At 64.1% G+C, this 85138-nt stretch carries 82 protein-coding genes, 1 tRNA gene and 1 pseudogene; 41 read left to right on the top strand and 43 right to left on the bottom strand.

From position 1 onward, the window contains the following. The 6 genes and pseudogenes from ABZF37_RS00420 to recJ all read left to right on the top strand — a co-directional run. A pseudogene (locus ABZF37_RS00420) lies at positions 1–919 on the top strand (MFS transporter); the annotation flags it as partial. Positions 920–1030: 111 nt separating this feature from the next. Beyond that, on the top strand, positions 1031–2020 hold the full coding sequence (locus ABZF37_RS00415; protein WP_372715554.1) for a dihydrodipicolinate synthase family protein: 990 nt from the start codon (positions 1031–1033) through the stop codon (positions 2018–2020). 76 nt (positions 2021–2096) lie between these two features. Beyond that, positions 2097–2516: an MAPEG family protein gene (locus tag ABZF37_RS00410; RefSeq protein ID WP_372715552.1), complete on the top strand. Its 420-nt coding sequence runs from the start codon at positions 2097–2099 to the stop codon at positions 2514–2516. Between the two features lie 356 nt (positions 2517–2872). Then, positions 2873–3901 (top strand): NAD(P)-dependent oxidoreductase, encoded by a 1029-nt coding sequence (locus ABZF37_RS00405; protein WP_372715550.1) that lies wholly within the window; start codon positions 2873–2875, stop codon positions 3899–3901. 101 nt (positions 3902–4002) lie between these two features. Then, positions 4003–5004: a hypothetical protein gene (locus ABZF37_RS00400; RefSeq protein WP_372715548.1), complete on the top strand. Its 1002-nt coding sequence runs from the start codon at positions 4003–4005 to the stop codon at positions 5002–5004. Then, positions 5001–6728 carry a single-stranded-DNA-specific exonuclease RecJ gene (gene recJ / locus ABZF37_RS00395; protein WP_372715546.1) on the top strand — a complete coding sequence of 576 codons (1728 nt, stop codon included), beginning with the start codon at positions 5001–5003 and terminating at the stop codon, positions 6726–6728. Before ABZF37_RS00400 ends, recJ begins: the two co-directional genes overlap by 4 nt. Before the next feature lie 19 nt (positions 6729–6747). Here the strand turns inward: recJ and ABZF37_RS00390 are convergent, their stop codons facing one another. From ABZF37_RS00390 to ABZF37_RS00270, 25 genes are all read right to left on the bottom strand, one after another. Further along, a complete protein-coding gene (locus tag ABZF37_RS00390) occupies positions 6748–10011 on the bottom strand; it encodes an efflux RND transporter permease subunit (RefSeq protein ID WP_372715544.1) in 3264 nt (1087 codons plus the stop codon). Beyond that, a complete protein-coding gene (locus tag ABZF37_RS00385) occupies positions 10008–11105 on the bottom strand; it encodes an efflux RND transporter periplasmic adaptor subunit (RefSeq protein ID WP_372715542.1) in 1098 nt (365 codons plus the stop codon). The genes ABZF37_RS00390 and ABZF37_RS00385 overlap by 4 nt, the downstream gene beginning before the upstream one ends. Next, positions 11105–11728, bottom strand: coding sequence for a TetR/AcrR family transcriptional regulator (locus tag ABZF37_RS00380; RefSeq protein ID WP_372715540.1), 624 nt, complete (start codon positions 11726–11728; stop codon positions 11105–11107). The genes ABZF37_RS00385 and ABZF37_RS00380 overlap by 1 nt, the downstream gene beginning before the upstream one ends. Before the next feature lie 136 nt (positions 11729–11864). Beyond that, entirely contained in the window at positions 11865–12587 is a 723-nt protein-coding gene (tatC, locus tag ABZF37_RS00375) for a twin-arginine translocase subunit TatC (RefSeq protein WP_372715538.1), read from the bottom strand. Between the two features lie 22 nt (positions 12588–12609). Beyond that, positions 12610–12942 (bottom strand): Sec-independent protein translocase protein TatB, encoded by a 333-nt coding sequence (tatB, locus tag ABZF37_RS00370; RefSeq protein ID WP_372715536.1) that lies wholly within the window; start codon positions 12940–12942, stop codon positions 12610–12612. Between the two features lie 218 nt (positions 12943–13160). Next, a complete protein-coding gene (locus ABZF37_RS00365) occupies positions 13161–13415 on the bottom strand; it encodes a Sec-independent protein translocase subunit TatA (protein ID WP_372715534.1) in 255 nt (84 codons plus the stop codon). A 69-nt stretch (positions 13416–13484) separates the two neighbouring features. Next, complete coding sequence (locus ABZF37_RS00360; protein WP_372715532.1) at positions 13485–13805, bottom strand: phosphoribosyl-ATP diphosphatase; 321 nt, start codon at positions 13803–13805, stop codon at positions 13485–13487. After that, the gene (hisI, locus tag ABZF37_RS00355) at positions 13798–14208 is read right to left on the bottom strand and encodes a phosphoribosyl-AMP cyclohydrolase (RefSeq protein ID WP_372715530.1); all 411 of its coding nucleotides are present in this window, start codon (positions 14206–14208) and stop codon (positions 13798–13800) included. Before hisI ends, ABZF37_RS00360 begins: the two co-directional genes overlap by 8 nt. Then, positions 14201–14983: an imidazole glycerol phosphate synthase subunit HisF gene (gene hisF, locus ABZF37_RS00350; RefSeq protein ID WP_372715528.1), complete on the bottom strand. Its 783-nt coding sequence runs from the start codon at positions 14981–14983 to the stop codon at positions 14201–14203. Before hisF ends, hisI begins: the two co-directional genes overlap by 8 nt. Before the next feature lie 3 nt (positions 14984–14986). Further along, positions 14987–15724 (bottom strand): 1-(5-phosphoribosyl)-5-[(5-phosphoribosylamino)methylideneamino]imidazole-4-carboxamide isomerase, encoded by a 738-nt coding sequence (gene hisA, locus ABZF37_RS00345; protein WP_372715526.1) that lies wholly within the window; start codon positions 15722–15724, stop codon positions 14987–14989. 10 nt (positions 15725–15734) lie between these two features. Next, positions 15735–16379: an imidazole glycerol phosphate synthase subunit HisH gene (gene hisH / locus ABZF37_RS00340; RefSeq protein ID WP_372715524.1), complete on the bottom strand. Its 645-nt coding sequence runs from the start codon at positions 16377–16379 to the stop codon at positions 15735–15737. Positions 16380–16410: 31 nt separating this feature from the next. After that, the gene (gene hisB / locus ABZF37_RS00335; protein WP_372715522.1) at positions 16411–17007 is read right to left on the bottom strand and encodes an imidazoleglycerol-phosphate dehydratase HisB; all 597 of its coding nucleotides are present in this window, start codon (positions 17005–17007) and stop codon (positions 16411–16413) included. A 7-nt stretch (positions 17008–17014) separates the two neighbouring features. Next, positions 17015–18109, bottom strand: coding sequence for a histidinol-phosphate transaminase (gene hisC, locus ABZF37_RS00330; RefSeq protein ID WP_372715520.1), 1095 nt, complete (start codon positions 18107–18109; stop codon positions 17015–17017). Next, positions 18106–19401: a histidinol dehydrogenase gene (gene hisD, locus ABZF37_RS00325; protein ID WP_372715518.1), complete on the bottom strand. Its 1296-nt coding sequence runs from the start codon at positions 19399–19401 to the stop codon at positions 18106–18108. Before hisD ends, hisC begins: the two co-directional genes overlap by 4 nt. Further along, positions 19388–20029: an ATP phosphoribosyltransferase gene (gene hisG, locus ABZF37_RS00320; RefSeq protein WP_372715516.1), complete on the bottom strand. Its 642-nt coding sequence runs from the start codon at positions 20027–20029 to the stop codon at positions 19388–19390. Before hisG ends, hisD begins: the two co-directional genes overlap by 14 nt. Before the next feature lie 10 nt (positions 20030–20039). Next, positions 20040–21311 carry a UDP-N-acetylglucosamine 1-carboxyvinyltransferase gene (gene murA / locus ABZF37_RS00315; RefSeq protein WP_372715514.1) on the bottom strand — a complete coding sequence of 424 codons (1272 nt, stop codon included), beginning with the start codon at positions 21309–21311 and terminating at the stop codon, positions 20040–20042. 52 nt (positions 21312–21363) lie between these two features. Then, entirely contained in the window at positions 21364–21678 is a 315-nt protein-coding gene (gene grxD / locus ABZF37_RS00310) for a Grx4 family monothiol glutaredoxin (protein WP_372715512.1), read from the bottom strand. A gap of 28 nt (positions 21679–21706) precedes the next feature. Next, positions 21707–21943, bottom strand: a complete 237-nt coding sequence (locus ABZF37_RS00305; protein WP_372715510.1) for a BolA family protein — start codon at positions 21941–21943, stop codon at positions 21707–21709. A gap of 30 nt (positions 21944–21973) precedes the next feature. Continuing rightward, positions 21974–22741 (bottom strand): ABC transporter permease, encoded by a 768-nt coding sequence (locus ABZF37_RS00300; protein ID WP_372715509.1) that lies wholly within the window; start codon positions 22739–22741, stop codon positions 21974–21976. Beyond that, on the bottom strand, positions 22738–23667 hold the full coding sequence (locus ABZF37_RS00295) for an ABC transporter ATP-binding protein (RefSeq protein ID WP_372715507.1): 930 nt from the start codon (positions 23665–23667) through the stop codon (positions 22738–22740). The genes ABZF37_RS00300 and ABZF37_RS00295 overlap by 4 nt, the downstream gene beginning before the upstream one ends. Continuing rightward, positions 23664–23951: a lipid asymmetry maintenance protein MlaB gene (locus ABZF37_RS00290; RefSeq protein WP_372715505.1), complete on the bottom strand. Its 288-nt coding sequence runs from the start codon at positions 23949–23951 to the stop codon at positions 23664–23666. Before ABZF37_RS00290 ends, ABZF37_RS00295 begins: the two co-directional genes overlap by 4 nt. Positions 23952–23968: 17 nt before the next feature. After that, positions 23969–24490 carry a phospholipid-binding protein MlaC gene (locus tag ABZF37_RS00285; protein WP_372715503.1) on the bottom strand — a complete coding sequence of 174 codons (522 nt, stop codon included), beginning with the start codon at positions 24488–24490 and terminating at the stop codon, positions 23969–23971. 104 nt (positions 24491–24594) lie between these two features. Beyond that, positions 24595–25065 (bottom strand): outer membrane lipid asymmetry maintenance protein MlaD, encoded by a 471-nt coding sequence (gene mlaD, locus ABZF37_RS00280; RefSeq protein ID WP_372715501.1) that lies wholly within the window; start codon positions 25063–25065, stop codon positions 24595–24597. A gap of 15 nt (positions 25066–25080) precedes the next feature. Then, on the bottom strand, positions 25081–25863 hold the full coding sequence (mlaE, locus tag ABZF37_RS00275) for a lipid asymmetry maintenance ABC transporter permease subunit MlaE (protein WP_372715499.1): 783 nt from the start codon (positions 25861–25863) through the stop codon (positions 25081–25083). Then, entirely contained in the window at positions 25860–26708 is an 849-nt protein-coding gene (locus ABZF37_RS00270) for an ATP-binding cassette domain-containing protein (protein WP_372715497.1), read from the bottom strand. Before ABZF37_RS00270 ends, mlaE begins: the two co-directional genes overlap by 4 nt. 127 nt (positions 26709–26835) lie before the next feature. On the opposite strand from ABZF37_RS00270, the gene glnE reads away from it, so the two are divergent. Then, a complete protein-coding gene (gene glnE, locus ABZF37_RS00265) occupies positions 26836–29715 on the top strand; it encodes a bifunctional [glutamate--ammonia ligase]-adenylyl-L-tyrosine phosphorylase/[glutamate--ammonia-ligase] adenylyltransferase (protein ID WP_372715495.1) in 2880 nt (959 codons plus the stop codon). A gap of 17 nt (positions 29716–29732) precedes the next feature. On the opposite strand, the gene mgtE is transcribed toward glnE, so the two are convergent. The 6 genes from mgtE to ABZF37_RS00235 all read right to left on the bottom strand — a co-directional run bounded on the left by mgtE (position 29733) and on the right by ABZF37_RS00235 (position 34958). Next, complete coding sequence (gene mgtE, locus ABZF37_RS00260; protein ID WP_372715493.1) at positions 29733–31175, bottom strand: magnesium transporter; 1443 nt, start codon at positions 31173–31175, stop codon at positions 29733–29735. A gap of 260 nt (positions 31176–31435) precedes the next feature. Continuing rightward, complete coding sequence (locus ABZF37_RS00255; protein WP_372715491.1) at positions 31436–32323, bottom strand: hypothetical protein; 888 nt, start codon at positions 32321–32323, stop codon at positions 31436–31438. Continuing rightward, the gene (locus ABZF37_RS00250) at positions 32320–33081 is read right to left on the bottom strand and encodes a type III pantothenate kinase (protein ID WP_372715489.1); all 762 of its coding nucleotides are present in this window, start codon (positions 33079–33081) and stop codon (positions 32320–32322) included. Before ABZF37_RS00250 ends, ABZF37_RS00255 begins: the two co-directional genes overlap by 4 nt. After that, positions 33065–34060, bottom strand: a complete 996-nt coding sequence (gene birA / locus ABZF37_RS00245) for a bifunctional biotin--[acetyl-CoA-carboxylase] ligase/biotin operon repressor BirA (protein ID WP_372715487.1) — start codon at positions 34058–34060, stop codon at positions 33065–33067. Before birA ends, ABZF37_RS00250 begins: the two co-directional genes overlap by 17 nt. 36 nt (positions 34061–34096) lie before the next feature. Further along, a tRNA-Arg gene (locus tag ABZF37_RS00240) sits at positions 34097–34170 on the bottom strand. Between the two features lie 80 nt (positions 34171–34250). Continuing rightward, positions 34251–34958 carry a cytochrome b/b6 domain-containing protein gene (locus ABZF37_RS00235; RefSeq protein WP_372715485.1) on the bottom strand — a complete coding sequence of 236 codons (708 nt, stop codon included), beginning with the start codon at positions 34956–34958 and terminating at the stop codon, positions 34251–34253. A 403-nt stretch (positions 34959–35361) separates the two neighbouring features. Between ABZF37_RS00235 and ABZF37_RS00230 the strand changes: the two genes are divergently transcribed. Then, the gene (locus ABZF37_RS00230; RefSeq protein ID WP_372715483.1) at positions 35362–36351 is read left to right on the top strand and encodes a YbhN family protein; all 990 of its coding nucleotides are present in this window, start codon (positions 35362–35364) and stop codon (positions 36349–36351) included. 116 nt (positions 36352–36467) lie between these two features. Here the strand turns inward: ABZF37_RS00230 and ABZF37_RS00225 are convergent, their stop codons facing one another. Both ABZF37_RS00225 and ABZF37_RS00220 read right to left on the bottom strand, forming a co-directional pair. Next, positions 36468–37433 carry a dihydrodipicolinate synthase family protein gene (locus tag ABZF37_RS00225; RefSeq protein ID WP_372715481.1) on the bottom strand — a complete coding sequence of 322 codons (966 nt, stop codon included), beginning with the start codon at positions 37431–37433 and terminating at the stop codon, positions 36468–36470. A gap of 35 nt (positions 37434–37468) precedes the next feature. Then, positions 37469–38431, bottom strand: coding sequence for a dihydrodipicolinate synthase family protein (locus ABZF37_RS00220; RefSeq protein WP_372715479.1), 963 nt, complete (start codon positions 38429–38431; stop codon positions 37469–37471). Between the two features lie 240 nt (positions 38432–38671). On the opposite strand from ABZF37_RS00220, the gene ABZF37_RS00215 reads away from it, so the two are divergent. From ABZF37_RS00215 to ABZF37_RS00150, 14 genes are all read left to right on the top strand, one after another. Continuing rightward, complete coding sequence (locus ABZF37_RS00215; protein ID WP_372715477.1) at positions 38672–39388, top strand: SDR family NAD(P)-dependent oxidoreductase; 717 nt, start codon at positions 38672–38674, stop codon at positions 39386–39388. A gap of 60 nt (positions 39389–39448) precedes the next feature. Beyond that, positions 39449–40024 (top strand): YajG family lipoprotein, encoded by a 576-nt coding sequence (locus ABZF37_RS00210; protein ID WP_372715475.1) that lies wholly within the window; start codon positions 39449–39451, stop codon positions 40022–40024. A gap of 60 nt (positions 40025–40084) precedes the next feature. After that, positions 40085–41266, top strand: coding sequence for an acyl-CoA dehydrogenase family protein (locus ABZF37_RS00205; RefSeq protein WP_372715473.1), 1182 nt, complete (start codon positions 40085–40087; stop codon positions 41264–41266). A 117-nt stretch (positions 41267–41383) separates the two neighbouring features. After that, positions 41384–42529, top strand: coding sequence for an alkane 1-monooxygenase (locus ABZF37_RS00200; protein ID WP_372715471.1), 1146 nt, complete (start codon positions 41384–41386; stop codon positions 42527–42529). A 122-nt stretch (positions 42530–42651) separates the two neighbouring features. Beyond that, positions 42652–44391, top strand: a complete 1740-nt coding sequence (locus ABZF37_RS00195) for a SulP family inorganic anion transporter (RefSeq protein WP_372715469.1) — start codon at positions 42652–42654, stop codon at positions 44389–44391. A 12-nt stretch (positions 44392–44403) separates the two neighbouring features. Further along, positions 44404–45384, top strand: a complete 981-nt coding sequence (locus ABZF37_RS00190) for a 2-hydroxyacid dehydrogenase (protein WP_372715467.1) — start codon at positions 44404–44406, stop codon at positions 45382–45384. 133 nt (positions 45385–45517) lie between these two features. Continuing rightward, on the top strand, positions 45518–48217 hold the full coding sequence (locus tag ABZF37_RS00185; RefSeq protein WP_372715465.1) for a cation-translocating P-type ATPase: 2700 nt from the start codon (positions 45518–45520) through the stop codon (positions 48215–48217). Between the two features lie 162 nt (positions 48218–48379). Beyond that, entirely contained in the window at positions 48380–50038 is a 1659-nt protein-coding gene (locus tag ABZF37_RS00180) for a cation:proton antiporter (RefSeq protein ID WP_372715463.1), read from the top strand. Further along, positions 50035–50922 carry a universal stress protein gene (locus tag ABZF37_RS00175; RefSeq protein ID WP_372715461.1) on the top strand — a complete coding sequence of 296 codons (888 nt, stop codon included), beginning with the start codon at positions 50035–50037 and terminating at the stop codon, positions 50920–50922. The genes ABZF37_RS00180 and ABZF37_RS00175 overlap by 4 nt, the downstream gene beginning before the upstream one ends. A gap of 262 nt (positions 50923–51184) precedes the next feature. After that, positions 51185–52522 carry a nodulation protein NfeD gene (locus ABZF37_RS00170; RefSeq protein WP_372715561.1) on the top strand — a complete coding sequence of 446 codons (1338 nt, stop codon included), beginning with the start codon at positions 51185–51187 and terminating at the stop codon, positions 52520–52522. 2 nt (positions 52523–52524) lie between these two features. Continuing rightward, positions 52525–53283: a slipin family protein gene (locus ABZF37_RS00165; protein WP_372715559.1), complete on the top strand. Its 759-nt coding sequence runs from the start codon at positions 52525–52527 to the stop codon at positions 53281–53283. Between the two features lie 155 nt (positions 53284–53438). Beyond that, positions 53439–54401 (top strand): polysaccharide pyruvyl transferase family protein, encoded by a 963-nt coding sequence (locus ABZF37_RS00160; protein WP_372715459.1) that lies wholly within the window; start codon positions 53439–53441, stop codon positions 54399–54401. Between the two features lie 32 nt (positions 54402–54433). Then, positions 54434–55549 carry a hypothetical protein gene (locus ABZF37_RS00155; protein ID WP_372715457.1) on the top strand — a complete coding sequence of 372 codons (1116 nt, stop codon included), beginning with the start codon at positions 54434–54436 and terminating at the stop codon, positions 55547–55549. A gap of 156 nt (positions 55550–55705) precedes the next feature. Then, on the top strand, positions 55706–56257 hold the full coding sequence (locus ABZF37_RS00150; protein WP_372715455.1) for a hypothetical protein: 552 nt from the start codon (positions 55706–55708) through the stop codon (positions 56255–56257). Positions 56258–56410: 153 nt separating this feature from the next. On the opposite strand, the gene ABZF37_RS00145 is transcribed toward ABZF37_RS00150, so the two are convergent. The 7 genes from ABZF37_RS00145 to ABZF37_RS00115 form a co-directional block, all read right to left on the bottom strand. Then, positions 56411–57322, bottom strand: coding sequence for a sulfotransferase domain-containing protein (locus tag ABZF37_RS00145; protein WP_372715453.1), 912 nt, complete (start codon positions 57320–57322; stop codon positions 56411–56413). Between the two features lie 33 nt (positions 57323–57355). Then, on the bottom strand, positions 57356–58213 hold the full coding sequence (locus ABZF37_RS00140; protein WP_372715451.1) for an alpha/beta fold hydrolase: 858 nt from the start codon (positions 58211–58213) through the stop codon (positions 57356–57358). A 12-nt stretch (positions 58214–58225) separates the two neighbouring features. Then, positions 58226–59719 (bottom strand): MFS transporter, encoded by a 1494-nt coding sequence (locus ABZF37_RS00135; protein WP_372715449.1) that lies wholly within the window; start codon positions 59717–59719, stop codon positions 58226–58228. Between the two features lie 95 nt (positions 59720–59814). Beyond that, a complete protein-coding gene (locus ABZF37_RS00130) occupies positions 59815–60837 on the bottom strand; it encodes an ABC transporter permease (RefSeq protein WP_372715447.1) in 1023 nt (340 codons plus the stop codon). Positions 60838–60856: 19 nt separating this feature from the next. After that, a complete protein-coding gene (locus ABZF37_RS00125) occupies positions 60857–61738 on the bottom strand; it encodes an ABC transporter ATP-binding protein (protein ID WP_372715445.1) in 882 nt (293 codons plus the stop codon). Between the two features lie 306 nt (positions 61739–62044). Continuing rightward, positions 62045–62413 carry a PilZ domain-containing protein gene (locus ABZF37_RS00120; RefSeq protein WP_372715443.1) on the bottom strand — a complete coding sequence of 123 codons (369 nt, stop codon included), beginning with the start codon at positions 62411–62413 and terminating at the stop codon, positions 62045–62047. Between the two features lie 37 nt (positions 62414–62450). Then, complete coding sequence (locus ABZF37_RS00115; protein WP_372715556.1) at positions 62451–62651, bottom strand: Smr/MutS family protein; 201 nt, start codon at positions 62649–62651, stop codon at positions 62451–62453. Between ABZF37_RS00115 and ABZF37_RS00110 the strand changes: the two genes are divergently transcribed. Then, positions 62604–62849: a hypothetical protein gene (locus ABZF37_RS00110; protein ID WP_372715563.1), complete on the top strand. Its 246-nt coding sequence runs from the start codon at positions 62604–62606 to the stop codon at positions 62847–62849. The two genes, ABZF37_RS00115 and ABZF37_RS00110, sit on opposite strands and share 48 nt — an antisense overlap. A 106-nt stretch (positions 62850–62955) precedes the next feature. Here the strand turns inward: ABZF37_RS00110 and trxB are convergent, their stop codons facing one another. Then, complete coding sequence (gene trxB, locus ABZF37_RS00105; protein ID WP_372715441.1) at positions 62956–63933, bottom strand: thioredoxin-disulfide reductase; 978 nt, start codon at positions 63931–63933, stop codon at positions 62956–62958. Between the two features lie 293 nt (positions 63934–64226). Here trxB and ABZF37_RS00100 point away from each other — a divergent pair, with 293 nt between their 5' ends. Genes ABZF37_RS00100 through crcB form a run of 4 tightly spaced genes read left to right on the top strand, consistent with a single transcriptional unit; the run spans position 64227 to position 68875 of the window. Then, on the top strand, positions 64227–66539 hold the full coding sequence (locus ABZF37_RS00100) for a DNA translocase FtsK (protein ID WP_372715439.1): 2313 nt from the start codon (positions 64227–64229) through the stop codon (positions 66537–66539). Positions 66540–66543: 4 nt separating this feature from the next. Then, the gene (gene lolA, locus ABZF37_RS00095) at positions 66544–67173 is read left to right on the top strand and encodes an outer membrane lipoprotein chaperone LolA (RefSeq protein WP_372715437.1); all 630 of its coding nucleotides are present in this window, start codon (positions 66544–66546) and stop codon (positions 67171–67173) included. Further along, complete coding sequence (locus ABZF37_RS00090) at positions 67170–68507, top strand: replication-associated recombination protein A (RefSeq protein ID WP_372715435.1); 1338 nt, start codon at positions 67170–67172, stop codon at positions 68505–68507. The genes lolA and ABZF37_RS00090 overlap by 4 nt, the downstream gene beginning before the upstream one ends. Beyond that, the gene (gene crcB, locus ABZF37_RS00085; protein WP_372715433.1) at positions 68504–68875 is read left to right on the top strand and encodes a fluoride efflux transporter CrcB; all 372 of its coding nucleotides are present in this window, start codon (positions 68504–68506) and stop codon (positions 68873–68875) included. Before ABZF37_RS00090 ends, crcB begins: the two co-directional genes overlap by 4 nt. 103 nt (positions 68876–68978) lie before the next feature. Here the strand turns inward: crcB and ABZF37_RS00080 are convergent, their stop codons facing one another. Further along, positions 68979–69224: a hypothetical protein gene (locus tag ABZF37_RS00080; protein ID WP_372715431.1), complete on the bottom strand. Its 246-nt coding sequence runs from the start codon at positions 69222–69224 to the stop codon at positions 68979–68981. Between the two features lie 110 nt (positions 69225–69334). Between ABZF37_RS00080 and ABZF37_RS00075 the strand changes: the two genes are divergently transcribed. From ABZF37_RS00075 to ABZF37_RS00030, 10 genes are all read left to right on the top strand, one after another. Next, positions 69335–70666 (top strand): hypothetical protein, encoded by a 1332-nt coding sequence (locus tag ABZF37_RS00075; RefSeq protein WP_372715429.1) that lies wholly within the window; start codon positions 69335–69337, stop codon positions 70664–70666. 18 nt (positions 70667–70684) lie between these two features. After that, positions 70685–71116, top strand: a complete 432-nt coding sequence (locus ABZF37_RS00070) for a substrate-binding domain-containing protein (RefSeq protein WP_372715427.1) — start codon at positions 70685–70687, stop codon at positions 71114–71116. 31 nt (positions 71117–71147) lie between these two features. Further along, the gene (locus tag ABZF37_RS00065; protein ID WP_372715425.1) at positions 71148–73526 is read left to right on the top strand and encodes a putative bifunctional diguanylate cyclase/phosphodiesterase; all 2379 of its coding nucleotides are present in this window, start codon (positions 71148–71150) and stop codon (positions 73524–73526) included. A gap of 176 nt (positions 73527–73702) precedes the next feature. Further along, positions 73703–74680, top strand: a complete 978-nt coding sequence (locus ABZF37_RS00060) for an aldo/keto reductase (RefSeq protein WP_372715422.1) — start codon at positions 73703–73705, stop codon at positions 74678–74680. Between the two features lie 439 nt (positions 74681–75119). After that, complete coding sequence (locus ABZF37_RS00055) at positions 75120–75872, top strand: hypothetical protein (RefSeq protein ID WP_372715420.1); 753 nt, start codon at positions 75120–75122, stop codon at positions 75870–75872. A 12-nt stretch (positions 75873–75884) separates the two neighbouring features. Continuing rightward, the gene (locus ABZF37_RS00050; protein ID WP_372715418.1) at positions 75885–76193 is read left to right on the top strand and encodes an ATP-binding protein; all 309 of its coding nucleotides are present in this window, start codon (positions 75885–75887) and stop codon (positions 76191–76193) included. 15 nt (positions 76194–76208) lie between these two features. Then, on the top strand, positions 76209–76970 hold the full coding sequence (locus tag ABZF37_RS00045) for a hypothetical protein (protein WP_372715416.1): 762 nt from the start codon (positions 76209–76211) through the stop codon (positions 76968–76970). Further along, positions 76967–77185 (top strand): 4Fe-4S binding protein, encoded by a 219-nt coding sequence (locus ABZF37_RS00040; RefSeq protein ID WP_372715414.1) that lies wholly within the window; start codon positions 76967–76969, stop codon positions 77183–77185. Before ABZF37_RS00045 ends, ABZF37_RS00040 begins: the two co-directional genes overlap by 4 nt. Before the next feature lie 104 nt (positions 77186–77289). Further along, entirely contained in the window at positions 77290–78561 is a 1272-nt protein-coding gene (locus ABZF37_RS00035; protein ID WP_372715412.1) for a Rieske 2Fe-2S domain-containing protein, read from the top strand. Between the two features lie 10 nt (positions 78562–78571). After that, the gene (locus ABZF37_RS00030; RefSeq protein WP_372715409.1) at positions 78572–79057 is read left to right on the top strand and encodes an aromatic-ring-hydroxylating dioxygenase subunit beta; all 486 of its coding nucleotides are present in this window, start codon (positions 78572–78574) and stop codon (positions 79055–79057) included. On the opposite strand, the gene ABZF37_RS00025 is transcribed toward ABZF37_RS00030, so the two are convergent. Beyond that, a complete protein-coding gene (locus ABZF37_RS00025) occupies positions 79054–80268 on the bottom strand; it encodes an MBL fold metallo-hydrolase (RefSeq protein WP_372715407.1) in 1215 nt (404 codons plus the stop codon). The genes ABZF37_RS00030 and ABZF37_RS00025 overlap by 4 nt on opposite strands. Before the next feature lie 291 nt (positions 80269–80559). Here ABZF37_RS00025 and ABZF37_RS00020 point away from each other — a divergent pair, with 291 nt between their 5' ends. The 4 genes from ABZF37_RS00020 to ABZF37_RS00005 all read left to right on the top strand — a co-directional run. After that, on the top strand, positions 80560–81675 hold the full coding sequence (locus ABZF37_RS00020) for an HlyD family secretion protein (RefSeq protein ID WP_372715405.1): 1116 nt from the start codon (positions 80560–80562) through the stop codon (positions 81673–81675). Beyond that, on the top strand, positions 81672–83624 hold the full coding sequence (locus ABZF37_RS00015; protein WP_372715404.1) for an ATP-binding cassette domain-containing protein: 1953 nt from the start codon (positions 81672–81674) through the stop codon (positions 83622–83624). The genes ABZF37_RS00020 and ABZF37_RS00015 overlap by 4 nt, the downstream gene beginning before the upstream one ends. Continuing rightward, positions 83617–84747 carry an ABC transporter permease gene (locus tag ABZF37_RS00010; protein WP_372715403.1) on the top strand — a complete coding sequence of 377 codons (1131 nt, stop codon included), beginning with the start codon at positions 83617–83619 and terminating at the stop codon, positions 84745–84747. The genes ABZF37_RS00015 and ABZF37_RS00010 overlap by 8 nt, the downstream gene beginning before the upstream one ends. Continuing rightward, a partial coding sequence (locus ABZF37_RS00005; protein ID WP_372715402.1) for an ABC transporter permease occupies positions 84747–85138 on the top strand: 392 nt, incomplete at its 3' end. The genes ABZF37_RS00010 and ABZF37_RS00005, both read left to right, overlap by 1 nt.

Raw genomic sequence — 85138 nt, 5'->3', positions numbered from 1 at the left:
GGCGTTTGGAATTTTGGATGGTGGTCGCGGATTCGTTGCCGCTTGCTTTGCATTCATCGGCATCGCGGTATTGGCGTTCTACTTGCCGACCGATGCCACTCTGGCAACTGATGTACAGCGGCGGGCGGGTTTTCGCGGAGTGCTCCTGCTGTATTCAGGCGCCACCTGCGCCATCGGCGTGCTGGCCTGGCTCTTGTTGCCCGGGTCGGGCGAAAAATTCTCCGCGATAAAGCCCCGACTGACGTTCGCGGATACTGTCGCTACGTTTAAACGACCGACCATCTGGGCCCAGGCCGGAATTATCCTGTGCGCTTATTGCGGCTATAAAGGTCTGGACAATTATTCCCTGTATGCCGTCCAGGTATTGGGGATGAACGAAATTGACGCCGCCCGGCTTTCTGCCCTGACCTCCTATGTGCGACCGATTGCGGCCGTGGCTGCCGGCGTGCTGGCGGACAGGTATCTGGCGAGCCGAATTATTTCATTGATGTTCGGCGTACTTTTTTTATCTTTCGGCATTCTTTCTTTGGCAACTCCCGCATCGGATTGGCTCGCCCTTATTCTTGTCAATATATTTGTCAGCGCCTTCGCCGTGTTTGCGCTTCGCGGCGTCTATTTTGCGTTGCTGGAGGAGACAAAAACCCCAACAAACATCACGGGCACAACAGTCGGCGTGGTGTCGTTCATCGGCTTTACCCCCGAAATATTCTTCGCACCCATCACTGGGCGAATTCTCGATGCAGCGCCTGGAGCTCCGGGGCACCGGAACTATTTTCTGTTTTTGGCGGTGGTCGCGCTGCTGGGACTCGCCGTTGCGGCATGGGTTGCGCGCGCGAATCGACGCCTCGGACCTGAGCTCACAGACGGGACGTCTGTTGCATCGGAACCGGTGGTCGGCGATGCTTCAGACAGAGCATAAGTTCCTGCAAGGAACTTGGGCCATGCTCGGAACGAACAGGGGGCAGCCCACCTGTTCTTGACTGGAATTTATCCCGACCGTCGCTGGTCGTTAACCGCGAGGAGAAAACCGATGGCCAAATATACGCAGAATGAAGCCAAGGCTTGGGCCCGGAAACACATGGTGGGTTCGACCAACGCCCCGACCACGCCGTTCAAGCCAGACTTCAGCCTGGACGAGGAAGGACTGGCATTCAACGTCAACAAATACGCTGAAATCGGGCTCTACGGCCTGATGACCGGCGGCAATATGGCAGAAGCCTGGAACATGACTCCCACCGAGTGGAACCGCTACACGCAGATCTGCGCCAGTGCCAACCAGGGCCGGATGATGCTGACGTCGGTCATTCTGGACCCGTCGCCGTTCACGGTGATCGAGAAAGCCAAATTTCTGGACACGCTGGGCTATGACTTCATCGAGGTGATCAACCCGGTAATCCAGTTGCGTTCCGACGCCGACCTGTACGGCTACTACAAGTACCTGAACGACCACTCGCCGCTCGCCATCGTGCTGTACCAGACGCCGACCGCAGGTGTGCTGCTGAACCACGGGCTGATTAACCGCCTGGCGGATTTACCCATGGTGGTCGGGATCAAGAACGGCGTCAGCAACCCTGCTGACAGCATCGCCATGCGCAAAATGTGCGGCGACCGCATCGTCGTGACCGAACCGATGGAGTCGTTCTATCTGTGGGATCGCATCGTGCATGGCGCGCAATGCATTTTCGGAACGCTCGAGGTCATCATGTACGGTCGGCTGCGGGAACGCTTCTTCAAACTCCAAGCACTCGCCGACGCCGGCAAATTCGACGAAGCCCTGCCCATCTACAGAGAACTTGATCCGCTTCGGGATCTTCTGAGCGAACTGTTCATGGTGCCTCTGGTGACCCGCAACCAGTACGCGCTTGCACCCATCAAGTACTGGCTGGAATTGCTCGGCTTCAAAATGGGCGTGTGCCGGCCACCGCTTGCACCGCGTACCGATGAGGCCACCCAGGCACGCATTCGCGAGGTTCTCCTGAAGACCGGGGCCATCGTCGACACTGATCTGAAAGCGGCCTAGAACTGATCTACACTGCGACCGGCCGGTCCGGACTGGCCGGCCGGTCACAATAATCTTCACGAGAGGGGATCAACAAATGACGCTACCGCTTTGGGCGCTGATCGGCGCCGTGCTCTTGCCTTACATCATTTCCGGCATTACCGCCGTGTACCGGACTCGGCAGTTCGGATCGGTTGACGTTAAGCATCCGCGTGTACAGGCCGCGAAGCTGGAAGGTATCGGCGCCCGCGCCGTCGGCGCCCAGGCGAACGCCTGGGAAGCGCTGGCCGTGTTCGCGCCAGCGGTAATCCTGGCGCATGTCGCCGGTGCCGATGCAGGTAAAGCCGCCATCGCGGCAGGCATATTCCTCGCCGCGCGGGTCCTGCATTTGATTGTCTATCTGGCGAACATTGCCCCGGTGCGCACGCTGTGTTTCGTAGTCGGATTGGGGTGCTCCCTGTGGCTGTACTGGCTGGCGGGCACAGCCTTGTCCATCCCGACCGTTGCGGCTGGATAAGCGCACCTGGAGAAGTGCTGAATACGTCAGCGGGTCCCTAAGGCAGTTGAATAAATCCCCTTGCCTGACAGCAAGGGGATTTTAGTCGTCGATTCGGTCGGACCAGCGTGGTCGGAAGGCCTTTTGGGCGCTTCTGTCCAGGACTCGCCTGAGCGGCAAATGCGCCGTTTCCGCGGGCTGATCCTGCGGTTGCGGTGCGAGCAGGCCGGCACCTACAATTCGGTCCATCCCACCCGCGGTATCGTGTGCCGGGCTTATCGTGTATCGGGCCTGGCCGAAGGACCGTCTGTATAAAAACCGGTCGGCCGGTCGGCGCTGCCGGTCCTTTCATTCACATCAACAACGAGGAGAAAAGCATGAGCAAAGGGGTCGTTTTTGTCTCGACCGACTGGATTTCCGATGTGCTGGCCGACGCGCTCGGCACGCTGGACTGCGAGATCATTCGCGGGCCGGCGCCCAAAGGGCCTGGGTTCACAGTCTATGACCCGGCGGATTTTCCGCGCCTGTTTGGCCGCACCGACGTTATCGTGGCCAGCCCCATCACCAAGATCGACCGCGCCGTGATGCAGGCCGCGCCCCGCCTGCGCGCCATCATGTCACCAGTTATCGGCGTTGAAAGCATTGATGTCGATGCCGCCACCGAGCTTGGCATCATCGTTGGACACGGGGCCACGCCGGAGAACTTCCTGGGCATGTCCGAGGCCACGGTGCTGTTCATCGCCGCGCTGTCCATGCAGATGCCGTTCAAACAGCGCCTGCTTGCCGAGAATGCCCCGCGGCCGCGTGATCTCACCGCCCGCAGCGTGCGCGGGCGCACGGTGGGCCTGATCGGCATGGGCCGCATTGCCCGTGGCGTGGTCGACCGCCTGCAAGGCTGGGAAACAGAAATTCTCTACTTCGACCCCTATGTGAGTCAGGACAAGGCGCCAGCCGGCATCAAGAAGGTCGAGCTGGATGACCTGCTCAAACGCTCCGACTTTGTGAGCATGCATGTCACGGTCACCAACGAGACGCGGGCGATGATCGGCGAGCGTGAACTGCGTTTGATGAAGCCGACCGCGTACCTGGTTAACACCGCTCGGGGCGCGGCCTTGGACGAAGCCGCCGTTCACAAGGTGCTCAAGGAAGGCGTGATCGCCGGCGCGGCGCTTGACGCGTTCGTCGAGGAACCCCTACCCGCGACAAGCCCACTGCGCGAGTTCGTCGGCGCGGACAACGTGATTCTGACCCCACACATCATTGGCCACAGCAAGGATGTGATGGACTCGCTGCCGGTGGCCGCGCTGGCAAACGTCGAGCGTGTGCTGCGCGGCGAACCGCCGCTGTACACCAAGAACCCGGAAGCGCTCGACACGTGGAAGGCGCGTTTGGCCAAGATCGGCTGATGTCATAGGTCTGGCGTAAGGAATCCGAAAAGTGTGATTTTCGGATTCCTTGCCAATCCACGCCTGCGACTGGTTTCTGAGTTTCCCTGACATGACTCCGGTTGTGTGCTGGCTGGCGCCTGACGCCGTTTCTGGCACACTCGGCGGGCATGCCGTCCCGCCTGACAATTCACCTTAGCCAACTCGACGCCGCCCCGCTGGCTGCTGAGCTCGGTCTCGACCCGAGCCTGCCAGACGTACCAACCCGCGAGCCTTTTACTGCCTACTTGCCGGCCTTCGCGCTGTTCGGCTGGAGCAGGGACCTTGCCCCGCCGCTGGCGGCAGCGACCTATGCCCACGACTTTGGCACACCACCACCGGCGTGGTGCTCGCGGCTCGATCCGGTGTGCCTGCAGCCAGCAGGCGCCAGCCTGCGCCTGCTGTCCCTGGACGCGACTCCGCTGACGCCAACTCAGGCGCGGGCGCTGTTCGAGCGGGTAAGCTGCGCCGACATCATTCAGGGTGTCAGTTGGCACATGGCCACGCCGCTGCGCTGGTACGTGCTGTCCAACGAGGCGCCAATGCTTGAAACCTCGCCACCGGACAGTCTGCCCGGCGGACGAGTGGCCGACGGCCAACCCAGCGGCCCCGATGCACCACGTTGGCAAGCCTGGCTGAACGAGCTGCAAATGCTGCTGTTCGACGCCCCGCCCAATCTTGCCCGTGAGGCACTCGACCAAGCCCCTGCCAATGCCCTATGGCTGTGGGGCAGCGGCGTTACCCCAACGCTTGGGCCTTCCCCGTTCAGCCGGGTATGGACCGAACAGCCGCTGATTGGCGGGCTTTCACGGCTGGCGGGTGTCACGCCCGAGCCGGTACCCGCATCCGGTACACAGCTTCTCGACGCCTTGGCGACTGAACATGGCCTGCTGGACCTGGCGGTCAACACCACCGCCGATGATCTGCATGAACGCTGGTTACGCCCGCTGCGACGTGCACTGGATGGCAAGCAGCTGGCGAGTCTTCACCTGCACGTCACCGGCCCGGCGGGCAACGCCGTGTTCGATGTGCAACGCCGCGGGTTGTTGTCGCGAGTTCTCTACGGCGCGTGGCGAACACGATGATGGTGAGCCTTGGACGGCCGATCAGCCGGCGGCCGCCGCCACCGGCATCAGCGATCGCCGCCCTGGCCAGACAGCTGGGTTGCTCCGTACTGGCGCGCGTCTACGCGGCCCGCGGCGTAAGGCCCAACGAGCTCGGTTATCCCACCGATCGGCTGTTGGCACCAGACACCCTCAGCGGCATGCACACCGCCACCGCGCTCACTGCGCGCGTGCTCACCGGCGGCGGGCGATTACTGGTGGTGGCCGACTATGACGCCGACGGCGCTACCGGATGCGCCGTGGCGGTACGCGGCCTGCGGGTCCTCGGGGCTGGCACGGTGGATTATCTGGTGCCCAGCCGATTCACAAGCGGCTATGGGCTGTCCATCGAGGTCGCGCACGCCGCCATTGCCTCTCGGCCGGACCTGGTCATCACCGTGGACAATGGCATCACCAGTCTCGATGGCATCGCGCAGTTGCGTAAAAGCGGCATCGCGGTTGTCGTGACGGACCATCACCTGCCCGGCCAGCAGTTGCCGGACGCCAATGCGATCGTCAATCCGCGCCTGCCTGGTGACCCGTTTCCGAGCAAGCACCTGGCGGGCGTGGGCGTGATGTTTTACTTCCTGCTGGCGCTGCGCGCGCGGCTGCGTGCCGACGGCTGGTTCAGGGCCGGGCGCGCCGAGCCTAACCTCGCCCGACTGCTGGACCTGGTGGCGCTTGGCACGGTCGCGGATGTGGTCCCGCTCGACTACAACAATCGCGTGCTGGTCGCACATGGCCTGGCGCGATTGAATGCTGGCGGCGGGCAGCCCGGCCTGCGTGCACTGCTGGCCCTGGATACGACGGGCGAGCCGATAACGGCGACCGAGCTGGCGTTTCGCGCCGGTCCGCGGCTGAACGCCGCCGGGCGTATGGACGACATGAGTTTTGGCATCGAGTGCCTGCTGACTGACGACCCGGCTACAGCGGCCAAGATGGCGGCTCAACTGGACGCCTTCAACCGCCAGCGCCGCGCGGTCGAGGCGCAGATGCAGGCTGAGGCAACGGCACATATGGAGGCACTCAGCGCGCCTTTGCCACCGGTGCTGTGCCTGCACAGCCCGGACTGGCACAGCGGTGTGGTGGGGATCATCGCCGGGCGACTGCGCGAGCGCTACACGCGGCCGGCGGTGGCATTTGCGCCAGCGGCCGACGGTGTGTGGCGCGGTTCGGCGCGCTCGCTGTCCGGAGTGCATATCCGCGACGCGCTGGCAGCAGTCGCAACCCGCCATCCGGGCATGATCAAGAAATTCGGCGGACATGCCATGGCGGCCGGCCTGACGTTGGCGCATGAACATCTGACCGCATTCGCGGCCGCGCTTGGCCACGCCGTGCTGGAGCAAACGGGCGGTGTTTTGCCAACCGATGCGTTACTCAGCGATGGCTCGCTTGACCCGGCACTATTGACGCTGGACCTCGCGCAACGCCTGCACACGGCCGGACCCTGGGGCCAAGGCTTCGCGCCGCCGCTGTTCGACGACGAATTTCAACTTCACGAGACGCGCGTGGTGGGCGGCGACCATCTGCGCCTGCTGCTGTCGCACAGGTCCGGCGGCGAGCGCGTGGGCGCCATCGCCTGGCGCGCGGCAACCCTATGCGAACACTTGGGGGAACGGGTGCACATTGCCTATCGGCCGCAGGTCAATACTTTTCGCGGCGAACGGCAATTGCAGCTCATGGTGGAGGCACTGCTGCCCGTTTGAGCGGGCAGACCGGCCCTCGTCAGGCCACTGCCGCCCTGCTGAGCAAACGCTGGCGATAGGCGTAATACAGAGCCGGCACCACGATCATGGTCAGCCCGGTGGAAAACGCGGTGCCGAAAATTACGCTGATGGCCAAACCCCGGAACACCGGATCCAGCAACATGACCGTGGCGCCCAGCATGTTGGTGAGCGAGGTCAGCACAATCGGGCGCAAGCGCAGCGCGCAGGCGGTGCGCATAGCCTCGCGCAGGCTCATGCCCTGCGCCTCGGCCTCGCGCCCGAACTCGATAATCAGCAGCGATGCCCGAACCACCATACCGACCAGGGCGATGATGCCGACCATTGATGCACCAGAGAACTCGGCACCCATGACCAGGTGGCCGGGGAACACACCGATAAACGCCAGCGGTAACGCCGCCAACGCCACCAGCGGGATCGCGAACGAGCGGTAGTAGGCGACAAGCATCAGGTACACCACCGAGATCGCCAGCAACAACGCGTAGGTCATGTCGCGGTAGGCGTCCAGCATCATCCGGGTTTCGCCTTCCCACAGCATATTGGTGCCGGCGATGGTGTCGGGTGGTTCGTCGTACAAACCCAGGTTACCCACCCGCAGCGGGCGACCCGCGCCATCCTTGACGCTTTCCAGGCGTTGGTTCAGATCCAGCACAGCGTAGAGGCCGGCCCCGGTCAGATACTCGCTGCCGACGAAGATCACCCGCTCGTTGTCCTTGTGCAGGATGGGCACGTCCTCGTAGTCGGGTACCACGCGCACCAATTCCGATACCGGCACGATCTGGCCGGCGGCGTTACTGACCTGAATACGGTCAAGATCCTGCGGACGCAGCTCGTCACGCCGTGGCACCTGGATGCGGATCGGCACCACATTGCGCTCGTCCGGCAGGTGTACGCGGCCAACCGAAACGCCTTCGAACAGCACTTGCAGCACGTCGGCAAGCTGCCGTGGGGAAACACCAGACAAAGCCGCTTTTTCCTCGTCCACCACGACTCGATGGCGGCGCACCGGCTTGGCAACCGAATCGAACACCTCGGCCACTCCCGGGGTCGCCTCGAACTGAGCCCGCACATCGGCCGCTACGCGGCGCATATCGTCCGGATCGTTGCCATAGACCTCGGCCAGCAACTTGGCCCGGCTGGGCGGCCCCGGTGGGTCGTCGAAGGTGCGGATCACGCTGCCGGGATAGCTTCGGCTGACCGCATGCAGACGCGGCCGAAGATCGGCCACAACCTGCATTGAGGTACGCGCCCGCTGGCCGCGATGGATCAGGTTTACCCGTACCTCGGCCTGATGGGCACTGCGGCGGTTCAGGCTGCCGCGCAACAGGTTCGAAAGATCGGTTACCCCCGGCTGAGCCAGCGCAACCAGATAATTGGTTACTTCCGGCGTGGCCCGCAACTCACGCCCGACATCGCGCACCAGCGCGTCCGTCTGCTCCACGCTGGCGTTCTCCGGCAGGTCGATGAAGATATTGAAGGTGTTGATGTCGTCCTTGGGCAAAAAGGTCATCAGCAAGCCCAGGAACGACTTCTCGCCCACGGGCCCCGAGGGACGCAGGTACTGCCAGGCGGGCATCAGGGAAGTCAGGCCAATCAAGGCAGCCATGGCGATGTACAAGCCCCGGCGCAGCAAGGGCCGGTCCAGGAGCAGGCACAAAATGCGGTCGTAAACTCCATACGCCTGCGCGCTTTGCGCCGAGAAATCCGCCAGCAGCGGCTTGGGCCGCAGCCAGCGGCGCGCTGCCCACGGGGTTACTACATAGGCGAACACCAAGGAGGTGAACATTGCGGTCGGCAAATTGACCACGATCGGGAAGAAAAACTCCCCCGGCATACCACTGACGACGATCATCGCCGCGAACACCGCCATCATCGAAAAGGTGGCGAAATTGGTCGCGTTACCGATTTCGGCCACCGCCTGCACCGCCATCGCGCGTCGGTCACCGCCGGGGTTGTCGGTGTAGTGGCGATGGATGTTCTCCACCACAACGATCGCGTCATCGACTAATGAGCCCAGGGCGAGAATCAACGCAAAAAGTGCCACGCGGTTGATGGTCACACCGGCGAAACCATCGGCCATGATCACCGTGAGCATCACCAGCGGTACCACCAGCATTACCATCAGGCCCTCGCGCCAGCCAAGGGTCAGTAGCAAGGTGCCGACCACCGCCAGGATGGCAATGCCAAGGTGTTCGACCAGCGTATTGACCGCGTCGTCCGCCTTGTCGCCATCATTGCGTGTGGTGACTATCTGTACGCCAGCAGGCACGAACTCGCTCTGCATGCGCTTGACCCGCCGCTGTACCTCGTGGCCGATACGCACGGCGTTCTCACCCGCCTTCTTGGCCACGGCGATGGTGACCGCTGGCATCTCATCCCCGCCGAGGGCAGGAAACAGCGGATCGGCCGGCCCGAGCGCCAGACGGGCCATGCTCCGGCGGTCTTGCGGTGGACCGTCAACGGTCTCTGCCACGTCCTCAAGATAAATCAGCCGGCCATCACTCTCGCCTACCACCAGGCGCTGCAAGTCCTCAAGGGAGCCGAGTTGGCTGTCCAGGTACACGCCCGCCCGTTGGCCCTGCAGGGTGATATCCCCCACCGGGCCGGCGAAATTCGAGGCTGCGAGGCGTGCCAGACCCTGGTCCAGGGTGACGCCAAAGGCCTGCATTCGCTCGGGCTCGATCTCGACCCGCAACTCGCGGTCGCGGCCGCCATACACCTGCACGATCGATACGCCACGGACACTGCGCAGTCGCTCGGCCATGCGGTCGGCAATACGCTTGAGGGCGTAATCGTCATAGTCGGTCGACGCCAGGGTGATGGTAACCACCGGCACGTCGTCGGCATCGATTGGCGTAACGGTCGGTGCCCCGGCCTGTGCCGGCAGATGTGGGCGAAGTTGCTCGACCTTGTCGTACACGCGGACCAGCGCCGCCTCCTTGGATATGCCGACGTCAAACTCCACCTGCACCGAGGCCAGCGAATTGCTGGCCGTGCCGTAGGTGTGCTCGACGTCAGGCATCCCCGACAAGGCGGCTTCGAGCGGCGTCAACAGCAGGTTTTCCACTTCCTGCGCACTGGCACCCGGCAGCGTCACGCTGACCTGTGCCGCTGGCACCACGATTTGCGGATTTTCCTCGCGCGGAGTGAGCAGCAAAGCCATGGTGCCGAACAGCGCCACACCCAGAATGACTAGCGGCGTCAGTTTGGAATCGACAAAAAAATCGGCCAGGCGCCCCGCGGCGTTGAAACGCGAATCACTCATTGGCTGGCAGGCGCGCTCAGTTCAAGACGCTCCCCGTCGCGCAAATCGGCCGGCGGGTTGACCACCACCTGATCACCGGCGACAAGCCCCGCCGTCACTTCGAGCTGATCATCAAACTCGCGCCGCGTACGCAGCCAGCGAAATCCGATCTGGCCGTCGTCCGCCACGCGAAAAACGCCGCTCAGGCCGCTGCGTTCGACCAGGGCGGACCGCGGCACTGTCAGCGGCTGATCCTCATCGACCCGAAACTGTGCCCGCCCGAACATGCCGGGCAACAGGCCAATCTCAGGAGGCAGACTGACCTTGACCTCGTAGCGCCGCGTCACCGGATCAGCCGAGGGCACTACCCGCAGAACGCGCCCGCTGTGCGACCCTGGCACGGCGTCCAGCGACACTAGCACCGGCGCCGCCGGATCGAGTTGCATCACCCGACTCTCGGCAACGTAGGTCTGGAACACCAGCGTATGTCTGGCTTCGATTTCAAGGATCGGAACGCCGGGCGTGGCCAAGTCGCCCGCCTCACGCAAACGCCCGACCACCACTCCATCCACCGGGCTGGTGATGCTGGTATAGGCGCGCTGGGCCCGAGCAGTCTCCAATGCGGCCTGCGCCTCGGCCAAGCGTGCCTGCGCCACTTGCCGCCGTACCTCAGCCTTGCGCAAGGTATCCATCGGAACCGCGCCAGTCTTGGTAAGAGCGATGAATTTATCGACATCCACCCGCGCATCGGCCAAATCTGCTTTTGCTGAGGCGCGCGCGGCGGTGGCTTGCCGCACCGCGCCCTCCACGTCCGCCGGATCGATTTCCACCAGTACCTGGCCATCCCGTACCGGGTCGCCTTCGCGCACTGCAAGCTTGCGTATGAAACCGCTGATACGCGACGACAGCTGCACCCGCTCATCCGCAATCACGCTGCCTGGCACGGTGTAATAGCGCGGCACCGTGCTGATGCTGGCGACGGCAAGTTCCAGATCATCGCGAACACGAGGCGCCGCCTGCTGCGTTGAATCACCGCAGGCGGTCAGAATCAGGGGCAACAGCAAAACCAGCAGCCGCTGGCCCGTCCCTGGCCAGCCAAGCTTTGTAGAGAGCATTACCTGGGATCCTTGCGCATACCGTGCAGGGCGAGATCAGTGACGTGATCAATGATGGTCTGACGCAGATCCTGTGGGGTATCCGAAGGCATCAAATAGCGTCGCACCGGCTCTAGGGTGTAGTGCCCAATCGTCAGCGCCAGCGCGGAAGTAGCCAGAAACGACGGCCTGTAGTTCCCCGGCGGCAGGTCGCGTCCGACACGCATGATTTCCCGAAACGGTTCAGCAAACACCCGGGTTGCCAGGTATTCAAGCCGCTTCTCGTCCCGTACCAACAGTTCGCGCCTCAACAAGGTCAGAAACAGCTCATCGCCGTGGATCGCGTCGACCAACACCTCCACCACACGACGTACCTTGCCCTCGAAGGTTGTCAGACCTTTGAGCGCGTCACTCATACGACCAATCCGGCGCCGGAATATGTACTCAAGCGCCTCAAGGTACAACTGATCCTTGTCTTCGAAATGGTGGTAGAGCGCCGCTGGCGTAATGCCACAGGCCTTGGCCAGATCGCGCATGGAGGTCGCTGCATAGCCACCTTCCGCGAACAGGGGTGCGGTTTTTTCCAGTATGTCTTCTTTGTTCAAACGACGCTGGAGCTTACCGGGGTTGGCGGTGCGGGTCATGGTGTCTGAGTACCTTAATGAACGTTAGCCGCGGCGACCGGCATGATACCGGCTTAATTCCGGCTGCACGAGCCCGGAAACGTCAATTAATTCGCAAATAACTCGCCAAACCGGTACGCCGCCGCCACGGATTCGCTCACTCCGCCTTTACGCTCTCACCCCGCACGGCATTTTTCTCGAGCACGCGGGCCACGATCAGTCCCAGTTCAAACAGGACCCAGACGGGCACCGCCAGAATGGTTTGCGAGAACACATCCGGCGGCGTCAACAACATTCCGACCACAAAGGCACCGACAATCACATACGGGCGCGCCCGGCGCAGGCTGGCGGTGCTGACAAAACCGAGCAGCACCAACAGAACCACCACCACCGGTACCTCGAACGCCAGGCCAAACGCGAAAAACAGCGTCAGGACGAAATCGAGATAACTGGTCACGTCGGTCATCACCAGCACGCCGGCCGGCGCGGCGCTGGCAAAGAAACCGAAAACGATGGGAAAGATCGCGAAATAGGCGAAGACCATACCCAGGTAAAACAACACCACGCTGCTCACCAATATCGGAACGGCCAATGCCTGTTCGCGCCGATAAAGCCCGGGCGCGGCGAACGCCCAAGCCTGGTAGGCCACGAATGGCATCGCCAAGAATACCGCCAGCATCATGGCAAATTTGAACGGCGCCAGAAACGGCGCTGCAACCCCGGTGGCAATCATTGAGGCACCCTCCGGCAAACGCTCCATCAGGGGTCGCGCCAGCGTGGAATACAGCGGCTTCGCAAACGGCAATAGCGCGAGCATTGCCACCAGAACCGCCGCCACGGCCCGTAACAGGCGCGTGCGCAATTCCAGCAGATGCGCCATCAGAGGTTGCTGTGGCGTTGCGTCAGTTGCCATCGACGGATGTCTTGCCCGGGTTGACCGGCGCATCGGGCGGCGGCTTGATCGCTGCGCCCAGGTCAGCACCGGCCGCCGACACCTCTTGTTGCAGATCCTGTAACGGCTCGGTCAGGCGGCTGGCCTCCTCGCGCAGCGTCTGGCGCAACTCCTCGGCCTTCAGTTCGCGGTCGATGTCAGCCGTAAAGCGCTGAACAGTGGCGCGAAAACGCCCAAGCCACAGCCCGGCAGTGCGCGCTGCCTGCGGTAGCCGCTCCGGCCCGAGCACCAGCAAGCCGACGACGCCGACCAGCAGCAATTCGCTGAATCCGATATCGAACACTCGTACCCCAAGCCTTAAGGAAGCGCTGAATAACCCATTCCGGATCTCTCAGCACCCGCCACCGGAAAAGTGCGGTTTCCCGGTGGCTTACAAAATCAATGGCTTACAGGCATTGATTCTGTAAGCGCGTCCGTGCACTGCGGGAGCCGCTGCCGTTCGCGTTACGTCGGGTGCGCGGTGATTGGTCCGGGCAGAGACGGAAACTCGTACTGGAGGCGCTAGCCGTCGTGACGCTCGCGCTGGGTGACCGCGTCGGCGTCCGCCGGCCGCGTCGGCTCACCGAGGCGCTCGGCCAAACGCTCTGCCTCGCGGGCAGCCTCATCCTTCTCGCCATCCTTCATGGCGCTGCGAAATCCCTTGATCGCGCCCCCGAGGTCCCCACCCAGGCTGCGCAAGCGCTTGCCGCCGAACAAGACCAGGACAATGGCGAGAACGATAAGCAACTGAAATGGAGATATACCGCCTAGGCCCATGATTTGATACTCCTAGCTATAGTCAGGATTGGCTATCCGAAAGACCCAGGCCGGCCGTCCGGCATCCGGTCAGGTCGAGCTTCGGGCCGCTTTCTCGTCGATGCCAGAACGACCGAACCGGCGCTCCAGTTCGGCCAGCACGTCATCCACGGCGAGGTCTTGCGATACCAAAAACAGCAGCGTGTGAAACCACAGATCTGCGGTTTCCGCCACGATCCGCTCCGGCACACCGTCCTTGCCGGCCATCACCAGCTCGGTAGCCTCCTCGCCGATCTTCTTGAGCATGCCGTCGAGGCCGGCAGCATACAACCGCGCCGTGTACGACGACTGCGGATCCGCGCCACGCCTTTGCTGCAGCACCGCCTGTAGCCGGTACAGTACCTCATGCATGGTCGTGGTCCGTATAAATTGACTGGGGCGTCTTGAGAACCGGTTCGTCGCTGACCCACCCGTCGTCCGTGAGACGCTGAAAAAAGCACCGCGCACGCCCGGTATGACACGCGATGCCACCGTGTTGTTCCACCCGCAGCAACACGGTATCGCCATCACAGTCCAGACGCAGTTCACGCACGGTCTGCACATGACCGGAAACCTCGCCCTTTCGCCATAAGCGCCCGCGCGAGCGCGACCAGTAGACGGCCACGCCCTGGGTCACGGTGGCGGCGAGCGCCTCCCGATTCATCCAGGCCAGCATCAGCACCTGTCCGGTCGCATCTTCCTGGGCGATCACCGGCACCAGGCCACGCGCATCCCAATGCACCGCATCAAGGAAATCCGCTCCGGGTTCAGACATCGGCCAACTCCCAGTCATCGACCCGCACCACGACGTCGGCGTTCGCCAGATGCGCCTTGGCCTGCGCGATGGTGTACTCGCCAAAGTGAAAGATACTCGCTGCCAGCACCGCGTCGGCGTGGCCGACCAGTACCCCGTCGCGCAAGTGATCCAGGTTACCCACGCCACCGGAGGCAATGACCGGCACCGACACCGCATCGCTCACCTGGCGAGTCAGCTCCAGGTCAAAACCCTCGCGTGTTCCATCCCGGTCCATGCTGGTCAACAGCAGTTCACCGGCGCCCAACGCGACCACTTGCCGGGCCCATTCGATCGCGTCAAGGCCGGTCTGCCGGCGTCCACCGTGGGTGAACACCTCCCAGCGCCCGCGCGCCACCTGCTTGGCATCTATCGCCACCACAATGCACTGATTGCCGAACTGCTGCGCGGCCTCCGCGACCAACTGCGGCCGCTGTACCGCGGCGGAGTTGATCGACACCTTGTCGGCGCCCGCGACCAACAAGCGGCGCACGTCCGCCACGCTGCGCACGCCACCGCCAACCGTAAACGGGATGAACACCTGCTCAGCCACGGCTTCGACCACGTGCAGCAGCGTATCGCGGTCGTCAGCACTGGCGGTGATATCCAGGAACACTAACTCGTCAGCGCCCGCCTCGCTGTAGCGGCGGCCGGCCTCGACCGGATCGCCCGCGTCTCGCAGGCCGACAAAACGCACCCCTTTGACCACCCGCCCATGGTCCACATCAAGACAGGGAATGATCCGTTTGGCCAACATGGATCAGGCGCGCAATTCCGTGACCCGCCGCAGCGCCGTCGCCAGATCCAGGGTGCCCTCGTATAACGCGCGGCCGACGATTGCCCCGGCGATACCCTCGTCCGCGACCGCGCACAACGCTTCCACGTCAGACAGGCTGGTGACGCCTCCGGACGCAATGACCGGCACCGTCACAACACGCGCCAACTCGACCACTCCTTCCACATTGGCGCCACCCATCATGCCGTCGCGGCCGATATCGGTGTAAATGATGGCTTCCACGCCGTCGCGCTGGAAATGCTGCGCCATGTCCAGTACCGAATGCTGCGACAGCTTGGACCAGCCGTCGATGGCAACCTTGCCGTCGCGCGCATCCAGTCCCACGATGATGTGGCCCGGATACTCGGTGCAGGCATCGCGCACGAAATGGGGCATGTTTACCGCCTGGGTCCCCAGGATGACGTAGCGCACGCCGGCATCGAGGTAGGCCTCGATGGACTCCTCATCCCGGATACCGCCGCCCACCTGAACATCCACTTCGCCCACCGCGGCGGTAATGGCCGAGATAATCCTGGAGTTGACCGGCTGACCCGAAACGGCGCCGTCCAGATCGACCACGTGCAGGCGCGTTGCGCCCTCGTCGACCCAGCGCTTGGCCACGGCGACCGGATCATCGTCGAAGACCGTGACATCGTCCATGCGCCCTTGTCGCAAGCGCACACACTTGCCGCCCTTGATATCGATGGCCGGAATCAACAGCATCAGATTCTCCTCAGTCCTCGCCGTTCCAGGTCACAAAATTGGACAGTAAACGCAAACCCGCGTGGTGGCTCTTCTCGGGATGAAACTGCGTCGCCACAAGATTGCCACGTGCCAGCGCAGACGTGAACGTCGTACTGCCATGACTGGTCTGCCCCAACACCAGATCGGCCTGCGTCGGACACACGTAGTAGCTGTGTACGAAGTAAAACCAGGCACCACTCGGAATACCGGCCAGCAGCGGGTGCCCGCGGGCCAGGTCGACCTGGTTCCAGCCCATGTGGGGCACCTTGCGTCGCTCGCCGCCAGCCAGTGTCTCGCCCGCCGCAAAGCGCGCCACGCGCCCTGCCACCAGGCCTAAACCGGCCACACCGCCGTCTTCTTCGCTGAACTCGAACAGGGCCTGCAACCCCAGGCAAATTCCGAGGAAGGGTTTGTTCGTGGCTGCTTCGCGCACCGCCGCCGCCAGGCCGGGCTCCGCCAGACGAGCGGCACAGGCGCCGATCGCGCCCTGGCCGGGGAAGACCACCCGCCCGGCCGCTCGAATCACAGCTGGATCGGCGCTCACAGACACCTTGTGTGCGCCGACCTGCTCCAGCGCCTTCGCCACCGAACGCAGGTTGCCGGAACCAAAATCGATGACAACGGTTTCGCTCATAAAAAGCAGACGCAACCCGGGCCGCCGACGATCAAAGGCTGCCCTTGGTCGATGGCACGACTCCGGCAGCACGCGGATCGATGCTGAGCGCCATGCGCAGCGCGCGACCGAAGGCCTTGAACACGGTCTCGGCGATGTGGTGCGCGTTACCGCCGCGCAGACAATCGATGTGCAAGGTCACCAGGCCGTGATTGACGAAACCCTGGAAAAACTCGCGCAGCAGGTCGATATCGAAATCGCCCACCCGGCCACGCGGGTAGGTGACCAGATAGGTCAATCCCGGCCGACCGGAGCAGTCCAGTACCACGCGCGACAGCGCCTCATCGAGCGGAACGTACGCATGACCGTAACGGGTAATACCGGCTCGCTCGCCCAGCGCCTTGTGCAGCGCCTGGCCAACGGTAATGCCGATATCTTCCACGGTATGGTGGGCGTCGATATGCAGGTCACCAACCGCCTCGACCGTGAGGTCCAGCAAGCCATGGCGGGCCACCTGCTCCAGCATGTGGTCCAGAAACGGCACGCCGCTGGCAAGCCGCACCCTGCCGCTGCCGTCGAGGTTCAGTTCAACCCGGATGTCGGTCTCGCGGGTAGTGCGCCGGATGTCAGCGCTGCGTTGGCTACTCATGCCTGTGTCAGTCTTGTAGTTGCGTCCGCAGGGCGGTCACGAGGGCCCGGTTCTCAGCCGCGGTGCCCACCGTTAACCGCAGGCACTCGGCCAGCACGGGGTGGCTGCCGTGAACGTTCTTGACCAGTATACCGGCCTCGCGCAGCGCACCGTGCACCCGCGACGCCTGACCCGGTGACAGGCGCAATAAAACAAAATTGGTGTCGCTCGGGTAAACGGTCGCGCTGGAGATGCCTGCCAGGGCCTGCAACAGCACAGCGCGATCCTCGCGAATGCGCGCCGCCTCCGCCGCCAGGCGGTCAGCGTGTTCAAGCGCAAACTGCGCAGAAATCTGCGTCAGACTGCTGATGTTGTAGGGCAGGCGTGCTTTATCGAATTCACGCAACCAGTCACGATGGCCAATCAGGTACCCCAGACGCAGACCGGCCAACCCCACCTTTGACAGCGTACGCAGCACCAGTAACTGATCGAATTCGAGCAGCCAGGGCAACACGCTGCGCCCGGCAAATGGGAAATAGGCTTCGTCCACCACTACCAGCCCAGGCGCCGCTGCGATGAGCGCGCGCAGATCAGCGGCGGCAAACAGGTTCGCTGTCGGGTTGTTCGGGCAGGACAGATACGTCAATGCCGGGCGATGCTGCTGCATCGCCGCCAGCATCGCCGGCACATCCAGGCCAAAATCGGCCCGCAGCGGTACTTCCACCACTTCCAGCCCCAGCACTCGTGCGATCAAGCCATACATGGAGAAGCTCGGTGCCGGCAGCAACACACTGGCCGCCGGCCGCGCCAGACAAATATCCAGCAGCTGGATAAGCTCGTCCGAGCCATTTCCGAGCAACAGCCCAAAACCCGGCGGTACGCCGGCCTGGCGGGCCAGGGCCGCGGCCAGTTCGTCTGCCTGGGGCAGTGGGTAGCGGTTCAACTGAACCCCACGCAGGCGCTCCAGCCACGGCGCTTCCAAATCACCCGGCCAGGGATGCGGGTTCTCCATCGCATCCAGCTTGAGCAGTCCGGTTGCCGGCGGCACGTGATAGGCGTTCAGCGCGCGAATCTGCGGCCGAACCAGGCCCTCGATACGCTCAGCTCGCGAGGGCGTATTCATTCTGCCGCCAGGCGACATTCGGCCGAACGGGCGTGGGCGGTCAGTCCTTCGCCACGGGCCAACTCGGCCGCCAGCGGCGCCAGTGTTCCGGCTCCGGCCGCGCTCAGCGCGATCAGGCTGCTTCGCTTCTGGAAGTCATACACGCCCAATGGTGAACTAAAGCGCGCGGTACGCGCCGTCGGCAGCACGTGATTCGGGCCGGCGCAGTAATCGCCGATCGCCTCGGGCGAATGACCGCCCATGAAGATGGCTCCAGCGTGGCGTATATGTGGCAACAAGGCCGCCGGATCGGCGACCGCAAGCTCCAGGTGCTCGGGCGCCAGCGCGCTGGCGAGCGTGGCCGCTTCGATCAGGTCACGGGTTCGAATCAGCGCGCCATGACGTTCGAGCGCCGCCTCCACAATCGCGCGCCGCTCCAGGGTCCCCAGCAAAGCCGCCGCACGTTCGGCCACACGCTCCAGCAATGCAAGGTCGGGCGACAGCAGGATCGCGCGCGCCTGCTCGTCGTGTTCGGCCTGCGCGAACAGGTCGTATACCAGCCAGTCGGCTGGCACGCTCCCATCCGCCACGATCACCACCTCCGACGGGCCGGCGATCATGTCGATGCCCACGGTACCGAACACCAGGCGCTTGGCCGCCGCCACGTAGCGATTGCCGGGGCCGACAATCTTGTCCACGGCTGGCACCGTGGCAGTGCCATACGCCAGGGCTGCCACCGCCTGCGCGCCGCCGACACGAAACACCCGGTCAACGCCGGCGATCCGTGCCGCCGCCAGCACCAGCGGATTGTCCACGCCATCGGGCGTCGGCGAAACCATGATGATTTCCTGAACGCCCGCCACTTTGGCCGGGATGACGTTCATCAGCACGCTCGATGGATAGGCCGCTGTGCCCCCGGGCACGTATACACCGACTCGCTCAAGTGGCGTTACCCGCTGACCGAGCACGCTGCCATCGGCTTCCGTGTAATCCCAGGAGCCGGCCAGCTGGTGCTGATGGTAGGCACGCAGGCGTTCGGCAGCGCCATTCAGTGCCGCACGCTGCGCCGGCGTGATGGCGGCCAGCGCCGCATCCAGGTCCGCGGGTGGCACTTCGAACTCGACCGGCTCGCCCGGCACCCAGCGATCGAGCTTCAGCGTGTAGTCCAACAAAGCCGCGTCACCGCGCTCGCGCACGGCGTTCACGATCGCCTGCACCGATGCCTGCAGATCTGGATCCTCGGCAGCCGCAGTGGCCTGCAGGGAATTAAAAGCGGCCTCGAAATCAGCCGCCTGGCTGTCAAGCCGGCGCATCGGCCACCTGCCGGGTCACGGCCTCCAGCTCGCGGATGAGCCGCTGAAGCGCGGTTTGCTTGAGCTTCATCGAGGCGCGGTTCACCACCAGACGCGAGCTGATGTCAGCGATCAGCGCCAGCGGCTCCAGACCGTTCGCGCGCAGGGTACTGCCGGTATCGACCAGATCGACGATACAGTCGGCCAGTCCCACCAGCGGCGCGAGCTCCATCGACCCGTACAGCTTGATCGGCTCCACCTGCACCCCGCGCTCGGCGTAATACCGCTGCGCCACGTTGACGTATTTGGTGGCCACGCGCAGACGACCGCCTGGCAGCTGCACCCCCGCGCGGCCGGCCACCATCAGCCGGCACCGTGCAATACCGAGGTCCAGCGGCTCGTACAGGCCTTCGCCGCCGTGTTCCATCAGCACATCCTTGCCGGCAATACCAGCATCCGCGGCGCCGTAAGCCACATAGGTCGGCACATCAGTGGCACGGATGATGATGATCTGCACGCCCGGGACACTGGTGTCGACGATCAGTCGGCGCCCAACCTCTCCGACCGGCGCGATGCCGATGCTCGCCAGCAACGGCAGCGTCTGTTCGAGAATACGGCCCTTGGACACCGCGATGCGCAAGCCATCCATCGCTAGATCCTCACGCGGCGCGCCGATCGGGCACACGCCGGATGTCGGCGCCGAGTTGCTCCAGCTTCTCCTCGATGCACTCGTAGCCGCGATCAATGTGATAGATGCGACTGACGTGGGTTTCGCCCTGCGCGACCAACCCGGCCAGCACCAGCGAGGCCGAAGCCCGCAGATCCGTCGCCATGACCGGCGCCGCCTTCAGGAACTCAACGCCGCGAATGAACGCGGTAGAGCCCTCCAGGCGCACATCGGCGCCCATGCGCTGCAGCTCCGGCACGTGCATGAAGCGGTTCTCGAAAATGGTTTCGGTGACGGTAGCGGCCCCCAGGGCCACCATATTCAGGACCATGAACTGGGCTTGCATGTCGGTCGGCATGCCGGGGAACGGCGCGGTCCGCAGACTGACTGCGCGAGGTCGGTTTCCACCCATGTCAAGGCTGATCCAGTCGGCACCTGTTTCAATCTGCGCCCCTGCATCGCGCAGCTTTTGCAATACGATTTCGAGCAGTTCCGGCCGGGTATCCTTGAGCTTGACGCAGCCACCGGTCAGCGCCGCTGCCACCAGATAGGTTCCAGTCTCAATGCGGTCCGGCACCACCCTGTGGTGGGCACCGGACAGGTTCGATCGACCCTCGATGATGAGCCGATCCGTGCCCACGCCCTCGATGTGCGCGCCCATAGCACTCAGACACACCGCCAGGTCAGTCACCTCGGGCTCACGGGCCGCGTTTTCGATGATGCTGGTGCCGTCGGCCAGCGTCGCGGCCATCATCAGGTTCTCGGTTGCCGTCACGGACACCAGGTCCATCACAATGTGTGCGCCGTGCAGACGCCCGGCCCTGGCCTTGACGTAACCGTCTTCCACACGAATGTCGGCGCCCATGGCTGCCAGGCCGTCCAGATGCAGATTAACCGGCCGCTGGCCGATTGCGCAGCCACCGGGCAGGGACACCTCCGCCTGGCCAAAACGCGCCAGCAACGGGCCCAATACCAGGATCGAGGCACGCATGGTCTTTACCAGCTCGTAGGGAGCAAAGTAATTGTTCATGGTGCGCGGATCGACTTCGACCTGCATCTGCTCGTCCACCGACAGCGAGGCGCCCATGCGGCCGAGCAGCTCCAGGGTGGTCGTGATGTCGTGCAGATGCGGCACGTTACTGATGGTCATCGGACCATCGGCCAGCAAGGTCGCTGCCATGATGGGCAGGGCAGCGTTCTTGGCGCCGGAAATACGAATTTCGCCGTTGAGGCGCGCTCCGCCCTGGACAATCAGTTTTTCCACAATGTGTCCAGAGGCGTGCGCTGCAGGCACCGGCCATGGGCCGGCGGGCGGATCAACCCTTCAAGGCATCCAGCAGTTCTTGCAGTTCGCCGCTCTCGTACAGCGACTGCACAATGTCACAACCGCCGACGAACTCGCCGCCCACATACAGCTGCGGCACGGTCGGCCAATTGGAGAAGGCCTTGATGCCCTGGCGCACGGCGTCGTCGGCCAGTACGTTGACTGTCTCGAACTCGGCACCACAGGCTTCGAGAATCTGCACCGTTCGGCCCGAAAAACCGCACTGCGGGAAGCGCCGGTCGCCCTTCATGAACAGCACGACCGGTACGGCATTGACAAAACGATCGATCTTTTCCGTCACATCCATGGGATTGACCTCGCGTGGGGGTGGAGGCTTAACGCTGTTCCCATGCCGCCCGAGTCAGCGTGCGCAGGGACAGGGCGTGGATGGCATCATCGTGCATGTGCCCGGCCAGGGCCTGATAGACCAGCTGGTGCTGTTGTACCAGGCGCTTGCCTGCAAATGCATCGCACACCACCAGCGCCTCGAAATGGCGACCGTCACCCTCCACCGTTGCCACTGAATCTGGCAACCCTTGCTCGATGAGCTTTTTGATGATGTCTGGGTCCATGACGGCAACCGGCAGGGTGAAAAACTGGCCCTAGCCACGCAGCTTGTAACCGCGCGCCAGAAGCCGGAGGCAAAGTATACACAAGGCAGCGTTGGCGCCGATCATCACGGCCGCGCTGAACCACGGCGAAACATCAGAATGGCCGAAGAATCCATACCGAAATCCGTCAATCAGATAAAAAAACGGATTCACCCGCGACAAGGTCTGCCAGGCCGCTGGCAAGCTGTGAATGGAGTAGAAAACGCCACTCAGATAAGTCAGAGGCAGGATCACGAAATTCTGCACCGTTGCGACCTGATCGAATTTGTCGGCCCAGATCCCCACCAACAGGCCACAGGTTGCCAGCAACATGCCGCCGAGCAGGCCGAACAGCAGTAGCAATGCCGGGCTCGCCACGTCCATGTGCAGATAAAGCAACGCCACCAGGTACACCCCGATGCTCACGATGAGCGCTCGCACCAGTGCGGCGCCCACAAAGCCCAGGTAAAACTCCAAATGGGACAGTGGCGCCAGCAGCACAAATACGATATTGCCGGTGACCTTTGAAAAAATAAGGCTCGACGAGGTATTGGCGAACGTGTTCTGGATGATGGTCATCATCATCAGCCCGGGCACCAGAAACTGCGGATAGCTGACACCCGGATAAACGTCGATACGCCCGGCCAGGGCATGCGAGAAAATGAACAGGTACAGCATCGCGCTGACCACCGGCGCGGCTACTGTCTGCATAAACACAACCATGAACCGCTTCACCTCCTTGGCGAACAGCGTCCACAGCCCCAGCCAGTTCTGGATCATGCCGCGTCGATAAGGCGATGGCCGGAGGTGAGTGCCAGGAACACGTGCTCCAGGGTCTGCTCCTTGCTGGTGATCTCGAGCACCGACAAGCCAGCGGTATGCAGCGCCGTGAGCACATGCGACAGAGCATCGGTGTCGCGTTCAACGCGCAGCACCAACCAGCCCTGATCGCGCGAGACCAGGCAGGCATTGACTTCGGGCGGCAGAGCCGCCGGCTCATTCGCCAGGCGCACATGCACCTGATACCACGGCAGGCGCGCCAGCAAACCGCGCTTGTCGTCGAGCGCCACCACGGCACCATGACTCATGATCGCGATACGGTCACACAGTGCCTCGGCCTCTTCAAGATAATGGGTGGTCAGCACGATCGTCATACCCTCCGCGTGCAGGCGCTGCGCGAAGGCCCACAGCGTTTGCCGCAGCTCGACATCGACCCCGGCGGTGGGTTCATCCAGCACCAATACCCGCGGCTTGTGCACCAATGCCTGCGCGATCAACACCCGCCGCTTCATGCCTCCCGACAGGTCACGCATGTTGGCGCCGGCTTTGTCTGCCAGGCCCAGCGCACCCAGTAATTCGTCTATCCAGGCTTTGTGTTGGCGCGCCAGACCGTAGTACCCCGCCTGGATGCGCAAGAAATCACGCACCTCGAAAAACGGATCGAACACCAGTTCCTGTGGCACCACGCCAAGTATCCGGCGCGCGGCTAAAGCATCCCTCTGTACGTCATGGCCAAGCACCGCAGCGTGACCGGCGTCCGGCCGGGTCAGCCCGGCGAGAATATTGATCAGCGTGGACTTGCCGGCTCCGTTTGGCCCCAGAAGGCCAAAGAACTCGCCGGGTTGCACCTCAAGATCCACCCCGCGCAGAGCGTGAACGGATCCGAAATGCTTGTGCAGTTGCTTGACGGCGATAGCCGCCGTCATGACATCGCCAGTGTGGCGTCGATCTGATCGAGTTCGCTGACTGTGCCCAGGCTGCGCAGTGCCGGCGATAACTGGCTGAACTGCACGGTAACGGCGTGCTCGCGCCCCATGCGAAGCCATTCCACCAGCAAGGCCAACGCCGCGCTATCCACGGCGGTGACGCCGGACAAATCAAAACACAGCCGCGACCGGTCCGTGAACAGCGCCGCGCTGGCCGCAAGCTGAGCGCTCACGGTCGAAAAAGTGAGCGGGCCAACAAGACACACCTTACCGTCGGCATCCACGTTCATCTTCGGGGGCGTCAGGAATTGGCGCTGCGGTTGCGCTTTGCCAGTTGCTTGAGCAAGCCGTCCATGCCATCGCGCTTGATGATGGCCGAATACTCGGAGCGGTAGGTCACCACCAGGCTCACGTTCTCGATGATCACGTCGTACACCTTCCACTCGCCACTGCGATTGGTGAGCAGATAATCAACACTCACCTTGGGCCCATCCGGGCGGATGATTTCGGTCCGCACCGTGACCCGGTCGGCCCCCGCCGGCGCCTGCACCGGCAGGAATTTCAACACCTCGCTGTCGTACTGGCGTAACGCCGTGCCATAGGTGCGCAGCAGAAGGTCGGAAAACTCGCCAACGAACTGCTCGCGCTGGGCCGGCGTGGCGGTGCGCCAGTTCGCCCCCAATACCCACTGCGCGGTGCGCTCGCGGTCCAGACGCGGGAATACGACCTCGCGCACCAGCGAAAACAGCGCATGATCGTCCTGGTAACGCGCCGGCTCGGTGCGCAAATTGTTCAGCACCCGCTCGGCGGTTTCACGGATCACGCTGGCCGGATCCGCCTGCGCAGGCTGTGCAGGCGCTACCAGCGATAAACCAGCCAGTAGGAAACCTGCCGCCAAAAGCGTCAAACCTTTCACGTTCACTGTCGTCACTCCTCACTACCTTTGCTGGCCTGCCCGTAGAGGAACTGGCCTATGAGTTGTTCGATCACCAGCGCCGACTGCGTGATCTCGATTTCATCGCCATCCTTGAGCGCGTCGGGCGCACCGCCCGGGTCAAGACCGATGAACTGTTCGCCGATCAGGCCCGCGGTCCGCACGCTGGCCACCGTATCTTCCGGCAACGTGTTGTATCGAGCAGTTATCGCCAGCTTTACCACCGCCTTGAACTGCTCCATGTCGAAGTCGATGGCCGCGACTCGCCCCACCCGTACGCCGGCGATCGTTACCGGTGCCCGCACCCGCAGGCTGCCAATATTGTCGAATCGGGCCACCACGGTGTACGCCTCACCGTCGCGATACTCGGCCAGATTACTGGCGCGCACCGACAGGAAAGCCAGCGCCGCCAGGCCCAGCGCCACAAACAAACCAACCCACAACTCGACTGTGCGATCTTGCATGAAACCGGGTTCTCCTCAAGGTTCGCCAAACATCAGCGCGGTGAGCAGGAAATCGGCGCCAAGCACCGCCAGCGAAGCGGTTACCACGGTACGGGTGGTGGCCCGACCCACACCTTCCGCGGTCGGCACCGCGTCGAAACCCTCGAACACGGCAATCCAGCTCACGACGGCGCCGAACACCACACTCTTGATTACGCCGTTCAGAATGTCGTCGTAAAAATCGACACCGGCTTCCATGTGCGCCCAGTACGGCGCCGGGTCCAGACCCAGCAGCTTCACCCCAACCAGGTAACCGCCAACAATGCCCACGGCGCTGAACGTCGCCGCCAGCAACGGCAGACTGATGAAGCCCGCTAGCCAGCGCGGCGCCAGCACCCGCCGAAACGGGTCCACCGCCATCATCTCCAACGCCGAAAGCTGTTCGGTCGCTTTCATGAGGCCAATCTCTGCTGTCAGCGCCGACCCGGCGCGACCGGCAAACAGCAAGGCACTGAGCACCGGCCCCAGCTCGCGCACCAGTGACAGCGCCACGAGAATGCCAAGGCTGCTCTCGGAGCCAAAATCGACCAGCGTATTGTAGCCTTGCAGCCCCAACACCATGCCCACGAATAAACCCGACACCAAAATGATGACCAGCGACAGCACGCCGACGCTGAATACCTGCTGCGCCAACCGATAAGGCGTCAGGAACTGCGCCGGCACCGCCGCCAGCAGACGTCCCAGGAACAGCCCTGCTCGACCCAGACGCGCCAGGCTCTCCAACACGCGGGCACCGATGTTCGCCAAAAACTCCCTCATGGCGTGCCCGTCAACAGATCGTCGCGATAATCCGCCGCCGGGTAGTGAAAGTGCACCGGGCCATCGGCTTCGCCGTTCAGAAACTGATGCACCATCGGATCCTCAGAGGCCTGTAGATCCCGCGGCGTGCCGTGGCCGATGACCTTGCCCTGGGCAATGACATAGGCGTAGTCGGCGATGCGGCAAGTCTCCTTGATGTCATGCGACACCACCAGGCTGGTCAGTCCCAAGGCGCGGTTCAGGGAAGAGATCAAGCGGGTCAGAATGCCCATGGAAATCGGGTCCTGGCCAGTGAATGGCTCATCATAGAGAATCAGCATCGGATCCAGTGCGATCGCCCGCGCCAAAGCCACCCGGCGCGCCATACCACCGGACAGTTCGCTCGCCATCAGGTCTCGCGCCCCGCGCAACCCCACCGCCTGCAGCTTCATCAGCACCAGCGACCGCAACAGCGCCGGCGACAGGTTAGTGTGTTCCCGCACCGGGTAGGCTACGTTGTCAAAGACGTTAAGATCAGTCAGCAACGCGCCGCTCTGGAACAACATGCCCATCTGCTTGCGCAGGGCGTACAGTTCGGCGCGGGACAGTGTGGTCACCTCTCGTCCGGCGACTGTGATGGAGCCGGCCTGCGGCCGCAACACGCCGGAAATGAGCTTAAGGAGCGTGGTTTTTCCGGTACCGCTTGGCCCCATCACGGCGGTAATCTTGCCGCGCGGGATGTCGAGGTCAATGCGGTCGAAAATGACCCGCGCGCCGCGTCGAAAACACAGGCCCCTCACCTCGATCAGCGACTCGCCTGCGGCACGCGTAACGTCCGCGTCGGACCTATCGTTTATGTTGTTCATGAAGCGGTGCTGTCTGCGGGGCGCGCAAGTCTCGGTCGAGCATCAATGCAGTGTCAACCCGCAGTAGTCTTGTACCGCACCTGTACTGGCGCTCAAGTGCCTGTATGCCAGTTTCAGCGGAGCCCACGTGACCGATCATCCAGCCCAGTCTGCCCTGGCACTCGCTCCCTTGCCGGTATCGGCGCGGGAGGCCGTCGCCGACGCCTTGCATGGTTTACTTGAATACCCCGCGCTGGCCGAACTATCGACCCGAGGCCGCTGGCTTACCGTAGCACCCCGCGTACTGGCGGCCAGCGAGTTCGTCACCGAATTGTGCCAGACCCGGCCCCAACTGCTGGCCGAGTTGCTGGACACCGGTCGGCTGGAGTCCGCTGCCAACGGCGCGGCCGTTTACGCCTCGGTCCAGGCAGGCCTGGCGCAGGTCGCAGACGAAGCTGAGCTGCGCCTGCGGCTGCGGCTGTTGCGCAGCCGCGAAATGTTGCGCATCGCCTGGCGCGATCTTGCCGGCTGGGCGGATCTGGACGAAACCCTTGCTGCCCTGTCCGCGCTGGCCGATGCCTGCATCCACAGCGCACTTGCCTGGCTTTACCGCTGGCAGCTGGAGCAGCTAGGCCCGCCTCAAGACTCCCGTGGACAGGCGGTCGGACTGGTGGTGCTCGGCATGGGTAAGCTCGGTGGCGAGGAGCTGAATTTTTCCTCCGATGTCGATCTGATCTTCGCCTTCGAGCACGCCGGTGTTTGCCAGGGCCCGGGCGAAATCAGTAATGAGGAGTTCTTCCTGCGCCTGGCCAGGCGTCTGGTCAGCGTGCTTGATGAGGTCGATGCCTCAGGCCGGGTATTCCGGGTGGACGTACGCTTACGCCCGTTTGGCAATAGCGGGCCGCTCGCGGTTTCCTTCGACGCGGCTGAGGACTACTACCAGAACCACGGCCGCGACTGGGAGCGCTATGCCCTGATCAAGGCCCGTCCGGTTGCTGGCGATCTTGCCGCGGGCGAGCGCCTTGTTCAGCGGCTGCGTCCGTTTGTATTCCGCCGCTACCTCGACTTCGGCGCCATCGACGCGCTGCGCGCCATGAAGGCTCTGATCGTCGAGCAGGTTCGCCGCGAATCACTGCATCAGAACATCAAGCTGGGTGCCGGCGGCATCCGTGAAATCGAGTTCATCGGTCAGATGCACCAGCTGATCCGCGGCGGGCGCGAGCCGGATCTGCGCTGCCGCGGTATTCGGCAAGTGCTGCAACTGCTTGGTGCACGCGGCCAGCTGCCGGCCACGACGGTCGACGAACTGCACGCTGCCTACGATTTCCTGCGGCGGCTCGAAAATCGCCTGCAAATGCAGCAGGACCGCCAGACTCACGAGATTCCGGCAGATCCGGTGGCCCGCAGCCGGCTGGCGCTGGCCATGGATTATCCCGACTGGGATGGTTGCGCTGCGGCGCTTGGCGCCTGGCGCAGGTGCGTGCACGACCATTTCGCCTCTCTTTTGGGTGAGACCCGTAGCCTACCCCCGGCGCAGCGGCTATGGCCAGACGGCCTCGATCGACCACAGGCAATGGCCGAGTTGACGGATCTTGGTTATGCGGATCCGGAACAGGCTCTGGCCCACCTGAAGGCACTTCGCGACGGACGCGCCTGCCGCATCGCGTCCGCCGCGGCGCGTCAGCGTCTGGACACGGTACTGCCGGATCTGCTGCGCGCCGCAGCCACCACCAACCAGCCGGAGCTGACGCTCGGCCGCTTATGCACGCTGATGGAGGCGGTGGCCACCCGCTCTGTCTACCTTGCGATGCTGATCGAGCACCCGTTGGCACGAGAGCACCTGGCGCGCCTGATGGGCGCCAGCGCCTGGATAGCCGACTGGATTACCAGTCACCCCGTGGTGCTGGACGAGTTGCTCGATGCGCGCACCCTGTATGCGCCACAGACCGGCGCGGACGTGGAACGCGAACTTGATCAAGCGCTGTCCACGGTTGCCACGGATGACCTCGAAACCGCCATGAACGCGCTGCGCGAACACCGGCACGCGGCTGCGCTGCATGTCGCGGCAGCGGAGATCGGCGCCCTGCTGGACAGCCACGAACCGACACAGGCCTTGACCGAGCTTGCCGAAGTTCTGCTGCGCCGCGCGCTGCTGCTGGCGCAAACGCATATGAGCCAACGCCACGGTCGCCCGCGCGATGGCGCTGAGCCAAGCCGCGAGGCACAGCTGCTGGTGATCGCTTACGGTCGCCTCGGCAGCGCCGAACTCGGCTACGAGTCGGACCTTGACCTGGTGTTCCTGCACGATGCGCTGGGCGGCCACACCGATGGCCCGGCGCAACTGGCGAACGAAACCTATTTTGCGCGCGTGGTGCAGCGCCTGACGCACATTTTGACCACCCTGACGCCCGCCGGACGCCTGTACGAGATTGATTTTCGCCTGCGCCCGTCCGGCAACGCAGGCCCACTGGTCACAACGCTCAGTGGCTTTGAAACCTACCAGTGCGAGGAGGCCTGGACCTGGGAACATCAAGCCCTGGTGCGGGCCCGACCGGTGGCTGGCGATGTCACGCTGGGCGCCGCGTTCGAGACCACGCGACAGCACGTGCTCTGCCAGGCACGTGAACCCGACCAGCTACGACGCGATATCGCCACCATGCGTGAGCGCATTCGTGAGGAAAAGGGTCAGCCAGCGCAGGGCTTTGACCTGAAGCTGAGCCCCGGCGGGCGGGTCGACATCGAGTTCATCGCCCAGTATCTGGTGCTGGCTCACGCCCACACACACCCGCAAATCACTGCACCGCGCGGCACCACCGCCATCCTGAACCTGGCCGGGAAACTTGGCCTACTTGCGCCCGATGCGGGTGCCGCGCTCGGCGAGGCGTTCGTTTCCTTGTGCGCCATCGAGCGCCAGCAGACCCTGCATGGCCTGGGGAACGTGGTGGAGTTGCCGACCGTGGCACCTGCCGCGCAGCAGGTGCGTGAAGCGTGGTTGAACCTGTTCGGGGAACAGGCCAAACCTGACTGATACCTGAACGCCGGGTTTCAAAGCAAAAACCAGGTCGCCAGGCCAAGAAAAATGAAGAATCCGCCCGAATCGGTCAAGGCCGTGATCATGACCGAACCACCGAGTGCCGGGTCCGCTCCAAAACGGATGCGCAGCATCGGTATCGCCACCCCCGCGGTGGCTGCGAGCAGCAGGTTCAGCGTCATCGCAGCCGTCATCACCATTCCCAGCGAAACGCTGCCGTAAAGCGCCCACGCCAACACGCCCAGCAAACTGCCCCACAGCAGGCCGTTGACCATGGCAACGCCCAGCTCCTTCTTGAGCAGACGGCCGAGTGCCTCCGGTGCTACCTGACCGGTGGCGGCGGCGCGCACGATCATGGTGATGGTCTGGTTGCCGGAATTCCCGCCGATGCCGGCGACGATGGGCATCAGGGCGGCCAGCGCCACCAGCTTTTCGATCGAACCCTCGAACACCCCAATCACGCGCGAGGCAATGAATGCGGTCACCAGATTCACCGCCAGCCATGACCAGCGGTTCTTGACCGAGTCCCACACCGAGGCAAACATGTCCTCGCCCTCGCGCAGACCGGCGCGCGCCAGCAACTCGGCCTCACTTTCCTCGCGGATGAAATCGACTACATCATCCACGGTCAGGCGCCCCACCACGCGCTTCTGTGCGTCCACCACCGGGGCGGAAATCAGGTCGTAGCGCTCGAAGGCCTGCGCCGCCTCGCCGGCATCGTCCTCCGGCTCGAAGCTAACAATCCCCTCCCGTTGCATCACCTGCGACACCTGCTGCTCCGGATCATTGATCAGCAGGGCCTCCAGCGACAGCAGACCCTTCAGGTTGCCGCCACGATCAACCACATACAGTGTGTCAGTGTGATCGGGCAGTTCGTCGAAGCGACGCAGGTAGCGCAGCACCGCCTCCAGGCTGACGTCCTCACGCACGCCGACCATGTCGAAATTCATCAGCGCGCCGACCGATTCGGGCGGATAGGACATGGCCGCCCGCAGTTGCTCGCGCTCGGCACTGCCCAGGGTCTGGAACAGGTCCTCGATCAACTTCGCTGGCAGGTCGGGGGCGAGATCTGCCAGTTCGTCCGCGTCCAGGGACTGTGCTGCGGCGCGTAATTCGGCCGCATCCATGGCCTCAATCAGCGACTCGCGTACCGGGTCGGAAACTTCAAGCAGAATGTCGCCGTCCCGGTCGGCCTTGACCATGTCCCACACGAAGCGCCGGTCATTGTGCGGCAGCGACTCCAGGATGAACGCGACATCGGCCGAATGCAGGCTGTCCAGGCGCTCCTGCAGAGCCACCACGTGCTGCTTGTGAACGAGGTTCTGAACCAGTTCGTGCCGCGGCATGTCCTGCCGGTGCACCAGGTTCTCCACCAGCTGGTGACGCGCCAGCAACTCCTGAACCTCGCGCAGGTGCTGCTGGACATCGTCCGCGGAGCGGTTGGCGGTTTCGGTCATGGCGGCGCTGGCTGGGTCGGTGGTTGCCAACGCGAGCGGTCGGCTAGAAAAAAGCTGATCTATTGTCCATAAAACCGACGGTTCAAGACTGGCGCCGAGGGTTACCCAGCAGGTACTGACCCGACGCTTTCGCGGCCGGTAACGGCCGGTGGCCGGGGCATGCCAGGATCGATCACAGATCCTTGACTCAGCGCATTGCCCACGTCAGCGGGTCCATTATGCGCGGCGATGGCCAGTTTTAGTCGCGATTACCCCGTGGATCACGGACAGATTTCCAGGCTGACGCCCTGGCGCTGCATGCTGGCCTTGAGCGTGTCGGCGGCGGCGGCATCGACCGTGAAAGTCCATCGCAGCTGCGCCTGGGGCGCGTAACGCTCGCCAATCTGCGCCTGCACGCCCTTGGCCGCGAGGTTGCGCTGGTGTTGCTGGGCGGTACTGCGCTGACCGAACACACCGAGCGAAATACCCGCCCCGCCTTCGCTGCCCCGGAATCGGTACCAATCGCGCATCGCCGCTGATTTCAGAGCCTGCTCGACGGCCTCGACTTCGCCAAGCGAACCACTCCAGAACACCCAATAGCGCGGCTGCGCCCGACCCCGCTGACTCAGCTTCAGATCGCTCACGCCTGCTTTACGCAATCTGGCACCGGCGGCCTCATGCTTGTCGCCCGACAGGAATCCGGTCCGATAGCACAACGGCCCGGCGTCGGGCACGCTGGAAGGCTCGGTGATTGCCGTCGCAGCCGCGGGTTCGGCAGCGGGACTCGCGCCAGGTGCGGAGGCGGGCGTTCCCGGCACGACCGCCACCACCGACGGCCTCTCGGACCCGTTGGCTGGCTCCGCGGGCGCGCTGGCGGGTTCGGCGGACCCTGCCGAATTCACGGCGACTGGCGAGGACAAGGGTGGCTCGCCGCTCGCCTGCGAAACCGCGGCGTCGTCCGCTGTGCCCGGGGGGGTGTCGGAGGTAATCCCCAGTTCCCCGGTGCGCGGGGGCAGCCGCGGCAGTTCGCTGAGCAATTGCAGCCGCTTCGCATCCTGGGTCGGCGCCACCTGTTGTGCGGTGGGCTTGGACGGCAAGCTGAAACCCGCCAGCCAGGCCGCGCCCGCCAAACCGTTCAAAATCAGCAGTAACCACAATATTTTTTTCATTGTCCTTCCCGCGCAAGAATCTGGCCAAGGCCTTCCAACACCAAATCCGGCGCCAGTTGGACCGTTGCGGGCAGCGACAACACCGACGCAAGCGCCGACGCGTCGCCCCCAGTAAGCCATATTTCACTTCCCGGCAGACGTTGGCACAGCGTCCGCACGGCGTGTTCGATACCCCCCAAAACAGCCATATATGCACCGGCCGCCACGGCGTCCGCCGTTGACGTCGCCGCCACGTCACGGCCGCCCGCGGCCTGTCCACCGGCCAGACCGGTGCGCGCGTAAAACGCTTCCGCCATAAGGTCCAGCCCCGGAAAAATAACGCCCCCAAGGTGCTGACCATCGGCCCGCAACCCGTCCACTGTGACCGCCGAGCCGCAATCGACCACGATTGCCGGCGTGTCGGGCCGGCGCTCCCAGGCCCCGACCAGCGCCGCCCAGCGGTCGAAACCCAGCTGAGCCGGATCAGAATAACCGTTTCGGACCCGTCCACAGCGGGCGGTGGGTACGGCCAACCAGGCCTCGATCCCCCAGCGCGCGCGCACGGCTGTTTTCAGGGCCGACAACACATCGCCCCGCGCCACCGCCGCAATGGCCACCCGGCGTGGCGGTTGAAGGAATAGGGCCGCCGCGAGCACGCTGCTACAGAACTCGGCCGGCTGCCTACCCCGCCACGCAGCGGCGGCCGGCTGTATCAAGTCGCCTTGCTCCCAGCCGGCCCACTTCAGGCGGCTGTTGCCAAGATCAAATAGGAGGTCCAAACCCGGCCCTGACTGTCACCTCGCCGCCCCATACCGGCCGCCGACGCCCAGCGCACTCCAGCAATAAGGCGCCATTGGCATCGACACCACGCGCGACGCCGGCAAGCCGCTCGCCAGCCCAGTCCACATGCACCGGATGATCGGCCAAGGTGTCGAACTGAGCATAGGCGGCCAACCACGGGCCAAGGCCCTCATCTGGAAACCGCGCCAGAACCCGCCGCACCGCGCCGGTCAACTGCGCGGCCAAAACATTACGGTCCCAGTGTTCGCCGTTGATCCGCGCCAGACTGGTCCATGCCTGATCGATCGCGGCGCCGTCGGCCTCCTGCATGTTGACGTTAATACCAACCCCCACCACCACCCAGCAGGGGCCCTGCGTTTCGCCCTGCAGTTCGATCAGGATGCCGCCGAGTTTATGTCCATCGCACAACAGATCGTTTGGCCATTTAAGGCCAACGCCGGGAACGCCGCGTGCCGTGATCAGCTGTGCCAAGGCAACACCCACCGCCAGACTAAGCCCCGCCAACGCAGCCGGCCCGAGCTCATACCGGTGGGCCAGGGACAGATAAACATTGCGCGCAAACGGAGACTGCCAAACCCGACCACGGCGGCCCCGCCCGGCGCTTTGATGTTCGGCCAGGCAGACACCAACGCTTTCCCCCTGCGCAATACGTGCTGTGAGATAGCCATTGGTCGACGGCAGGGAATCGAAGACTTCCAGGACTTCGGGCGACCCATCGCAACGGGCCAGTTCCTGTTCCAGGCGCGCTCGATCGAGCAAATGCAATGGGGGATCAAGCCGGTAGCCCCCCGGGCGCTGCGTCTGTACCGCCACCCCCCAACGGGCAAGGCCCTGGATCTGTTTGCACACTGCCGCGCGACTGACACCCACGCGCTCGGCCAGACGAACGCCGGAATGCCAATCACCGTCGGCGAGCAGACGCAGCAAGGCGAGACTGGTAGCAGAAGGCGACAACATGGGTAGGGTGCGAAATCCGCCGGCACGAGAGGGGCGTGCCCCGAACACGACTCGAACGTGTGACCTTCCCCTTAGGAGGGGGACGCTCTATCCACCTGAGCTACCGGGGCGCGGTCGGGCATCGTTGGCGGTGCCAACGGACCAGCCACTAACACTACCCGAAGCGGCTGCGTCACGTCCACCAAGGGTCTCAGGCAACGAGCATCAACATCAGCCATACCGCGCCGGCACCTGCGACGAGACTGAGAGCCGCCAGCCACAAAGGCGCACTCGGCCCGGCCTTGTCGAAATACTCAGCGTTTGACTTGCGGCCGGTGAACATCGCTTTGATCAGGTTCTCGCCGCGTAACCAATACAGCAACACGGCGCCGACGTGGGCCGCCACAGCAAGCAGCAGCAAATTGAAATTCCACTTGTGCAGGGTCGTCAGAAGATCGCTCACACCCTTACTGACCAGCGGGTACAGCGGACCTTCGTTAAAGATGTCATCGTTCGCGAACAGGCCAGTCGCCACCTGAAACAACAACATCAGCAGTAGCACCACAACCATCCAGCCCCCAAGAGGGTTATGCCCCAGATAGTGCACAGGCGAGCGGCTGAACCAGGCGCGAACATAAACCACCACGGCGCGGGGTCCGTACACGAAGTCGCCAAAGCGTGCCTTAGCGCTGCCCCAGATGCCCCACAACAGGCGGAAAACCAGCAGCGTCAGTACTCCGTAGCCGCAGCGCATATGCCAGGTCATGAACTCGACTCCGGCCTCGGCACTCACCCATGAACCGGCCAGCAACACCACCAGTGCCCAGTGAAACAGCCGGACTGGCCAATCCCACACTGCCACTTCGCTCGCGTCGTTGTCCGCCTGATCCCGCTGTGTTTCGCCGCTGATCTTCATCATCCCTGCGCCAGTTGAGTATGTTAGGGTGCCGCACCGCCGAGCTCGGAAGGCCCCATAAAACGGCACGGCCCTTGTCACTGAATCATCGAGTGGCACCACCCTGGATAGTGGCACAACCATTCCGGTTCGCCACCACCCGAAACAGTCACTCCAGCCGACATATCCCAGACCTCCTAATGATGCTCAAGACACCCCAGGGCGGTCCGAGACGCAACAGTCAGCGCCATGTTGCGAAAAATTGCCTCCACGGCACCGCCATCGGCCCACCAGGCGACTGCACTTAAGGCTACCTGCGGGTCAACATGCTGCACAAGACTGCCCACAGCTTCCGGATCACGGGGCTGCACACCGTGCTGACCCGTGCGCTCGCATTAATGCAACACAGCTCACTGTGGCAACCGGCATGAGGCGCGCGCTGTTAATCGCCATCTTCGCGCTTGTCCTCAGTGCCGTCATTCCGCTGTTCATTGGCGGTACCGCCCTGTTCCCGCAACTCGCAGCACTGCCGCTGCACGTGTGGGTGCTTGCGCTTGGCAGCGTGGCGGTCGGCTGGAACTTCAACGCACTGCGCCTGCGGCTTGTGCTCGGTGGACTTGGGCGAAGCCTGGGCTATCCGCGGGCGGTCGCCACCGTACTGGCAATCGAATTCTCTACCAACGCTACTCCGGCCGGCAGCGGCGGCTTGCTGGCCTACGTCTACCTACTGACCCGGCGTGGCGTAACAAGCAGCCAGGCGGCCGCCATGTACGCCCTGGATCAGGTACTTGACCTGAGTTTTTTCCTGGCCGCATTGCTCGTGCTGTCGCCACTGGTGCTACTCGGCCCGAACGAAATGCACCTGGGTTGGCAGCTTGGCACCCTGCTCAGCTTGCTGCTGGGTGGCGCAATGCTGCTGTGGTTGACCGCGCGCGATTACCGGCGGGTACTGCTGCTCGCGGGGCATGCGCTGCGGCATCTGCGCATTTCGGTCGCCCGTCGGCGCCAGCTGGCGCGCTGGATCCTGCGTTTTCGCACCGGCGTCAGCCTGTTGCTGGGCCTTGCCCGCTGGCGCCTGGGGCTGATGTACCTACTTTGCATGGGTCACTGGCTGCTGCGCTACAGCGTACTGTACTGGGTACTGCGCGGCCTGGGTCAGCCCATGCAGTGGTCCTACCTGTTTCTGACCCAGATGGTCAGTTTTGGCGCGGGCCAGGTCACCCTGCTGCCAGGCGGCACCGGAGGGGTGGAACTGGGTTTCAGCGGGCTGCTGGCGCCGTGGCTGCCGGTTACCACGCTGGCCGCAGCACTGGTCGCCTGGCGCTTTGCCACCTACTACTGGAATCTGCTCGCCGGGAGCCTACCTTTCGCGCTGCTTGTTGGCCGTCACCTGTGGCAGACGCCGCCCAGCAGCTGACCTGGGTAACCGATCGGGACGTCGTCAACCGACCTCACAGCCGCGCAAAAAAAACCGGCGCCCGCTAGGCAGGCGCCGGGTTTTACTACCGGTTTTCAGTAATCGATCAGCCGTTCTCAGACCACGCCCAACTCGCGCAGCTTGCCGCGAATCTGCTGCTTGAACGGCTCTGGCGCCTCGCGCACCGGAGGCATGATGCGCCCGGCATGCAGCCCCAGTTCCTCGAACCACACCTTGATGCCGGCCAGCGCCGAGGCATACGTTGCCGTCTGCACCACCGTCCACAGGAACACGTCGGCATAGAACTCGCGGACTGGGTTCAGCTTGTCGGACACCACGCGCGCTTCTTCCCACTTGCCTTGTGCGGCCAGTGCGCGGTACTGCTTGACCAGCGGACGCAGCTTGCCGTACAGGATGTATGAGAGCTCACCCCAAACCACCTGACCGCCCAGGCGCAGGTCTTCCAGGAACACCGACTCCAGCGGATCGGACACGATGAAATCCTTGCGCAGGTCGTGACGCAGCTTGAGCGTCTCGGCACGGATCAGGTGGCCCTGCTTGACGGCCACGACTGTGTCCAGATCCGCCAGACGGCGCATCAGGTCAAAGCCCAGCACCTTGCCGGACACCGGCGTGCGGTACAGGCACACGGCCAGATCGGTACGGTCCGTCAGGTACTTGAACCAGTCGAAGATTTCATCATCGGTGCGCAGCTGCACCACCGGATTGATGACCTCGGCGCCCTCGAAACCGAGCTTCTCGACGTACTGCATCTTCTCGAGCGCCTGATGCACCGACGGGTCCAGAATGATGGTCCATAGTGGAATCTTGCCGCGGGCGGCCTCGGCCACCACCTGGTGGTACTTGAGCCACTCGCTGAGTGTGACGTTCCAGCACTCGGCGATGAATCCGCCGACCACCAGACCCTCTATGCCCATGTCGATGAACTGATCGATGTTCTCACGCAGCTTCGGATAATCGAACTGGAAATCGTCGCCGACCGGGCTGACCGGGCACATATAAAAGCCCTTGACCTTTTCGGTGGCCCAGGCCTTGGCGTCCTTACGACTGTAATCTGGCATGACAGTGTTCCTCTCGGGTTAATTGCGGGCTTATCTCAGACCAGGCCCAACTCTTTGACCTTGGCGCGAATGTACTCGGCGCGCTCGTCCGACACCGCCTTGACTGGCGGAATCATGCCGCCAGCCTTGAAACCGAGGGCGTCGAACCAGACCTTGACACCGGCAACGGCGCCAGCGTAGGTCGCCGTGCGAACAATTTCCCACAGCAGGAGTTCACCCAGGAACTCGCGCACCGGGTCCAGCTGCATGGAGACCGTACGGGCCTCTTCCCACTTACCCTGCGCCGCCAGCGCGCGGTATTGGTCGATGATAGTGCGCTTCTTGCCATAGGCCAGGTAGGAGATCTCGCCCCAGCAGATTTGCCCACCGACGCGCAGGTCGTCCAGAAACACCGCCTCGGTCGGGTCCGACACGATAAAGTCCTTGCGCAGGTCGTGGCGCAGCTTGAGCGTCTCGGCCCGACTCAGGCTGCCCTGCTTGACCGCAACAACAGTGTCCAGATCCGCCAGACGGCGCATCAGATCAAAGCCCAGCACCTTGCCGGACACCGGCGTGCGGTACAGGCAAATGGCCAGGTTGCTGCGGTCGGTCAGGTACTTGAACCAGTCGAAGATCTCGTCATCAGTGCGCAGCTGCACCACCGGATTGATGACCTCGGCGCCCTCGAATCCGAGCTTCTCGACATGCTGCATCTTCTCCAGCGCCTGATGCACCGACGGGTCCAGGATGATGGTCCACAGCGGCAGGCGGCCCTTGGCGGCGTCGGCCACCACTTCGTGGTAGCGGTACCAGTCGGACAGGGTCAGGCTCCAGCACTCGGAGATGAAACCGCCAATCACCAGGCCATCAATGCCGGCCTCAATGAATTTCTCGACGTTGAAGCGCAGCGCCTCCTCATCCATCTTGCCGTCTTTGACGGGACTGATCGGGCACTGGTAAAAACCGGTCAGTTTCTTCAAGGCCCAGGTCTTGGCATCTTTGCGATCGAATTCGAGCATGGCACGCTCCTTATGTGCGGGGTTGGCTGACGGAGAAAACAGACTGACTGGCCGGTCGGTAAATGGGCTAATACGCCACGACCACACCGCAAGCCGATTGTTTGCGAGCCGCAGATGATTTCAGACTCAGCCGGGTAAATCAATCGACACCCCGCAACCGCGGGACGGACTGGGCATACCATGTCCGCTGACCGCCTGTCCCCACTTAAACCATCAACACCTATCCGCAGGAGGCAAGACATGAGTACATGGCCCACTGCCCTGATCGTCGGCGCCGGCCCCGGCCTGGGTCTGGCGCTCGCCCGCCGCTTCGGGCGCGAGGGATTTGCGATCGCGCTGGTTGCGCGCCGCGAGGCCATGCTGGCGGAACTCTCGGCGCAGCTGTCGGTGCTCGGTCCGCGTCTTAAAACCTATGCCGCTGATACCACAGACCCAGCAGCGGTAAGCGCGGTCTGCGCCGCCACCCTGCGCGATCTTGGGGAGCCATCGGCGCTGATCTATAACGCCGGTAGCTACCAACCCGGCGGCATTGCCGATATCACGCCCGAACAGTTTGAAGCCGCCTGGAAAACCGGTTGCATGGGGGCCTTCCTGTTCGCCAGGGAACTGCTGCCGGCGATGGCCGCCGCCGGTCGCGGCAGCGTGCTGCTGACCGGCGCCACCGCCGCCTTACGTGGCGGCAAAGGCTTTGCCACACTGGCCATCCCCAAGTTCGGTCTGCGTGCGTTGGGGCAGTCCATGGCGCGCGAGTACGGGCCGCAAGGCGTCCATGTAGCGCATGTGGTCATCGACGGCCAGATCGACACGCCGCGCCTGCGCGAGCGCGAGCCGGATCGCGCAACCCATACCCTGCTGGCCACCGACGCGATCGCCGAGAGCTACTGGCAACTGCACTGCCAGGACGCCACGGCCTGGACGCAGGAGCTCGACCTGCGCCCGGCGGTGGAAAGCTTCTAGTTCCGCATCGCGCCGAAGGGCACAATAGGTCATCCCCCCGCTGCCCAGCACCCTACCCAAATGCGCGCGCTTCGACTGACCCTGCTCCACGTCCTTGCCCTGCTTGCAGCCTGTAGTACGGCGCCGCAGCGGCTGGATATCAAGCCCACGATCGACGTAAACGGCCGCAACGTTGGCCAGAACACGCCTGTCTCGGTGACAGTGATCGATCGCCGGCAGCTTACCGAAGCCCAGCGCAGCGGTGGCGTGACCGGTGTCGACCCGGCCACGAACGTGGTCGACGTGGTTTACCAGGAGGCAACCCGTGCGCTGGAGCGCTTGGGCCTTGCCGTCGAGCCATCCGCCGGGCCGCTGAGCAACACGCTGACTCTGGAGCTGCTGCAGATCAATTACGATCTGTCGAGCGCGGTGATCAAAAAAACCGTGTTTGTAGATGCCGACATCCGCGCCACCGCGGCCGGCGGCGGTAATACCTTCGCGACCACTTACCGCGCGCATCAGGAACAGGAAGTGGCCTTTCATCCGGCTCCGGCCCTCAGTCAGCGCCTGGTCAATCAAACACTGTCGAACGCACTCAGTCGTGCCTTCGCCGACCCGCAATTGATGGGTGTGCTGACTCAACGCAACACCCCTTGAAGGGTCCGACCCACTGGCTTTAAGCATTTTTCACTCTGTATATAAGGATAGGGAAACCCGATGACCACCATCCCGACTCTTGACGACCTGCTGGCCAAAGCCCATGCCGTGGGGGAACTGGCCGCTGAACACGCGCCAACCACGGAGCGCGAGCGCCGCCTGGCCGCCCCGGCAGCGCAGGCGCTGCTCGAATCCGGACTGATCAAGATCCTGCAACCAGCCCGGTTTGGCGGCTACGAGCTCGGCTTCAGAGAATTGGTCCGCGTTGGCCAGGCCATCGCTCATCACGACGTGTCCGCCGCCTGGGTGCTGTGCATCCTGGGCATTCACCACTGGTGGGGGGCGTTTGTGAGCCCGGAACTTCAGGACGAACTGTGGGCTGACGATCCGGAAACCTGCTTCGTCGACTCATTCGCGCCCAATGGCAAGGCGGCGCCGGAGTCCGGGGGCATGCGCCTGTCCGGAAAATGGGGCTTCCTGTCGGGCCTGCCGTGGGCGGACTGGGCCGCGGTGGGCGCCATCGCGCCGAGCGCGCCAGGTGCGGAGCCCGAGTACCTGATGCTGTTTGTCCCCAAATCCGATTTCAAAGTGGTGGACGACTGGCATACCGTTGGTTTACGCGGCTCGGCCTCGGCCAGCGTGCAGGTGGATGATGTATTCGTGCCGACCCACCGGGTGTTTCGCATGGGTCACGCCATGGCCACCGGCGACATCCCGGGCCACGCCGTCAATCCGGGCCCGCTGTACCGGGTATCGTTGGTCGGCGGTCTGGGCCTGGCGCTGGTGCCGCCGAGCCTGGGCGGCGCACAGGCCCTGCTGCGACGGTTTCAGGAACGCGCCGCGGCCCGGGTACCACTATTCTCGGCTCAGCGTCAGGCAGAACTGGTGCTGTCGCAATCCACGCTGGCGGAAATGGCGGTGGAACTCGACATGGCCGAAGGCCTTATGTACCGCTACGCGGATGAGGTCACCGAGCGCGGCGCCAGTGGGGAGGCGTTTGACACCACCGACCGCACGCGCCTGTACGCATGGCGAGCGATGATCGCCCGCCGCGCCCGCGAGGCCAATTTCAGGCTGACCGAACTGGCCGGGGCCAGCGCCATCTTCGAGAACGAGCCTTTGCAGCGCTACTGGCGCGACGTACACGCCATGGGCCAGCACGTCGCCCTGAACTACGAATCAGCCGTCCGCAACTACGGACGCAGCCTGCTCGGACTGACTCCCGACGCGGTGCTGTATTGAGAATTGACCCGCGACCGCACTCTCGAACGTTTGTACAGGAAACCAAAGCCGGTGTTATAACGCGGCGATGCCTGGCCAGACCGGCGCAAGTGCGTATATCCACCAGGGAGAGAACACATGGAAGGTATCTTGAAGGTCGGCAGGATGCCGCTCAGCGTGGTGGCACGCGTCACTATCTGGCCGCTGATCGGCCTGCTGACACTGCCGGTGATCGGTTGGGCGCTGGGCGGTGGTATCTGGCACTGGCTGACGCTGATGGTATTCGTGGCGGTGTCACTGATCGACCCGTTCGTCGGGCCCGACAACATCAACCACCGCGAACAGGACGAGGCCGCGCTCGAAACCAGTCTCTACTACCGGGCCATGCTGTGGCTGCTTATGCCGGTGCAATGGGGCGTGGCGGTGTTCTGCTATTGGCTGTTCACGCAAGGTGATCTGAGCACGGCCGAGCAGGCCGGCGTGCTCCTGTCGTCGGCCATCGCGGTCGGCTTTGGCGCCACCGCGGCGCACGAGCTGGCCCACCATGGCCAGCGCTTCGACCGCTGGATGGGCATCCTGCTGTTCACGCCGATCAACATGTGCGACTTCGCGATCTACCATAACTACGGCCACCACAATCGGGTGGCCACCCCGGAAGATCCCGGCTCGGCCAAATACGGCGACAAGATCGGCGCCTTCGTCCTGCGCAGCATCGTGTTCAAGACCCTGATGGGCTGGGAGATCGAAGCCACCCGCCTGAACCGTCTGGGCAAATCGCCCTGGTCCCTGCACAACGGCATGCTGTGGATGACGGTGCTGCCACTGATCTGGCTGGCGGCAATGGTGGCGCTGTTCGGTTGGCTGGCGGTGCCAATGTTCCTGGCCCAGTTCGTGTTCGCCCGCGGCCTGCTGGCCGTGGCCGATTACCTGGAGCACTACGGCCTGGGGCGGCGGCGCTTGCCCGACGGCAGCTGGGAAACCATCCGCGCGACGCACGCCTGGGACGACAGTTTCCTGGTCAGCAGCCTGTTCTTCTGCCAGATCGACCGCCATTCCGACCACCATGCCAACGTCGGGCGGCCATACCAGATCCTGCGCGTGATGCACGAGGCGCCGCGCCTGCCCTACGGCTACCTGACCATGATCTGGGTAGCCATGATTCCGCCCCTGTGGCGCAGGATGATGCACCCGCGCGTGGAAGCGTTCTGGGACACTGGCGCCGCCGTGCCCCATGCCCGTCCAGAGAACCTGCCGGCACGCTACCGGGCCGACGCGGTGTTCTGACCGCACTGCGGTGCACCGCCCGGAACCCTATCCTGCGGCCGGCGCCGGATAGGACCTTAACAGGGGCCAGGGTCGATAATGACACGATGGCCACCGGTCCGGTGGCGATGCCGGTACCCATGATGCCTTCCCTGACGACGTTTTTTCCGCTACTGCGCTGGCTGCGTACCTACCGCCGCGCCGATGGCGCGGCGGACCTGCTGGCCGGTGCAATCACCGCCGTGCTACTCGTGCCCCAGGCCATGGCCTACGCCGTGGTTGCCGGCCTGCCGCCGGAAGTGGGCCTTTACGCGAGCGTGCTCCCGGCGCTGGCATACGCGCTGTTCGGCACCAGCGCCTATGTTGGAGTGGGTCCCGTGGCGGTGAACGCCCTCATGGTGACCAGCGCACTCGCCATGGCGGGCCACGGTGACCCGGACCTGCGGATAGCGAATGCGCAGGCACTGGCCGCCATCTCGGCGCTAACCCTGCTGGCTCTTGGCGTACTGCGGGGCGGTGCATTCATGACTTTCCTCAGTCGGCCGGTTCTGGATGGCTTTACCAGCGGCGCCGCTCTGATGATTGTGCTGACCCAGCTACCGACACTACTGGGCATCGCGAACCATAGCGGGCCTGTGCTACACGAAGTGCTACTGGCCGTTTGGCACGCCCCGGCAAGCGTCAACTGGACAACCGTGGCGGTCGGACTGACCTGTCTCAGCCTGCTTTTCCTGGGTAAGCGACCTCTTGGCACCCTGCTCGGGCACCTGCGCCTGTCGACCTTACAGGCGACACTGCTCGGCCGGTTAACGCCACTGGTGGTGCTGGCAGCGGCCACACTCGCGTTCTCGGCGGGCGGGCTTTCCACCTATGGCGTCGCGGCTGTTGGCGAAATCCCGACCGGCCTGCCAATGCCCTCGCTCGGCTTCGTAAGTAAAGCAAACTGGATCGACCTGCTGGCACCGGGCATGCTGATTGCGCTGATCACCTATGTCAGCAGCGTGTCCATTGCCCAGGGCATGGCCAGCCGCCGCCGCGAGCACATCGACACTGACCAGGAGTTACTCGCGCTGAGCGCGGCGAATGCAGCGGCGGCGTTTGGAGGGGCACTACCGGTCGCCGCCAGCTTTAGCCGCTCGGCGCTGAATTTTTCTACCGGAGCCCGCACACCCCTGGCCGGCGTGGTCAGCGCCCTGCTGGTTGCCTCGACCGCGCTGTGGTTGACCGGGCTGTTCCACGACCTGCCCAAGGCGGCACTCGCCGCGCTGATCGTGTCCGCGGTAGCGCCGCTGATCGACCTGGCGGGTTTCCGGCGCACGCTTGCCTACAGCCGCAGCGACGGCCTGACCTTCGCTACCACCTTCGTGGCGGTCTTGCTCATGGGCGTGGAACGTGGCCTGCTGCTCGGCGCGCTGCTGGCCTTGGCTACCTACGTCTGGCGCAGCGGTCGGCCGCACATGGCGGTGCTCGGTCGCCTGCCGGGGAGCGAACACTTCCGAAACGTCAACCGTTACGCAGTCGAAAGCTGGCCGCACCTGCTGCTGCTGCGGATAGACGAGAGCCTGTATTTCGCCAACGTCAGCCGGGTGGAGCAGTACATCCTCGAGGCGCTGGCAGCGCGCCCTGAGGTGACCGACCTGGTATTGGTAGGCAGCAGCATCAACCACATCGACAGCAGCGGTCTGGCCATGCTCGAAAACCTGGTCCCGGCGTTGGTCGAAGCGGGTGTACAAACGCATCTTGCGGAGTTCAAGGGCACCGTGCTCGACCGGCTGCAACGTGGCCGCTTGTTAAAGTTGCTGGCGCCTGGGCAGGTATTCCTGAGTACCCAGAAGGCCGTCTCCGCGCTGGCGGAGTCGGCGCCAGAACCGGTCTCAATCTAGGAGTTTTCTGACATGACGCCAGCGACTGTGATGGTAACGATGGGCGACGAGATCCGGCCACTGGTCGAGACCTCCCTGGGTGAGCTTGCGCGGATTCAATTCCTGGGCGACGTGCCAGCCGGCCAGCGGCAGGCGGCCCTGGTCGCAGCCGATGTCCTGTTCTGTCTGCGTCCGCAATTGGAAATCGACGCCGACTGGCCAGTGCAGCCCGCCTGGAAGTTCGTTCAATTTATGAGCGCTGGCGTGGATCATATTGATTTATCTAAATTTCCCGAATCGACTCAACTCGCGTGTAATGCCGGCGGATTCTCCGAGCCGATGGCGGAGCACATCCTCGCGATGGCGCTCGCCCTGTCCAAGAAACTGCTCTATAACCACCCTCGCATGCAGCAGGGCGTGTTCGATCAGCTGAGCGACACCGGCACGCTGCGTGGCAAGGTGGCCGCCATCATCGGTTTCGGCGGCATCGGTCAGGCCACGGCTGACTTGCTGGGCCTGCTGGGCATGCGTATCCACGCGGTCAACCGTAGCGGGCGCAGCGACTATCCGGCCGAGTTCGTGGGTACGCTCGACCAGCTAGAAACGGTGCTGGGAGCGGCCGATGTGGTGGTGGTCTGCCTGCCGTTGACGCCCGGCACGAAAGACCTGATCGGCGCCCGCGAGCTGGGTTGGCTCAAGCCCGATGCCATGCTTATTAACGTGGCACGGGGCGAGATCATCGACCAAAAGGCGCTGTATGACTTTCTGGTGGCGAATCCGCAGGCCAGCGCCGGTATCGACGCCTGGTGGATAGAGCCGTTCCGGCACGGCGAGTTCCGCATGGATTACCCGTTTCTGGACCTGCCGAACGTGCTCGGCTCGCCGCACAACTCGCCCCGCGCTCCTGGCGGCGGCGGGGTGTCGGCCAAACGCGCCTGCGACAATATCGCGCGCTATCTGCGCGGCGAACAGCCCCACGGCCTGCTGGACCCGGCGGCAAGCAACATGACCTGAGCGCACCGGCGCAACCGGCCCCGTTGACTGACCACCACGCTACCAGTATCGGAGGGGCACCACCCGGGGATGTCGTGGCCATCAGGCCGATGATCCGGGCAACCGCCGAGCTACCAGGAAACGCGAAAGACTCATGGACCCAGAACAACCATCGGCACCGTCGTGGCATGCTCAATCGGTGCCAGAGGCACTGCTCACCCTGTCCGTGGATGCCGGCAGCGGCCTGAGTGGCCCGGAAGCGGCGCGGCGTCTGGACCGCTACGGCCCCAACAGCCTGCCGGCAGCCAAGCGACGCGGGCCCTGGCTGCGCTTTGTTCTACAGTTCCACAATCCCCTGCTCTACGTGCTGCTGGGGGCCGGTGCCATCACCTACGCGCTCGAAGACTACGTGGACGCGGGCGTTATTCTTGGGGTGGTGCTCGTCAATGCTCTGATCGGCTTCATCCAGGAAGGCCGGGCGCAAAGAGCACTCGAAGCCGTACACGCCATGCTCGCCAGCCACGCCACAGTGCTGCGGGAGGGCGAGCGGCACCGGATCGACGCCGCCCTACTGGTGCCCGGCGACATCGTATTGCTGGAGTCCGGCGCCCGCGTGCCGGCGGACCTGCGCCTGCTGCGGGTGAAGAACCTGCGAGTCAACGAGGCGGCTCTCACCGGCGAGTCGGTACCGGTGGACAAGCGAGTTGAAGCGGTCGCCGCCGACGCGCCCATTGGCGACCGCTTCGGCATGGCCTACTGCGGCACGGTAGTGAGCTTCGGCCAGGCCCACGGCCTGGTGGTCAGCACTGGCCGGACCACCGAGATCGGACGCATCGGCACCCTGGTTGGCGAAGTCCAGGCGCTGGCAACCCCGCTTACCCGTCGGCTCGATCAGTTCGCGCGCCGCATCACGGCTGCCATCCTCGGACTGGGGCTGGCCACGTTCCTGTATGGGTATTTCGCGCGCCAGATGCCGGGCCTGGATATCTTCCTGGCGGTGGTAGGGCTAGCGGTGGCCGCCATCCCCGAGGGCCTGCCGGCCGTCGTGACCATCGTGCTGGCCATCGGCACCCGCGCCCTGGCCCGCAATCACGCCATCATCAGGCGTCTGCCGGCGGTCGAGAGCCTTGGCTCGGTCACCGTGATCTGCTCCGACAAGACCGGCACCCTGACCCGCAACGAGATGACCGCCGTGCGCATCATGCTGCCGACCCACAGCCTGGAGGTGAGCGGCGCCGGCTATGTACCTGAAGGCGGTTTCCACCGCGGCGGCGTGGTCATCGACCCCATGCAGGACGTGGCCCTGCAAGCTCTGGCTCACTGCGCACTTCTGTGCAACGACGCCCAACTCAAGCCCGATCCGCAGACCGGCTGGCAACTGGTGGGCGACCCGACGGAGGGCGCCCTGATGACGCTGGCCCGCAAAGCCGGGCTGGATCCTGTGGCGGCAATCACCGCTACGCCCCGTGTGGACGAGATTCCATTCGAGTCCGAACACTGCTTCATGGCCACGCTGCACCACGACCACGCGGGGCACGCCTTCGCGCTGCTCAAGGGCGCACCGGAACGCGTACTCGACCAGTGCCTGGAGGATGCGAGCGGCCAATCCCTTGATCGCGGCGCCTGGGAAACGCGGATGCACGACGCCGCTGGCGTGGGCCAGCGCGTCCTGGCACTGGCGTATTGCCACATGCCTGCTGGCACAACGGCGCTGGCCATGGCCGACATCACCCGTCGTTTCACCCTGCTCGGTCTGGTCGGCCTGATCGATCCGCCGCGCGAGGAAGCCATCGCGGCGGTCGCCGACTGCCAGCGCGCCGGACTGCGCGTCAAGATGATCACCGGCGACCACGCGGCCACGGCGGCGGCCATTGGCCGCCAGCTCGGCCTGAACGCGGAGGCCGCGCTTACCGGCGCGACGGTGGCAACCTTGGACGATGACGCACTGCGGCGCTGCGTGATGGAGACCGACGTGTTCGCCCGCGCCAGCCCCGAACACAAGCTGCGCCTGGTGACCGCTTTGCAGGCGCAGGGCGAGCTGGTTGCCATGACCGGCGATGGCGTCAACGATGCTCCCGCCCTGAAGGCCGCCGACATCGGTGTGGCCATGGGACGCAAGGGTACTGACGCCGCTCGCGAAGCCGCCGACCTGGTGCTCACCGACGATAACTTCGCCACCATCGCGCGCGCCGTGCGCGAAGGCCGCGTGGTGTTCGACAACATCAAGAAATCGCTGCTGTTCATGCTGCCCACCAACGGCGGCGAGGCGGGCGTTATCCTGCTGGCGGTTTTCGCCGGCCTGGCACTGCCGGTCACCGCTGGCCAGATTCTGTGGGTCAATACGGTGACCGCGGTAACCCTGGCGCTGGCGCTGGCCTTCGAGCCGGCCGAACCGGCAGTGATGTGCCGGCCACCGCGTCGACCGGCCGAGCCTCTGATCACGCGTGTGCTGGGCGCACGCATCGCCTACGTCAGTGGGCTGATGATCGCCGTGACCTTCGCCGTGTTCGAATGGGAACTGTGGCGCGGCAGCAGCCTTCAGGTGGCCCGCACGACTGCGGTAAACATGCTCGTCTTTGGCGAACTGGTCTACCTGTTCAACGTGCGCCGCTTCACCGCCTCGGCCTTCACCCGGGACATCCTCACCGCCAACCCCGTGGCGCTGTGGATGAGCGTGCTGCTGATCGCGTTCCAGCTCCTGTTCACTTATGCGCCCCCGATGCAGGAGCTGTTCCACACGGCGCCTCTGGACGCCGCCTCCTGGCTGGCCATCCTGGTTCTGGGGCTGGGCAAGTTCCTGGCCGTGGAAGCCGAAAAGACGGTGCTGCGGCGGTTGAATGTGCGCAGCATGTGAGCGAGTTCGCCAGTCAGCCATATGGCCCTGGCGGCAGTGCCGCTCACATTCTCATGCACGTACTGGCAAGGTGCTTCAACCCGATGACTCATCCGCGCAGGTGCCCCCAAGAGACCTGTGCCAGTCACGACGTGATGCCAGACTGACGACCGCGACCTGACCATGCACGAACCGTTCGCCGAACTCGCCCTGCTGCTACTGATCGCCGCCGTGGTGGGTGCTGCGATGGTTCGGCTGCGCCAGCCAGTCCTTATCGCCTATATCGCGGTGGGTATTGCGGTCGGTCCCGCAGGCCTGGAACTGGTCCAGGCCCACGATCAGATCGATCTTCTGGCTCAGGTCGGCGTGACTCTGCTGTTGTTTCTGGTCGGCCTCAAGCTCGATCTGCAACACATACGCCACATCGGACCGGTGGCGCTCGCGACCGGATTAGGGCAGCTGGCCTTTACCATCGCCATCGGCTTCGTGTTGCTCCTGGCAATGGACCGCGACTGGCTCACGGCACTCTACGTGGCGGTGGCGCTTACCTTCTCCAGCACCATCATCATCATCAAATTGCTCTCCGACAAGCGGGAACTGGACTCCCTGCACGGGCGCATTGCGGTGGGCTTCCTGATCGTGCAGGACGTGGCCGTGGTGCTGGCGATGATGGCGGTCAGCGCGCTGCCAGGGAGCGGAGAAGCCGAAACGACCTGGCTTGTGGTGGCCGGTTCCATCGCTGCGCGCGTGCTACTGGCGGCCTTGGTGCTGTATGTGCTGATGCGCCATGTGTTGCCGCCGGTGGTGCGCCTGATGGCCCGGTCGCAAGAACTCCTGCTTATCTTCGCCATAGCCTGGGGCACAGCGCTGGCCACGCTGGGCGAATGGGCCGGGTTTTCCAAGGAGGCGGGGGCATTGCTGGCCGGCTTCTCCCTCGCTTCGACCCAGTGGCGTGATGCCATCGGCGCGCGGCTCACCGGTATCCGTGATTTCTTGCTCCTGTTTTTCTTTATTGATCTGGGAACGAAGCTGGATTTTTCCGCCCTTAGTGGCGAATTGGGCTCGGCAGCCGCGTTGTCGGTGTTCGTACTGATCGGCAACCCATTGATCGTCATGGCGATCATGGGCTACATGGGTTATCGCAAACGCACGGGTTTCATGGCCGGGCTTACCGTGGCGCAAATCAGCGAGTTCTCCATCATCTTCGTCGCCATGGGCATTTCGCTAGGCCATGTGGGCAATGACGCGTTGGGGCTTACGACCTTGGTGGGGATCACGACCATCGCACTATCCAGTTACATGATCATCTATTCCCAGCGGCTCTTTGAACGTGTGGGTCCCTGGCTGGACGTGTTCGAACGCCGTTACCCGCAGCGGGAATTGGCTGTCGAGAGTCAGCAATCACCGGCGATGCAGCCGCGGGTCATCGTCTTCGGCCTGGGGCGTTACGGCGAGCGTCTGCTGACCCGTCTGGCGCAGAATCGGGTGACGGCCATGGGCGTGGACTTCGACCCTGAATGCGTAAGACGGCTTGGTCATCGTGGTTTTTCCGTGCGCTTCGGCGATGCCGAGGACGCGACGTTTCTGGAGACGCTGCCGCTCGGCCGCGCGGACTGGATCGTAACCACCCTGCCAACCGGGGAGGCCAACCAGGTTTTTCTGCACGCTCTGAAGACCTTGCAAGTAACCGGCCGTATCGCTGGCGTGGTGCGCGATGAAACGCACCGGCAGGCGCTGCAGGCCGCCGGTGCCACCCGGATCATCACACCCTACCTCGATGCCGCTGATCACGCCGCTCAGATGATCGCTGACGCGCTCAATTCAGAACAGGACGCCCCATGAACCATCTGCACACCTTACTTGCCACTACCGACCTGTCCGCACCGTCGCGACATGCCTCGCTGCGAGCCGCCATGCTGGCTCAACAGACCGGTGCCCGGCTTGAACTTGTACATGTCATAGAAAAAAAAGCGATCGAGGAACTGCAACGTTGGCTGGGCGGGGCCGGCGAGACGTTGCAGGAACGCATCCGGTCGCAGGCACGAGAGACGCTGGTGCAACTGGCCGCCGACATCGGCGACCCTCTCGGGGTAAGCGTGGGGCACCATCTGGCGGAAGGGCCTGTGCTGGAAAGCATCCTGGCGCACGCAGATAACCTGGACGCAAGCCTTCTGATCGCGGGCGCCCACGGCACGCGCTTCATGCACCACTGGTTGCTGGGAGCGACGGCCGAGCGACTCCTGCGCAAGACCTTGCGTCCTGTCCTGGTCGTGAAACAACCCCCTCGCGATGCTTACCGGAGCGTACTTGTGCCGTTGGACTTCTCACCTTGGTCCGAGGGTGCCGTTCGACTGGCCCAAGCGGTCGCGCCACAGGCTCGGATCATCCTGATGCATGCCTTCGAGGCCCCCTTCGAAGCCAAGCTGCGCTTCGCTGGCGTAGAGGAAGACGTGATACATCGGTACCGGACCAAAGCCCGCCAGGATGCGCTCACCCGCCTCGATAAAACCGCCGCTGACGCCTCAATCGCTACCGACAATTGTCGTCCTGTCGTGATCTACGGCGACGCCGCGTTCCGCATCCTGGAACAGGAGGAAGAACGAGGCGCTGATCTGATCGTGCTCGGCAAGCATGGCACGAGCATAACCGAGGAATTACTGCTCGGTAGTGTGACCAAGCACGTCTTGGCGCAATCGCGCTGCGATGTGCTGGTGGCCAGGCGGTGATGCCCCGTCCAGGGGATGGCAACACGGGCAACCGCCTGATTCTGGGGGCCTCAGGGCCCATGCCTGTTTGCCCCTACCCTACAGCGCAGGGGGTAGCCGATCGCATCCTGCACAAACAGTACCGGGAGCAACTCTGTGCAAATGACACACCCATCCCATCCCATCCCATCCCATCCCATCTTCCTGGGTATGACTTTGGCGCCGCACTCACATGGAAGCGAAATCGGCTACAGTAAAAAGCCTCGCCGCGGTATCGGATGCCATGCGCCTGCTGCTGTTTGTTCTTGGACTGATCCTCATCGTTCCCGCCCGGGCGGCGACGGTACAGGTCCTGACAGTTGTCGGCGCCATCGGCCCGGCCAGTGCCGATTATCTAGTGCGCGGCATCGACAGGGCGGCCCGGCAAGGCGCGACACTGGCGGTGATCGAGCTGGACACGCCAGGCGGTCTGGACACCTCGATGCGCGACATCATCAAGGCCATCCTGGCGTCACCGATTCCCGTCGCCACTTACGTGGCGCCCAAGGGCGCCCGAGCCGCCAGCGCCGGCACCTACATCCTGTATGCGAGCCATGTCGCAGCCATGGCGCCGGCTACCAATCTGGGCGCCGCAACGCCGGTCGAACTGGCGCCTGGCACGGACAAGCCCGCGCCGCCGAATCCGTCAGGCGATAGCAAGCCCCCGGACAGCCCTCCGGGCGACGCCAAGATGCGCAAGGCAGTGCATGACGCCGCCGCCTACATCCGCGGCCTGGCCGAACTGCGCGGGCGCAACGTCGAGTGGGCTGAGCGGGCGGTACGCGAGGCGGTGAGCCTGTCCGCTCCCGAGGCCCTGGCCTTGAAGGTCATCGACACGGTGGCGACTGATCTGGACGACCTGCTCGAGCAGCTGAACGGCCGCAAGATCAAAATGAACGGCCAGATGCTCACACTGGATACTGCGAATGCCACGATCGAGCGCGTTTTGCCCGACTGGCGCAGCCGCCTGCTGTCGGTCATCGGTGACCCCGGCATCGCCTACATCCTGATGCTGCTGGGAATCTACGGGTTGCTCTACGAATTTTCCAATCCGGGCCTAGGACTCCCCGGTGTGGCCGGCGGGATCTGTCTGTTGCTCGCGTTGTTCGCACTCCAGCTCATGCCCATCAGTTATGTGGGGCTGGGGCTCATCCTGCTGGGCATCGTCCTCATGACGGCAGAAGCTCTGCTGCCCAGTTTCGGCGCGCTCGGCTTGGGCGGTGTCATCGCGTTCGTACTCGGATCGGTGATGTTGATCGATACCGACCTCCCCGGCTACGGCGTCTCCTGGGCGCTGATTGCGCCCTTGTCAGCCACCACCGCCCTGTTCAGCTTCCTGGTCGCCGGCATGGCGCTGCGCGCTCGCGGCAGGCCCGTGATCACCGGCGCCGAGGAGCTGCCCGGCAGTGAAGGCGAAGCACTCGCGGACATCCAGACCCAGGGCTGGGCCCGCGTGCACGGGGAGCTGTGGCGGGTGCAAAGCCCGCGGCCTTTGCGGCGCGGCGCGAAAATGCGGGTCACTGCCCGGCGCGGCCTGACCCTGGACGTGGAACCGATCGACCCAGCGGAACGGGAGGAATGACCATGTTTGAATTCGGCGGCTTGGCGGCTGTTTTGGTGGTGGTGGCGCTACTGGCCTCCACGTTTCGCATCCTGCGCGAATACGAGCGCGGCGTCGTGTTCATGCTGGGCCGCTTCTGGAAGGTGAAGGGACCGGGCCTGATCATCATCATCCCGGGAGTGCAACAGATGGTGCGGGTGGACCTGCGCACGGTGGTGTTCGACGTGCCCAGCCAGGACGTGATCTCGCGCGACAACGTGTCGGTGAAAGTCAACGCAGTGGTGTATTTCCGCGTGGTCGATCCGGCCAAGTCCATCCTGCAGGTGGAGAACTACATGAACGCCACCAGCCAGCTTTCGCAAACCACGCTGCGCGCAGTGCTGGGCAAGCACGAGCTGGACGAAATGCTGGCCGAGAGAGAAACCCTGAACGTCGACATCCAGCAGGCTCTGGACGCCCAGACCGACGCCTGGGGTATCAAGGTATCCAACGTGGAGATCAAACACGTGGACATCGACGAGTCCATGGTGCGCGCGATCGCCAAACAGGCAGAGGCCGAGCGCGAACGGCGCGCCAAGGTGATTCACGCCGAGGGTGAACTGCAAGCCTCCGAGAAGCTTCTGGCCGCGGCGGATATCCTGTCCCGGAAGCCACAGGCCATGCAGCTGCGCTATTTGCAGACCCTGTCCAACATCGCCGGCGACAAGACCAATACGATCGTCTTTCCGGTACCGGGAAATTTCATGGACCTGCTGACGCGCGATAAAACAACGGATGGGTGAACCCGGCGCACAACCGCCCGTGTACCGGCTTACGGACTACCCCATCAAACGGCCTTTGGCACGACTCGACGAGCGGGCGCACCTGGCGCCGGTACCCTCCTTCACTATCGACCGACTGCCAGCGACTCACTGATCTGCCTTGAATCACTGCCCGCATGAAGCATTCAGTCACCCCGGCGAAAGTCGAAGCCGTTGCGTCCTCCAGCCTGCTTGCGCAACTTCGCGAGCTGGGGAGCGGTCAGCTCTGGGTGATCCGTCTACAGGGAAATTTTGGCGACCGTTTGCTTTGGCTGGGCCTGGAGAACCTGTTGCAGCATTCTGGCCTGCCATTCAAGGTCACCGCTCGCGATCAAATTGACCGGATCAGGCCAAAACCCGAAGACACGGTCTATATCCACGGTGGTGGTGACTGGGTGCCGTTCTGGAATGGCGCGCCAGCAGGGGTGCTGAAAACGCTGGTCGCCCTTCATCGCGGCCCGATAGTGATCGGCCCGAGCAGCTTCACCACGCAACCCGGACACCTGGACCGGACCCTGGTCGCGCCACTGCGCCGTGCAGTCGGGCGCGTCACGGTTTTTTGTCGCGAACGCCCCTCCTACGAAGCGGTGGCTGAGACAGTCGGCGACCTGGCCCGCGTCGCGCTGGACCACGACACCGCACTGAACCTGACGCGGCAGGACCTGCTCGACCTGGGCGAGCCGGTGGGTCGGACTGGCAGGTATCCACTGTATGGCCTGCGCAGTGATGTCGAGAGGCGACCAACCGGTCCCTGTCGCACGCTGCGGATGCCGGTCGACCCCACCAAGTACTGCACCTCGTTTGAGGACTGGGTGCGCCTGCACGCCGGTGCTGAAAGCATCGTCACAAATCGCCTGCATTCGGCAGTTTGCGGCGCTATCCTGGGCCTGCCAACCACCTTGTTGCCCAATAGCTATCACAAGTCACGTGGCGTGTGGGAGCACTCCTTGCGCCAGCGCGGCGTGCAATGGGCCGAGACCCTCGCCCCAGACTGGCTCGGCCAGGTGGAGGAGCGCATGGGCATAAGCCGTTACTGGCGGCGGAGTCGGAAATTACAGCGCCTGATCGCTCCGCTGCGTTTCGGCCCCCGCCGCTCCTAGATCACCGAAAAACCACCGCCATGGCAACCAGCATGACCTCGGTCGTCGAGTTCAACCTTGGGCAGGATGAGTGGGCGCGGCCGGTTCGCTTTGCATCGGACCACGTTGAATTACTGCCCTGCGCAGCAGCCCAGATTGCCGCCGACCTGCTGCCCGCTATGCGCCGCGGGTCCGATCTGCTGGTTCCGGGCAGCATCGACCCGCGCTTGCGCGCTGCATTGGGCAGTATTCAGGACATCCACGGTGCCTGGATGTCCGCTTTACAGCGCATCAAAGTGCAATGCATGACCGAAATGACATCCGCGCCTTCGGGAACCCGGGTGGGATGTTTCTTCACCGGCGGTGTTGATTCTTTCTACACGCTTCTCAAGCACCGGGACGTCATTACCGATCTGATATTTGTGCATGGATACGACGTACCACTCGATAAGCCGGCGCTGCGCAGCCGGGTGTCAGCAGCCGTGCGCGAAGTGGCCACCGCGCTTGGCAAGGGCTTGGTGGAAATCGAGACCGACTTGCGAACCCACCTGGACAGTCACGTCGAGTGGGGCGTGACCCATGGCGCCGCGCTGGCCGCCGTGGCGCATCTGCTGACCGGCCAGTTCCGACAGGTCTACATCGCGTCGAGTTACGGCTATGCCGAGCTGTTTCCCTGGGGATCGCACCCGCTACTCGACCCATTGTGGTCCAGCGAGTCGCTCGACCTCGTGCACGACGGCTGCGAGGCCACCCGCCTCGACAAAGTGCGATATCTGGCCGGACACGACCTGGCGCTGCGCCATCTTCGCGTGTGTTACGAGAACCCCAACGAGGCGTACAACTGCGGCCGTTGCCGAAAATGCCTTCTGACCATGACCAACCTGCACATAGCCGGGGCTTTGTCGCGCTGTGCCAGCTTCCCCCACCCGCTTGATCCTGCACAGGTAGCCGCCGTGGCCATGCCAGGCGAGGTCGCGCGCATCCTGTGGCGACAGAACCTGCGCGCCCTGGCCCGAACCGATCCGAACTCGCCCTTGCATGCGGCGATACGCAAAGCCCTTCGCCGATCTGTGCGGCGCGAACGCTGGAAGTTATTCCACAAGACGCTCAGACGGCGCCTGCGGGGAGCGCTACACACCGCGAGGCATCAAGGCCAACGCCGAGCCTGAGTGCCGCGAGCGACGTGTGCGGCCTCAGTCACCCGGCGTACATCGAGTGAGAAGACTTCACTGACTCCCCGGTCCGCCAGCGCATGGCTTGGTAGTGTGCTGGTTCAAACATAACGTACGTGAGGCGCTTTTCTGCCATCAACCAGGAGAAGCAACGTGAAACACCATAAGGGACTGATAGCAATAGCACTGCCACTGTGCCTGGGGACACCGCTTGCCCATGCCGCGAGCGAGGCGCCGCGGCTACCGAAAGGCATTCCGGGACTGCAACAAAGCCAAGCCAAACCACCAGGCGCCAACTGGCTGCTGGACGCTGACGCAGATCAGGAACGCTTCCGGCGTATCCAGATCTACGCCGGCGGCACCGACCAGCAGATGTGGCAGATCGGCTACCGCTTTGAGCAGGTATACCAGGCCATCGTGGATCACAACTGGGCGCTCGGGCTGCACCACTGGGGCAAGCTGCGCAGCGTGCTCGATGTCGCGTTGATGAAACGTCCGAACCGTACGCCCAATGCCGAGGCCTTGTTTCTCGACACCGCCTGGCAGCCGCTGGCCGACGCACTGCGCGCCGAAGATGTCGCTCAGGCGCGTAAGGCGTTCCAGTCCAGCCGCGACGCGTGCATGTCCTGCCACGTGGCCGAGGAAATGCCGTTTCTGAACGACACGCCGATCTTCCGGAACACGGCGCGCTTTGCGCCGGATTGAGCTCAGGCCCTCGACATGGCACAGGTCGCGCCCCGTGCGGGGCTGTTCCGCATCTGGCCGCTTGCACCGACAAGACATTCTAGATCCACGGGATAGGGAGGGAAGCTCGCAGGACACTCGGGCCAAGCTACGCAAAGAGGGCTTGTAGCCGCCTCAGGCACCCGCGTCCAACGCCCGCCGCAGCGCGGCGTAATCCGCCAGTCCCAGTGGGCCGGCGATCTCGCGCTGCCAGGCCGCGTCCAGTTCGGCCCGCACTGCGTCCGTCAGTTCCGCCACGTGGCCACCGGCGCGCCCGGCGCGTACCTTGCTGCCACCGACCGTGCCCGGCGGCAGGCCACAGACTTCGTCGCGCGCATCGCGCAGCAGGTGGTCGTCGAACTGGCGGGCATGGGCGCGCATGAACTCGACCGACGACTGCTCCAGCACGCGGCTCAGCAGCGCCTCATTCAGCGTCACGCCGATGAAGTCGGCGATACGACGGATGGCCGCCTGCGGATCGGCCAGCATGGACTCATAGCACAGCATCAGCACCTGCGGCTGCTGACGTTCCGGCCACCAGGATTGCAGGTGGCGGTAGTAGTTAAACGGCAACTCCTCGTTCAGGAACAGCCCCCGGGCAAGGTCTTCGACACTGACGCTGCCGGTCTCGAAGAACCAGCCGTTCCAGAAGTGGTACTGCGACACCAGTACGTCGCGTGGATCGCGCACTGCCAGCACATAACGCCCACCCTTGGGAATCATCGGCCACGGCAGGTGACATTTGTAGGCGCGTGGCTCGGCCCGCTGCGGCGCGTTGATGTCCAGGCCCAGGTCCAGCGCCGTCTCCAGCCACGGCACCACCTCGGTAATCTCGTCGAAGGCCATGTCGCCACCGGTGCGCAGGCCGTGCACGATCTGCTGTAACCAGGTGGTGCCGCTCTTGGGAAAAGTGGCGATGAACACGTCGCTGGCCCGTGGCTCGAACGCGAATGCCTGGCCGATGCTTTCCATTGTGATCATGTGCTGGACGCGCTCCAGCATCTGCTGGATGGAACGTGGTCGCTGTAGCGGCTGGACTGTACTCATGCAGTTAACTCCTCCATGTGTTTTTCGGTTTAATCAGGACCCGAGCAGGAAATCGCCCGCCAGGGCCGCCGCCTGCTGCGGCAGTTCCCACTGCGGATGATGTCCGCAAGGCAGCTTGGCAAAGCGGGCGCCCGCAGGTGCCCAGGGCTTGCTGGAGCGGTGCATGTCGCCGCCCAGGGCGTCGAACTCGGCGCTCCAGGTCGGGTACGGGTCGAGCGCGTCATGCTCGCCCCACGCCATCAGCACGGGCACGCTGATATACGGCATGCGCCGGTGCAGCATGTAGCGCTCGCGCACCGCGACCGACTGCATCTGCGCCAGCAGGGCGTCGAGACTGTCGGCAGCACCCGGCGCCGCGGCAGCCGCGCGCATGCCATCGACCACGCGTTCCAGTTCGGTTGTGCTCAGCCGGCCTGGGTCACTCAGCCAGCCGCGCACCAGTTCGCGCAATTGTTCCCGCGACGGCTGCAATCTGGCGCCGACACCGGGCGCCGGCTCGCGGTTCAGGCCGGCACCGCACAGCATCACCAGGCGGCCCAGACGCTGTGGGCTCTGGTAAGCGAACAGCCCGCCCAGCCAGCCGCCCAGGCTGTGGCCGACCCAGTGCACCTGCGCCAGCCCCAGGCGATCCATGAACTCGCGCAGTTGCTCCAGGATCAGGCCAAACGTGGGGCCCGCCTCAACCTGCCGCGTGCCCAGGCCAAAGCCGAGCAGGTCCGGCGCCAGGACCCGGAAACGCGGCGCCAGGTGCGGGATCAGCATCTCCACGCTGTTGGCACTGGTCGCCACGCCCATGCCGTGCACCAGCAACAACGGCGGGCCATCGCCCGCTTCGAGGTAACGGTTGTCGCCGCAACTCAACTTGATATGGTGTTCTTCTACCGCGGCCATGCGCGCTCCAGGTCAGTCCGATTGGTCCGCTTCCTGCCAGATACGCGTGCGGTGCGTCTCCGGCAGAAACAGGGCACCCACTACCAGACTCATCGCCGCAATCGCCATCGGATAGTACAGCCCAGCGTGGATATTGCCGGTGCTGGCCACCAGAGTCAGCCCGATTACCGGCAGCAGGCCGCCGAACACGCCATTACCGATGTGGTACGGCAACGACATGGCGGTATAGCGAATGCGCGCCGGAAACGCCTCGACCAGATAGGCAGCGATCGGACCGTACACCAGCGTCACCAGCAGCACTTGCAGCCATACCAGGCCCATCAACTTGAGCGCGGTCGGGTCACGGAGCACCTCGCTGACGCCAAGGCCGGTCAGCACCTTGGGCGCCGGCACGAGCCGGTCGCCGTGTGCCGTCATCGGCGTCAGGGCGTGGGCGCCGGTCACCGGATCCCGCTGCGACACCACCGTGGTGACGTCCGACCCTGCCACGTCACGCATGGCGCCATAAATGGGCAAATAGCTCACCACCGCCAGTGCAAACCCAGCCAGCAACAACTTCTTGCGGCCGACCCGGTCCGACAAGGCGCCGCACAGCACAAAGAACGGCATGCCCAGCAGCAACGCGCCAGCCACGATGGTATTGGCGGCCGGCCCGTGTACGTTAAGGATGGTCTGAAGGTAAAACAGGGCGTAGAACTGGCCTGTGTACCAGATCACGCCCTGCGCCGCGGTGGCGCCAAACAGGGAAACCAACGCGCGCTTGAGGTTCTTCGGCTCGGTGAATGCCTCGCGGATCGGTGCCGCCGACGTCATCCCTCGCTCGCGCAGCTGCTCAAAGATCGGCGACTCCTTCATCCGCACACGCATATAGAACGACACCGCCACCAGAAGCAGCGAGAAGATGAACGGCAAACGCCAGCCCCATTCCGCAAACGCTTCCGGACTCATGGTCCCCTGGATGGCCAGAATCACCGCCAGGGAAACGAACAAACCAAGCGTGGCCGTGATCTGGATGAAGCTGGTATAGAACCCGCGGCGATGATCCGGCACATGCTCGGCGACATACACCGCCGCCCCGCCATACTCGCCACCCAGCGCCAGACCCTGCAATACGCGGATCAGCAACAACGCGACAGGCGCGGCGATACCGATGGTCTCGTACGTGGGCAAGAAACCCACCAGCGCCGTCGCGCCGCCCATGATCAACAGTGTCATGAGGAAGGCGTACTTGCGCCCCACGCGGTCGCCGATGCGGCCAAAGAACAGCGCCCCGAATGGCCGCACCACGAAGCCGACCGCAAACGTCGACAGGTAGGCGATCAACGCCAGCGTGTCATCGCCAGGCGGGTAGAACAGTGGCGAGATCACCATGGCCAGGCTGCCAAAGATGTAGAAGTCGTACCATTCGATCATGGTGCCGGCGGCCGAGGCGCCGATCACCTTCCAGATGCCCTTTGGCGTACCACCGGCGGCCGTGTCTTCGAATGCTGAGGTCGCCTGAGTCACTACTACCCCCTGGGTTAAGTGCTGAGTCAGTCCATCCCGGATTTCTCGACGCGCGCCACATCACGCGCCGAACAGCCGGATGAACCGGCGCAGCTTCAGTCGGCCCGCCAGCGAAAAATACGGGCACCGATAACCAGAAACGCCACCGTCATCCCGCCCAGCGTCAGGACCTGCGCCGCTACCTCGCGCACGCCGGCACCGTCCAGCATGATGGCGCGCGCCGCGCCCACCAGGTGGGTGAGCGGAAACACAGCTGCCAGTTGCTGTAGCCAGGGCTGGCTGCCCTCCATCGAGAACCACACCCCGGACAGCAGCATCATCGGCCAGGACACCAGGTTCAGAATTCCGCCCGCCAGCTCCTCGCTGGTGACGAACGCCGCCACCACGAAACCCATGGCGATCATCGCCAGCGCCCCGAGCGTGGCCACCAGCAGCAGCAATGTGTGCGAGCCCTCCATGCGAAAGCCGATTACCCAGTCGGTGCCCACGTATACGACCAGCGTGATCCCCATGATCAGCGCCAGACGCGAGGTCAGCTGCGCCAGGATGAACTCGATTGGCCGCACCGGCGTGGCGTTCAGGCGTTTCAGAAAGCCGCTTTTGCGGTAGCGGACCACCACGTAGCCCACGCCCCACAGGCACGAGAACATCATGTTCATGCCCAGGATGCCGGGCAGCAGGAAATCGATGTAGCGGATCGGCCGGCCCGGTACCGCGCCATGCGCCAGCGACGGCCCACCGGCCGCCACCAGCAACCGTTCCAGCACATAGCCTTTGGGCGACTCCGGATTGATCCAGTAACGCGGTGCGGCGCTGAAATCGATCAACATGTCCAGGCGATGGCGCCCCACCTTGGCCACGGCAGCCTCGCGCTGGTCGGCCGCCAGGGCAAAGAACTCGGCATAGCGTGTGCCCAGAAACGGATGAGTACTGACCGCCACCGGCTCGCCGGCGCCGATGACCGCCACCTTGAACAGCGGTCGCGGCGGACCGCCCAGGATCACCGCCAGTCCGGCCACCATCACCAGCGGGAACAGCAGGTTCCAGCCCAGCGATGCGCGGTCACGCAGAAACTCCATGTTGCGGGCATGGGTCAGGGCCAGATAACGGCGCAGCACGGCAGGCACTCCAGCGGGGTCAGGCGCGCAGGTCGCGGCCCGTGAGTTCCAGAAACAGGTCTTCGAGCGTGCGCTCGCGGATGCGCAAACGATCCAGCCGGGCACCGCTGCCTGCGAGTGATCGCAGCGCCGCCGGGATATCTCGCGTCGACACCTCCCACAGCTCACCGGCATCCAGCAGCGCGGCGTCGAACTGTGCACCCGGCTCGAAATCGGCCTTTGGCAGGGTCAGGATGACGTCCTCGAAATGCGCCGCCAGCAGCGCGCCCGGCGAGCCCTGGGCAATGATCTGGCCGCGATCCATGATGGCGATCTCGTCGCACAGGACATAGGCCTCCTCCATATAGTGCGTGGTCAGAAGCACCGTCTTGCCCCGCGCCTTGATGTCCTGCACCAGGCTCCAGAAACTGCGCCGCGCCTGTGGGTCGAGACCCGTGGTCGGCTCGTCCAGGAACACGATGTCCGGATCGTTGACCAGCGCGATCGCCAGCAACAGGCGCTGGCGCTGACCACCGGACAGCTTGCGATTATCGCGCTCCAGCAGGTCGCGCAGCTGGCACAGATCGATCAGCGTTTCCAGGTCTGCCCGCCGCGGATAAAGACGGTGAAACAACTCCAGCGTCTCGCGCACGGTCAGAAAATCCTGTAGCGCGGTCGACTGAAACTGAATGCCTGCCTCGGCACGAAACTGCTTGCCCAACACCTCACCGCGGTATAGCACCTGCCCGGCGGTAGGCCGACAGATACCCTCCATGATTTCCACCGTGGTGGTCTTGCCGGCACCATTAGGGCCCAGCAGGCCAAAACAGGTGCCGCTGGCAACGCTGAAACTCACGTCCGCGACCGCCCGCACGCCGGGATACTCCTTGATCAGATTGCGAACTTCTAGGATGACGCTCATAAGGACCTGGACGGCACAAGCGCAAGGCTTCTACCCGATAAAACTGAAACAGCTGGGTTGATGGATTATCACCGAAGCGGCGCCAATGAACCGACTTGCCACCGGCACGCACTGCAAACAATTCAGGAAACTTGGGCCAGTGCGGGACCAATCAGCGTTGGGGCGCCCCCGGCGCCAGCGCCCGCTCAGGCCAACACGACACCCGCAGCGCACGGTAGCGGAAACTCTGGCGTATAGACCGATCGACCCCGGGCCGGCGCCCAGCACTCGACACAGCTCCGACCAAAGCCGGCGCCGACTGTATCCTCAGGCGGCTGCGTGGTCGCGCATCATCTGGGCCAGCTCGCGCCGCAGCAGAGCCGGCTCACCAAGGTTGAGTTCCACCAGGCGGCGCAGTTCGCCCATGCTTTCCAGGTCGATGCCGGTGCACTGCCAACCCAGGCAGTCGGCACTCTGGTGGCGCAGGATCGCGACCATCTGAATGCAATCCCCGTCATCCAGGCGAAAGTTCATCGCGCTGCGTTCCCCGAGTTCACCTGCCCAGTCTCGCGGGCGGCTGACCAGGGCACCATTCAAAGACAGGTCAAAGGCCTGGCACGGCCAGCGCCGTCCCAGGCTGACGAACTCCGCCTGGACATGCAGGCTGATGCGGGTATAGCGGCGGCGTTCGGTCATCGGTGAGGCGCTCCATCACGCCGGCAGGGCCGACGAATCACATATGGCGTAGCAGTATCCGCAGGGCACCACTCGCCCCATCACGCGGGCCCGCAGTGCGCAACGCCAATACGGCGGGATGCCGCTTTAACGACCCGATCACCAAGCTCTTTAGAACCGGTGGACTATGGTCCATACGTCCACCCTTGCCGTGGATGACACGAACCCGCTGGCACCCCGCTTCCAGGCAATCAACGATGAAGGAATCCAGCGCTCGCGCAGCCTGTGGGGCGGTAAGCCCGTGCAGATCGATTTCCGCTTCCGCGACGAATCGATCACCGTCCAGACGCCGCAGCGTACGCGAGGGAACCCCTGGCTGAGCCAGCCGCACCGTCTCGCCAGCGGCAACGGCTGGAATTACATCTCGGACATTGAAGGCAGGAGAAGGGCGAGGTGAGGACAGTGGCGGTCTGACCCGTGGCACCGGCACGGTGGCCGTGCCCCGACGCAGTGGCTTGACCGAATCCACAGCGGCGCGAAACTCGGCGCTGTGATCGGACTGTTCAGGCTGCTTGGGGGGCTTTGAGCGCATCAAGGTACCGCTCCGCATCCAGGGCCGCCATGCAGCCGCTACCGGCGGACGTTACGGCCTGGCGATACACGTGATCGGCCACGTCGCCCGCTGCGAACACCCCTGGCACGCTGGTGGCCGTGGCATCCCCATCACTGCCACCGCGCACCCGCAGATAGCCACCACGCATGTCGAGCTGGGTCACGAACAGCTCCGTGTTCGGCGTGTGGCCGATGGCGATGAACACACCCTGCACCGCTCGGTCCTGCGTGTCGCCGCCCCGCGTCGCCGTCAGGCGCACACCGGTCACGCCACTCTTATCGCCCAGCACCTCACCCAGCGTATGGTTCCAGACGAACTCGACTTTGCCGGCGGCGGCCCGTTCGGTGAGGCGGTCAACCAGGATTGCTTCCGCACGCAGGCGCTCACGCCGGTGCACCAGCGTGACCTTGCTCGCGATATTGGACAGGTACAGTGCTTCCTCCACCGCCGTGTTGCCACCGCCGATGACGGCAACTTCCTGTCCGCGATAGAAAAAACCGTCGCAGGTGGCGCAGGCTGATACGCCGCGCCCCATGAAGGCTTCCTCCGACGGCAGGCCCAGGTAACGCGCCGAGGCGCCGGTGGCGATGATCAGCGCGTCGCAGGTGTAGCTGCCGGCGTCTCCATGCAGGCGAAACGGGCGTTCCTGAAGCTCAACGCGGTTGATGTGGTCAATCACGATGTCGGTACCGAAGCGCTGCGCATGCAGGCGCATGCGCTCCATCAGCTCCGGGCCCTGGACGCCGGCGTGATCCGCCGGCCAGTTATCAACATCGGTGGTGGTCATCAGCTGCCCGCCCTGGGCGATGCCGGTGACCAATACTGGCGACAGGTTGGCCCGGGCAGCATATACGGCGGCGGTATACCCGGCAGGTCCGGACCCCAGGATCAGCAATCGGCAATGGCGCGGGGGCGAGACGTCAGTCATGGCAGTGCAGGATCGGTCGGCGGCAAGGACCAGCATTATCAGACCGCCATGCGAGTTTGCCCAAACCGGGCTTGCCCGGCCCCTGCCCGCGAGCGACCGCGCCCCGCCTGTTAAAATTACCGGCCAAAGGGATTTGGCTTGAGGCATCGCTCAGCGCGCTGGGCCGCCCGCGGCATGGGCCGTCCAGAGCGTCGCGGCGCAACAGCGTTCTGCTCGAAACAGCAAACGCTGATTTAATAAGCGTTTTCCCCAATAGTCTTGCCTTGCGCACCAACCCGGAGTCGTTCCGCCCCATGCCGCGTCCGCGTCGCCAGCAACTCCCGCCCGAACCAACGCGCTGGCGCCTGCCAGCAGGACTGCGCGAAACCGTGGTGCTGCTGCTGCTGGCATCGGCGACCTTTCTGCTGCTGGCGCTGCTCAGCTTCGACCCGCTTGACTCGAGCTGGGCCAGCACCGGCGGCCATACCACCGCGCAAAATGCCGGCGGGCGCATTGGCGCCAACTGGTCCAGCATGCTGTATTACTTTTTTGGGTATCCGGCGCTATTCCTTCCGTGCCTGATGCTGTGGTTCGCCTGGCGCGTTTACCTCAGCGGCGACCACGGTGTACCGGTGCGACTACGCGGCGTGCTGGTGCGAACACTCGGTCTGCTGCTGGCGATCACCAGTGGTTCGGCCCTGGCGCAGCTTTATCTCCCCAATAGCGGCGGACTGCCCAACGGCCCGGGCGGCGGCCTCGGCCTGGAGCTGGGCCGTCTTGCCGCCGGCAGCCTCAATACCGTCGGCGCTACGTTGTTTCTGACCGCTGCCTGCCTGTCTGGCATTACCTGGATCACCGGCCTGTCGTGGCTGAAACTGACCGAGCTGCTGGGAATCGCGGTAGTACGCGGAGCCGGTGTGGTCGGCCGAACGCTGCGTGCCTATGCCGATGCGGTCGCCGGCAAACGGGCCCGCGAAGACCGCCGCGACACCGTGGACCGCTACAAGGCCAAGGAAGTCACCCGCAAACCGCCGCGTATCGAACCGGTGCTGCGGCCGGTGGAAATCGTTGACCGGGTCGAGGCCGAGCGGCAGGTGGAGCTGTTCAAACCGGCAGCGAACACCACCCTGGCACTGCCCCCGCTGAGCTTGCTCGACGACACCGAAACTAAGATCACCGGCCTTTCCGCGGAGGCGCTGCAGGCCCTTTCCCGTCGACTGGAGCTCAAGCTCGAAGAGTTCGGCATCGCGGCGCAGGTGGTGGAGGTACACCCGGGACCGGTGGTCACACGCTTTGAAATCGACCTTGCCGCGGGCGTCAAGGTCAGCCAGGTCACCGGGCTGTCCAAGGATCTGGCGCGCTCGCTGTCAGTGGTCAGCGTGCGGGTGGTGGAGGTCATCCCTGGCAAGTCGACCGTGGGCATCGAAATCCCCAACGAACAACGCGAGTTGATCCGTTTTTCGCAGACCTTGCGCTCGCGCGCCTATGACGACAGCACGTCACCCCTGACCCTGGCCCTGGGCAAGGACATTCAGGGCGTGGCCACGGTGGCGGACCTGGGAAAGATGCCGCACCTGCTGGTGTCTGGCACCACCGGCTCCGGCAAGTCGGTCGCGGTCAATGCCATGGTGCTGAGCCTGCTGTTCAAGGCCACACCCGACGAAGTGCGGATGATCATGATCGACCCCAAGATGTTGGAACTGTCGGTCTACGAGGGCATTCCGCACCTGTTGTGCCCGGTGATCACCGACATGAACGACGCGCAAAACGCATTGCGCTGGTCGGTGGCGGAGATGGAGCGCCGCTACAAGCGCATGGCCGCACTGGGTGTGCGCAACATTGCCGGCTACAACCGCAAGGTGCGCGAAGCGGAAGCCGCCGGTACGCCGGTCCCGGATCCGTTCCCGATCGACATCGGCGAGGACGCGGAACCCGCCTTCTGCGAGACGCTGCCCTACCTGGTGGTGTTCGTCGACGAGTTCGCCGACATGATGATGGTGGTCGGCAAGAAGGTGGAGCAACTGATCGCCCGCCTGGCGCAGAAGGCCCGCGCCGCCGGGGTGCACCTGATCCTGGCCACCCAGCGGCCGTCGGTGGACGTGATCACCGGCCTGATCAAGGCCAATATTCCGGCGCGAATTGCGTTCCAGGTCTCGTCCAAGATCGACTCGCGCACCATCCTCGACCAGATGGGTGCCGAGGCCCTGCTCGGCCACGGCGATATGCTGTATCTGCCGCCCGGCACCTCCATCCCGACGCGTGTGCACGGCGCCTTCGTGTCGGACGAAGAGGTCCATCGCGTGGTCGCGCACATCAAGGCCAGTGGCCAACCCAACTACCGCGACGAAATCCTGCGCGGCGATTTCGGCGAGGACAGTGGCGACGGCAACGGCTCGCCGTTCGCGGCTGGCGAGCGCGAGGAAGGCGGCGACGAGCTGTATGACAAGGCTGTGTTCCTGGTCACCAGCAGCCGCCGGGCGTCAGTGTCCGGCGTCCAGCGGCACCTGCGCATCGGTTACAACCGGGCTGCCCGGCTGGTGGAAGAAATGGAACGCACCGGCATCGTCGGTCCACTCAAGTCCAACGGCTCGCGCGACGTGCTCGCCGAAGCGCCGCCGGGAGCTTAGGTCGATGCGCCCCGTTATCGCCTGCCTGATCGCGATCCTGCTGGCCAATCCGGCACTCGCCGACGGCGCCGCGGCACTGGACCGCTTTTACGCCGAAACGCACACCTTGAGTGGTCGCTTCACACAGACTGTCAGCGACGCCAACGGCACGGCCAGCGAACGCAGCCAGGGCGAGTTCGCCATCAGCCGGCCCGGGCGTTTCAGCTGGGACTATCGCCAGCCCTACGAACAGCACATCGTCGCCGACGGTGCACACCTGTGGATATACGAACCGGATCTGGACCAGGTCACCGTGCGCCCGATGGACGCGGACACCGCCGACGCGCCGGGGTTGTTGTTAGCCGGGGCGACGTTTCCGCGCGAGCTGTTCGAGGTCGTGGCGCAGGGTAACGGATGGCTGCGTCTGACACCCCTCAAAAAAGACAGCGGACTCAGCGAAGTACGCCTCAAGCTTGTCGGCGTCGGCATAGAGGAATTGCAACTGGACGACGGGCTGGGCCAAACCACCCGCATTCAGTTACTCGACCAGCAACGTAACGGCGCGCTATCGGCCAAACGATTTCAGTTCACCCCGCCGCCGGGCGTGGATGTGATCGGCGCGCTGCCACAGGCGCGCCTACCCCTGGCCGAGTGAAACAGCGCGGTCCGCAGCTTTTTGCCGCCGCCGACACCGGCCGGCCGCTGGCTGATCGTCTGCGCCCGTTAAGCCTGGACGAAGTGCTGGGCCAGGATCATCTGCTGGCCGCCGACAAGCCGCTGCGCGTTGCCATCGAGGCCGACCTGCCGCGCTCGATGATCCTGTGGGGCCCGCCTGGCACCGGTAAAACCACGCTCGCCCGCGTGCTGGCGGCGCACAGTCGAGCCGAGTTCATCACCCTGTCAGCGGTGCTGGCCGGCATCAAGGAAATTCGTGAAGCCGTGCAGACCGCCCGCGAGGCGGCGGCCAGTGGCCGCCGCGCGGTGCTGTTCGTGGACGAGGTGCACCGCTGGAATCGCGCTCAGCAGGACGCCCTGCTGCCGCACGTCGAAGACGGCACGGTGACCCTGATCGGCGCCACCACCGAGAACCCCTCCTTCGAACTGAACAACGCGCTGCTGTCGCGCACCCGGGTGTACCTGCTACGGCCACTGACCGGCCCTGACCTGGAACGTCTGATAGAGCGCGCATTGACTGACACCGAACGCGGCCTCGGTGCCCTCCGTATCGACTTTTCCGCCGAGCTGCGCCCCACGCTGGCCGCCATGGCCGACGGCGACGCCCGTCGCCTGCTCGGCCTGTTGGAACTGGCCGCCGACATCGCGCCAGAAGCCGCCGACGGGCGGGTCATCGACGAGGCCGTGCTCAAGGAACTGGCCGGCGAGAGCTGGCGCCGCTTCGACAAGGGCGGCGAGGCCTTCTACGACCAGATTTCGGCACTGCACAAGGCAGTGCGCGGCTCGGCACCGGACGCGGCACTGTACTGGCTGGCGCGCATGCTGGATGGCGGCTGTGAGCCGCTGTACATCGCCCGCCGCGTGCTGCGCATGGCCAGTGAAGACATTGGCCTCGCCGACCCGCGGGCGCTGACACTGGCACTGGAAGCCTTGCAAACTTACGAGCGCATGGGCTCGCCCGAAGGCGAACTGGCGATCGCACAAGCCGTCACTTACCTGGCCTGCGCGCCCAAGAGCAATGCGCTGTACACGGCATTTGATGCCGCCATGGCCGATGCCCGCCAGTTCGGCTCCCTGCCGCCGCCGCTGCGCATCCGCAATGCCCCGACCAAACTCATGAAGCAACTCGGCTACGGCAAGGGCTACCGCTACGCGCACGACGAAGCCGGCGCCTATGCCCCCGGAGAGCGCTATTTTCCGGACGGGATGCCCGACCGCAGCTATTACCAACCCAGCGGGCGCGGCCTGGAACGGCGCCTGGCTGAACATCTGGCGCAGCTGCGCGCCCGCGATCGGGAGGCTGGAGAACAATGAATGGCGGGGTGCTGGCAGCGGTGGCGGTGGGTGGCGCGCTCGGCTCGGTGGCGCGCTACCTGGCGGTCAACGGCCTGGCTGCCTGGCTGGGCCGGGCTTTTCCCTACGGCACGCTGGCCGTCAACGTGGCCGGTTCATTCCTGATGGGCCTTGCGCTGTCGCTGCTGGTGCAGCGCGGCCTGCTCGGCGAACCCTGGCGCGCCGCCCTGATGGCCGGCCTGCTCGGCGGCTTCACGACATTTTCGGCCTTCTCCGGCGAAACCCTGTTACTGGCACAGCAGCGCCCGGCCGCCGCGGTTTTGAACGTCGCGCTGCATCTGGCGCTATGCCTGTCAGCGGTATGGGTCGGGACCAGACTCGCAGCCTGACCGAAAACCACCCCACCACCGGGCCGCACCCAGGGAAGCGCTGAATAAATCCACCCTGGATTTTTCAGCGCCCGCTATCGGAAAAGCGTGGTTTTCCGATAGCTCACAAAATCAGTGGCTTGCCGTCACTGATTTTGGCGGTGAATCCCTGCACCGCATGAAACGCTGAAAACTTCAGCGTTTCCCTAGATTTCAGGCGGCGCATTGCACCAGCTGTCGAAACAGCCTGGCGGCGTGCGATACTGGTTCGGTTAACAATAATTACAAAGAATTGGTTTGGTCTTAAGTATTTCGCACAGCGCCCGATAAACTCGGCGCGGCATGGACGCACGGGATTACGCAGGAGCATCAATCCAGCCATCGAGTCAAAACAATAATGACCTCAGTTGTGCCTCCTACCTAATCCGAGCATCCAAGCCATCGCATATAGAAACTAAATTAAGAACACATGGGAAATCTATGACCCCTTCAGCCCCGAATCCTGAACGTGTATCGAGCACGGCAACCGGCCGCTTAAGGCGGGCCGCCCTCGCTGTGGCTGTTCTGGTGGGTTGTGTCGGCGCGGCGAACGGCGACACGTTCGGCTCGCCGGACTTTACCTTCCGCGGGTTCGGAACCGTGGGCGCGGCCCGCCTGGACCAGGATCATGCCGACATGGTCTCGGATGTGTTTCTGCAACCCAACGGCTCGGGGCACACCCGGCGCTGGGATATGGGTCTGGATACAAAGGTAGGCGGTCAACTGGACATCCAGTTCAACCCCAGGCTATCTGCGGTCCTGCAGGTGGTTTCCAAGCATCGTTACGACAATTCCTGGACCCCGGAAATCGAGTGGGCCAACATCAAGTACCAGCTGTCGCCTGGTCTGAGTGTTCGGATCGGCCGTACCATTGCACCGATGTTCATGATGTCCGACACCGCCAACGTCGGTTACGCAAACCCCTGGATACGCGGACCGCGTGAAATCTATGGCATGGTGCCCATCACGCATCTGGATGGGGTGGATCTGGCCTGGAACACCAATGTCGGACCGGCTGTGAATTCCTTTCAGGTCAGCTATGGCGGCAACAAATTCAAGGCTGTCGATGATCTCGGCATCACTGGCAAACACGCCTGGATTATCAGTGACGCTATAGAGTATGAAACGCTAACCGTGCGCCTGAGCTACCTCTATGTCGACCTCAAGTTCGACTCGTCAGACCTCGACAGCCTGGTCAACGGGCTGTCCGGCCTTGGCAATGCCCTGTCGATGGCCGGTTTTCCCGTGGCAGGAAGCCGCGCCCATGCACTGGCCAACCAATACGATGTCCGGGATACACCGCTTGAAATCTTCAGCGTAGCCACGCGATTTACTCCCGGAAACTGGCTGTTCATGGGCGAGTGGGCCCATCTGACGGACGCCGCCGTTCTCCCCAAAACCAATGGCTGGTACATCACCGGCGGATACCACGTGCGCAAGATGATGCCGTACATCAGCGTGGCGGAAGTCAACGCAAAAACACCCTCGGAGTCCGGGATACCCCTCGCCGGGCTGCCGCCTGGTCCACTGCTGGGCGGGGCAAGCGCGCTGAACACCGGTCTCAATATGGCTTTGGCCGCCGGTGCTCCGTCCCAGAAAAGTGTCGCTTTAGGTGTGCGGTGGGACCTGCTCGATACCGCCGCGCTCAAGTTCGAGTACCAGCATATTCGCCTCGACGACGCGTCCGCTGGTCGGTTCGGCAACCTGCAGCCTGGCTTCCGACCGGGCGGGAACGCGGACCTGTTCTCCATTGCCCTTGACTTCGTATTCTGATCGCCTGGGGGGATACGCATGTCTTTCATCAAGGCGTTAGGATTCCCAGTACTCGGTATCCTGCTTGCCGTTGCCGACAGCGTCGCCGCCGCCGATGTGGTCATCATCGTCTCGGCACAAAATCCCGCCACCACGCTTTCCCGAAACGATGTTTCCAACATTTTTCTGGGCAAGACGAACCGCTTTCCCAATGGCGCGCAAGCCGTACCCATAGACCAGCCGGAAGGCTCGACGCAGCGACTTGAGTTTTACCGCGACATCAGCAACAAACAGCCGGCTGAAATCAGGGCGCATTGGTCCAAGATGATCTTTACCGGACGGGGCCAGCCACCGAGGGTGGCCAGCGACGACGAACAGGTGAAGAACACGTTGGCCGCTCAGCCAGGCGGTATCGGATACATCGACCCGGCCGCCGTGGACGCGCGGGTCAAGCCACTGATGGTCCAGTAGCCCCGGCTGTCATCCACTTGGATGCCTGATCATGTCCATTAGGAAAGTCTTCGCAAGCGTATTGCATACCCTGCGTCACGGGCTCAGCCGCAGCACCGAGCCGGTGGTGCTGTTCCCCATCATCACCCTCCTGGTGCTGGGAGTTCTATGGATAACCACCGCGAGCATGATCAGGCTCGAATATGCCAACGCGCGGGCCGCAGCCATCGCTTCCACCCGCGAGTTGACGGAAACGTATGAAGCGCAGATCGTGCGCGCGCTGCGCGAAATCGACCGCACCCTGAAGTTCGTCGCCTACGCCCACGAATCGAAGGACCTTGACTCGGTCCTGGTCGAGCTGGGAGAAAAAACCCTTTTACTCCCGGATTTTCTATTCACCGTCAGCGTCGCCGATGCCGACGGCAACATCCGCTCAAGCACCCGGCAGGACGGCCCGGCGACCGTCGCTGGCGCAGACTACTTCGAGGCACAGCGCGAACAGGCGGTTTTCTCGGCCGGGGCCCCACAACCCCATCCGCATTCGCAGGATTGGACCCTCACGTTCAGTCGCCGCCTGGACCAGCCCGATGGCAGCTTTGGCGGGGCGGTGATCATTTCGGTCGACGCGTCCTACTTCGTCAGCGGGTATGAGCAGACCAAGCTGGGGCAACATGGCTTCCTGGGTCTCCTGGGCACGGATGGCATCTTTCGGGCCAGCCGCAGCGGTGATGTCGTTGCCGCGGGCTCTCAAATCGACTACCAACAGGTGATTCAGGCGGCCGGGGACGACTTCGGTGAGGATGAGACGACGCGGGTTTCGCTGACCCTGAACAGCTGGGACCAGGTCCAACGCTACACCGCGACGCGCACCCTGTATGAGTTTCCACTTGCTGTCGTGGCCGGAATATCGGAACAGGAGCAGCTCAGTCCAGCCGCCGAAAGGGCGCATAGCTATATGGTGCGCGGACTCACCACCAGCGTGCTGATGATCGGCCTGTTGGCCCTGCTTGGCCGTTTGAGCTGGCAGCTTCAGCAGAGCCGGCAACGCGCGGCGCGGGAGCAGATCGCGCACGCCGAGCGTATTGAATATATCGCCCATCACGACAGTCTGACCGACCTGCCCAACCGGGGTTTTTTCAGCGTCATGTTGAACCAGATGCTGACCTTGGCCAAACGGCATGATCGCCAGGTGGCGGTTCTGTTCCTGGACCTCGATCGTTTCAAGCTCATCAATGACACGCTGGGGCACGACGCCGGAGATGAACTGTTGAAGGAAGTTGCCCGGCGTCTGCGCGACGCAGTGCGCGGCAGTGACATGGTCGCCCGATTGGGCGGCGACGAGTTCGTCGTTCTGGTGGCGGAAGAATGCGACGAAGAAAACCTCTTGAACCTCGCCCGCCGCGTTCTGGCGTCGGTCAGCAAGCCTTACAACCTGCTCGGACACGAGTTCAGGGTCACGGTCAGCGTCGGCGTCAGCCAGTACCCCCGGGACGCCGAGGACGAACAGTCGTTACTGAAAAACGCCGACCTAGCCATGTATCGCGCGAAGGAAAAAGGCAGGAACAACTTTCAGTTATATGCCGAGTCCGGAAGTGAGAGTTCTCTTGAGCGCCTGACGCTTGAGTCCTCGCTCCGACAGGCTCTGGAGCGCCAGGAGTTCCGGCTCCACTACCAGGAGCAGTGTGACCTGAGTACCGGCGAAGTCACCGGCATGGAGGCGCTGCTGCGCTGGGAGCACCCGCAACTGGGCCTGGTCCTGCCGATGCAGTTTCTCCCGCTGGCCGAAGAAACCGGCCTCATCCTGCCGATCGGCAAATGGTGCATAGAGACCGCGTGCCGGGAATGCATCGCACTTCAGTCACGAGGCCGGCGGCTGACCATGTCGATCAATCTGTCGGCACGGCAGTTCTCCGACGACCACTTCGCCGTTGACCTGGCACAGATCATCGAGAAAACCGGAGTTGAACCCGGCCTCCTGGAACTGAGCATTACAGAAACCGTGCTCCTGACCAATGTCGATCAGGCAGTATCGATTTTGAACCGGATCAGGGCCGCAGGGGTGCGGGTTGCGGTGGACAACTTTGGCGCGAGTTATTCGTCCCTGTCGACCTTGAAAAAATTCCGCTTCGATACCGTCAACATAGACGGCAGCGTCATCCGCGACTACGCCCACAGCGCCGAGGACAGAAAACTGACCGAAGCCACCATTGCCATGGGCAAAAAACTGGCGTTTACCGTGGTTGCCGAGGGCGTGGAAACAGCCGAGCAAGCGCAGTTCCTGCGCGACAGCGCCTGCGATAAAGCGCAGGGTTTTTATTTCGGCCGACCGGCGCCACACAATGTGGCTCAGGCGAGCGAGCCGGATCGCACGCGCCGACCCGATAATGTGCTCGAACTGCGGGACATCCGTGAGACGCGAACTGTCGATTAGGCCGACCGACGCAGGCGGCAGCGGCATCGCGGATACCCGTCCAGAACCCCTGCAAGCCGTTCAAGCATCAGGTTACCGAGTCCACCGCCTGGATTGATATCCGCCCCCGGCACTATGCTGATACACGGATGGCGGATTACCCGCCTGGTAACACGCATCGATCCGGAGGGAGCGGCATGGAATATCGACAACTTGGCAGCAGCGGCCTTGAGGTTTCATCCGTGGGCCTGGGTGGCAATGTGTTCGGCCCACCGCGGCAGGATCTGGCGTCCAGTACCGCCACGGTCAACCGGGCGCTGGAACTTGGCGTCAACTTCATCGACACAGCCCATATCTACAACGATGGGCACAGCGAGGAGTTCCTGGGCAAGGCCTTGGCGGGTCGACGCGACGAGGTGATCCTGGCCAGTAAATGTCATCTACTTCAGCTGGCTGAAGGCGAGAGCATCGCCCAGCGCGTCCGCAGCCATTGCGAAACCAGCCTGCGACGGCTGGACACCGATTACCTGGACCTGCTGCAACTGCATTTCCCAGCGGCGCAGGCCCCCGCCGACGAAATCCTCGAAGCCTTCGCGCCGCTGGTTCAGGAAGGCAAAGTGCGGCACATCGGCCAGTGCAACTACGCCGCCTGGCGCCACGCCGAGTCACTCGGCGCGGCCCAGCGCCTGGGCCTGCCCGCATTCATCACCGCGCAGAACCAGTGCAGCCTGCTGGTGCGTGGCGCGCAGTTCGAACTGCTGCCGTTTTGCGAGGCCCGCCAGATCGGCTTTCTGCCCTACTTCCCCCTTGCCGCCGGACTGCTCAGTGGCAAGTATCGGCCCGGCGAAGCCCCCCCTCCCGGCACCCGTGGCGCGGCCGGCAGCCCTACCGTGAAGCGACTGCGCACGGCTCAAAACGAAAGCCTGCTCAGCTCGCTCAACGACTTTGCCCTTGCCCGTAGTCGCACTCTGCTGGAGCTTGCCTTCGCCTGGCTGCTGTCGCAAGCGGTGGTGAGCAGCGTCATCGCCGGCGCCATGAGCGCCACCCAGATAGAACAAAACGTCGCCGCTGGCGCTTGGCGCCTGGATGCAGACGACCTGCAGACCCTCGATGGCCTGCTCAATCCGTCGACGCCTGACTGGCAGGCCGAACCCGACCTGGCGTCGTTTCGCTGAAAAGCCGCCGCCAGCCATAACAGAAACCACACCGGAGCGGCCTCGGCAGAATCGCGCAGTCGCCTGTTCTGGCTTCCCGCCCGCCCTGTCACGGGAGCCGGCCAGCGCAGGTTTCCGGTATCAGTAGCCCTGCAAAATCCCTGCTAGCAGCCTGTCGGACTTGGACGATCGTAGCGAGCACGGTGGGAGAACGAGGACAAATTTTCACGATTTTGACGCGCATGGTGTTTCCATGTAAGGAAAAATCGGGGAAATTTGGACTGTTCTCCCTCCTGCGCAGTAGATCAGCCCCAAGTCCAACAGGCTGCTAGATTCCACTGACAGGCGGCCGCCCCGTCTATATGTTGCCCGCGCGCAATGTCACCGCCCCCTTGCGTGACAACGGGGCAGGCGCTACAAAGCCCAGCATGCGTACATCACGGATGAGGGGAAACCGAGCATGAATCAGCCCACCCGCCTGCCTGGCGCGGCGCTGGCGCAGGAACTGACTGAGGCGGGCCACGCGGACGGCGCGCACACGCCGTTCGATCTGGTACTGGAGGCGGCCCGGCGCGGCGAGCTGGACGAGGCCGCGTATTACCGGCTGCTCGGTCGGCTGTGGGTACTCAAGCGGCTGATGTATTACGTCTACGGCGGCTGGGCACAGGGCCTTAACGTGAACGAATACCCGCCGTCGGTGGACTATCTGCTGTCCAAGCAGCTGTACGACGACTCCACGCACGAGATGGTGCTGGTGGACGAAATCCTGCGCCGCGGGCTGGCACCGACGCAACGCGCCGTGTTTCGCCATCCCAACGGCCGCTTCGTGATCGCGAGCCGTATTGGACATTTCGTGTTCACGCTGCGCGCGCTGGCCAACTACGCCCACAACATACGCATGGCGGCCCTGAACCTGGGCGCCAAGCTCGTGGAACTGGCCTGGCTGGAGCGCTTCGCGGCGCAGTTTCCGGACCCGGCGCTGCGCACGCTGTTCGACGGCCTGATCGCCGAGACAGCAAGCCACGTGCAGATGGGCCGCTTCGTGGTGGAGCGCTTCGTGGAAAAGCCGGTCGATCAGGAGCTGTGCCGGCGCACGGCAGCCATCGCGCGGCGGGACTACCTGGCGGTGCTGGACGAGATCGGCGGGCAGGTGCTGGGGGTCGAAGAGGTCACACCGACCGGGCACATCGAAATCCCGCGCGGCCTGGACTGAGGAGCGATGAGCATGAACACACAACCCGAAAAAATCGCCATCCGCATCGACCACGACAAATGCACCGAGTGCCGCATGTGCTACGTGGTGTGCCGGGAAATCAACCTGAACGCGGTGGTCATCGACCCCGGCCCCAAGCACCTGCACGAGATCGACATGGACCGCTGCACCTACCCCGGCTGCACGGTATGCCTGATGTACTGCCCGGCGCCGGCTTCGATCGTGGAGACAGTGTCGGGCCTGTCGCTGGTGCCGCCGCCCGCGCGGGTGTGGACCGAAGACAAGCGCTGGCCGCGCCGCGCGCCGCGCACTGGCAACTGAAGCAGGAGGCCGATCATGGAACTGCACCCGATCCTTCAGGAATTTCTCGACACCTGGGTCTACCCGACCGGCTTTTCCGGGCCCGGTTACGACTTTCGCATGCACATTACCGAGCGCTGCATCCCGGCCTGGAACGGCATGACGATGTCGGCCGTCAAGGCCGCGCAGGAAGACGCCAAAACCCCGACCCGCGAGTGGCTGTGGAGCAGCGTACTGGCCGGCTATGCCGGCGAAGGCCCGCAGATGTCGATCAAACAGATGTCCACGCAACTGCTGTCGGTGTCCCTGGAAGACCAGGAACGCTACATCGACCTGCAACGCATGCGTGCCCAGCAGGTGTGGGACGAGGTCAAGCACGGCATGCTGCACGCCGACGTGATGCTGCGCGGCGGCTACGTCAAACGCGAAGAAGAACTCATGGACAGCGCCGACGCCAACACGCTGGGCATCCTGTCGTACTTTGGCTGCACGGCCATGTTTCCGCACATCCACCCGCTGGCGCGCGCCGCGCAGCACTATTTTTTCGAAGGCTCGGCGTGCCTGGGGATCCAGGTGCGCATGCGCTACATGAACGACCCGCTCGACCTGCACGACAACCTCAGCCAGTACGTGGACGAACTGATGCACTTCATGGAGGGCAAATACCAGATGGATGTCTACGCGCTGACCGAAAAAGACCAGCGCGCCATCGAGGACACCCTCGACTTCCTGCTCAAGCCCTGGGCACCCACGCTGGCCGACGCGCTGGCGCGCGCCAAGCAGGGAGCGGCCGCATGACGCTCGCCGGGAACAAGCTCAAAATCGACACCGCGGTATGCATCCGCTGCGGACTGTGCCGCGAGGTATGCCCGGAAGACGCGGTGCATCCCAAGCTGCACGACATCCACCACTGGTTCGAGGTGGTACCTGATGAGTGCACGGGCTGCGGCGAGTGCCTGCCGTACTGCGTGGTGCCGGGCGCACTGGTGGCGGCGGGCGCCGCTTCGGCGTAACAGACGCGAGCTTGCCGGAAGCCGGTTACAAATCGGCATCATGCACTCATAGCTTCCCTAGACGTAACCAACCTGCCGTCAAGTGCAGACCGAGGAGAAAGACCATGGGCCACTACACCCCCGACCTGTCCCGCCCTGAGGCCAACCACGCCTCGCTGTACCGCGACCCGGCGATCTTCGACGAGGAAATGGAAAAGATTTTCCATGCCACCTGGGTCTACGTCGGACACGGCAGCGAGGTGCCGAACCCGGGCGACTACAAGACCAGCTTCATCGGCCAGGTGCCGGTGATCATGTCCCGCGACATGGCGGGCAAGATTCACGTGTTCGCCAACCGCTGCACGCACCGCGGCGCCACCGTGTGTCCCCGCGAGCTCGGACACGCCGAGAGCTTCACCTGCCCCTACCACGCCTGGACCTATCGCCTGGACGGCAGCCTGGAGGCAGTCGGCCTGCCGCGCGGGTACAACGACGGCGAGCTGGACTATTCCGGCCTTGGCCTGCCGGTGGCACCACGCGTGGGCAGCTACCGCGGCTTTGTATTCGCCAGCCTGAATGCAGACGTGCATGACTTCGACACCCACATCGGGCCGGCCAAAAAGTACATCGACTATTACTGCGACCTGTCGCCGACCGGCGAAATCACGGTCGGGCTCACGGGCATTTACAAGCATCGGTACCGCGGCAACTGGAAGGCGCAGCTCGAAGGCAGCGTCGAGGGCTACCACGTATGGCACAACCACCGCACCGCCATCGACATCATGTCCAAATGGGTGCCCATCATGAAGCAGTACCAGAACCTGCCCATGAAGGCCTACGACCTGGGCTTCGGTCACAACATCATTGAGAACTACACCCTGACCGACGAGCAGGTGCACGAGCGCTGGCCAGCCGAGTTCGTCGAACTGCTGATCAGCGCGCACGGCCGCGAGCGTGCCATGGATGCGCTGCGCCATCGCTTCAACATCGTGTTGTTCCCAAACATGGCGATTCTCGAATACCACGTTCGGGTGATCCGGCCACTGGCCGCCGATCGTACCGAGGTCCGCCAGTACCATACGTCCATGGTCGGTGCGCCTGCCGCCATCAACCAGCGCCGGGTGCGCGAGCACGAGTTCTTTTATGGCCCTGGGGGCGCCGGCGGGCCGGACGACCTGGCCACCTTCGACCGCATTCAGCAAGGCATGGAGGCCTGGACCGCGCCCTGGGTGCTGTTCAATCGCGGGCTCAAGTCCGAGGAAACGACTCCCGGGGGCCTGCGCTTTGGGCACCACACGCAAGAAACCCAGCAGCGCGCGCCCTACTACGAATACCGGCGGTTAATGGAGGGCAAGGCGCCAGTGCCCAGCCGCATCCGCCTCGCGGCGGCTGGTTGAGGGGAAAGACATGAACCAGGCTCAAGCCGAAACCTTCCTGTCCCGCGAACTGCGGATGCTCGACCAGCGCAAGTTTCGCGACTGGCGGCAGCTATTGACCGACGATGCCATCTATTGGGTGCCCAACGGCGACGCCGACGGTGACCCACAGCAGCACTGCTCCATCGTCTACGCCACACCGCCGATGGTCGAAGACCGCCTGCAGCGGGCCGAAAGCCCGTTTTACTGGGTGGGCGACCCGCCCATCCGCAGCGTGCACACGGTCAGCAACGTACTGCTGGAGCGCGCCGATGGCGACAGTGCCGACATCGCCTGCAACCAGGTGATTTATCTGTACCGCGAAAACGACCAGCGCCGCGACCAGGTACTCGACACCCTGCCGGCACAGTGCGAATACCGCCTGCGCCGACAGGGTGACGACTGGCAGATTGCCTACAAGAAAGTCGCCCTGCTGAACAGCGACGGTCTGGTGCCGCTGCTGCCGCCGATCATTTAGGCGCCAGCGCCGCGTCGGCGCCCCACCCCGATGTGCGCCAGATCCTGCCCGGGCACCAGCCGGCCCGAGTAATGCCGGCTGGCCAGACGCAGGCGATCGTCGGTCACGTTGTGCGGAATGACATGACTGAGCACCAGCGTTTTGGCGCCGGCCTGCTCGGCGATGCGGCCGGCATCCTCAATGGACGTGTGTGCGGACAACAGGTGGTGCTTGAGCGCCTGGGTCGCCTCGTCCTGCGGCGGCGGGAACAGCGCGTCCACCCAGGCGGCGTCAATCACCTCGTGTACCAGCACGTCGGCGTTGCGTGCCAGGCGCACGAGGTTCTGGCACGGGCCGGTGTCGCCCGAGAACACCACCGAGCCCTGCTCGCTGTCGAAGCGGAACGCGAACGATGGAAACACCGGCGCGTGCTCGACCAGCGTCGCCGTCACACGAACGTTGGCATCCGACCAGACCGTAAACGGCTCCATGTCCGGCGCCGGGGTCTGGTTGGGGCTGCGAAAACCGGGGATGGTCGGCAGGGCGATGTCCTTGACGCTCACCAGGGTGCGCAGGTCCGGCCACAGGTAATCGCGAACGCGATCGTTCAAATCGGTCGCGAAGGCGCGAAAAATGCCATCGGTCATCTGAACGGTGCCAGGCGTGGGTGCGTCGGGAAACACCACCTCCGGTTCCGCGCGCGGCTGGCCGGGCACCTGAAACACCGGCGGCAATTCGCCCCGTGGCCCCGGACCGAGCACCTCCAGCGGCAGACGCCGGCCGACACCGGCCGTCCAGCCCTGTAGCAGCAGGTTGTTGTAATCGACCACATGATCGGAATGCAGGTGAGTGAAGAACAGCGCCCGCAGCGGCTCCAGCAGCTGGAACGGATTCGCCTTGGGGCTGCTACTCAGCAGCGCGGTGGCAAGCTGCCGGGCGGCGCCGTCGCCGCAATCGACCATGTAGGTCAGGTCGCCCACCTGCAGCGCCGAGGCGATGCCATGCCGGCTGCTGCCGGGAAACCAGGCCGGCCCTCCGGCCGTGCCCAGCAGGATCAGACGCGTATCGAAATCCGCCGCCCCATCGCCAGTACTGGGAGGGGCGGCCAGCGCTGAGACCGGAGCGCCGCCGAGCATCAACGACAGCGCCGCCAGGCTGGCTCCAGCACCCGCTTTGAGCAAGCCGCGCCGTGACAGGGCCAACTGCACGGCATGACCGACTTCCTGACACATAAGCGACTCCCCAGCCTCGGATGGTGATGAAGGGCCGTTCGCCCCTGTTTAAGGTCAGCCATCCGTGGCCAGACAATGACGAGTTTAGAGGTAATTGCTGCCGCGGTGGGCGGGCTCACCCCCATGTTAGAAAGCTCGCCGATCGCGGCTTGAGCGCTATCAAGCCGACGCAAATCCCTCGTTGACGCGGTATTACGGCGCGCGCCACCCTTGCAACGCCTGCACCGCGGTCACTGCCCGATGCATCCCGGCCGCTGTTGTTGCGGCCTCTTCATCCGGACACCCTCCCCCATGCCGCGCAAAATCATCCCGCTTGCTCTGGCCGCCATCGTCGGCGTTGCCCTGGCTGGTGTCCTGACGCTACGCCTGCTACCAGGCGGACCGCCAGCGGGGGTCATTGAGGCCAGCGGCCGTATCGAGGGCCGCATCACGCAGATTACGCCCAAGGTGAGCGGCACGGTCGCCGAACTGCCGGTGGACGAGGGGCAGTCGGTGACTACCGGAGCGCTACTGGCGCGCCTGGAGGAGATGACCCTGCTGGACCGCCAGCGGTCGGCGCGGGCGCAGGCGGTGGCCTTGGAACACCAACTTGCCAGCCAGCGCATCGACTACGAAGTCGCGCAGCAAGAACTGCCGCTGCGCATCGACCAGGCACGGGCCACGCTGACCGAAGCGCGGGCACGTCTTGCCGCCGCCCACGCCGACCGCAGCCAGGCGGTGACTGACGCGGATCGCCTGACCACGCTTGCAAAACGGCAGCTGGCCTCGCCGCAGCAGGCAGAAACTGCCCAGTTGCGGGCCGAACTCGCGACCAAGACTGAGCTGGCAGCGTTGGCGGCAGTCAGCGCGGCTGATAAAGCGCTGGAGCTATCCCGACTGGGCGACCGGCGTCTGGCTGCACTGGATGAAGGGATCGCCGCCATGACACAACAAGTTGAGCAGGCACTCGCCCGGAGCGACGAGCTTGACACCCAGGTCAGCTACCTCGACATCCCGAGCCCGCTTGCCGGCGTGGTGCTGACCCGTAGCGTGGAGCTTGGGGAGCAGGTGACGCCCGGCAGCCCACTGTTCTCGCTGGTGGACCTGAATCGCCTGTACCTGAAGGTTTACGTACCGGAGCCGCTGATCGGCCGCGTGGCCCTGGGCCAACGTGCGCAGGTGCGCGTCGACTCTTACCCGGACCGCGCCTTCCCGGCCAAGGTCACCCGAATCGCCACCGCCGCCGAGTTCACGCCCAAGAACGTCGAGACCAAGGAAGAGCGCGTCAAGCTGGTATTCGCGGTCGAGCTGTCGCTGACCGAAAACCCGGGCGGTGTGCTGAAGCCGGGCATGCCGGCCGACGGTCGCATCGACGCCGGCGCCCAGGAGCAAGACCAGGGCGCAGGCGAGGCGGTCCACACGCCGTGAGCGCCCTCCGGCCGGCTCTCATCCGCGTCGATGGCCTGCACAAAACTTACTCCCGTGGTCGTGTGCAGGCGGTACGGGACGTGTCCTTGAGCGTACACAAAGGGCGCGTGTACGGCCTGATCGGCCCGGACGGCTGCGGCAAAACCTCCATCCTGCAGATTCTGGCCGGCGTGCTATCGGCCGACTCCGGCCGCGCCGAGGTGGGGGGCATCGACGTGCTGCGCCGGCCCGAAGCGGTCAAGCCGCTGATCGGCTTCATGCCGCAGGGGCTGGGGCTTAACCTGTACGACACGCTCAGCGTGGCCGAGAACATCGCGTTTTTCCGCGCCCTGCGCCAGGTGCCGGAAGAGCACTTTCGCGCCAATGCCCAGCGGTTACTCGCGATGACGCGCCTGGCGCCATTCCTGGACCGGCCAGCCGGCAAGCTGTCGGGCGGCATGCGCCAGAAGCTGGCCCTGATCTGCACCCTGATTCACCTGCCGGACATCCTGCTGCTGGACGAGCCGACCACGGGCGTGGACCCGATCTCGCGCCGCGATTTCTGGACCATCATCCAGGACCTGGTCGCCACGCGCGAAGTGACGGTACTGCTGACCACTTCCTACATGGACGAAGCCGAACGGTGCACCTACGTCGGCCTGATGGAACACGGCCGGCTGATCGCCGAGGGCACGCCCCAAGGATTGTGCGCCGCCCTGCCCGGTCGCCTGGTGAGCGTGGCCGGCGTGCCGCCGCAAGAACTTCTGCCGCAGCTCGCTGCCTGGCCGCAGACGCTCGCCACGGCCCTGTTCGGCCGCGAGGTACACGTGCTGCTGGACGACGGAGGCGTCGATGTGGCGGCCCGCCTGAGCGAAGCCGGCATCGGACCGGTTCAGGTACACGACATCGCGCCCGGCCTGGAAGACGTGTTCGTCCACCGGCTGGCACGCACCGGCCCGGCACAGGGAAACCCGCGCAGTGACCCGGCCCGCGTCCTGATGGCGACCACCGGCAATCGGCCGGACGCGACGTCCCCGGTGTACACCGAGGCACTCACCTGCCGGTTTGGCGATTTCACTGCCGTGGACGCGGTGGACATCACCATTGAGGCCGGCGAGATATTTGGCCTGCTCGGTCCCAACGGCGCCGGCAAGACCACGCTGATCAAGATGCTGTGTGGCCTGCAGCCATCCAGCGCCGGCCGCGCCCAGGTGCTGGGAATTGATCTTGCCAGCGGACACCAGCGGCGCCAGTTGCGGGCCCGCATCGGCTACATGTCCCAGCGCTTCTCGCTGTACCGGGACCTGTCGGTGAGTGCGAACCTGGACCTGTACGCCGGCCTGTATGGTCTACCGCGGGCACAGCGTACGGACCGGATAACGGCCCTGCTGGCCGGCCTCGACCTAGCCGGCCACATGCAGCGCCTGACCCGCGACCTGCCATCCGGCCTACGCCAGCGGGTCGCCCTGGCCGCGGCGCTCCTGCACGAACCGAAATTGCTGTTTCTGGACGAGCCGACCTCCGGCGTGGACCCGCTGGCGCGTCGACAATTCTGGGACCTGGTGCACCTGCTGGCGCGGCGCGGCGGCATCACCGTGCTGGTATCGACCCACTACATGGACGAGGCCGAGCACTGCGATCGCCTCGGCCTGATGCATCAGGGCCGGCTGATCGCCAGCGGCACACCGGCCCAGCTGCGCGAGCGCGCTCAGCAGCAAGGCGGTCCGATACTGGCCGTGGATGCGCCGGACTTTGCGACCGCCTACCAGGCGCTGCATGCGGCGTTTCCGGGCGCCATGCTGTACGGTCGGCGCATCCAGTGGCAGACCGCCAGGCCCGACACAGACCACACCCAGGCGGTGACGCTGATGCGCGAGGCCGGCATCGATGGCCAGCCTCGCCAGCTCGGTCTGAGCATGGAAGAAGCCTTCGTACACTTCGTCAGCCGTGACGAGGCGGACCGTGCGTAAGCTGCTGCGCCGAACCTCGGCCATCGCCGTGAAGGAAACGCGCGAACTTGTGCGCGACCCGATCTACCTGGGACTATCTTTTGTGATCCCGATGATCATGATCGTGCTGTTCGGCTTCGGCCTGTCGCTGGATGTGAAAAATCTGCCGCTGGTATTTGCGGACCACGACCGCTCGCCCTACAGCCGCGACTACATCGACAGTTACGTACATTCCGAGTACTTCAGCCTGGTCGGCGTCGAAACCGACCCGCCGACTCTGGAACGCTGGCTGCGCTCGGGGCGGGCACGGGTGATCATCGACATCCCGCCCGATTTCGGGCGGCGCATCGCCAGCCGACAACCGGCCAGCGTCGGCGTTACCGTGGACGGCTCGTTCCCCACTCGCGCCGGGGTCATCAACGCCTACGTTGCGGCCGTCAACGGCCTCTACAATCAGCGCCTGCTGCGCCTGGCGCTGGGTGGCGACAACGTCATACTGCCGGTGCAGATGGACCTGTCGGTCTGGTACAACCCGTCGCTGGAGAGCAAGAACACCATCGTGCCGGGTCTGTTGGTGCTGATCCTGATGCTGTTCCCGGCGATCCTGGGTGCGCTGCTGATCGCGCGCGAGACCGAATCCGGCACCATCTTCAACTTCTACGCCTCACCGGTACGCCGGATCGAGATCATTCTGGGCAAGCTGCTGCCGTACCTGGCCGTGGCGCTGCTCGATTACCTGTTGATCTACGCCATCTCCCGGCTGGTGTTCGAGGTCCGTTTCGTCGGCAGTTTCGTCATCCTGAGCCTGGGCGCCGTGCTGTATTCGGTGTGCACCATCGGCGTCGGCCTGCTGATCTCGATTCTGAGTCGTAGCCAGCTCACCGCCATGCTGACCACCTTCCTGGTCACCGTCACACCGGCCTTCAACTATTCCGGCTTCCTCACGCCGGTCGCGGCCATGGACCCGCTCGGCCAATTCATCTCCCGGCTGATCCCCGCCACGCATTTCATGACGGTGGTCCGTGGCAGCTACCTGAAGGGACTTGGTGTCGACTTCTACTGGCCGTCGCTGGCGGCGATTGCGGTCTACGCAGCGGTGGCTTACGGGCTGGCCCTGCTGCTGCTGCGCAAGAGGATCGGCTGATGTGGGGCCGGCTTGGCGCGATGGTGCTCAAGGAGTTTCGCCAGCTGGCCAGTGATCGGGCCATTCTGCTGATCCTGGCCTGGGGATTCCTGGGCGCGGTGTACATCGCCGGGCGCGCCATCAGCATGGACATCCAGAACTACCCGGTGGCGGTGCTGGACCTGTCGCGCAGCCCGGACAGCCGCGAGTTGATCGCCCGCCTGCGACAACCCTATTTCAAGGTGGTGGTCCTGTTGGACAGCGACGCCGCGCTGACCGACGCGCTCGACCGTGGCCATGCCAGCCTGGGACTGGTCATTCCGCCCGGCTTCGCGCGCGACATACAGGCCGGCGAAGGGCGCTTTCAGGTAATTTCCGACGGCAGCCAGTCGCAGATGGCGACGCTGGCCGG

It is taken from the genome of Immundisolibacter sp. (genome assembly GCF_041601295.1).
Taxonomy (GTDB): Bacteria; Pseudomonadota; Gammaproteobacteria; order Immundisolibacterales; family Immundisolibacteraceae; genus Immundisolibacter.
This window is presented reverse-complemented; position numbering and strand designations above follow the sequence as displayed.

Excerpts from the sequence above, each read along its gene's own strand:
- hisH (WP_372715524.1), bottom strand. The coding sequence starts at position 16,379 with ATGAGCGAAACCGTTGTCATCGATTTTGGTTCCGGCAACCTGCGTTCG.
- ABZF37_RS00025 (WP_372715407.1), bottom strand. The coding sequence starts at position 80,268 with ATGTGTCAGGAAGTCGGTCATGCCGTGCAGTTGGCCCTGTCACGGCGC.
- ABZF37_RS00360 (WP_372715532.1), bottom strand. The coding sequence starts at position 13,805 with ATGCATGAGGTACTGTACCGGCTACAGGCGGTGCTGCAGCAAAGGCGT.
- ABZF37_RS00305 (WP_372715510.1), bottom strand. The coding sequence starts at position 21,943 with ATGGACCCAGACATCATCAAAAAGCTCATCGAGCAAGGGTTGCCAGAT.
- ABZF37_RS00300 (WP_372715509.1), bottom strand. The coding sequence starts at position 22,741 with ATGATCCAGAACTGGCTGGGGCTGTGGACGCTGTTCGCCAAGGAGGTG.
- ABZF37_RS00075 (WP_372715429.1), top strand. The coding sequence starts at position 69,335 with ATGACCCCTTCAGCCCCGAATCCTGAACGTGTATCGAGCACGGCAACC.
- ABZF37_RS00120 (WP_372715443.1), bottom strand. The coding sequence starts at position 62,413 with ATGACCGAACGCCGCCGCTATACCCGCATCAGCCTGCATGTCCAGGCG.
- birA (WP_372715487.1), bottom strand. The coding sequence starts at position 34,060 with ATGTTGTCGCCTTCTGCTACCAGTCTCGCCTTGCTGCGTCTGCTCGCC.
- ABZF37_RS00040 (WP_372715414.1), top strand. The coding sequence starts at position 76,967 with ATGACGCTCGCCGGGAACAAGCTCAAAATCGACACCGCGGTATGCATC.
- ABZF37_RS00190 (WP_372715467.1), top strand. The coding sequence starts at position 44,404 with ATGACGCCAGCGACTGTGATGGTAACGATGGGCGACGAGATCCGGCCA.
- ABZF37_RS00200 (WP_372715471.1), top strand. The coding sequence starts at position 41,384 with ATGGAAGGTATCTTGAAGGTCGGCAGGATGCCGCTCAGCGTGGTGGCA.
- ABZF37_RS00055 (WP_372715420.1), top strand. The coding sequence starts at position 75,120 with ATGAATCAGCCCACCCGCCTGCCTGGCGCGGCGCTGGCGCAGGAACTG.
- ABZF37_RS00235 (WP_372715485.1), bottom strand. The coding sequence starts at position 34,958 with ATGATGAAGATCAGCGGCGAAACACAGCGGGATCAGGCGGACAACGAC.
- ABZF37_RS00065 (WP_372715425.1), top strand. The coding sequence starts at position 71,148 with ATGTCCATTAGGAAAGTCTTCGCAAGCGTATTGCATACCCTGCGTCAC.
- ABZF37_RS00145 (WP_372715453.1), bottom strand. The coding sequence starts at position 57,322 with ATGAGTACAGTCCAGCCGCTACAGCGACCACGTTCCATCCAGCAGATG.
- ABZF37_RS00385 (WP_372715542.1), bottom strand. The coding sequence starts at position 11,105 with ATGCTCTCTACAAAGCTTGGCTGGCCAGGGACGGGCCAGCGGCTGCTG.
- ABZF37_RS00020 (WP_372715405.1), top strand. The coding sequence starts at position 80,560 with ATGCCGCGCAAAATCATCCCGCTTGCTCTGGCCGCCATCGTCGGCGTT.
- ABZF37_RS00270 (WP_372715497.1), bottom strand. The coding sequence starts at position 26,708 with ATGAACAACATAAACGATAGGTCCGACGCGGACGTTACGCGTGCCGCA.
- ABZF37_RS00210 (WP_372715475.1), top strand. The coding sequence starts at position 39,449 with ATGCGCGCGCTTCGACTGACCCTGCTCCACGTCCTTGCCCTGCTTGCA.
- ABZF37_RS00060 (WP_372715422.1), top strand. The coding sequence starts at position 73,703 with ATGGAATATCGACAACTTGGCAGCAGCGGCCTTGAGGTTTCATCCGTG.
- ABZF37_RS00100 (WP_372715439.1), top strand. The coding sequence starts at position 64,227 with ATGCCGCGTCCGCGTCGCCAGCAACTCCCGCCCGAACCAACGCGCTGG.
- ABZF37_RS00035 (WP_372715412.1), top strand. The coding sequence starts at position 77,290 with ATGGGCCACTACACCCCCGACCTGTCCCGCCCTGAGGCCAACCACGCC.
- hisC (WP_372715520.1), bottom strand. The coding sequence starts at position 18,109 with ATGAATACGCCCTCGCGAGCTGAGCGTATCGAGGGCCTGGTTCGGCCG.
- ABZF37_RS00170 (WP_372715561.1), top strand. The coding sequence starts at position 51,185 with ATGCGCCTGCTGCTGTTTGTTCTTGGACTGATCCTCATCGTTCCCGCC.
- ABZF37_RS00175 (WP_372715461.1), top strand. The coding sequence starts at position 50,035 with ATGAACCATCTGCACACCTTACTTGCCACTACCGACCTGTCCGCACCG.
- ABZF37_RS00225 (WP_372715481.1), bottom strand. The coding sequence starts at position 37,433 with ATGCCAGATTACAGTCGTAAGGACGCCAAGGCCTGGGCCACCGAAAAG.
- ABZF37_RS00205 (WP_372715473.1), top strand. The coding sequence starts at position 40,085 with ATGACCACCATCCCGACTCTTGACGACCTGCTGGCCAAAGCCCATGCC.
- mlaE (WP_372715499.1), bottom strand. The coding sequence starts at position 25,863 with ATGAGGGAGTTTTTGGCGAACATCGGTGCCCGCGTGTTGGAGAGCCTG.
- ABZF37_RS00230 (WP_372715483.1), top strand. The coding sequence starts at position 35,362 with ATGAGGCGCGCGCTGTTAATCGCCATCTTCGCGCTTGTCCTCAGTGCC.
- ABZF37_RS00195 (WP_372715469.1), top strand. The coding sequence starts at position 42,652 with ATGCCTTCCCTGACGACGTTTTTTCCGCTACTGCGCTGGCTGCGTACC.
- ABZF37_RS00180 (WP_372715463.1), top strand. The coding sequence starts at position 48,380 with ATGCACGAACCGTTCGCCGAACTCGCCCTGCTGCTACTGATCGCCGCC.
- ABZF37_RS00125 (WP_372715445.1), bottom strand. The coding sequence starts at position 61,738 with ATGAGCGTCATCCTAGAAGTTCGCAATCTGATCAAGGAGTATCCCGGC.
- ABZF37_RS00140 (WP_372715451.1), bottom strand. The coding sequence starts at position 58,213 with ATGGCCGCGGTAGAAGAACACCATATCAAGTTGAGTTGCGGCGACAAC.
- tatC (WP_372715538.1), bottom strand. The coding sequence starts at position 12,587 with ATGGCGCATCTGCTGGAATTGCGCACGCGCCTGTTACGGGCCGTGGCG.
- hisG (WP_372715516.1), bottom strand. The coding sequence starts at position 20,029 with ATGGATGGCTTGCGCATCGCGGTGTCCAAGGGCCGTATTCTCGAACAG.
- mgtE (WP_372715493.1), bottom strand. The coding sequence starts at position 31,175 with ATGACCGAAACCGCCAACCGCTCCGCGGACGATGTCCAGCAGCACCTG.
- ABZF37_RS00380 (WP_372715540.1), bottom strand. The coding sequence starts at position 11,728 with ATGACCCGCACCGCCAACCCCGGTAAGCTCCAGCGTCGTTTGAACAAA.
- ABZF37_RS00405 (WP_372715550.1), top strand. The coding sequence starts at position 2,873 with ATGAGCAAAGGGGTCGTTTTTGTCTCGACCGACTGGATTTCCGATGTG.
- ABZF37_RS00390 (WP_372715544.1), bottom strand. The coding sequence starts at position 10,011 with ATGAGTGATTCGCGTTTCAACGCCGCGGGGCGCCTGGCCGATTTTTTT.
- crcB (WP_372715433.1), top strand. The coding sequence starts at position 68,504 with ATGAATGGCGGGGTGCTGGCAGCGGTGGCGGTGGGTGGCGCGCTCGGC.
- hisI (WP_372715530.1), bottom strand. The coding sequence starts at position 14,208 with ATGTCTGAACCCGGAGCGGATTTCCTTGATGCGGTGCATTGGGATGCG.
- ABZF37_RS00415 (WP_372715554.1), top strand. The coding sequence starts at position 1,031 with ATGGCCAAATATACGCAGAATGAAGCCAAGGCTTGGGCCCGGAAACAC.
- grxD (WP_372715512.1), bottom strand. The coding sequence starts at position 21,678 with ATGGATGTGACGGAAAAGATCGATCGTTTTGTCAATGCCGTACCGGTC.
- hisA (WP_372715526.1), bottom strand. The coding sequence starts at position 15,724 with ATGCTGTTGATTCCGGCCATCGATATCAAGGGCGGCAAGTGTGTGCGC.
- lolA (WP_372715437.1), top strand. The coding sequence starts at position 66,544 with ATGCGCCCCGTTATCGCCTGCCTGATCGCGATCCTGCTGGCCAATCCG.
- ABZF37_RS00365 (WP_372715534.1), bottom strand. The coding sequence starts at position 13,415 with ATGGGCCTAGGCGGTATATCTCCATTTCAGTTGCTTATCGTTCTCGCC.
- ABZF37_RS00080 (WP_372715431.1), bottom strand. The coding sequence starts at position 69,224 with ATGCTCCTGCGTAATCCCGTGCGTCCATGCCGCGCCGAGTTTATCGGG.
- trxB (WP_372715441.1), bottom strand. The coding sequence starts at position 63,933 with ATGACTGACGTCTCGCCCCCGCGCCATTGCCGATTGCTGATCCTGGGG.
- ABZF37_RS00215 (WP_372715477.1), top strand. The coding sequence starts at position 38,672 with ATGAGTACATGGCCCACTGCCCTGATCGTCGGCGCCGGCCCCGGCCTG.
- ABZF37_RS00410 (WP_372715552.1), top strand. The coding sequence starts at position 2,097 with ATGACGCTACCGCTTTGGGCGCTGATCGGCGCCGTGCTCTTGCCTTAC.
- ABZF37_RS00030 (WP_372715409.1), top strand. The coding sequence starts at position 78,572 with ATGAACCAGGCTCAAGCCGAAACCTTCCTGTCCCGCGAACTGCGGATG.
- ABZF37_RS00165 (WP_372715559.1), top strand. The coding sequence starts at position 52,525 with ATGTTTGAATTCGGCGGCTTGGCGGCTGTTTTGGTGGTGGTGGCGCTA.
- ABZF37_RS00255 (WP_372715491.1), bottom strand. The coding sequence starts at position 32,323 with ATGAAAAAAATATTGTGGTTACTGCTGATTTTGAACGGTTTGGCGGGC.
- hisD (WP_372715518.1), bottom strand. The coding sequence starts at position 19,401 with ATGCGCCGGCTTGACAGCCAGGCGGCTGATTTCGAGGCCGCTTTTAAT.
- hisB (WP_372715522.1), bottom strand. The coding sequence starts at position 17,007 with ATGAGTAGCCAACGCAGCGCTGACATCCGGCGCACTACCCGCGAGACC.
- mlaD (WP_372715501.1), bottom strand. The coding sequence starts at position 25,065 with ATGCAAGATCGCACAGTCGAGTTGTGGGTTGGTTTGTTTGTGGCGCTG.
- ABZF37_RS00295 (WP_372715507.1), bottom strand. The coding sequence starts at position 23,667 with ATGACGGCGGCTATCGCCGTCAAGCAACTGCACAAGCATTTCGGATCC.
- ABZF37_RS00050 (WP_372715418.1), top strand. The coding sequence starts at position 75,885 with ATGAACACACAACCCGAAAAAATCGCCATCCGCATCGACCACGACAAA.
- ABZF37_RS00045 (WP_372715416.1), top strand. The coding sequence starts at position 76,209 with ATGGAACTGCACCCGATCCTTCAGGAATTTCTCGACACCTGGGTCTAC.
- hisF (WP_372715528.1), bottom strand. The coding sequence starts at position 14,983 with ATGTTGGCCAAACGGATCATTCCCTGTCTTGATGTGGACCATGGGCGG.
- recJ (WP_372715546.1), top strand. The coding sequence starts at position 5,001 with ATGATGGTGAGCCTTGGACGGCCGATCAGCCGGCGGCCGCCGCCACCG.
- ABZF37_RS00155 (WP_372715457.1), top strand. The coding sequence starts at position 54,434 with ATGACCTCGGTCGTCGAGTTCAACCTTGGGCAGGATGAGTGGGCGCGG.
- ABZF37_RS00185 (WP_372715465.1), top strand. The coding sequence starts at position 45,518 with ATGGACCCAGAACAACCATCGGCACCGTCGTGGCATGCTCAATCGGTG.
- ABZF37_RS00220 (WP_372715479.1), bottom strand. The coding sequence starts at position 38,431 with ATGCTCGAATTCGATCGCAAAGATGCCAAGACCTGGGCCTTGAAGAAA.
- ABZF37_RS00160 (WP_372715459.1), top strand. The coding sequence starts at position 53,439 with ATGAAGCATTCAGTCACCCCGGCGAAAGTCGAAGCCGTTGCGTCCTCC.
- ABZF37_RS00070 (WP_372715427.1), top strand. The coding sequence starts at position 70,685 with ATGTCTTTCATCAAGGCGTTAGGATTCCCAGTACTCGGTATCCTGCTT.